This window comes from Streptomyces sp. NBC_01689 (assembly GCF_036250675.1).
In the GTDB taxonomy this organism is placed as follows: Bacteria; Actinomycetota; Actinomycetes; order Streptomycetales; family Streptomycetaceae; genus Streptomyces.
This window is the reverse complement of sequence record NZ_CP109592.1, coordinates 1-115,343: the sequence shown is the minus strand read 5'-3', so window position 1 is coordinate 115,343 and position 115,343 is coordinate 1. Positions and strand designations below refer to the sequence as shown.

General features: G+C 70.9%; 74 protein-coding genes and 2 pseudogenes (1 of these 76 running past the window's edge). 36 read left to right on the top strand and 40 right to left on the bottom strand.

The window, feature by feature from the left end; genetic code table 11:
- Nucleotides 1–5,215: pseudogene (locus OG776_RS00385) on the top strand (type I polyketide synthase) (its annotated part extends 5,750 nt beyond the left edge of the window); the annotation flags it as partial.
- Nucleotides 5,216–5,320: 105 nt separating this feature from the next.
- On the opposite strand, the gene OG776_RS00380 reads toward OG776_RS00385, so the two are convergent.
- The 9 genes from OG776_RS00380 to mqnE all read right to left on the bottom strand — a co-directional run bounded on the left by OG776_RS00380 (nt 5,321) and on the right by mqnE (nt 17,239).
- Nucleotides 5,321–6,352, bottom strand: a complete 1,032-nt coding sequence (locus tag OG776_RS00380; protein WP_148009949.1) for a ketoacyl-ACP synthase III family protein — start codon at nt 6,350–6,352, stop codon at nt 5,321–5,323.
- Between the two features lie 164 nt (nt 6,353–6,516).
- Entirely contained in the window at nt 6,517–10,578 is a 4,062-nt protein-coding gene (locus tag OG776_RS00375) for an AMP-binding protein (RefSeq protein WP_329323617.1), read from the bottom strand.
- A gap of 29 nt (nt 10,579–10,607) precedes the next feature.
- Complete coding sequence (locus OG776_RS00370; protein WP_148009948.1) at nt 10,608–11,465, bottom strand: ABC transporter permease; 858 nt, start codon at nt 11,463–11,465, stop codon at nt 10,608–10,610.
- Nucleotides 11,465–12,457: an ATP-binding cassette domain-containing protein gene (locus OG776_RS00365; RefSeq protein ID WP_148009947.1), complete on the bottom strand. Its 993-nt coding sequence runs from the start codon at nt 12,455–12,457 to the stop codon at nt 11,465–11,467. Before OG776_RS00365 ends, OG776_RS00370 begins: the two co-directional genes overlap by 1 nt.
- Before the next feature lie 38 nt (nt 12,458–12,495).
- Nucleotides 12,496–13,701, bottom strand: coding sequence for a cyclic dehypoxanthinyl futalosine synthase (gene mqnC, locus OG776_RS00360; RefSeq protein WP_329323616.1), 1,206 nt, complete (start codon nt 13,699–13,701; stop codon nt 12,496–12,498).
- A gap of 52 nt (nt 13,702–13,753) precedes the next feature.
- Complete coding sequence (locus tag OG776_RS00355; protein ID WP_329318044.1) at nt 13,754–14,653, bottom strand: menaquinone biosynthetic enzyme MqnA/MqnD family protein; 900 nt, start codon at nt 14,651–14,653, stop codon at nt 13,754–13,756.
- A 161-nt stretch (nt 14,654–14,814) separates the two neighbouring features.
- Complete coding sequence (locus OG776_RS00350) at nt 14,815–15,579, bottom strand: thioesterase II family protein (RefSeq protein WP_148009942.1); 765 nt, start codon at nt 15,577–15,579, stop codon at nt 14,815–14,817.
- 86 nt (nt 15,580–15,665) lie between these two features.
- Entirely contained in the window at nt 15,666–15,968 is a 303-nt protein-coding gene (locus OG776_RS00345) for a ferredoxin (protein WP_148009941.1), read from the bottom strand.
- Nucleotides 15,969–16,075: 107 nt separating this feature from the next.
- A complete protein-coding gene (mqnE, locus tag OG776_RS00340) occupies nt 16,076–17,239 on the bottom strand; it encodes an aminofutalosine synthase MqnE (RefSeq protein ID WP_148009940.1) in 1,164 nt (387 codons plus the stop codon).
- Between the two features lie 399 nt (nt 17,240–17,638).
- Here mqnE and OG776_RS00335 point away from each other — a divergent pair, with 399 nt between their 5' ends.
- From OG776_RS00335 to OG776_RS00325, 3 genes and pseudogenes are all read left to right on the top strand, one after another.
- Nucleotides 17,639–18,490, top strand: a complete 852-nt coding sequence (locus OG776_RS00335) for a 1,4-dihydroxy-6-naphthoate synthase (RefSeq protein ID WP_329318040.1) — start codon at nt 17,639–17,641, stop codon at nt 18,488–18,490.
- 191 nt (nt 18,491–18,681) lie between these two features.
- On the top strand, nt 18,682–28,641 hold the full coding sequence (locus OG776_RS00330) for a type I polyketide synthase (protein WP_329318038.1): 9,960 nt from the start codon (nt 18,682–18,684) through the stop codon (nt 28,639–28,641).
- Between the two features lie 94 nt (nt 28,642–28,735).
- Nucleotides 28,736–38,032, top strand: a pseudogene (locus OG776_RS00325) (type I polyketide synthase); the annotation flags it as partial.
- Nucleotides 38,033–38,150: 118 nt separating this feature from the next.
- On the opposite strand, the gene OG776_RS00320 reads toward OG776_RS00325, so the two are convergent.
- The 4 genes from OG776_RS00320 to OG776_RS00305 form a co-directional block, all read right to left on the bottom strand.
- Nucleotides 38,151–39,311, bottom strand: a complete 1,161-nt coding sequence (locus OG776_RS00320) for a beta-ketoacyl-ACP synthase III (protein WP_329318034.1) — start codon at nt 39,309–39,311, stop codon at nt 38,151–38,153.
- Between the two features lie 328 nt (nt 39,312–39,639).
- Nucleotides 39,640–41,199 (bottom strand): acyltransferase, encoded by a 1,560-nt coding sequence (locus OG776_RS00315; protein ID WP_148009557.1) that lies wholly within the window; start codon nt 41,197–41,199, stop codon nt 39,640–39,642.
- A gap of 21 nt (nt 41,200–41,220) precedes the next feature.
- On the bottom strand, nt 41,221–42,441 hold the full coding sequence (locus OG776_RS00310; RefSeq protein WP_148009556.1) for a cytochrome P450: 1,221 nt from the start codon (nt 42,439–42,441) through the stop codon (nt 41,221–41,223).
- Between the two features lie 63 nt (nt 42,442–42,504).
- Nucleotides 42,505–43,752, bottom strand: a complete 1,248-nt coding sequence (locus OG776_RS00305) for a cytochrome P450 (protein WP_329326296.1) — start codon at nt 43,750–43,752, stop codon at nt 42,505–42,507.
- A 319-nt stretch (nt 43,753–44,071) separates the two neighbouring features.
- On the opposite strand from OG776_RS00305, the gene OG776_RS00300 reads away from it, so the two are divergent.
- From OG776_RS00300 to OG776_RS00285, 4 genes are all read left to right on the top strand, one after another.
- Nucleotides 44,072–44,269: a ferredoxin gene (locus OG776_RS00300; protein ID WP_148009555.1), complete on the top strand. Its 198-nt coding sequence runs from the start codon at nt 44,072–44,074 to the stop codon at nt 44,267–44,269.
- 103 nt (nt 44,270–44,372) lie between these two features.
- Nucleotides 44,373–45,626, top strand: a complete 1,254-nt coding sequence (locus tag OG776_RS00295; RefSeq protein ID WP_148009554.1) for an activator-dependent family glycosyltransferase — start codon at nt 44,373–44,375, stop codon at nt 45,624–45,626.
- A gap of 184 nt (nt 45,627–45,810) precedes the next feature.
- Nucleotides 45,811–46,821 (top strand): dTDP-glucose 4,6-dehydratase, encoded by a 1,011-nt coding sequence (gene rfbB, locus OG776_RS00290; protein WP_329318028.1) that lies wholly within the window; start codon nt 45,811–45,813, stop codon nt 46,819–46,821.
- Entirely contained in the window at nt 46,815–47,603 is a 789-nt protein-coding gene (locus OG776_RS00285; RefSeq protein WP_329318026.1) for an AfsR/SARP family transcriptional regulator, read from the top strand. Before rfbB ends, OG776_RS00285 begins: the two co-directional genes overlap by 7 nt.
- Nucleotides 47,604–48,140: 537 nt before the next feature.
- Here OG776_RS00285 and OG776_RS00280 read toward each other — a convergent pair.
- Nucleotides 48,141–49,124, bottom strand: coding sequence for an NAD-dependent epimerase/dehydratase family protein (locus OG776_RS00280; protein WP_148007841.1), 984 nt, complete (start codon nt 49,122–49,124; stop codon nt 48,141–48,143).
- Between the two features lie 192 nt (nt 49,125–49,316).
- Between OG776_RS00280 and OG776_RS00275 the strand changes: the two genes are divergently transcribed.
- Together OG776_RS00275 and OG776_RS00270 are read left to right on the top strand one after the other, a co-directional pair.
- Nucleotides 49,317–49,919, top strand: coding sequence for a dTDP-4-dehydrorhamnose 3,5-epimerase family protein (locus OG776_RS00275; protein WP_187285504.1), 603 nt, complete (start codon nt 49,317–49,319; stop codon nt 49,917–49,919).
- A gap of 86 nt (nt 49,920–50,005) precedes the next feature.
- Complete coding sequence (locus OG776_RS00270) at nt 50,006–51,253, top strand: macrolide family glycosyltransferase (RefSeq protein WP_148007839.1); 1,248 nt, start codon at nt 50,006–50,008, stop codon at nt 51,251–51,253.
- Here the strand turns inward: OG776_RS00270 and rfbH are convergent.
- Nucleotides 51,237–52,538, bottom strand: coding sequence for a lipopolysaccharide biosynthesis protein RfbH (gene rfbH, locus OG776_RS00265; RefSeq protein WP_148007838.1), 1,302 nt, complete (start codon nt 52,536–52,538; stop codon nt 51,237–51,239). The genes OG776_RS00270 and rfbH overlap by 17 nt on opposite strands.
- Before the next feature lie 313 nt (nt 52,539–52,851).
- Here rfbH and OG776_RS00260 point away from each other — a divergent pair, with 313 nt between their 5' ends.
- On the top strand, nt 52,852–54,216 hold the full coding sequence (locus tag OG776_RS00260) for an acyltransferase (protein WP_329318021.1): 1,365 nt from the start codon (nt 52,852–52,854) through the stop codon (nt 54,214–54,216).
- 895 nt (nt 54,217–55,111) lie between these two features.
- On the opposite strand, the gene metK is transcribed toward OG776_RS00260, so the two are convergent.
- From metK to OG776_RS00205, 11 genes are all read right to left on the bottom strand, one after another.
- Nucleotides 55,112–56,323, bottom strand: coding sequence for a methionine adenosyltransferase (gene metK / locus OG776_RS00255; protein WP_148007836.1), 1,212 nt, complete (start codon nt 56,321–56,323; stop codon nt 55,112–55,114).
- Nucleotides 56,324–56,362: 39 nt separating this feature from the next.
- On the bottom strand, nt 56,363–57,061 hold the full coding sequence (locus OG776_RS00250) for a nucleosidase (protein WP_329318019.1): 699 nt from the start codon (nt 57,059–57,061) through the stop codon (nt 56,363–56,365).
- Between the two features lie 24 nt (nt 57,062–57,085).
- Complete coding sequence (locus OG776_RS00245) at nt 57,086–57,604, bottom strand: hypothetical protein (protein WP_148014765.1); 519 nt, start codon at nt 57,602–57,604, stop codon at nt 57,086–57,088.
- Between the two features lie 139 nt (nt 57,605–57,743).
- Nucleotides 57,744–58,463, bottom strand: a complete 720-nt coding sequence (locus tag OG776_RS00240) for a transglutaminase-like domain-containing protein (RefSeq protein WP_148015060.1) — start codon at nt 58,461–58,463, stop codon at nt 57,744–57,746.
- Between the two features lie 25 nt (nt 58,464–58,488).
- The gene (locus OG776_RS00235) at nt 58,489–59,655 is read right to left on the bottom strand and encodes an acyl-CoA dehydrogenase family protein (RefSeq protein WP_148015059.1); all 1,167 of its coding nucleotides are present in this window, start codon (nt 59,653–59,655) and stop codon (nt 58,489–58,491) included.
- Nucleotides 59,656–59,675: 20 nt separating this feature from the next.
- Nucleotides 59,676–60,053: an ectoine synthase gene (locus tag OG776_RS00230; RefSeq protein ID WP_148015058.1), complete on the bottom strand. Its 378-nt coding sequence runs from the start codon at nt 60,051–60,053 to the stop codon at nt 59,676–59,678.
- A 45-nt stretch (nt 60,054–60,098) separates the two neighbouring features.
- Entirely contained in the window at nt 60,099–60,359 is a 261-nt protein-coding gene (locus OG776_RS00225) for an acyl carrier protein (protein WP_329318011.1), read from the bottom strand.
- Nucleotides 60,356–61,774: an AMP-binding protein gene (locus OG776_RS00220; protein ID WP_329326294.1), complete on the bottom strand. Its 1,419-nt coding sequence runs from the start codon at nt 61,772–61,774 to the stop codon at nt 60,356–60,358. Before OG776_RS00220 ends, OG776_RS00225 begins: the two co-directional genes overlap by 4 nt.
- A gap of 385 nt (nt 61,775–62,159) precedes the next feature.
- Nucleotides 62,160–62,870 carry a LuxR C-terminal-related transcriptional regulator gene (locus OG776_RS00215; RefSeq protein ID WP_148014853.1) on the bottom strand — a complete coding sequence of 237 codons (711 nt, stop codon included), beginning with the start codon at nt 62,868–62,870 and terminating at the stop codon, nt 62,160–62,162.
- Between the two features lie 189 nt (nt 62,871–63,059).
- Complete coding sequence (locus OG776_RS00210) at nt 63,060–64,040, bottom strand: DMT family transporter (protein WP_329318005.1); 981 nt, start codon at nt 64,038–64,040, stop codon at nt 63,060–63,062.
- Nucleotides 64,041–64,094: 54 nt separating this feature from the next.
- Entirely contained in the window at nt 64,095–65,459 is a 1,365-nt protein-coding gene (locus OG776_RS00205) for a TrpB-like pyridoxal phosphate-dependent enzyme (protein WP_187286126.1), read from the bottom strand.
- A 521-nt stretch (nt 65,460–65,980) separates the two neighbouring features.
- Between OG776_RS00205 and OG776_RS00200 the strand changes: the two genes are divergently transcribed.
- Together OG776_RS00200 and OG776_RS00195 are read left to right on the top strand one after the other, a co-directional pair.
- A complete protein-coding gene (locus tag OG776_RS00200; RefSeq protein ID WP_329318002.1) occupies nt 65,981–66,469 on the top strand; it encodes a GNAT family N-acetyltransferase in 489 nt (162 codons plus the stop codon).
- A gap of 1,093 nt (nt 66,470–67,562) precedes the next feature.
- Nucleotides 67,563–68,240 carry a LysR family transcriptional regulator substrate-binding protein gene (locus OG776_RS00195; RefSeq protein ID WP_148012491.1) on the top strand — a complete coding sequence of 226 codons (678 nt, stop codon included), beginning with the start codon at nt 67,563–67,565 and terminating at the stop codon, nt 68,238–68,240.
- 532 nt (nt 68,241–68,772) lie between these two features.
- On the opposite strand, the gene OG776_RS00190 is transcribed toward OG776_RS00195, so the two are convergent.
- Complete coding sequence (locus OG776_RS00190) at nt 68,773–70,254, bottom strand: FGGY-family carbohydrate kinase (protein WP_329323614.1); 1,482 nt, start codon at nt 70,252–70,254, stop codon at nt 68,773–68,775.
- Between the two features lie 214 nt (nt 70,255–70,468).
- On the opposite strand from OG776_RS00190, the gene OG776_RS00185 reads away from it, so the two are divergent.
- Nucleotides 70,469–70,732: a hypothetical protein gene (locus tag OG776_RS00185; RefSeq protein WP_148012492.1), complete on the top strand. Its 264-nt coding sequence runs from the start codon at nt 70,469–70,471 to the stop codon at nt 70,730–70,732.
- A 103-nt stretch (nt 70,733–70,835) separates the two neighbouring features.
- Here OG776_RS00185 and OG776_RS00180 read toward each other — a convergent pair whose 3' ends face one another.
- On the bottom strand, nt 70,836–71,699 hold the full coding sequence (locus OG776_RS00180) for a hypothetical protein (RefSeq protein WP_329317999.1): 864 nt from the start codon (nt 71,697–71,699) through the stop codon (nt 70,836–70,838).
- A 991-nt stretch (nt 71,700–72,690) separates the two neighbouring features.
- Here OG776_RS00180 and OG776_RS00170 point away from each other — a divergent pair.
- The 4 genes from OG776_RS00170 (at nt 72,691) to OG776_RS00155 (ending at nt 77,002) form a co-directional block, all read left to right on the top strand.
- Entirely contained in the window at nt 72,691–73,005 is a 315-nt protein-coding gene (locus OG776_RS00170) for a helix-turn-helix domain-containing protein (protein WP_187285885.1), read from the top strand.
- Entirely contained in the window at nt 73,002–74,687 is a 1,686-nt protein-coding gene (locus tag OG776_RS00165; protein WP_329317996.1) for a helix-turn-helix domain-containing protein, read from the top strand. Before OG776_RS00170 ends, OG776_RS00165 begins: the two co-directional genes overlap by 4 nt.
- A 12-nt stretch (nt 74,688–74,699) precedes the next feature.
- Nucleotides 74,700–75,272, top strand: coding sequence for a transcriptional regulator (locus OG776_RS00160; RefSeq protein WP_148012496.1), 573 nt, complete (start codon nt 74,700–74,702; stop codon nt 75,270–75,272).
- 941 nt (nt 75,273–76,213) lie between these two features.
- The gene (locus OG776_RS00155; RefSeq protein WP_329317993.1) at nt 76,214–77,002 is read left to right on the top strand and encodes a hypothetical protein; all 789 of its coding nucleotides are present in this window, start codon (nt 76,214–76,216) and stop codon (nt 77,000–77,002) included.
- A gap of 316 nt (nt 77,003–77,318) precedes the next feature.
- Here OG776_RS00155 and OG776_RS00150 read toward each other — a convergent pair whose 3' ends face one another.
- Nucleotides 77,319–77,768, bottom strand: coding sequence for a hypothetical protein (locus OG776_RS00150; RefSeq protein WP_148007341.1), 450 nt, complete (start codon nt 77,766–77,768; stop codon nt 77,319–77,321).
- 1,493 nt (nt 77,769–79,261) lie between these two features.
- Between OG776_RS00150 and OG776_RS00145 the strand changes: the two genes are divergently transcribed.
- From OG776_RS00145 to OG776_RS00135, 3 genes are all read left to right on the top strand, one after another.
- Nucleotides 79,262–79,984, top strand: a complete 723-nt coding sequence (locus OG776_RS00145) for a recombinase family protein (RefSeq protein WP_329317991.1) — start codon at nt 79,262–79,264, stop codon at nt 79,982–79,984.
- Between the two features lie 125 nt (nt 79,985–80,109).
- Nucleotides 80,110–80,355: a hypothetical protein gene (locus OG776_RS00140; protein WP_329317989.1), complete on the top strand. Its 246-nt coding sequence runs from the start codon at nt 80,110–80,112 to the stop codon at nt 80,353–80,355.
- 348 nt (nt 80,356–80,703) lie between these two features.
- Nucleotides 80,704–80,907, top strand: coding sequence for a hypothetical protein (locus tag OG776_RS00135; protein WP_329317987.1), 204 nt, complete (start codon nt 80,704–80,706; stop codon nt 80,905–80,907).
- Nucleotides 80,908–81,679: 772 nt separating this feature from the next.
- Here the strand turns inward: OG776_RS00135 and OG776_RS00130 are convergent.
- Nucleotides 81,680–82,060, bottom strand: coding sequence for a hypothetical protein (locus OG776_RS00130; RefSeq protein ID WP_329317985.1), 381 nt, complete (start codon nt 82,058–82,060; stop codon nt 81,680–81,682).
- A 246-nt stretch (nt 82,061–82,306) separates the two neighbouring features.
- Here OG776_RS00130 and OG776_RS00125 point away from each other — a divergent pair, with 246 nt between their 5' ends.
- The gene (locus OG776_RS00125; protein WP_329317983.1) at nt 82,307–82,606 is read left to right on the top strand and encodes a recombinase family protein; all 300 of its coding nucleotides are present in this window, start codon (nt 82,307–82,309) and stop codon (nt 82,604–82,606) included.
- A 1,325-nt stretch (nt 82,607–83,931) separates the two neighbouring features.
- Here the strand turns inward: OG776_RS00125 and OG776_RS00120 are convergent.
- Nucleotides 83,932–84,066, bottom strand: coding sequence for a hypothetical protein (locus OG776_RS00120; protein ID WP_261994372.1), 135 nt, complete (start codon nt 84,064–84,066; stop codon nt 83,932–83,934).
- Nucleotides 84,067–84,393: 327 nt separating this feature from the next.
- Complete coding sequence (locus OG776_RS00115; RefSeq protein ID WP_148007343.1) at nt 84,394–84,543, bottom strand: aKG-HExxH-type peptide beta-hydroxylase; 150 nt, start codon at nt 84,541–84,543, stop codon at nt 84,394–84,396.
- Between the two features lie 565 nt (nt 84,544–85,108).
- Between OG776_RS00115 and OG776_RS00110 the strand changes: the two genes are divergently transcribed.
- The 3 genes from OG776_RS00110 to OG776_RS00100 all read left to right on the top strand — a co-directional run bounded on the left by OG776_RS00110 (nt 85,109) and on the right by OG776_RS00100 (nt 88,104).
- A complete protein-coding gene (locus tag OG776_RS00110) occupies nt 85,109–86,572 on the top strand; it encodes a DNA cytosine methyltransferase (protein WP_329317981.1) in 1,464 nt (487 codons plus the stop codon).
- A gap of 100 nt (nt 86,573–86,672) precedes the next feature.
- Nucleotides 86,673–87,248, top strand: coding sequence for a hypothetical protein (locus OG776_RS00105; protein WP_329317979.1), 576 nt, complete (start codon nt 86,673–86,675; stop codon nt 87,246–87,248).
- 238 nt (nt 87,249–87,486) lie between these two features.
- Entirely contained in the window at nt 87,487–88,104 is a 618-nt protein-coding gene (locus OG776_RS00100) for a DNA-binding protein (RefSeq protein WP_148007346.1), read from the top strand.
- Between the two features lie 39 nt (nt 88,105–88,143).
- Here OG776_RS00100 and OG776_RS00095 read toward each other — a convergent pair whose 3' ends face one another.
- Nucleotides 88,144–88,959, bottom strand: a complete 816-nt coding sequence (locus OG776_RS00095) for a pentapeptide repeat-containing protein (protein WP_329317976.1) — start codon at nt 88,957–88,959, stop codon at nt 88,144–88,146.
- Nucleotides 88,960–89,519: 560 nt separating this feature from the next.
- On the bottom strand, nt 89,520–89,648 hold the full coding sequence (locus OG776_RS00090) for a hypothetical protein (RefSeq protein ID WP_329317974.1): 129 nt from the start codon (nt 89,646–89,648) through the stop codon (nt 89,520–89,522).
- 838 nt (nt 89,649–90,486) lie between these two features.
- Here OG776_RS00090 and OG776_RS00085 point away from each other — a divergent pair.
- From OG776_RS00085 to OG776_RS00060, 6 genes are all read left to right on the top strand, one after another.
- Nucleotides 90,487–90,639 (top strand): hypothetical protein, encoded by a 153-nt coding sequence (locus OG776_RS00085; RefSeq protein WP_187285477.1) that lies wholly within the window; start codon nt 90,487–90,489, stop codon nt 90,637–90,639.
- A 194-nt stretch (nt 90,640–90,833) separates the two neighbouring features.
- Nucleotides 90,834–91,046, top strand: coding sequence for a hypothetical protein (locus OG776_RS00080; protein WP_148007348.1), 213 nt, complete (start codon nt 90,834–90,836; stop codon nt 91,044–91,046).
- 1,105 nt (nt 91,047–92,151) lie between these two features.
- On the top strand, nt 92,152–97,479 hold the full coding sequence (locus OG776_RS00075; protein ID WP_148007349.1) for an RHS repeat-associated core domain-containing protein: 5,328 nt from the start codon (nt 92,152–92,154) through the stop codon (nt 97,477–97,479).
- A 67-nt stretch (nt 97,480–97,546) separates the two neighbouring features.
- Entirely contained in the window at nt 97,547–97,915 is a 369-nt protein-coding gene (locus tag OG776_RS00070; RefSeq protein ID WP_222723766.1) for a DUF6193 family natural product biosynthesis protein, read from the top strand.
- 322 nt (nt 97,916–98,237) lie between these two features.
- Nucleotides 98,238–98,774 carry a hypothetical protein gene (locus OG776_RS00065; protein ID WP_261994374.1) on the top strand — a complete coding sequence of 179 codons (537 nt, stop codon included), beginning with the start codon at nt 98,238–98,240 and terminating at the stop codon, nt 98,772–98,774.
- A 268-nt stretch (nt 98,775–99,042) separates the two neighbouring features.
- Complete coding sequence (locus OG776_RS00060; RefSeq protein WP_443077151.1) at nt 99,043–99,942, top strand: IS5 family transposase; 900 nt, start codon at nt 99,043–99,045, stop codon at nt 99,940–99,942.
- Here the strand turns inward: OG776_RS00060 and OG776_RS00055 are convergent.
- On the bottom strand, nt 99,932–100,312 hold the full coding sequence (locus OG776_RS00055) for an Imm32 family immunity protein (RefSeq protein WP_148007351.1): 381 nt from the start codon (nt 100,310–100,312) through the stop codon (nt 99,932–99,934). The genes OG776_RS00060 and OG776_RS00055 overlap by 11 nt on opposite strands.
- 204 nt (nt 100,313–100,516) lie before the next feature.
- On the opposite strand from OG776_RS00055, the gene OG776_RS00050 reads away from it, so the two are divergent.
- A complete protein-coding gene (locus OG776_RS00050; RefSeq protein ID WP_329317963.1) occupies nt 100,517–101,470 on the top strand; it encodes a phosphotransferase family protein in 954 nt (317 codons plus the stop codon).
- A gap of 194 nt (nt 101,471–101,664) precedes the next feature.
- Nucleotides 101,665–102,135, top strand: coding sequence for a hypothetical protein (locus tag OG776_RS00045; RefSeq protein ID WP_148014801.1), 471 nt, complete (start codon nt 101,665–101,667; stop codon nt 102,133–102,135).
- 402 nt (nt 102,136–102,537) lie between these two features.
- Here the strand turns inward: OG776_RS00045 and OG776_RS00040 are convergent, their stop codons facing one another.
- The 3 genes from OG776_RS00040 to OG776_RS00030 form a co-directional block, all read right to left on the bottom strand.
- The gene (locus tag OG776_RS00040) at nt 102,538–102,987 is read right to left on the bottom strand and encodes a DUF6233 domain-containing protein (protein WP_148014802.1); all 450 of its coding nucleotides are present in this window, start codon (nt 102,985–102,987) and stop codon (nt 102,538–102,540) included.
- 157 nt (nt 102,988–103,144) lie between these two features.
- Complete coding sequence (locus OG776_RS00035; RefSeq protein ID WP_148014803.1) at nt 103,145–104,473, bottom strand: HEAT repeat domain-containing protein; 1,329 nt, start codon at nt 104,471–104,473, stop codon at nt 103,145–103,147.
- A gap of 377 nt (nt 104,474–104,850) precedes the next feature.
- Nucleotides 104,851–106,128: an MFS transporter gene (locus OG776_RS00030; protein ID WP_329317960.1), complete on the bottom strand. Its 1,278-nt coding sequence runs from the start codon at nt 106,126–106,128 to the stop codon at nt 104,851–104,853.
- A 670-nt stretch (nt 106,129–106,798) separates the two neighbouring features.
- Here OG776_RS00030 and OG776_RS00025 point away from each other — a divergent pair.
- Both OG776_RS00025 and OG776_RS00020 read left to right on the top strand, forming a co-directional pair.
- On the top strand, nt 106,799–108,190 hold the full coding sequence (locus OG776_RS00025; RefSeq protein WP_329317958.1) for a replication-relaxation family protein: 1,392 nt from the start codon (nt 106,799–106,801) through the stop codon (nt 108,188–108,190).
- A 403-nt stretch (nt 108,191–108,593) separates the two neighbouring features.
- A complete protein-coding gene (locus OG776_RS00020) occupies nt 108,594–109,796 on the top strand; it encodes an IS110 family transposase (protein WP_329317956.1) in 1,203 nt (400 codons plus the stop codon).
- A gap of 605 nt (nt 109,797–110,401) precedes the next feature.
- Here the strand turns inward: OG776_RS00020 and OG776_RS00015 are convergent.
- Nucleotides 110,402–111,391 carry a phosphotransferase family protein gene (locus OG776_RS00015; protein WP_329317954.1) on the bottom strand — a complete coding sequence of 330 codons (990 nt, stop codon included), beginning with the start codon at nt 111,389–111,391 and terminating at the stop codon, nt 110,402–110,404.
- 243 nt (nt 111,392–111,634) lie between these two features.
- Between OG776_RS00015 and OG776_RS00010 the strand changes: the two genes are divergently transcribed.
- Entirely contained in the window at nt 111,635–112,084 is a 450-nt protein-coding gene (locus tag OG776_RS00010) for a nuclear transport factor 2 family protein (protein WP_443077150.1), read from the top strand.
- A 326-nt stretch (nt 112,085–112,410) separates the two neighbouring features.
- On the opposite strand, the gene OG776_RS00005 is transcribed toward OG776_RS00010, so the two are convergent.
- Nucleotides 112,411–114,897: a DEAD/DEAH box helicase gene (locus tag OG776_RS00005; RefSeq protein ID WP_329326628.1), complete on the bottom strand. Its 2,487-nt coding sequence runs from the start codon at nt 114,895–114,897 to the stop codon at nt 112,411–112,413.
- Nucleotides 114,898–115,343: the final 446 nt, after the last annotated feature.

Below are 115,343 nucleotides of genomic sequence, written 5' to 3'. Positions count from 1 at the left end.
CGACCGCCCGCTGTGGCTCGGCTCGGTCAAGTCCAACATCGGCCACACCCAGGCCGGCGCCGGCGTCGCCGGGATCATCAAGATGGTCCTGGCCATGGACAACGGCGTCCTGCCCGCCACCCTCCACGTCGACCGGCCATCCACGCACGTCGACTGGGAGACGGGTGACGTCCGGCTGCTGACCGAGCCCGTCACCTGGCCCGAGAACGGCCGCCCGGGCCGCGCGGGCGTCTCCTCCTTCGGCATCAGCGGCACCAACGCCCACGTCATCCTCGAAGCCGCCACCGGCGAGGAACCCGACGGACCCGACGCGACCCCGTCCGCCGTACCCGCCGCACCCGCGGCCTCCGTCACCGGGGCCCCCGTCGTCCCCTGGGCGCTCAGCGCCCGCAGCGCCGCCGCCCTGCGGGACCAGGCGGCCCGCCTGCTCGCCCACCTCGCCGACCGGCCGGAGGCCGACCCCCGCGACGTGGGACTGTCCCTCGCCACCACCCGCACCTCCTTCGAACACCGGGCCGTGGTGGTCGGCGCCGACCGGGCGGAACTCACCGACGCCCTCACCGCGCTCGCCGAGGGACGGTCCGAGCCCCGGACCCCGGCCGGCACGGCGCGCGGCACCGGCCGCACCGCGTTCCTGTTCACCGGCCAGGGCGCCCAGCGTCCGGGCATGGGCCGCGAACTCCACCGCAGTCACCCCGTGTTCGCCGAGGCCTTCGACGCGGTCTGCGCCCACCTGCCTGGACTGCGCGAGATCGTCCTCGGCGACGGCGACGGCGACGGCGACGGCGACGGCGACGGCGGTTCCGAGACCGCCGCCGAGGTCCTGAACCGCACCGAACACGCCCAGCCCGCCCTGTTCGCCTTCGAGGTCGCCCTCTACCGCCTGCTGGAATCCTGGGGCGTCGTGCCCGACCAGGTCACCGGCCACTCCGTCGGCGAACTCGCCGCGGCCCACGTCGCCGGCGTCCTCTCCCTCCAGGACGCCTGCACCCTGGTCGCCGCCCGCGGCCGCCTCATGCAGCAGCTGCCCGCGGGCGGCGCGATGGCCTCCCTGCAGGCCTCCGAGACGGAGGTGCTGCCCCTGCTCGCCGGGCGGGAGGACACCCTCGGCATCGCCGCCCTCAACGGCCCCGCCGCCACCGTCGTCTCCGGCACCGAGGACGCCGTCACCGCCGTCGTCGACCAGCTCGCGGCACAGGGCCGCAAGACCTCCCGGCTGCGCGTCAGCCACGCCTTCCACTCGCCGCTGATGGACCCCGTCCTCGACGCCTTCCGGTCCGTCGCCGCGGGCCTCACCTACTCCGCGCCGACGCTGGCCTTCGTCTCCGGCACCACCGGAGAACCGGTCGGCGCACGGCAGCTGACCGACCCCGAGTACTGGGTACGCCACGTCCGCGAGCCGGTCCGCTTCCAGGACGCCGTCCGTCACCTCCGCGACGGCCTCGGCGTCACCCGCTTCCTGGAGATCGGCCCGGACGCCACCCTGACCGCCCTGGCCACGGCCGCCCTGGACGACCCCGACCGCCCCGAGGCCCAACTCGTCCCGGCCGTCCGCAAGGACGTCCCCGAGACCCGCGGCCTCCTCACCGCCCTCGGCCGGCTGTTCACCACCGGCACCGGACCCGACTGGGCCGCCCTGTTCCCCGGCGCCCGGCCGGTACCGCTGCCCACCTACGCCTTCCAGCACGAGCGCTACTGGCTGCCCAGCGCCCCCTGGACCGGCGACCTGGCGGGCGCCGGCCTGGAACCGGCGACCCACCCCCTGCTGGGCGCCGCCGTCAGCCCCGCCGGCTCCGGCACCCTCCTGCTCACCGGACGCCTGTCCCTGCGCACCCACCCCTGGCTCGCCGACCACACCGTGCTCGGCCAGGTCATCCTGCCCGCGACCGGCTACCTCGACCTCGCCGTCCACGCCGGCGACCGCACCGGCTGCGCCCACCTCGCCGAACTCACCCTGCACAGCCCGCTGGTGATCCCCCGCGAGAGCGCCGTCCAGCTCCAGGTCACCGTCGAGGCACCCGACGAGCGGGGCCGGCGCGCCTTCGGCGTGCACGCCCGCCCCGCCGACACCGACACCCCGTGGGAACAGCACGCCCGCGGAACCCTCGCCCCCGAGGCCCCGGCCCCCGCCGCGCCCTTCGCCGACCTGAGCGTCTGGCCCCCGCAGGGCGCCGAGAGCGTCGCCGACGGCGGCCACTACGAAGGCTTCGCCGGGGCCGGGTTCGACTACGGGCCCAGCTTCCAGGGCCTGGGCCGGGTCTGGCGGCGCGGCGACGAGGTGTTCGCCGAGGTCGCGCTCCCCGAGGAGTACCGCGCCGACGCCACCCGCTTCGGCCTGCACCCCGCCCTGCTGGACGCGGCGACCCAGGCGCTCCTCGTCGAACTCCCGGGCGGCGCCGGGACATCGGCGGAACCGATGCTGCCCTTCGCGTGGAGCGGCCTGACCCTGCACGCGGAGGGCGCCACCGCCCTGCGGGTGCGGCTGGCGCCGGCCGGACACACCCACGGGTTCTCCGTGCTCGCCTGCGACACCGACGGCCGCCCCGTCGCCACCGCCGAGTCCCTCACCCTGCGCGCCGTGGCCGCCGCCCCGCCGCGGGAGACCGACGGCCGTGCCCCCGGTCTGCTGCGCGTCGCCTGGAGCCCCGCCCCGGCCGCCCCGGCACCTCGCCCGGAGACGCTCCGCTGGATCATCCTCGGCGAGGGCGACGACCGGGTCGCCAAGGCCCTCGACGCCACGGGCGTCCACCTGGAGACGTACGCCGATCTCGACGCGCTCGGCAAGGCGGTGGACACCGGCATGACCATGCCGGACGTCGTCCTCGTCACCCCGGACGGCTCCCGGGCCGGGCGCGGCGACGTTACCGGCGCCCTCCGCTCGGTGCTCACCCCGGCCCACGAGCAGATCCGCGGCTGGCTCGGCGACGACCGCTTCGCCGCCGCCCGGCTGGTGTTCGTCACCCGCTCCTGCGTGGCCACGGACACCGACACCGTCCAGGACATGGCGGGCGCCGCCCTGTGGGGCATGGTCCGCTCCGCGCGGGCCGAACACCCCGGCCGCTTCCAGCTCGTGGACCTGCCCGCCACCGACGGCACACCCGACGGCACACCCGACGGCGCATCCGGTGAGGCCGACGACCGCGCCCTGCTCGCCGCCGTCGTCGCCGCCGCGCCGCAGAGCGCGGTCCGGGCCGGCCAGGTCCTGCTGCCCGGGCTCGCCCCGGCCGGCCCCGGCACCGCCGCCCCCGCCCTGGCGTCCGGCACCGTCCTGGTCACCGGCGCCACCGGCACCCTCGGCGGCATCCTCGCCCGGCACCTCGTCACCGCCCACGGGGTACGCAGCCTGCTGCTCACCGGCCGCCGCGGCGCCGGCGCCCCCGGCGCGGCCGCACTGCGCGACGAGCTCACCGCGCTGGGCGCGGACGTCACCCTCGTCGCCTGCGACACCGCAGACCGCGCCGACGTCACCCGCCTCCTCGCCGCCGTCCCCGCAGACCGGCCCCTGACCGGCATCGTGCACGCCGCCGGCGTCGTCGACGACAAACCGGTCACCGCCCTGGACCCCGAGCGCTTCGAACGGGTCCTGCGCCCCAAGGCCGACGGCGGCTGGCTGCTGCACGAACTCACCGCCGGCCAGGACCTGGCCGCGTTCGTCCTGTTCTCCTCCGCCGCGGGCACCTTCGGCTCCCCGGGCCAGGCCAACTACGCCGCCGCCAACGCCTTCCTCGACGCCCTCGCCTCCCACCGGCGCTCGCTCGGCCTGCCCGCCTCCTCCCTCGCCTGGGGACTGTGGGAGAGCGACAGCGCCCTGACCTCCGGCCTCTCCGAGACCGACCGCCGGCGCATGGCCCGCGGCGGCATGCGGCCACTGCCCGCCGAGGACGCGCTCCTGCTGTTCGACACCGCCCTGTCCACGGACCACCCGGCCCTGGTCGCCATGGGCACCACCGGCGGACCCGAGGCCCTGCAGAGCCTGCTGCGGCCCGCCGCCCGCCCCGCCGCCCGCCGCACCGCCGCGGGCGCCCCGGCCGGCCCCGGCACGTCCGTACGACTGGCGGGGCTCGCCCCCGAGGAGCGCCGCACCGCACTGGTCGGCCTGGTCCGCGACCTGGCCGCGGCGGTCCTGGGACACGCGTCCGGCGACGCGGTGGAGGCCGACCAGCTCTTCACCGAACAGGGCTTCGACTCCCTGACCGCCGTCGAACTGCGCAACCACCTCGCCACCGCGACCGCCCTGACCCTGCCGCCGACCCTCCTGTTCGACCACGCCACCCCGGAACTGCTCGCCGCCCACCTCGACCGGCGGCTGCTGGACGCGCCCGCCGGCGGCGCCCCGGCGGCCCCGGCCGACCGGCCCGCCGCGCCCCCCGGGGACACCCTCAGCGGCCTGTTCAAGCAGGCCTGCGAGAGCGGCCGCGTCGACGAGGGTTTCGCCCTGCTCCAGGCCGCCGCCGGACTGCGGCCGACCTTCGCCTCCCCGCGGGAACTGCCCGCGGCCACCGAGCCGATCAGGCTCTCCAAGGGCGAGCGGGCCACACCGTTCGTCTGCTTCAGCTCCTACGTGGCGCTGGCCGGCGTGCACCAGTACGCGCGGTTCGCCTCGGCCTTCCGCGGCGAACGCGACGTATGGGCCCTGCCCACCCAGGGGTTCGGCACCGGCGAGGCGCTGCCCGCCTCCTTCGACGCCGTCGCCGCGCTCCAGGCCGAGGCGGTCACCCGGACCGTCGGCGAGGGACCCGTCGTCCTCGTCGGCTCCTCGTCGGGCGGCATCCTCGCCCTGGCCGCCGCCCGGCACCTCCAGGAGCAGGGCCGGCCCCCGGCCGCCGTGGTCCTGCTCGACACCTACATGCCGCGCGCCGACTCGCCGTTCCTGAAGTTCTCCCAGCAGATGCTGGGCGGCATGTTCGACCGCGAGTCGATGTTCGCCCACATGGACACCGACCGGCTGACCGCCATGAGCTGGTACATCAGCCTCATCGGCGAATGGGAGCCGGGGCCGCTGGACAGCCCCGTCGTCCTGGTGCGCTCCAGCGAACCCCCGGTGCCCGCCGACCCGGACGGCCCCCTGCGGCGGGAGGAGTGGCAGGCGTCGTGGGAGCGGGCGCACACCACGATCGACGTCCCCGGCAACCACTTCACGATGATGGAGACCCACGCGCGCAGCACCGCCGACGCCACCGGCGCGTGGCTGGGCGGCCTGGGCCAGGGCGGCTGACCCACCGCGTGCCCACGCACGATGCCCCCCGGGTCGGGACCCGGGGGGCATCGTGCGTGGTGGCAGGGGCAGTGGAAGTGGCAGTGGAAGGGGAGGCGATGGTGTTCAGACCGCCCAGTGCGGCGTGTCGGTGATGGTGAGCACGGCCGCGCTGCACAGCCATCCCGGACCCTGGGAGAACAGCAGGACGTTGTCGCCCGGGCCCACCTCGCGCGTGCGCACCAGGTGCTCCAGGGAGATGAACACGTCGGCGCCGCCCACGTGCCCGACCGTTCTGCCGAAGTCCCAGCTGCACTCCGCCATGGTCAGCCCGAGCGGCAGCATGATCGAGTACTCGATCATCCGGCCGTCCATGTTGATCGGCACCACCTTGGTGAGGTCGGACGCGTTCAGACCGGCGTCGACCAGCGACCGGTGGATCATGTCCAGGCCGAACAGGGTCAGCTTCTCCATCGTCTCCGACAGCGGCATCCGCTCGCTGAACTGCTCGGCCCGCTCGACCATGCCGGCCACCGTCCCGGTGTCCTCGCGCAGCAGCAGCGGCCCGTCCCCGCGGTGCCACGACTCCAGCTCGTGCAGCACCCCCGAGTTGAGGGAGCGCACCTCGGCGAAGCCCCCCTCGTCGCTCACCAGCACCGCGGCCGCGCCGTCGCCGAGGATGTACGCCTGGCCGAAGCCCTTCCAGCGGTCCATCTGCGGCGAGGAGAAGTTCTCGCCCGTCGTCAGCAGCACCGAGCCCGCCCCGGCGGCCCCGGTGAGCTTGCCGATCGCCACCTCCAGGGCGCTGAGCATGCCGTCGCAGCCCTGCTGCAGGTAGAGCGCGGGAATGTTGCCCAGCCCCAGCTCCCGCAGGATGTAGCCGGGCGGGTAGGCGCCGTCGGGGCCCTGGTAGTGGACGGCGCTGTGGATGTACGCCCCGAGGTCCTCGGGGTCGGTCTTCGAGCGCCCCAGCGTGGTCCGCGCCGCCGCCACGACCATGTCCATGGCCGGCACGTCACCGGCGACATGCGTGCCCGTCAGCCCGTTCGCCGCCTGGATCTCGCCGTCCAGCCTCCCTTCGGCCACGGCCTGCAGGGCGTCGGCCCACTCGGGCAGCACGACGCCCAGCGATTCGATGTGCACGTTCTCGACCCTCATCTGCCTTCTTCTCCTCTTCCGCCTTGGGGCGTTGTCTGTCATGCGGCGTCATGACGGCGGACCTCCCGCGTCACGACGGCGCCGGGCGGCGCGGCACCACCGTCGGGTGCCGCACCGCCCGGCCTGGGGGATCCCGCCTCAACGGGCCTGTCGGACCGCCTGGTTCAGCGGGCGAGCAGCTCCTTCTTCAGATGGCGGGCGAGCCCGGCCGGCGTGGCGAAGTCGAACACCACGGCCGCCGACAGCGGCAGCCCGGTCGCCTCGACCAGCGCGTTGCGCGCGGTGAGCGCCGTCAGCGAGTCGAAGCCGAGCTCCCGGGTCTCGCCGTCCGGCGGCACCTGGGCGCCGCCGGAGAGTCCGAGGGAGGCGGCGAAGTGCCCGCACACCAGGTCGATGAGGGACTGCTCCTGCTCCGCGTCCGACAGGGCCGCCAGCCGGTGCCGCAGCCCGGACGGGTCCGTCACCGCGTCACGGGCCACCCGGCGGCCCGCACCGCGCACCAGACCGCGCCGCAGCGCGGCCGAGCCGGTGAGCGGGCCGGGCGAACCGGTGCCGCCCAGCGGGGTGCGCGCGGCGACGACCGCGGGCAGCCCCAGCGAGCGCGCCGCGTCGAAGAGGTCGAGGGCCTCACCCGAGGCGAGATCGGCACCGCGCACCGACACGGCCGGCACACCGGCGGCCCGCAGCCGCACCGCCCACGCGTCGAGGAACGCGCCGGCGGCCTCGGCGACCAGCCCGGGGGCGGCCGGCGAGGGGCCGGGGGAGCTGAGCACGAACGTGTCCACGTCCCCGGCCGCGAGCCCGTCACCGAGCGCGAGCGCGGTGTCGACGACCGGCCGCAGCACCGCGTCGACATCGCCGTCGGGGCCCTCGGAGGCGAGGTGCACGGCCGCCGCGAACAGCACGGCCGAAGGACCGGCCGCCCGCAGCGGGCGCACGGACGCCACCGGGTCCGCCGCGTCCCACCCGGCCACGGACGCGCCCGGCACCTCTGCCCCCGCGGCGGCCTCCGGTCCCGCGGTGTCGGCCAGCAGCACCTCACGCGAGCCGAGTCCGGCCGACAGGCGTCCGACCGGTGCGGCCGCCCCGGCCCGCACCACCAGCAGCGGGCCCGTGCCGCGCGGGGCGGGCACCGGCGAGCCGGTCCCGGGCCCGACGCGGGCGAGGCGCGGCACCCGCACCGTACGGCCGCGCAGCGCCAGCCGGGGCTCGCCCGAGGCCACCGCGTCCGGCAGGACGCGCCAGGCCCGCTTGGAGGCGTCCGTGTCGACCAGGACGAAACGGCCGGGGGCCCGGTCCTGCGCCGCGCCGACCAGCCCCCACAGGGCGGCGGCCGGCAGATCCGGCACCGCGGCGTCCTCCCCGGCGGGCACCGCGCCGCGGGTCACCACGACCAGACGGCTGTCCGCGAACAGCGGATCACCCCACCGGCGCGCCCACTCCAGGCCTTCGCGCACGGCGCCGCGCACCGCGTCCGCGGCCTCCGCCCCGCTCCCGGCGCCCGGGGCGGGGGAGACGACCACGACGTGCGGCGGCGCGCCGCCGTCCGAGACGGCCTTCGCGAGGGTGCCGAGGTCCGGATAGGTCTCCGAGTAGCGCCCGGCGGCCATCAGGCCGGCACGGACCCGCAACGGATCGTCCCCGACCACCGCCCACCGCTCGTCCCCGTGCCGCGCGGCCGGCGTGAGCCGCACGTCGTCCCACACCTGGGTGAACAGGCCGTCCTGCTGAAGGGCCGAGGCCCGGGCCGGGGCGGAGCGGGCCAGCCCCCCGGAGGCCACCGACTCCACGCTCAGTACGGGATCCCCGGCCGCGTCGGCGGCCTCGATGCCGAACCCGCCGTCGGGGCGCGGCCGAACCCGTACCCGCAGCACCGACGCCCCGGAGGCGTACAGCGTCACCCCGTGCCAGGAGTCCGGCCACCACAGGCCGTCGGCGTCCGGCGCGGGCGCCTGGACCGACGGATCCACTCGGGTGTGCAGGAGCAGGGGCCGTACCACCGCGTCCAGCAGGGCCGGGTGCAGTCCGAACAGGGCGCCCTGCTCCCGGCTGTCGTCGGGGAGCGCGACCTCGGCGAACAGCTCACCGTCGCGCCGCCACACCGTCCGCAGCTCCCGCGGCACGCCGTCGCCGGGATCGGACGGCAGCTCCTCGAAGGGGACGCGCCGGGACCCCGCGGGCGGCCACACGGCCGGCTCACCCGGGTCGTCGGGGCCGGGCAGGCCGGGCGCGAGGGTGCCGGACGCGTGCCGGGTCCAGGGCCGTCCGGCCGCGCCCTCGCCGTCCCGCCGGGCGTGCACGGTCACGGGACGCAGGCCCTCGTCACCGGCGGCCCCGACACTCACCCGCAGCTGGACGCCGTCCCGCTCGGGCAGCACCAGCGGTTCCCCGGTGCTCAGTTCCACCAGATGCCCGCAGCCGACGTGCTCCCCGGCGTGCAGCACCAGTTCGGTGAGGACCGCGGGCGCCACGACGGCCCGGCCGGCCACCGTGCGCGAGGCCGGCACCGTGTTCCCGCCGCCCTCGAGCCGGCCCGCGAACAGCACGCCGTCCCCGCCGGGCAGCTCGATCGCGGCCTGCAGCAGCGGGTGCGCACCGTCCACCAGGCCGAGTTCCAGGGCCCCTTCGTAGACCCGCGAGGACCGCTCCGCCGTCTGGGCCCGGCGCCACAGCAGCCGGCCGGGCAGCCCGGCCAGCCGCTTGCGGGCGATCTTCCCGGCGGGGTTGCGGGGGATCTCGTCGACCTCGTACAGCTCCTCGGGCAGCTTGAACGCCGACAGCTCCGCGCGGCACGCGGCCAGGACCGTCTCCGTGTCGATGCCGCCCGGGCCGCGCACCAGGTACGCCACCGGCACCTCGCCGAGCGTGTCGTGCGGCAGTGCGCCCACGGCCGCGTCCGCGACGCCCTCCACCCGGCCCAGCACCTTCTCGATCTCGCCCGGGTGGATGTTCTCGCCGCCGCGGATGATGAGTTCCTTCAGCCGGCCGCTGATCGTGACGTATCCGGCCCCGTCCTGCCAGGCGATGTCGCCGGTGCGGTACCAGCCGTCGCTCAGCACGGAGGCCGTCGCCTCCTCCTGGCGGTGGTAGCCGAGCATCAGCGCGGGGCTGGAGACCCACACCTCGCCCTCCGCGCCGCCGGGCACCTCCTCCCCGGTGCGGGGGTCCGTCAGGCGCAGTGTCAGCCCCGGCACGGGCAGCCCGCAGGAGCCCGGCACGTACGGGCCCTGGGGGAGGTTGGTGGTGATCGCGCCGCCGGTCTCGGTGCTGCCGTAACTGTCCAGCAGGGGCAGGCCGAACGCGGCGCGGAACGACTCGTGCAGCGACACCGGGCAGGAGGAGCCCGCGACCATGCACAGCCGGAGGTCCGCCAGGGCGTCGAAGCCGTCGGACCGGGCCTGTTCGACCATGTGGTGGTACATCGTGGGCACCCCGACGAGGAACGTGGAGCGCTCCTCCCGGGCCGTGCGCAGGATCTCGTCCGCGGCCAGCCCGTCGGTGATCCGGGCCGTCGCGCCGACCGCCACCACCCCGAGCACGCACACGTTGTGCGCGACGGCGTGGAACAGCGGCATCGGCCACAGCACCCGGTCCTCGGGCGACAGCCCGAGGACCGGGGCGGTGCAGGCGCCGGTCGCCCACAGCGACGACCGCTGGGTGGAGACCACGCCCTTGGGACGGCCCGTGGTGCCGGACGTGTAGAGCATCCACGCCGGCTCGTCCAGACCCAGGTCGTCGCGCGGGGGATGACGTATCGACCAGGTCGTCGCCAGCGTCTCGTAACGCGGCAGGCCGTGGTCCTCGCCGGGGCCCGAGGGATCCGGGACGACCACCACCGCGACCCCCGGACGGTCGACCAGGACCCGCCGCACCTGCGGCAGTTGGGCCACCCCGGTGATCACCATGCGGGCCGCGCAGTCGTCCAGCAGGAAGGACAGCTCGGCGTCGGTGGACTGCGGGTTGAGCGGCACACCGACCGCGCTCGCCCGCGTGATCGCCAGGTAACTCTCCACCGTCTCCACCCGGTTGGGCAGATAGATCACGGCCCGCGCCCCGCGCTGCAGACCCAGTTCGGCGAGGTGACCGGCCACCCGGGCGGTACGCAGGGCGAGTTCGGCGTACGTCACCGAACGGTGCGCGTCACGGAACGCGGGCTGCCGCGGCCGCCGCTCGGCGTGTTCGGCGAGCAGCTCGTGCAGCGGCCGGACGAGATCGGCACGGAACATGTCACTCACGCTCCTCGGACTCCCTGCGGTCAGGCGGCGGACGAGCGGTAGCGGCGCACCGCGAGCGTCCGGCACACCAGGGCGATGACGACCGACCAGCCCACGGACACCACCACGGCGTGCTCGGCGGGCCAGCCCGTCGTCGCGTGCAGCCCCGGGTTGCCGAACAGGTCACGGGCCGCCTGGACGGTGGCCGTGAGCGGGTTCCACTCCGCCGCGAAACGCAGCGGGGCCGGGAGCGTGGACGGTGCGACGAACGCGTTGGACAGGAAGGTCAGCGGGAACAGCCACAGGAAGTTGCCGGTCGCGGCGGCCTCCGGCGCGCGGACCGACAGACCGATGAGCACACCCACCCACGACAGGGCGTAGCCGAGCAGGAGCAGCAGCCCGAACGCCGCGGCCGCGTGCAGGAATCCGTGGTGGATGCGCCAGCCGACGATCAGGGCGCAGCCCACCATCACCACGATCACGGCGGAGTTCTGCACCAGGTCGGCCACCGCGCGGCCGGTCAGCAGCGCGCTGCGGGCCATGGGCAGTGAGCGGAACCGGTCGACCATGCCGCTCTTGAGGTCGTTGGCCATGCCCACGCTGCTGTTGCTGGCGGTCGCGAAGGCGATGGTCTGCGCGAAGAAGCCGGGCATCATGTACTCGCGGTAGGCCTCCGGGCCGCCCGCGCCGGGCAGCGCGAAGGAGCCCGCGAAGAGGTAGGCGAAGAGCAGGACGAACACGATCGGCTGCACGAGGCTGAGGACCAGCACCTCGGGGATGCGGATCATCCTGATCATGTTGCGCCGGGTGATCACGACCACGTCGTGGATCGCCTTCGCCGCGGACGCGGGGCGCAGGGCGTCCCCGTCGCGGGACTGTACCGCCCATGCCACGGTCATCACTCCTTCTCGTTCGACGCGCCGGCCGAGGCCATCACGGGCTCGGACCGGTCACCGCGGGGCGGGTCCGTCAGGGCCAGGAACACCTCGTCGAGGGTGGGCTGGCGCAGGCTGATGTCACTGATCTCGATCCCGGCGCCGGCCAGGGCGCCGATGACCTCGGTCAGCAGGTGCACGCCGCCGTCCACCGGCGCGGAGACCAGTGACCTGGCCCGGTCCACGTCGGGTGCGCGGGTGCTGAAGCGGCCCAGCAGCGCGGCGGCGCCCGCGATCTGCTCGGCGCGCTCCACGACGATCTCGATCTGCTGCCGGCTGGTGCGGGTCTTGAGCTCGCGCGGTGTGCCCTGGGCGATGATCCGGCCCTGGTCGACGACGGCGATGTCCCGGGCGAGGCGGTCGGCCTCCTCCAGGTACTGCGTGGTCAGCAGCAGGGTGGTGCCCGCGTCGACCAGCCGGTCGATGGCCTCCCACAGCAGCAGGCGGCTGGTGGGGTCGAGGCCCACCGACGGCTCGTCGAGGAACATCACCGACGGCCGCACCACCAGCGCGCACGCCAGATCGAGCCGGCGGCGCATGCCGCCCGAGTACGTGGTGGACACCCGGTCGGCGGCCCCGGTCAGCTCGAACTGCGCGAGCAGCTCCTCACCCCGCCGCCGGGCCGCGCCGCTCCGCATGCCGTACAACTCGCCGATCATGCGCAGGTTCTCACGGCCCGTCAGCCGGTCGTCGACGGCCGCGAACTGACCGGACAGCCCGATCGACCGGCGTACCAGGTCCGGGGCGCGGACCACGTCGTGGCCCGCGACCGTGGCGGTGCCCGCGTCGGGGCGCAGCAGGGTGGTGAGCACCCGGACCGCGGTGGTCTTGCCCGCCCCGTTGGGGCCCAGCAGACCCAGCACGGTGCCCTCCGGGACCGTGAGACTGACTCCGTCGAGAGCCCGGATCTTCCCGAAGGTCTTGACGAGGCCCTCAGCGTGGATGGCGCCCGGCATGGCTTCTCCGTCCTGTTTCTGCGTTCGGTGGGACTTCGTCAGTTCGCGGAGATCAGCTTCAGCTCGGGGTGGGCGGTGCCGCCCGCGATCGCGGTGGACGAGATGTGGGAGACGACCCGCTCGTCGACCGGGTCGTTCGCCGGGTCGTCGTTGACCTTGAGGTGCTCGTACGTCGTGGAGCGCTGCGCGGGCACCCGCCCGGCACCGCGGATCAGCGTGAGCAGCTCCACCAGGTTGGAGCGGTGCTTGGCGCCGGCCGAGGAGACGACGTTCTCCTCCAGCATCACCGAGCCGAGGTCGTCCGCGCCGTAGTGCAGGGTCAGCTGGCCCGCCTCCTTGCCGGTGGTCAGCCAGGAGCCCTGGATGTGACGGACGTTGTCGAGGAACAGGCGCGCGACGGCGATCATCCGTACGTACTCGAAGAGTGTGGCCTGCGTGCGGCCCTTGAGGTGGTTGTTCTCGGGCTGGTAGGTGTACGGGATGAAGGCGCGGAAACCGCCGGTGCGGTCCTGTACGTCGCGGATCATGCGCATGTGCTCGATGCGCTCGGCGTTGGTCTCGCCGGTGCCCATGAGCATGGTGGAGGTGGATTCGACGCCCAGGCCGTGCGCGATCTCCATGATCTCCAGCCAGCGTTCGCCGGACTCCTTGAGCGGGGCGATGGCCTTGCGCGGGCGGGCGGGCAGCAGTTCGGCGCCGGCGCCCGCGAAGGAGTCCAGGCCCGCCTGGTGGATGCGGGTGATGGCCTCCTCCACGCCGACCTTGGAGATCCGGGCCATGTGCTCGACCTCGGAGGCGCCCAGCGAGTGGATGACCAGCTGGGGGAAGTTCTCCTTGATCGCGGAGAAGTGCTTCTCGTAGTACTCGACGCCGTAGTCGGGGTGGTGGCCGCCCTGGAACATGATCTGGGTGCCGCCGAGTTCGACGGTCTCCGCGCAGCGGCGCAGGATGTCGTCGAGGTCGCGGGTCCAGCCCTTGGCGGTGTCCTTCGGCGCGGCGTAGAAGGCGCAGAACTTGCACGCCGTGACGCACACGTTGGTGTAGTTGATGTTCCGCTCGATGATGTACGTCGCGATGTGCTCGGTACCGGCGTACTTGCGGCGGCGTACGGCGTCGGCGGCGGCGCCCAGCGCGTGCAGCGGAGCGTCACGGTAGAGGTCGAGGGCCTCTTCCGGGGTGATGCGCCCGCCTTCGGCGGCACGGTCGAGGACGGACTGCAACGGGGACGGGGTAGGTCGGGGCATGGTGCCGGCCTTTCCGGGGCTGTGGATGGTCTTCCTGGTCATGGCGGGGGTGTCACGGAGAGTCGGTGTCCAGCAGGCGCACGGCCACGTCGGCGGGGAAGCCCTCCGCCGCACCGCCGACCCGGCGGGCGAACTCCCGGATACCGGCCAGCTGTTCGGCGCCGAGCCGGAAGTCGAGCGCCTCCGTGTAGTACCGCTCCAGCGTTCCGGCGTCGAACTCCTCCCACTGGGAGGCCTGTTCGCTCACCTCGGTCACCTCGCGCAACGACAGGTCCCGGGAGGCCAGCAGATCGGCATGGACCTGGCGGACCAGAGCGGGTTCGCGGGCGAGGAAGTCGCGGCGCGCCGCGAACACGGCGAACACGAACGGGAGGCCGGTCCACTCCTTCCACATCCGGCCCAGGTCGTGGACCTGGAGGCCGAGTCCGGGAGCCTCGTGCAGCGCGGCACTGAGCGCCACGTCACCGATGATGACCGCCGCGCGGGCCTCGGACAGCATCGTGCGCAGGTCAGGCGGCCGCACCACGTACTCGGGACGGACACCTACCTTCTCCTCCAGCAGCAGCCGGGCCAGCCGCACCGAGGTCCGGCTGGTCGAACCCAGCGCGACCCGCTCGCCGTCCAGCTGCTCCAGCGGCACCTGACTGAGGATCAAGCACGACATGACGTCGCCGTCGCTGCCCACCGCGATGTCCGGCAGGGCCACCAGATCGTCGGCGTGCCGCAGGAACTCGACCAGGCTGATGGGCCCGATGTCCAGATCACCGGCGGCCAGCGCCTGGTTGAGGCCGTCCGGGCTGTCCGTGCGCAGATCCAGGTCGAGCAGGCTGCCGGTACGGGCCAGCCCCCAGAACAGCGGCAGGCAGTTGAGGAACTCGATGTGCCCGACTCGGGGGCGGCGACGTTTGGTGCGCAGCGCCGACGACGGTTCTGCGACGAGTGGTTCGGTCATCTGTGGACGCTCCCGGAGCGGGTCGGAGAAGGGGCGGCGGGGCGTACTCGGTGCCCGGCGCACGGAACGAGGAGGGACAAAGGAGGGTGAGCGACGCGCCGGGAAGAACACCCGGCGCCCGCCTGGACGTGTACGGCCCTGCCCGGCAGCCCGCGCCGGCCCTACGCCCCGCGGGCGACCGTCGCCGTGAAGTGCTCGGTGAGGACGGCGAGGACGTCCGCCGCCCGCTCGGTGAGATAGAAGTGACCGCCGGGGAACACCTGCAGCGTGCTGCCGCCGAGCGTGTGACCCTCCCAGGCGCGCGCCTCGTCCAGCGAGGTCTTCGGGTCGTCGTCGCCGACCAGCACCGTCACCGGGCAGCGCACGGTGTCGTCCGGCGCGGCCAGATAGGTCTCGACGGCCGTGTAATCGTTACGGATCGCCGGCAGCACCATGCGCAGCAGCTCCTCGTCGTCGAGGAGCCGGCTGTCGGTACCGCTGAGCGCACGGATCTCGGCGATCAGCCGGTCGTCACCGAGGGTGTGCACCCGCTCGTCCCGGGTCCGCGACGGCGCCCTGCGCCCCGACGCGAACAGCCGCACCGGCCCGGTCCCGGACCGCTCCAGACGCCGGGCCACCTCGAAGGCGACCACCGCTCCCATGCTGTGCCCGAAGAACGTCAACGGCCGGTCCTGCCGGCCCCGCAGGGCCTCGGCCACCCGGTCGGCGAGCTCGGCGACCGAGGTCAGACCCGGCTCGTGACGCCGGTCCTGCCGGCCCGGGTACTGCACCGCGACCACGTCGACAGCGGGACTGAGAGCCGCGGCGACCGGCAGGTAGAAACTGGCGGAACCCCCCGCGTGCGGAAAGCACACCAGACGCTCGGCCGCCTCGGGAGCGGGACGGAAACTGCGGATCCACAGATCGTCCGCGGGACTTGGACTCATGAGACGCGGATGTCCTTCCGGGAAATCGGCGCACCCGGCACAGGGGCCGGTGGGCGGTGCGGAACTGGCTGCGGGGCGGCGGAGCCTCAGGCGCTCTCCGCCTCCGGACCCCACACCTCGACGGAGTCGGCGACACGGCGCACATGGATGCACTCGCCGGGGCACTCCTTGGCGGAGTCGGCGACGTCCGGCAGAAGCTCCAGGGGGATCCGCGTGGTGGCACGCGGTTCCTGCAGGAGCTCGTCGTCCTCGTCTTTCACATAGGCGATGCCGTCCACGTCCAGTTCGAACACCTCGGGCGCGTACTGGGCACAGATACCGTCACCGGTGCACAGCTCATGGTCGATCCAGACCTCGAAGGCCTGCTCGCCGGTCGTCTGCTCGGACATGTCCACCTGCCTGCCGATCGTGTCGTGAGACCGCGCACCGGGGCACGCGGGGTGAAGGGGGGAGGGAAGGCCGGGACGGGACACACCGTCCGCCACGGCCCGGCGCGTCAGACACGCATCGGCTGCGGCTCGTCGCGGCGGGTGCGGTCCGGACCGTCGTACTCGCGGATGATCTCGTAGCGGGTGTTGCGCTCCACGGGACGGAAGCCGGCGTCGCGGATCAGGTCGAGCAGGTCCTCGCGGGTCAGCTTGTTCGGGGTGCCGTAGTTGTCCGCGTCGTGCGTGATCTTGTACTCGACGACCGAGCCGTCCATGTCGTCCGCGCCGTGCTGCAGGGCGAGCTGCGCGGTGTGCAGACCGTGCATGACCCAGAAGACCTTGACGTGCGGGACGTTGTCGAACAGCAGCCGGGAGACCGCGAAGATCTTCAGCGCCTCGGTGCCGGTCGCCATCTGGGTGCGCGCCTGCAGCTTGTTGCGGACCTTGCCGTCCTTCATGTCCACGAAGTCGTGCTGGTAGCGCAGCGGGATGAAGACCTGGAAACCGCCGGTCTCGTCCTGCAGCTCACGCAGCCTCAGGACGTGGTCGACCCGGTGGCGGGGCTCCTCGATGTGCCCGTACAGCATGGTGCACGGCGTCTTGAGGCCCTTGGAGTGCGCCAGACGGTGGATGCGCGACCAGTCCTCCCAGTGGGTGCGGTGGTCGACGATGTGCTGACGCACCTCCCAGTCGAAGATCTCCGCGCCGCCACCGGTCAGCGACTCCAGACCGGCGTCGATCAGCTCGTCCAGGACCTCCGAGGCGGGCAGCCCGGAGATCGTCTCGAAGTGATGGATCTCCGTCGCCGTGAACGCCTTGATCGACACGTTCGGCAGCGCCTTCTTCAGCTCCCGCAGCGAACGCGGGTAGTAACGCCAAGGAAGCGTCGGGTGCAGCCCGTTGACGATGTGCAGCTCCGAGAGATGCTCGCTCTCCATCGTCTTGGCGAGACGGACCGCCTCCTCGATGCGCATCGTGTACGCGTCCATCTCGCCCGGCTTGCGCTGGAACGAGCAGTAGGCGCACGACGCGGTGCACACGTTCGTCATGTTGAGGTGACGGTTGACGTTGAAGTGGACCACGTCACCGTTCTTGACCGTGCGCGCATGGTGCGCGAGCTCGCCCAGCCAGGCCAGCTCGTCCGACTCGTACAACGCGATGCCGTCCTCGCGGGACAGCCGTTCACCGGAGTAGACCTTCTCCTCCAGCTCACGCTTGAGCCCTGCGTCCATTACCGGGGAACCTCCTCGGTCAGTGCCTGGCGGCACACGTAGTGAGTGCGAGTACGCGGATGGCACGTAACTCGTCTGCGGGCCCCGGCCGAGCCACCCGTCTTCGCGGACGGCTCGCACCGCCGTGGATCCGGCAGGGCGGAACTGGTACGGAGCCGCGCCACCCGACCCAGGCCGGCCGGACCGCCCTTCACGGACGGACCCGAACCCTCCTGGAGACAACGGCACATGGACCGCTCCCCGACCGGAACACAGGGGATCCGGCCACGTCGGATGAGGCTCCCTCATCTTCGCGGAGGACAGTCTGGGGAAAACCCCACACCCACTCCGGCTTTCCTGGAGGGGGCGCGCGAGAGCGCCGCCACCGGATCACTCACGGCAGAGAATGAGGCGGGCCGCATGACGTCACGACTGACCCTGGCGCACTCCCCGTGCCCCAACGACACGTTCGTCTTCCACGCGCTGACCCACGGCCTGCTCCCCGGCGCCCCCGAGACCGACGTGCGCCTGGCCGACATCGACGTCACCAACGGGCTCGCCGAACGCGGCGAACTGGACGTCCTCAAGGTGTCCTACGGCGTCCTGCCGCACGTACTCGACACCTACGCCCTGCTGCCGTGCGGCGGCGCCGTCGGCCGCGGCTGCGGACCCCTCGTCCTGCGCCGGCAGGCCGGCCCGGCCGCCGGTCTCAGCGGCGCCCGCGTCGCCGTACCCAGCACCAGTTCCACGGCCTACCTCCTCTTCCGCCTCTGGGCGGCCCGCGCCGTCCCCGGCGGCGTCGGCGAGATCGTCGTCCTGCCCTTCCACGAGATCATGCCCGCCGTCCGCGACGGCCTCGTCGACGCCGGCCTCGTCATCCACGAGGCCCGCTTCACCTACCGCCACTACGGCCTGCACAGCGTCGCCGACCTGGGCGAGGAGTGGGAGAAGGAGACGACCCTGCCCGTCCCGCTCGGCGCCATCATCGCCCGCCGCACCCTCGGCGCCACCCGCCTCACCGCCCTCGCCGACGCCGTCCGCGCCTCCGTCCGCGCCGCCTGGGACACCCCCGCCGCCTCCCGCCCCTACGTCCTGGAGCACGCCCAGGAACTGGCCACGGACGTCGTCGACCAGCACATCGAGCTCTACGTCAACTCCTTCACCGCGGAACTCGGCGACGAAGGCCACGCCGCCGTACGCGAACTCCTCGGCCGCAGCGCCGACCTCGGCCTGCTGCCCGCCGTACCCGACGGCGCCCTCGACTTCCCCTAGGCCCCCCGGTGCCCGGCCCGGCCAACGCTAGGGGATCTCTTAGAGCCGGTCACCGCAGGTCCGGAAGCCACCCCCGGCCCTCCGCATAATCGGCCCCAGGCCGCCCCCACCCGTCCGGGACCGCCACCGCCCGCGCCACCGACCCACCACCGGCGACACCACCGGGCCCCGCTGCCGAAGGGAACCGATCCGTGACCGAGGACAGGCTCCGCGAACTTCACGAGTTCCTGAAGCGCGTCACCGCAGACCTCCAACGCACGCGCAACCGCCTGCACCAGGTCGAGTCGAGGGCCACGGAACCCATCGCCATCGTCTCCATGAGCTGCCGCTACCCGGGCGGCGTCCGCACCCCCGAAGACCTCTGGCACCTCGTGGACACCGCGACCGACGGCGTCTCCGACTTCCCCGAGGACCGCGGCTGGTCCGTCGACACCCTCTACGACCCCGACCCCGACCACCCCGGCACCTGCTACACCCGCACCGGCGGATTCCTGCACGACGCCGCCGACTTCGACGCCGACTTCTTCGGCATGTCACCCCGCGAAGCCCTCGCCACCGACCCCCAGCAGCGCCTGCTCCTGGAGGTCACCTGGGAGGCGATGGAACGCGCCGGACTGCGCCCCGCCGACCTCAAGGGCACCGCCACCGGCGTCTTCGCGGGCGTCATGTACAACGACTACGGCTCACGGTTCCCCGAACCGCCCGAAGGACTCGACGGCTACATCGGCAACGGCAGCGCCGCCAGCATCGCCTCCGGCCGCATCGCCTACACCTTCGGCTTCGAGGGCCCCGCCATCACGGTGGACACCGCCTGCTCCTCCTCCCTGGTCGCCCTGCACCTCGCCGTCCAGGCCCTGCGCGCCGGCGAGTGCGACCTCGCCCTCGCCGGCGGCGTCGCCGTCATGTCCACCCCCGTCACCTTCATGGAGTTCAGCCGCCAGCGCGGACTGTCCGCCGACGGCCGCTGCAAGTCCTACGCGGACGCCGCCGACGGCACCGGCTGGGGCGAGGGCGTCGGCATGCTCCTCCTGGAACGCCTCTCGGACGCCCGGCGGGCCGGCCACGACGTCCTCGCGGTCATCCGCGGCTCCGCCGTCAACCAGGACGGCGCGAGCAGCGGCCTCACCGCCCCCAACGGCCCCTCCCAGCAACGCGTCATCCGCGCCGCGCTCGCCGCCGCCGACCTCCGGCCGGGCGACGTCGACGCCGTCGAGGGACACGGCACCGGCACCACCCTCGGCGACCCCATCGAGGCCCAGGCCCTGCTGGCCACCTACGGCCAGGACCGGCCCGCCGACCGCCCCCTGTGGCTCGGCTCGCTCAAGTCGAACATCGGCCACACCCAGGCCGCCGCCGGCGTCGGCGGCGTCATCAAGATGGTGCAGGCCCTGCAGCACCGGCGGCTGCCCCGCACCCTCCACGTCGACCAGCCGTCCACCACCGTCGACTGGACGGAGGGCAACGTCCGCCTGCTGACGTCACCGGTCGAGTGGACCGACCCGGGCCGGCCCCGCCGGGCCGGCGTCTCCGCGTTCGGCGTCAGCGGCACCAACGCCCACGTCATCGTCGAACAGGCGCCCCCCGCCGAACCGGCCGCCGACCAGAACGCCGACGCGCCCGCCGACACGAACGACGCCCCGGCCGGGACCCGCACCGCCCCCCGCCCACCGGCCATGCCCTGGCTGCTGTCCGCACAGACCCCCCAGGCCCTCCAGGCCCAGGCCCGCACACTCCTCACCCACCTCGGCACCCACCCCGACGGCGACGGCGACCACGCCGTGGCACACGCCCTCTCCACCACACGCTCCGTCTTCGACCACCGCGCCGTCGTCCTCGGCGACGACCACGACGCCCTGATCCGCGGCCTCGACGCCGTCGCGAACGGCACCACCGCCCCCGAGGCCGTCACCGGCACGGCCCGCCGCGGCGGAGGAAGACTCGCCTTCCTCTTCTCCGGCCAGGGCGCCCAACGCCTCGGCATGGGGCGGGAGTTGTACGACGCGTATCCGGTGTTCGCGGAGGCGTTCGATGCGGTGTGCGCGTACCTCGGCGAGGGGCTGCGGGAGGTGGTGTTCGGTGAGGACGCCGACCTGCTGAATCAGACCGCCTGGACGCAGCCCGCGCTGTTCGCCATCGAGGTGGCGCTGTTCCGGCTGGTGGAGTCGTGGGGTGTGCGTCCCGACTTCCTGGTCGGCCACTCGGTGGGTGAACTGGCCGCCGCGCACGTGGCCGGGGTGTTCTCCCTGGAGGACGCCTGCCGTCTGGTGTCGGCGCGCGGCCGCTTGATGCAGGAACTCCCGGCCGGTGGTGCGATGTTCGCGCTGGAGGCGGCGGAGGACGAAGTCCTCCCGCTGCTGACGGAGGGGGTGTCGGTCGCGGCGGTCAACGGCCCGCGCTCGGTGGTCGTCTCCGGCGCCGAGACCGACGCCTCCGCCCTCGCCCAGCAGATCGCCGCCCTGGGCCGCCGCACCTCCCGCCTCCGCGTCTCGCACGCCTTCCACTCGCCGCTGATGGAACCGATGCTGGCCGAGTTCCGCACGGTCGCCGAGAGCGTGACCTACGAACAGCCGCGTCTGGCGGTCGTCTCGAACCTGACCGGACAGGTCGCCGGAGCAGGAGAGTTGGGCTCACCCGAGTACTGGGTGCGGCACGTCCGCGAGGCCGTACGGTTCGCCGACGGGATCGCCTGGCTCGAAGGACGCGGCGTACGCCGGTTCGTCGAACTCGGCCCCGACGCCACCCTCACCGCCCTCGCCCAGGCCGCCGTCTCCGGCGACGACGACCTCCTGTTCACATCCGTCCTGCGCAAGGACCGCCCCGAACCGCTCACGGCGCTCGGCACGGCCGCCACCCTCCACACCCGCGGCGTCACCGTCGACTGGGCCGCCGTGATCCAGGGCGGCGACCAGCCGCCGGTCACCCTGCCCACCTACGCCTTCCAGCGCACGCGCTACTGGCTCGACCCCGTCTCCAAGGACACCACCAGGACGACGGGACACCCCCTGCTCGGCACCACCCTCGCGCTCGCCGGCTCACACACCGTCGTCTCCACCGGACGCCTCTCGCGCCGCGCCCAGCCCTGGCTCGCCGACCACACCGCCTTCGGCACATCGCTCGTACCTGCCGCGGTCTTCACGGACCTCGCCCTGCACGCCGGTTCCCGGCTCGGCAGCCCGCACCTGGCCGAACTCACCGTGGACCTGCCCCTCGTCCTCTCCGAGACCGGCGAGACCGAGATCCAGACCGTGGTCGAGGGCACCGAGGACGACGGCCGGTGGACGTTCACCGCGCACTCCCGCCCCGCCGACCCCACCGACGCCACGGGGGAGGGCCCCTGGCGCCAGCACGCACGAGGCGTCCTCGTACGGCAGCCGGACACCTCGCCGGCCCCCGAGCACCAGGACCCCGCCGCCTGGCCGCCCGCCGGAGCCGTCCCCCTCGACCTCGACGAGCTGTACCTCACCCTCGAGGACCACGACACCGTCCCCGGCACCGCCCTGCGCACCCTGACCGCCGCCTGGCGACTCGGCGACGAGGTGTACGCCGACGCCGTGCTGTCCGAGCCGCAGCGCACCGAGGCCGGTCACTTCGCCCTGCACCCCGCCCTCGTCGAGGGCGCCCTCCTCGCCCTGTCCGCGACCGGACACCCCGCACCCCACGCCCTGTCCTGGACCGGCCTCACCCTGCACGCCACGGCCGCCGAGTCCGTACGCGTCCGGATCCGCCCCCGCCCGGACGGCACCGTCGCGCTGAGCCTCTTCGACACCACCGGCGCACCCGTCCTCAGCGCCGACGGACTGAGGACACGCACCCTCACCACGGCCGACCTGCCGGCCCCGGACACCGCGGACGACGACCTCTTCGGCCTCGTCTGGACCGCCTCACCCGGACCGGTCCTGCCCCACACCCCCGAACTCGCCGTCCACACCGGCCTCGACGACCTCCTCGCCGCCCGCCGCGTACCCGAGGTCGTCGCCGTCCCCTTCCACACCCCCCTCGACGACCGCACGCCGACCGCCGAAGCCGTCCGCACCGCCACCACCACCGCACTCACCCTGCTGCAGACCTGGCTGACGGACGACCGTCTCACCGGCTCCCGCCTGCTCCTGCTCACCTCGGGCGCCGTCGCCGCGGCCGCCGGCGAGACCGCCGACGACCTGCCCGCCGCGGCCGTCCGCGGACTCGTACGCTCCGCCCAGGCGGAGCACCCCGGCCGCTTCCTGCTCCTGGACACCGACACCCCCGAACCCGACCCCCGCACCCTCGCCGAGGCACTGCGCCACGACGAGCCCGACCTCGCCCTGCGCGACGGCCGGGTCCTGCTGCCCCGCCTCACCCGCACCGCTGCCCGGCCGGCCGATCGGACACCGGCATTCGACCCCGAGCGCACCGTCCTGGTCACCGGAGGCACCGGCACCGTCGGCGCCGCCACCGTCCGCCACCTGGTGACCGAGCACGGCGCACGCCACCTCGTCCTCGCCGGACGCCGGGGCGCGGACGCCCCCGGCGCCCGCGAACTCGTCGCCGAGATGACCGAAGCGGGCGCCGACATCACCGTGGCCGCCTGCGACACCACCGACCGCGACGCCCTCGCCGCACTCCTGGACACCATCGCGCGCGACCATCCGCTCGGCGCCGTCGTCCACGCCGCCGGTGTGGCCGACGACGGCCTCATCACCTCCCTCACCCCCGAACGCCTCGACGCGGTCCTGCGCCCCAAGGTCGACGCCACGGTCCACCTCCACGAACTGACCCGCACCCTCGGCCTGACCGCCTTCGTCGTCTTCTCCTCGGCCGCCGCCACGCTCGGCAGCCCCGGCCAGGGCAACTACGTCGCGGCCAACTCCTTCCTGGACGCCTTCGCCGGACACCTCCGCGGACAGGGACACCCCGCCCTCTCCATCGGCTGGGGCCTGTGGGCCGCGGACAGCGGCATCACCGGACACCTGGACACCGCACAGCGCGGCCGCATCGACCGCAGCGGCATCGGCGCCCTGCCCACCCCGCAAGCCCTGGCCCTCTTCGACCGCTGCCTGTCCCACACCGGCGGCACCCCCCTGCCCCTGCGCGTCGACCTGCCCGCACTGCGCCGCAACGCGGCCGGACTTCCCCCCGTCCTGCGCTCCCTGGCCGGCCGCCCCCCGCTGCGCCGCGCCACCGGCGTAGGCGCCGGAACGGCGAGCGGCCCGGCACCCGCCGGCGGCACGCTCGCCGCGCTCCCCGAGGAACAGCGGCGAGCGGCTGTCCGCACCCTGGTCCGCACGACCGTCGCCGCCGTCCTCGGCCACAGCGACGACACGTCGATCAGCCTCGACCGCCCCTTCGCGGAGATGGGCTTCGACTCCCTCACCGCCATGGAGCTGCGCAACGCCTTCACCCGCGAGACCGGCCTCACCCTGCCCGCGACCCTGGTCTTCGACCACCCCACCCCGACCGCCGTCGCCGACCTCCTCCTCGCCGAACTCGCCACCCCCACCGAGCCGGAGCACGACGCACCCCGCACCCCCGCTGCACCCGCCGCCCTCGCCGACGACCCGATCGCGATCGTCGGCATGGGCTGCCGCTTCCCCGGCGGCGCCGAGAGCCCCGAACAGCTGTGGGACATGCTCCTCAAGGGCGTCGACGGCATCGGAGACTTCCCCGCCGACCGCGGCTGGGACCTGGCCGCCCTCTACGACCCGGACCCCGAGTCCCGGCGCCGCGGCACGACCTACACCCACCGCGGCGGCTTCCTCACCGACGTCGCCTCCTTCGACGCGGGTTTCTTCGGGATCTCGCCGCGTGAGGCCCTGGCGATGGATCCGCAGCAGCGTCTGCTGCTGGAGACGTCGTGGGAGGCCGTCGAGCGGGCCGGCATCGACCCCCGCACCCTGCGCGGTTCCCGCACCGGCGTCTTCACCGGCACCAACGGCCAGGACTACGCACACGTCCTGAGCACGGCCGACGCCGACACCGAGGGCTACCTCGGCACCGGCAACGCCGCGAGTGTCATCTCCGGCCGCATCTCCTACGTCCTGGGCCTCGAAGGCCCGGCGGTCACCGTCGACACCGCCTGCTCGGCATCCCTCGTCGCCCTGCACTGGGCGATCCGCGCGCTCACCTCGGGGGAGTGCTCGATGGCACTCGTCGGCGGAGTGACCGTGATGTCGACCCCGGCGGCCTTCGTCGAGTTCAGCCGCCAGCGCGGCCTCGCACCGGACGGGCGGTGCAAGGCGTTCGCGGAGGGTGCGGACGGTACGGGCTGGGGTGAGGGCGTCGGCGTCCTGCTCGTGGAACGGCTCTCGGACGCGCGCCGCAACAACCATCCCGTCCTGGCGGTGGTGCGTGGTTCGGCGGTGAACCAGGACGGCGCTTCGAACGGTCTGACGGCGCCGAACGGTCCGTCCCAACAGCGTGTCATCCGTGCGGCGTTGGCGAGTGCGGGCCTTACGCCGTCGGAGGTGGACGCGGTGGAGGCGCACGGCACCGGTACCTCGCTCGGTGACCCGATCGAGGCGCAGGCGCTGCTGGCCACGTACGGCAGGGACCGTGACGTTGAGCGGCCGTTGTGGCTGGGGTCGGTGAAGTCGAACATCGGTCACACGCAGGCGGCTGCGGGTGTGGCGGGTGTGATCAAGATGGTGGAGGCGATGCGCCACGGCGTGCTGCCGGCCACCCTCCACGTGGACGAGCCGTCGTCGCATGTCGACTGGGCGGCCGGTGACGTCAGGCTCCTGACGGAGTCCGTGGACTGGCCGGACACGGACCGTTCGCGCCGGGCCGCGGTCTCCGCCTTCGGGTTCAGCGGCACGAACGCCCACGTCGTCCTGGAACAGGCACCGGAGAACGTCACCGAGGAGAACACGGCCACCGCTCCCCGCCCCGCCCCCGTGACCAGCTGGGTCGTCTCCGGCCGCGGCACCGACGCCCTGCACGCCCAGGCCGCCGGACTGCTGGCCCATGTACAGGCCCGTCCGGACCTCGACCCCGTGGATGTGGGTTTGTCGCTGGTGCGGACCCGGTCGGTGTTCGAGAACCGTGCGGTGGTCCGGGGCGGCGACCGTGAGGAACTCCTCACGGGACTTGCCGCCCTCGCCCGCGGCGAGAACCTGCCCTCCGTGGCCCAGGGCCTGGCGACCGAGGGCAAGCTCGCCTTCCTCTTCTCCGGCCAGGGCGCGCAACGGCTGGGTATGGGGCGGGAGTTGTACGACGCGTATCCGGTGTTCGCGGAGGCGTTCGACGCGGTGTGCGCGCACCTCGACGAGGGGCTGCGGGGGGTGGTGTTCGGTGAGGACGCCGATCTCCTGAATCAGACCGCCTGGACGCAGCCAGCGCTGTTCGCGGTCGAGGTGGCGTTGTTCCGGTTGGTGGAGTCGTGGGGGATGAGCCCGGACTTCCTGGTCGGCCATTCGGTGGGTGAGCTGGCGGCCGCGCACGTGGCGGGGGTGTTCTCCCTGGAGGATGCGTGCCGTCTGGTGTCGGCGCGCGGTCGGCTGATGCAGGAACTCCCGGCCGGTGGTGCGATGTTCGCGCTGGAGGCGGCGGAGGACGAAGTCCTCCCGCTGCTGGCGGGCTGGGAGGCGGAGGTGTCGGTCGCGGCCGTGAACGGCCCGCGGTCGGTGGTCGTCTCGGGTGTCGAGGCGGTCGCGGAGGCCGTCGCCCAGCAGGTCGCCGCGCTGGGCCGCCGCACCTCGCGGCTGCGGGTCTCGCACGCTTTCCACTCGCCGTTGATGGAACCGATGCTGGTGGAGTTCCGTGCGGTCGCCGAGAGCGTGACCTACGAACTGCCGCGTCTGGCGGTCGTGTCGAACCTGACCGGGCAGGTCGCGGATGCGGGGGAGTTGGGCTCGCCCGAGTACTGGGTGCGGCATGTCCGTGAGGCGGTGCGGTTCGCCGACGGGATCTCCTGGCTGGCCGTGAACGGGGTGACCCGGTTCGTGGAGCTCGGCCCCGACGGCACCCTCACCACCCTCGCCCAGTCCGGCGTCTCCGACGACGGGAGCGTGCTGTTCGCGTCGGTGTTGCGCAAGGACCGGCCCGAGGCGGATGCCGTCGTGGCGGCGGTCTCGCGGGCGTTCACGCACGGAGTGGCTGTCGACTGGCCCGCTCTGCCGGCCGGTTCCGGCGCGACGGCCGTGGAGCTTCCGACGTACGCCTTCCAGCGTGAACGGTACTGGCCCCGACCGGCACAGGCCGCGGTCGAGCGGCGGGTCGAAGGCTGGCGCTACCGCGTCGGGTGGGAGACCGTTCCCACCCCGGCCGACCCCGCACCGGTGCCGGGCCGCTGGATCCTGCTCCAGCCCCCGGGCGACGACGCGCTCGCGGGGATCGAGGAGTTCGTCCCCGGCGTCGACCGGTTCACCTGCCCGGCGGAGACGGCCGACCGCGCCGGACTGGCACGGCTGCTGACACAGGCGGCCGAATGCGGGCTCGTCGCGGGCGTGTTGTCCTGCCTCGCCCCCGCCGGCGGAGCGCGGGTGACGACGGCGCTCGTCCAGGCACTGGGCGACGCCGGGCTGGCGGTTCCGGCGTGGACGGTGACGCACGGCGCGGTCTCGACGGGCGCGCCCGGCGAGGAGCCCGCCGACCCGAACCAGGCCGCGGTCTGGGGACTCGGCCGGGTCGCCGCGCTCGAACACCCCGACCGCTGGGGCGGCCTCGTGGACGTCCCCGCTGGACAGACCGACCGGCACACCCTCGCCGGGATCGCGTCCGCCCTCGTCAGCGGCGAGGACCAGCTCGCCGTACGCGAACCCGGACTGGTCGCCCGCCGACTGGCCCACGCCCCGTCCGCCACGGTCCCCGCCGTGTCCTGGACCCCGCGCGGCCGCGTCCTGGTGACCGGCGGCACGGGCGCCCTCGGCGGACGCCTCGCACACTGGCTGGTGGGCCGAGGCGCACGGGACCTCGTCCTGACGAGCCGCCGCGGAGCCCAGGCCCCCGGCGCCGCCGAACTGGCCGAGGAACTCCGGGACCTGGGCGCCGAGGTCACCCTCGAAGCCTGTGACATGGCGGACCGCGCCGAGGTCGGGGCCCTGCTGGAACGGCACCCGGTCGACGCGGTGTTCCACGCCGCCGGCCTGGGCGACGCCACACCGTTCGAGAAGACCGACGACCACCACCTCGCCGCGGTGCTGGCCGCGAAGGCGGTGGGTGCCGATCATCTCGACGCGCTGACGCGGGAGTCGGACCTGTCGGCGTTCGTGGTGTTCTCCTCGATCGCGGGTGTGTGGGGCAGTGGCGGGCAGTCGGCGTATGCCGCGGCCAACGCTCACCTCGATGCGCTGGTGGAGCGGCGCCGGGCCCGGGGTCTCGCGGGTACGGCGGTGGCCTGGGGGCCGTGGGGCGGGGGAGGGATGGTGTCGGACGAGGGCGCGGCGGAGTTGGTGCGCCGGGGACTGCGGGTGATGGATCCGGACCGGGCGCTTGCCGGGCTCGGGCGCGCCCTGGACGTCGCGGACACCACGGTGGTGGTGGCCGACGTCGACTGGGAGAAGTTCCTGCCCACGTTCACCGCCCGCCGCCCCAGCCCCCTGCTGACCGCCCTCCTCGAAGAGGCCGACACCACGGCGGCACGGCCCGCGACGGGCACGGAACCGGAGGCCAAGGGAGCGGCCCTGCGCAAGGAGCTCTCCGCGCTCTCCGAGACCGACCGCAGGACCGCGCTGCGGGACCTCGTACGCGACCGCGCGGCCTCGGTCCTGGGCCGCGCGAGCGGCGAGAGCGTGGCACCCGCCCAGGCCTTCCGCGACATCGGCTTCGACTCCCTCACGGCCGTCGAACTCCGCAACCAGCTCAACCAGGACACCGGACTGCGCCTGCCCAGCACCCTCGTCTACGACTACCCCACCCCCGGACACCTCGCCGATCACCTCGGCGCCGAACTCTTCCCCGCCGCGCCCACCCGCCCGGGCGGCCTGTTCGACCAGCCCGGCACGGCCGGCGACGACGAGGAGACCGCGCTGCGCAGGAGACTCTCGACCGTCCCGCTGGCCCGGCTGAAGGAGAGCGGCCTGCTCACCGCACTGCTGGCCCTCGCCGAACCGGACCGGCCCTCGCCATCGGAGGGGACGGCCCCTGATGCCCCCGGCGAGGCGACGGACGACGACCTGATCAGCACGATGGACGTCGACGACCTCGTCCAACTGGCCCTCGGCGACTCGGCTCCCTGACCGTGCAGCCCGCCGCCCACCCCGCCCGCCGAAGCCCGATGCAAGAACAGTGGAGCTGAGTATGCCCACCTCCGAGGAACGCGTCGTCGCGGCCCTGCGCGCGTCGCTGGTCGAGAACGAGCGGCTGCGCAAGCAGAACGACCGCCTCGCCCGCGCGGCCACCGAACCGGTGGCCGTGGTCGGCATGGCCTGCCGCTACCCGGGAGACGTCCACTCGCCCGAGGAACTGTGGCGGCTCGTGGCCGACAGCCGGGACGCGATGACCGGCTTTCCGGAGGACCGGGGCTGGGACCTGGCCGGGAGCACCACCGACGCGGCCGCCCTGCGCGGCGGATTCGTGGCCTCCGCGACCGAGTTCGACGCCGCGTTCTTCGGGATCTCGCCCCGCGAGGCCCTCGCCATGGACCCGCAGCAGCGCCTCACCCTGGAGGCGTCCTGGGAGGCCCTGGAACGGGCGGGCATCGCCGCCGCCGCCGTACGCGGCAGCCGCACGGGCGTCTTCGTCGGCTGCAGCAACCAGAACTACGGCTCCGCGACCGGACGTGAACTCCCCGAGGGCATCGAGGGCCACCTGCTCACCGGCAACGCCGCGAGCGTGGTCTCGGGCCGGGTGTCGTACGCGCTGGGCCTCGAAGGCCCGGCGGTGACCGTCGACACCGCCTGCTCGTCGTCCCTCGTCGCCCTCCATCTCGCGGTGCAGGCGCTGCGGTCGGGGGAGTGCGACCTCGCCCTCGCCGGCGGCGTCACCGTCATGTCCACCCCCGACGTGTTCGCCGAGTTCGACCGGCAGGGCGGCCTGGCGGGCGACGGACGGTGCAAGGCGTTCGCGGACGGTGCGGACGGTACGGGCTGGGGCGAGGGCGTCGGCGTCCTCCTCGTGGAACGGCTCTCGGACGCCCGCGCGAACGGCCACCCGGTGCTGGCGGTGGTGCGTGGTTCGGCGGTGAACCAGGACGGCGCCTCGAACGGCCTGACCGCACCGAACGGCCCCTCCCAACAGCGCGTCATCCGCGCGGCGTTGACGAACGCGGGCCTTACGCCGTCGGAGGTGGACGCGGTCGAGGCGCACGGCACCGGCACCTCGCTCGGCGACCCGATCGAGGCACACGCCCTGCTCGCCACCTACGGCAAGGACCGTGACGCCGAACGGCCCTTGTGGCTGGGGTCGGTGAAGTCGAACATCGGTCACACGCAGGCGGCTGCGGGTGTGGCGGGTGTGATCAAGATGGTGGAGGCGATGCGCCACGGCGTCCTGCCGGCCACCCTCCACGTCGACGAACCCTCGACCCACATCGACTGGGAGGCGGGCGAGGTCAGCCTCCTCACCGCACCACGCGCCTGGCCCGAGACCGGCCGCCCCCGCACCGCGGCCGTCTCCGCCTTCGGCGTCAGCGGCACCAACGCCCACGTCATCCTGGAACAGGGCACCCCGGCACCGGAGCCGGCCCCGGTCCTGGACCCGAAGGCGGACCCGGCACGGGAACAGACCTCCGCCGCACCGCCCATGGTCCCGTGGCTGCTCTCCGCCCGCACCCCCAAGGCCCTGCGCGCACAGGCCCGCACACTGACGGACTTCCTGACCGGACACCCCGACCACCACACTCCCACCGACATCGGCTGGTCCCTGCTGACCACCCGGTCGACGTTCGACCACCGAGCCGTCGTCTTCGGCGCCGACCGCACCGACCTCCTCGACGGCCTGCGCGGCCTCGCCGACAACGAGACGACATCTCGGGCCGTGACCGGCTCCGCCCATGACGAGGGCAAGCTCGCCTTCCTCTTCTCCGGCCAGGGCGCGCAACGGCTGGGTATGGGGCGGGAGTTGTACGACGCGTATCCGGTGTTCGCGGAGGCGTTCGATGCGGTGTGCGCGTACCTCGACGAGGGGCTGCGGGGGGTGGTGTTCGGTGAGGACGCCGATCTGCTGAACGAGACGGGGTGGACGCAGCCCGCGCTGTTCGCGATCGAGGTGGCGTTGTTCCGGTTGGTGGAGTCGTGGGGTGTGCGTCCCGACTTCCTCGTCGGTCACTCGGTGGGTGAGCTGGCGGCCGCGCACGTGGCGGGGGTGTTCTCCCTGGAGGATGCGTGCCGTCTGGTGTCGGCACGTGGTCGGCTGATGCAGGAACTCCCGGCCGGTGGTGCGATGTTCGCGCTGGAAGCGACGGAGGACGAGGTCCTCCCGCTGCTGACGGAGGGGGTGTCGGTCGCGGCCGTGAACGGCCCGCGGTCGGTGGTCGTCTCGGGTGTCGAGGCGGTCGCGGAGGCCGTCGCGCAGCAGATCGCCGCGCTGGGCCGCCGCACCTCGCGGCTGCGGGTCTCGCACGCTTTCCACTCGCCGCTGATGGAACCGATGCTGGTGGAGTTCCGTGCGGTCGCCGAGAGCGTGACCTACGAAGAGCCGCGTCTGGCGGTCGTGTCGAACCTGACCGGACAGGTCGCGGATGCGGGGGAGTTGGGCTCGCCCGAGTACTGGGTGCGGCATGTCCGTGAGGCGGTGCGGTTCGCCGACGGGGTGCGCACGCTGGCCGTGAACGGGGTGACCCGGTTCGTGGAGCTCGGCCCGGACGGCACCCTCACCGCCCTCGCCCAGGCCTGCGTCCCCTCCGACGACGGGGTGCTCTTCACACCCCTGCTGCACAAGACCGGACCCGAACCGGCGGCCGTCCTGCGCGCCCTGGGCCGACTGCACACACACGGAGCGCCCGTCGACTGGCGGACATTCTTCGCGGGAACCGGCGCGACGGCCGTGGAGCTGCCGACGTACGCGTTCCAGCGTGAGCGCTACTGGCTCGACCCGGCCGCGCCGAGGCCGAGGCCCGGCGCCGACTCCTGGCGCTACTCCGTCACCTGGAAGCCACTGTCCCGGTTCTCCGGAACCGCGCCCGCGCCTTCCCCCGGCGCGCGCCTGGTGCTCGTCCCGCAGGAGCGCGACGAGCGGGCCGACGCCACGATCCGCGCCGTACTCGAAGGACTCGCCGGGCACGGGTTCGAACTCCGACGGATCGAGGTGCCGCACCCCGCCTCCGGGGCGGACCGTGCCGACCTCGCGGCCCGACTCGCCGACGCCCACGACGAGTTCGGGCCCGTCACGGCCGTCCTGTCCCTGCTCCCGCTGGCCGAGGACCGGGCCGGGGTGGCCGCGGCCACGGCCACCCTGATCCAGGCGCTCACGGACGGCGGACTGGACGGCCCGCTGTGGTCGCTGACGCGCGGCGCCGTCTCCGTCGGAGACTCCGACGCGGTCACGGCCCCCGAACAGGCGGCGGTCTGGGGACTCGGCCGGGTCGCGGCCCTCGAACACCCCGACCTGTGGGGCGGACTCGTCGACCTCCCCGACGAGCTCGACGAGCGGACGCTCGCACGACTCGCCGACGTCCTCACCGAACTGCCGGGCGAGGAAGGCGAACCGGCGTCGTCCGCCGGGAGTGCCACGCCCGGTGAGCGCGGCGAGGACCAAGTGGCCGTCCGCGGCTCCGGAGTCTTCGGCCGCAGACTGTCGAGGCCCCTCCCCACCCCGCTGGAGACGTGGCAGCCCCGAGGGACCGTCCTCGTCACCGGAGGCACGGGCGCCATCGGCGCCCGGGTCGCGCGCTGGGCCGTCGAGCGCGGCGCCGAGAACATCCTCCTGGTGAGCCGGCGCGGCCCCGACGCGCCCGGCGCCCCCGAACTCGAGACGGCCCTGCGAGCGCTCGGCGCCCAGGTCACGCTCGCCGCGGCCGACGTGTCCGTCAGGGAGGAAGTCGCCGCGCTCCTCGAACGGCACCCCGTGGACGCCGTACTGCACACCGCGGGCGTCCTCGACGACGCCGTCATCGGCGGCACCGACCCCCGGCGCATCCGGCACGTCATGCGGGCCAAGGCCGAGGCCGCCCTGCACCTCGACGAACTGACCCGGGACCGGGACCTGTCCGCCTTCGTCCTCTTCTCGTCGCTCGCCGGCGTCCTGGGCAACGCCGGGCAGGGCGCGTACGCCGCCGCCAACGCGGTCCTCGACGCCCTCGCCGAGCGCCGCCGCGCCGAAGGGCTGCCCGCCACCTCCGTCGCCTGGGGCCCCTGGGCCGGCGCCGGCATGGCCGCCGAGGCCACCGGCGACCGCAGGCGCAGCCGCGGCGCCGTGGCCTCGCTCGATCCCGACCTGGCCGTCGCCGCGCTCGCGACGGCCCTGGACTCCGGAGTGACCACCGAGTTCGTGGCCGACATCGACTGGCCCCGGTTCGTACCGGCCTTCACGTCGATCCGGCCCAGCGCCCTGCTGCGGGAACTTCCGGAGGCGGCCCCCGCCCCGTCCGCCGACCGGCCGTCGCCGAACGGCGCCGACAGCACCGGCGCGCGCATCGCAACCCTCCCGCGCGAGGCGGGCGTCCGAGCCGCCGTGGACCTGATCCGGGCCCGCGCGGCGGCGGTGCTGGGCCATGCCGACGCGGACGCGGTCCCGGCCGATCGCGCGTTCCGCGACCTGGGCGTGGACTCACTGATCGCGGTGGAACTGCGCAACGTCCTGAGCGCGGAGTGCGGGGTACGGCTGCCCGCCACCGTGGTGTTCGACCATCCGACCCCGACGGCTCTCGCGGAGTTCCTGTACGCCGAGTTGGGCGGCGCGGTCGACGAGGAGCCCGGCACGTCCGTGAGTTCGGCCGTGGCCGGCGACCCGGTGGTGATCGTCTCGACGGCCTGCCGGTTCCCCGGCGGCGTCGACTCCCCGGAGACCCTGTGGAGTCTGCTGTCGCAGGGGCGCGACGGCATGGGAGGCTTCCCCGACGACCGCGGCTGGGAAGGACTCGGCACGGTCTACGGGTATGACGCGGCGGACTTCGCACAGGTGGGCGGCTTCCTGTCGGGTGTGGGTTCGTTCGACGCGGGTTTCTTCGGGATCTCGCCGCGTGAGGCCCTGGCGATGGATCCGCAGCAGCGTCTGCTGCTGGAGACGTCGTGGGAGGCCGTCGAGCGGGCCGGCATCGACCCCCGTACCCTGCGCGGTTCGCGGACCGGCGTGTTCGCCGGGACGAACGGCCAGGACTACCCGGCCCTGCTGTCGCTGTCGGAAGGCGACTTCGGCGGCTATGTGGGCACCGGCAACGCCGCGAGCGTCTTCTCCGGCCGGGTGTCGTACGCGCTGGGCCTCGAAGGCCCCGCGGTGACCGTCGACACCGCCTGCTCCTCCTCCCTGGTGGCCCTGCATCTCGCGGTGCAGGCGCTGCGGTCGGGGGAGTGCGACCTCGCCCTCGCCGGCGGCGTGACCGTGATGTCGACGCCGGGCGCGTTCGCGGAATTCAGCCGTCAGGGCGGCCTCGCACCGGACGGGCGGTGCAAGGCGTTCGCGGAGGGTGCGGACGGTACGGGCTGGGGTGAGGGCGTCGGCGTCCTGCTCGTGGAACGGCTCTCGGACGCGCGCCGCAACAACCATCCCGTCCTGGCGGTGGTGCGTGGTTCGGCGGTGAACCAGGACGGCGCCTCGAACGGCCTGACCGCACCGAACGGACCCTCCCAACAGCGCGTCATCCGCGCGGCGTTGACGAACGCGGGCCTGACACCGTCGGACGTGGACGCGGTCGAGGCCCACGGCACCGGCACCTCGCTCGGCGACCCGATCGAGGCACACGCCCTGCTCGCCACCTACGGCAAGGACCGTGACGCCGAACGGCCCTTGTGGCTGGGATCGGTGAAGTCCAACATCGGCCACACACAGGCGGCCGCCGGTGTGGCGGGTGTGATCAAGATGGTCGAGGCGATGCGCCACGGCGTGCTGCCGGCCACCCTCCACGTGGACGAGCCGTCGTCGCATGTCGACTGGGCGGCCGGTGACGTCAGGCTCCTGACGGAGTCCGTGGACTGGCCGGACACGGACCGTCCGCGCCGGGCGGGTGTGTCCTCGTTCGGGCTGAGCGGCACCAACGCGCACGTCGTCCTCGAACAGGCCCGGGAGCCCGCCGTCGAAGAGACGGACACCGGCCGACCGCTACCGGTCACCCCCTGGGTGGTGTCCGGACAGACCCCCGCCGCTCTGCGGGCCCAGGCCGACCGCCTGCTGCACCACCTCCAGGCCCGCCCGGAGCTGAACGCAGCCGATGTGGCCCGGTCGCTCGTCGGATCACGGTCGGCCTTCGACCACCGTGCGGTGGTGCGCGGCGCGGATCGCGAGGAACTCCTCACGGGCCTTGCCGCCGTCGCCCACGGCGAGACACCGTCAGGCACGGCACACGGAACCCCGGCCACCGGCAAGCTCGCCTTCCTCTTCTCCGGTCAGGGCGCGCAACGGCTGGGTATGGGGCGGGAGTTGTACGACGCGTATCCGGTGTTCGCGGAGGCCTTCGACGCGGTGTGCGCGCACCTCGGCGAGGGGCTGCGCGGGGTGGTGTTCGGTGAGGACGCCGATCTCCTGAATCAGACCGCCTGGACGCAGCCCGCGCTGTTCGCGGTCGAGGTGGCGTTGTTCCGGTTGGTGGAGTCGTGGGGGATGAGCCCGGACTTCCTGGTCGGCCATTCGGTGGGTGAGCTGGCGGCCGCGCACGTGGCGGGGGTGTTCTCCCTGGAGGATGCGTGCCGTCTGGTGTCGGCGCGCGGTCGGCTGATGCAGGAACTCCCGGCCGGTGGTGCGATGTTCGCGCTGGAGGCGGCGGAGGACGAAGTCCTCCCGCTGCTGACGGACGGGGTGTCGGTCGCGGCCGTGAACGGCCCGCGCTCGGTGGTCGTCTCCGGTGCCGAAGTGGCGGCCTCGGCCGTCGCGCAGCAGATCGCCGCCCTGGGCCGCCGCACCTCCCGCCTCCGCGTCTCGCACGCTTTCCACTCGCCGCTGATGGAGCCGATGCTGGCGGAGTTCCGCACGGTCGCCGAGAGCGTGACCTACGAAGAGCCGCGTCTGGGGGTTGTCTCGAACCTGACCGGACAGGTCGCGGATGCGGGGGAGTTGGGCTCGCCCGAGTACTGGGTGCGGCATGTCCGTGAGGCGGTGCGGTTCGCCGACGGGGTGCGCACGCTGGCGGAGTGGGGCGTGACCCGGTTCGTGGAGCTCGGCCCGGACGGCACGCTCACCGCCCTCGCCCAGGCCTGCGTCTCCGACGACGGGAGCGTGCTGTTCGTGTCGGTGTTGCGCAAGGACCGGCCCGAGGCGGATGCCGTCGTGGCGGCGGTCTCGCGTGCGTTCACGCACGGAGTGGCTGTCGACTGGCCCGCTCTGCTGGCCGGTTCCGGCGCACGGAGCGTGGAGCTTCCGACGTACGCCTTCCAGCACGAACGGTACTGGCCCGAGCCCGCCGCACACCGCGGGCCCGGGACCGGCGCGAACCCGCTGGACGCGGGCTTCTGGGATGCGGTGGAACGCGGTGACGCCCGGAACCTCGCCGAGGTGCTGGGAGTGGACGAGGCCGAACTTGACGCGGTCGTACCGGCGTTGTCCGCCTGGCGGCAGGGTGCGGCCGAGCGGTCGCGGGTGGACGGCTGGCGCTACCGGATCGACTGGCAGCCCTTCACCGCACCGCCGCCCGCCACGCCGGACACCGGACGCAGGCTCCTGCTCCAGGCCGCCGGCGAGGACAAGGACACGCTCGCGGGGATCGAGGAATTCCTCCCGGGCGTGGAACGGGTCGTCTACGACCCCGACGCCGGCCGTGCCGCCCTGGGCCGCATCCTGTCCGACGCGGCGGCGGGCGACCCGGTCGCCGGCGTCCTGCTCCGGCCGGCGGACGTGACGGCCTCCCTGGCCCTCGTCCAGGCGCTGGGCGACGCGGCATTGACCGCGCCGCTGTGGCTGCTCACCCAGGGCGCCGTGACCGTCGGCGCCCCGTCCGAGGGTGTCGTCGATCCGGCCGGCGCCGCTCTGTGGGGCTTCGGCCGGGTCGCCGCCCTGGAACACCCCGACCGGTGGGGCGGCCTCGTCGACCTGCCGGAGGCCGTGGACCGGAGCGTCCTCGCGGGTCTGGCCGCGGTCATCACGGACGGCGGAGAGGACCAGGTCGCCGTCCGTGGTACGGCCGCCTACGCCCGCCGGCTCTCCCACGCCCCGCTGCCCGACGGCACACCGGCCTGGGGACCCTCCGCCGACGCCTGGCACGCTCCGCGCCGGGTGCTGGTGACCGGCGGCACGGGCGGCGTCGGCGCGCGGCTGGCCCGCTGGCTGGTGGAGCGGGGCACGGAGGAGCTCGTCCTCGTCGGACGGCGTGGGATGGACGCTCCCGGTGCGGCCGATCTGGTGCGTGACCTGGAGGGGCTGGGTGCGCGGGTCGTGGTGGAGGCGTGCGACACGTCCGACGCGGTCGCGGTCGGGGACCTGCTGTCCCGGCATCCGGTCGATGGTGTGTTCCACGCGGCGGGTGTCCTGGACGACGATCTGATCGAGCGGCTGACTCCGGAGCGGGTGGCCGCGGTGCTGGCCGCGAAGGCGGTGGGCGCCGATCATCTCGACGCGCTGACACGGGACATGGACCTGAAGGCGTTCGTGGTGTTCTCCTCGATCGCCGGTGTGTGGGGCAGTGGCGGGCAGTCGGCGTATGCCGCGGCCAACGCTCACCTCGATGCGCTGGTGGAGCGGCGCCGGGCCCGGGGTCTCGCGGGTACGGCGATGGCTTGGGGGCCGTGGGGTGGCGGAGGGATGGTGTCGGACGAGGGCGCGGCGGAGTTGGTGCGCCGGGGACTGCGGGTGATGGATCCGGACCGGGCGCTTGCCGGGCTCGGGCGCGCTCTGGACGTCGCGGACACCACGGTGGTGGTGGCCGACGTCGACTGGGAGAAGTTCCTCGCGCCCTTCACCGCCCGCCGCCCCAGCCCCTTGCTGTCCGCCCTCCCGGAGGCACGGGCCGCCGCGACGGCCCCCGGGGACACGGGAACCGGCTCCGACGGCCCGCGCCCCCTGGTCGAGAAACTGACCGCGGCGCCCGCCGAGGCCCGCCTCCAGCTGGTCCAGGACCACGTGCGGGGCGTCGCTGCCACGGCACTCGGCTTCGACGGGCCGGCGGCCGTCGAACCCACCAAGGCATTCCGGGAGATGGGCTTCGACTCACTGACCGCCGTGGAACTGCGCGACCGGCTCAACGCCGACACCGGACTGCGGCTGCCGACCACCCTCGTCTTCGACCACCCCACACCCGCCGACCTCGCCCGCCACCTCACCGGTGAACTCTTCGGCGGCGGACAGGCCAACGCCACCGCGCTGCTCGCGGAGATGGAGAACGCGGTCACGAAGCTCATCGGCTCCGACCCGGGACAGGACGTGAGAATCCTGCTCAAGGCACGGCTCAAGGCCTTCCTCACCGAGGTCGAGGACCTGGAGCCGGACCGCGGCGGACTCGACGGCCCGGACGACGGGACGAGCGCGGCGGTGTCCATGGCCGACCGGCTCGACGACGCCACCGACGAGGAGCTGTTCGACTTCATCAGCCGGCAACTCGACCAGTCGTAGGACCACGGCCGGGCCCCGGGGGACGAACACGGTTCCCCGGGCGGTGGGACGCGGCCGCGCGGCCCCTCACCCCCGGCCGGTCCGCGCCCGCGGCCCGGCCAGGACGGTGACGACCGCGTCAGCGGGGAACGGCTCCGGCACCTGACGTCAGGGGCGGTTCAGCGCTTGACCCCGGCAGTTCTGTACGCAGCGGACGCAGTCCGGGCCAGACCAGGGCCGTGGAACCCCAGGTGAGGCCACCGCCGAACCCGGTCAGCACCACCCTCTGACCGGGCCGCAGCGCACCGGAGGCGGCGCAGTCGGTGAGCGCGAGGGGGATCGACGCGGCGACCGTGTTGCCCAGCGCGGCGATGTTGGACGCGAACCGACCGGCGGGCAGGCCCAGACGCCTGGCGACGGACGTCAGGATGCGGGCGTTGGCCTGATGGAGCACGAAGGAGTCGATCTCCCCCGGCGGCCATCCCGCGAGCGCGGCGATCTCCTCCACCGACTGGGCCATCCGGCGTACCGCCTGAGCGAAGACCGCCTGGCCCCGCATCGTGAAGAAGGTGTCCTCGGTCTTCGTCGGCAGACCGGTGGAACGCTGCCTGGATCCGCCCGCGGGGATCTCGATGAGATCGGCCTCGCCGCCGTCGCTGCCCAGGCTGAACCCCAGCAGCGCGCCCGGCTCCGCGGCGTCGCCCGCGCGCAGCACGACCGCGCCCGCCCCGTCGCCGAACACCACCCGGGTCGCCCGGTCCGCGGGATCGAGGATCGTCGAGAACGTGTCGGCGCCGATCACCAGCACACTGTCGGCGACCCCCAGCGACACCAGCCCGGCGCCGGCGGCCAGCGCGTACACGAATCCGGTGCACACGGCCTGCACGTCGAACGCGGGCACCGGGCCCAGCCCGAGACGGCTCGCCACGTGCGGCGCGGTCGCCGGACAGAGCCGGTCCGGGGTGCTCGTCGCCAGGACGACGGCCCCCGCTCGCTCCAGGCCCGCCGACGCCAGCGCGTTGCGTGCCGCCTCGACGGCGAGGTCACCCGTGGACTGGCCGGGCGCGATCACCCGCCGGTGCCCGATACCGGTACGGCGGCGGATCCACTCGTCGTCGGTGTCGAGGACCGCGGCCAGATCGTCGTTGGAGACCACCGTGGCGGGCACCGAACCGCCCAGCCCGGCCACGACCGCCGACCGCGGCCCGGCGAGACCCGGCACCGGGGGGACGAGCGGCCCGGGCCGCGGCTCCGGCCGCGAAGTCCCCTGCTCGTACGTGCCGTTCGACCCACTCTTCATCGACCTCACGCCACCTCGCCTCGTCGTGGCCGACACAATCACGACGAGCATGGGGCACGACGGCGGACGGGATTTCCCGGAGCCGCCCCGGCTAGGCGAACTTCTACACTCTCGCTCCGGGCCCGCGGAGCGGCCCCGGCCGGTGCGCCTTGGGCAGTGTGCCCTTGGGCGGTGCGGAACCGGTGACCGGCGGCCCGCGTCCACCCGTCCCCAGCCGGCGGCTGCCGGCCGGGAGTCCTTCCACGATCCGTGTCGGCGGACCGCGGAGGAACGGACACGGGCGGGCCGGTGGCCCCCGGTGAGAACCGGGGCCACCGGCCCACCCGCGTCACTTCTCCTCGGGTACGCCACCCCCGCCGGTCCGCGCGTGCGCGTGCAGACGCTCCAGCCAGGCCGGCTCCCGTACCTCGGCCGCGTGCTCCTGGGCCAGACACAGGTACACGTCCCGGCCCCCGTCCTCGGCGGGCGTCGGCGCGATGTGCACCGTCGGCACCGGAAGGTCCGGGAACTCGTACCAGAACGGCCGCCCCGCACCCAGGTCGATGCGGTACAGCGGGAACTGCGACCAGTTGTTGACGGTCAGCGCCGTGTCGAAGACGTCCGGCGCCCGCACCGACATGACGTGCCGTGACACACCCGCCCCGCGATAGGAGTTGAGGAAGGCGATCTCGTCGCGGATCTTGTCGGCGGTGTTGGAGTCCAGACAGGCCCGGACGTCCTGGGCGACCTGGCCCAGCGGGCTCTCGCGCAGCGCCGCCGCCGAGGTACCGGTCCAGCTGTTGCTGACACAGTTGCCCCAGTACCCGGCGGGCAGCGCCTCACCGAGCCGGGACTGCGCGCTGACGATCATGCCGAGCCATTCGGCCGCGTCGTCGGGCCGGCCGCGCAGGGCGCCGAGCACCTGCCAGATGTGCGCGGTCAGGACGTCGTTGGTGGAGACCCAGGAGCCCTCGCCGGTCAGCTGCCGCTGCGCGGACCGCTTCATCGCGGCGAGTTCGGCGGCTTCGAAGCGGGTGGCGACGGTCGCGAGCTTGTGCAGGCCGACCTTGATGTTCGTCGCCAGCAGCCGTGCGCGTGAGACACCGGTGAACGCGCGCGAGGCCACCGTCGCGGGGTCCGTGGACGTCCGGCCCAGCGCGTCGAGGACGGTCCGGTCGTGGAACGGCTCCCCGGGAGAGTCCAGCCCGTGGTGCTCGCGCGACCAGCTCTCCAGGAACGCGACGGTGTTCCCGCCGTCCGCGAGACTGTGGTTGATCATCACGCCGAGGACCGAACCGCCGCCGCGCATCCGGGTCAGCCGGATCTTCAGCAGCGGGGTGTCCCGGTCGACGACACGGAACGCGCTGACCTCGCGCAGCAGGTTGCCGATCACCGGCTCGGTACGCAGCGAGGGCCCGTACTCCCGCAGCGGCTCCGGCGACACCGCCTCGGTGAAGCGGACCCCGGCGTCGTTGCAGAGCACACTCAGCCCGCCGTCCCCGTCCCGGGTGAGACGGCCCGCCAGCAGCGGGAAGTGGCGCAGCGTGCGCGCCAGGGACGCGCGCAGCTCCGCGCCGTCCAGCGTCTCGCGGTAGAAGAACGTCAGCGGTGTGTACCAGGGACCGGTCAGCAGGTCGTAACCGCTGAGCCGGACCCGGGTGGTGCCGGCCGTGCCGGCGCGGACCAGGAAGGACCGCTCCTCCCGGCTCTCCACGGCGTGGCGGAACGCCGGCACGGGCGCCTTGCCCTTCCGGCCCTTCCCGCCCCTCGGGCCGCCCGTGCGGCCCGCGCGGCCCGTCCTGCGGGTCCAGCCCGCGCCGCCGGTCGCAGGCGTCCCGTCCGTCGTGCTCGCCGTACTCGTCGTGCCCGGGTCGGGCGTGTCCTTCGGGTTGGTCGTGTTCGCTGTCACGGATGTCCTCCTCGCGGCCGATCAGTCCCAGGCGACGAGCAGGCTGTCGACCCCGTAGTGCACGGCGCGGTCGCGCAGCGGCACCTCGTCCGCGGGCGTCGCCAGCCGCAGCTTCGGGAAACGCTCGAACAGGGTGCGCAGACCGATCCTGAGGGTGGCGCGGGCCAGGTGCTGGCCCAGGCACTGATGCGCCCCGAACCCGAGCGCCAGGTGCTTGCGCGGGATACGGGTGACGTCGAGGGCGTCGGGGTCGGTGAAGACCGAGGGATCACGGTTGGCGGCGGGCAGCGACAGGACGACGGTCTGCCCGGCCTTGATGGTGACGCCCTCGATCTCGACGTCCTCCAGCGCGCAACGGCTCGACCCCATCTGTGAGATGGTCAGATAGCGCATCAACTCGTCGACGGCACCCGCCTCGTACAGCTCCGGGCGGCTGCGCAGCAGGGCCAGCTGCTCCGGCTGCTCCAGCAGCGCGAACGTGCTCAGGGCCAGCATGTTGGGCGTCGTGTCGAGGGAGCCGCCCAGGGTGAGGACGGCGAGGTTGACCATCTCCTCCTCGGTCAGCTCCCCGGTGGACGCCAGCTGCCCGAAGAAGTCGTCGCCCCGTTCCTTCATCCGCTCGCGGACCATGGGCCGCAGCGCCGCGTCCATGGACTCGACGTGGTGGATGAACTCCTCCAGCGTGTACGTCAGCGTCATCATCGCCGAGAAGTGCTTCGAGATGACCGCCATCAGCTCGGCGGAGGCCCCCATCAGGGACTGCACCGTGCGCACGCTCACCACCTCGGCGAACGACGTCAGCAGATCGGCCTGCGAGCCCTGCGCGGCCATCTCGTCCAGGGTCTCGCCGATGATGCGGGTCAGCTCCGGCTCGAACTGCTGGATCCGGCGGACCGTGAAGTGCCCGGCCAGCAGCCGGCGGTACTTGGAGTGCTCGGGCGCGTCCGTCTTCGCGAACGAACCGGGCGGCGAGGGCTGGGGCTTGTACTCGTCCATCGGGAACGGCGGCGCGACGACATGGGCCAGCAGTTCGTTGCGGTGGCTGAAGCGGTTGTCGGCCAGGATCTGCCGCACCAGGTCGTGCCGGGTGACCAGCCAGCCCGAGGTGTCCGCCGGGGCCACCTGGAAGGTGATGGGGCTGACCGGGTTCTCCGCACGCAGGCGGGCGTAGGCCGCCGGCGGATCGAACGGGCATGTGCCCCGGTCCGCCGGGATGACGGGTGCGTCGGGCCGTGTCTTCATGGTCACTCCGTTGGTGTGCCGGCTGCGCCGTCGGGTGTCGTGGGGCGGGAGCGGGTGGAGGGGTCAGGCACGCTTGACGGCCAGCGGCAGATGCCGGGCGCCATAGACGTTGGTGCCGTGGTAGGTCAGCCGTGCGTCGGGGTCGACCTCGATCCGGGCGAACCGGTCGAGGAGCGCGTTCAGCGCGACCCGCCCCTCCAGCCGGGCCAGCGGCGCCCCGATGCAGTAGTGGATACCGTGACCGAAGGCGGCCTGACGGGAGTTGGAGCGGTCCGGACGGAAGGCGGCCGCGTCCTCGAAGACCTCCTCGTCCAGGTTGGCCGACAACAGCCACAGATGCACCAGGGTGTCGGGGGCGAGGCTCGTCCCGTGGAACTCGGTCTCCACCGTGGTGACGCGCTCGATCCGCGTGAACGGCGGACGCAGCCGCAGGGTCTCCTCGATCACGGCCGGCACCAACGACCGGTCCTCACGGACCCGTTCGAACAGTTCCGGCTCCCCGTCCAGACACATCAGCGTGTTGCCCAGCAGCACCGAGGTGGTGACATGCCCCGCGAGCAGCAGCAGCGTCGCGAAACTCGCGATGTCCTCGTCGTCGAGGCGCTCACCGTCGAGCTCCGCGTGCACCAGGGTGCCCAGCAGGTCGTCCTGCCGCTCGCGGCGCCGCTCGTCGATGAAGCCCTGCAGGTACGCCGAGATGACGGCGCCGGTCTCCTCCATCCGCTGCACGCTCCCGGGATCCTCCGGGTCCGTCGACAGCAGCTGGTCCGCCCACCCCTGGAACAGGTCCCGGTCGGCCGTCGGCACGCCGAGCATCCGCGCGATCACCGTCACCGGCAGCGGGTTGGCGAGCACGTCCACCAGGTCGAAGCGGTCGGAGCCGGCCGCGGCCAGCAACTCGGCCGTCAGATCGGTGATCCACGGTTCGAGACCGGAGATCAGCCCCGGTGTGAAGGCACGGCTGACCAGACGCCGCATCTTGCCGTGCAGCGGCGGGTCCAGCAGCAGGAGGGTGCCGCGCGGGGCCTGGCGTTCACCGCCCGACAGGCGGCCCACGGTGTCGGACGAGAAGGTCGCCGGGTCGGTGAGGACCCGCTGCACGTCCTCGTACCGGAACAGATGCACCTGGCCCGCCTCGTCACGCCAGACGGGGCACTGTTCACGCATCCGCGCGAGCCAGGCGAGCAGCGTCGCCCCGCCGTCCGGCTCCACCGAGGGAGCCCTGCCGACGCCGGGCCCCGGCGCCGCGCCGGGCGCCGCATCCGCCCCTGCCCGCGTCACACCGACGTCCGGGGTGCCTTCCTCCGCCACCAGTGGTTCCCCCTCTCGTGCGGCCCGGTCGCGATCGCGGCCCGCGACGTGCCCGGTCCGGCCGGCGCCCGACGGGCCCGGCTCTCGCGTCACTCCAGCACGCGGCGCCGGACCGGGGCCAGGAACGGCCGCGCAGTCTAGGGATTCACCGAGTACCGCCCGCCGGGCCCTCGCCCGGGAGGCCGGGCGGCGGCCGCAATCTCTGGAGGAAATCCCAGACAGTGCCCGCCCACGGCGGCAACGGGCCTGCCCGCGGCCCAAGATGGGCACGCCCCGGCAGCGGGGCGCCACCCCGTACCGCCCGACGCGGAAGGCCGGCATGGACATCGCGATCGACCACGACAAGTGCATGGGAGCGGGTCAGTGCGTACTGATCGCACCCGAGGTCTTCGACCAGGACGAGACCGACGGACGTGCCCTGCTCCTGATCGAACGGCCGGGGAGCGACCACCACGAGGCGATCCGCGAAGCGCACGAATCCTGCCCGCTGGGTGCCATCACCCTCGACGGGGACTGAGCGGCTCCGGCAGGCCGGACGGCGGCGCCCGGCCCGCCTTCTGCCGGACCCGCTCCGATGTCCCGCGGCCCGGCCGCAGACCTTCTACGAACGAGAGGATGCCATGCGCGTTCTGTTCGCCGGCCTGTCGGAGAAGTCGCACCTGAACACCATGGTGCCGCTCGCCTGGGCCTTCGTCACGGCCGGCCACGACGTGCTGATGGCCAACTCGCCGTCGCTGACCCCCTCCATCACCGGGGTAGGCCTGGTGGCCGCCCCCGTGGGCACCGACGACCACACCCTGCTGCACGCGGACATGGCCCTCGCCCGCGAGTCCCAGGACGCCGACGTCGCCAACTGGAGCCACCTCGGCCCCGGCCAGGTCGACTGGGCCACCCTGCGCGAACGCTACGAGATCAGCGTGCCCTGGGGCTTCGCCCGCTACAACGATCCCGTCATGGACGACATGGTGGCCCTCGCCCGCGACTGGCGGCCCGACCTCGTCATCCGCGACCCCATCGCCTACGCGGGCGCGGTCGCCGCACGCGCCTGCGGCGCCGCCCACGCCCGCCTGCTGTGGTGCGCCGACGTGTACGGGCAGGCCCGCCGCACCTTCGTCGACCTCGCCCGCGACGTCCCCGAGGCCGAACGCACCGACCCGCTCGCCGAGTGGATCGACGAACGCGGCCGCGCCTACGGCGTGTCCTGCGACGAGGAACTCCTCAACGGCCAGTTCACGATCGACACCCTGCCCCCGAGCCTGCGGCCGCCGAGCGAACTGCACCAGCTGCCCATGCGCTACATCCCCTACAACGGCCCCGCCGTGCAGTGGGACTGGCTGCGCGAGCGGCCCAAGTCGCCCCGGGTGTGCGTCACCCTCGGCCGCACCAACAGCGAGGCCTACGGCGGCGACTACGTCCCCCTCTACGACATCCTCAGATCCCTGGGCGCACTCGACGTCGACGTCGTCGCCGCGCTCATGCCCGAGCAGGCCGAACAGCTCGGCGACCTGCCCCCCAACGTGCGCGCCGTCAGCGGGATCGCCCTGAACACGCTGCTGCCCACCTGCTCCGCCGTCATCCACCACGGCGGCTGGGGCTCCTTCGCCACCGCCCTCGTCAACGGCGTCCCGCAGCTCGCCCTGTCGACGAACGTCGCCGACCAGGAACTGCGCGGACGCGCGGTGCAGAAGGCCGGCGCCGGGATCTTCGTCCACCACAGCGACGTCGACGCCGGCCAGGTCCTCGTGCACACCCGCATGCTCGTGGAGGAGCCGTCGTTCGCGGCCGCCGCGGGACGGCTGCGGGACGAGTCCGCGGCCCTCCCCAGCCCGCACGCCCTGGTCGGCCGACTGGAACAACTGGTCGCCGACCGCTGACACCGCCCCGCACACACCCGCCCGAAGCGCACGGTCCGCACACACCCGCCCGAACGCACCGCCCCGAGCACCCTGCCCCGGACAGACCGGCCCACCGGCCGGATTCGCGCACCACACCGCACACACGAGGAAGGAGGACGGCGTCAACCGCGACCCCGACGGGGTACCTGGCGCCGCAATCCCGATGAGTCAGACACGCATCCTGGTGACCGGCGGTGCCGGCTTCATCGGTTCCCACTACGTCCGCACCCTCCTCGGTCCCCTCGGCCCCGGCGACGTCTCGGTGACCGTGCTGGACGCCTTCACCTACGCGGCCAAACGAGCCAGCCTCGACGAAGTCCACGACTCCGACCGCTTCCGGCTGGTCGTCGGCGACATCTGCGACCCGGACGTCGTCGGCCTCCTCATGGCCGAACACGACCAGGTCGTGCACTTCGCCGCCGAGTCGCACGTCGACCGGTCGCTCTCCAGCTCCGCCGAGTTCGTGCGCACCAACGTCATGGGCACCCAGGTGCTCCTGGACGCCGCCCTGCAGCACGGCATCGGCACCTTCGTGCACGTCTCCACCGACGAGGTCTACGGCTCCATCCCGGCCGGCTCCTGCTCCGAGGAGCAGTCCGTGAACCCCAACTCGCCCTACGCCGCCTCCAAGGCGGCCAGCGACCTGCTCGCCCTGGTCTACCACCGCTCCCACGACCTGGACGTACGGGTGACCCGCTGCTCCAACAACTACGGCCACCACCAGTACCCCGAGAAGATCATCCCGCTCTTCGTCAGCCTCCTCCTGCAGGGCAAGAAGGTCCCGCTGTACGGCGACGGCATGAACGTGCGCGACTGGCTCCACATCGACGACCACGTCCGCGGCATCGAACTGGTCCGCACCCGGGGCCGGGCCGGCGAGATCTACAACATCGGCGGCGGCACCGAACTCGACAACCGCCGGCTCACCGAACGGCTCCTGGAGGCGTGCGGCGCCACCTGGGACCAGGTCGAGTACGTCACCGACCGCAAGGGACACGACCGCCGCTACTCCGTCGACTGGACCAAGGCCCACACCGAGCTGGGCTACAAGCCGCAGAAGGACTTCACCGAGGGCCTCGCCGAGACCGTCGCCTGGTACCGCGACAACCGCGACTGGTGGGAGCCCGCCCTCGCCGGGACCGGCGAGGCGGCGACAGGGACCCCCGCATGCTGACCTTCCGCACCCTGGGACTGCTGGAGGTGACCCGGGACGGACGGCCCGTGACACCCACCGCCCCCAAGGTCCGCCAGATGCTGGCGCTGCTGCTGGCCCGCCGCAACACCCTGGTGTCGATCTCCGCGATCGCCGGGGAACTGTGGGAGCGCACCCCGCCGCGCAGCGCCACCGCCACCGTCCAGACGTACGTCTACCAGCTGCGCAAACTCCTGCAGAGCGACAGCGAGACGACCGAGGGAACGGGACCGCTCGTCACCCGGGCCACCGGCTACATCCTGCGGGTGGCCCCCGGCGACTACGACGCCGAGGAGTTCGAACGGCTCACCGTCCAGGCACGGTCCGCGATCGAGGCCGGTGACGCGCACACGGCCACCGAACGCCTCCAGGCCGCACTGGCCTGGTGGTCGGGGCAGCCGTTCGCCGACATCGGCCAGGGCCCCTGCCTCCAGGCGTACGCGCTGCGCCTGGAGGAGCTCCACATGCACGCGCTGGAGCTGCGCATCACCGCGGGCCTCGGCCTCGGCCTGCACCGCGAACTCGTCCCGGAACTCAAGGAACTGGCCAGCACCTACCCGCTCCACGAATGGTTCCAGGGCGGCCTGATCATCGCGCTCCAGCGCTGCGGCCGCAGCAGCGAGGCCCTCCAGGTCTACCAGCGGCTGCGCCGGCTCCTCCGCGACGAACTGGGCCTGGAACCCTCCGCGGGACTGCAGCAGATCCGCCAGCACGTCCTCCTGGACCGCGTCACCACCGCCGACCTCAGCCTGCTGCCGGGCTGACCGGGGAGCCGCCGGACGGGCCCACACCCGCCCCGGCCCTCCCACGCCCGCGCGCCCGCCCCGGCTCTCCCACGTTCGCGCGCCCGCGCCGGCCCTCCCATGCCGGAGCGCCTGCGCCGGCTCTCCCACGTTCGCGCGCCCGCGCCGCGCCCCCCGAGGCCCTGCGCTCGGCCCGTACGTCCACGCCCTTGCGCCCGCGCCAGCGCGGGCACGGCCCCGCGCCCGCGTCCGTTGCCCCGCATCCCCGTGCCCGGTCCTTGCCTTCGCGCCAGTGCGTCTGCTGCCTCGCGTCCGTGTCCGGTCCCCGCGTCCCTGACTCTGCATCGAGTGGTGTGCGCGCGGCCCGCGTTCGTGTACCCGCGCCGTACGCGGAGGCCCCCATGTCCTGGCTCTGCTGTCCTCGGCTCTGCGCGTGGAGGCCTTGGGTCCGGTCGGTGCGCCCTGCGGCCCTGCGGCCCTGCGCCGACGGGTCGCCGACCGGCCGGCGGCGTCCGCACGCGTGCGGACGCCGACCCGCACGCGCACCCCGCCCCCGGCTCAGACGGAACGTTTCGCCGCCTTCCACAGGTCCCGTACGGCCTCCTCGGGCCCGCGGCGGGGCGACCAGCCCAGCAGCTCGCGCGCCGCGGTGACGTCCACGCACATCCAGTCCGCGTCCGTGGCCGGCCGCACCGTACCGCCGGTGTCCTCGACCAGCCGCACCCGTCTGCCGCTCGCCGCGATCAGCCGCTCCACCACGGCACGCACATGCAGCGAGGTGCCGCTGCCGATGTTCACCACCCTGCCCCGCGCCCCCGGTGCCCGCGTCGCGGCCACGACCGCCTCGGACGCGTCCTTGGCGTCGACGAAGTCCCGGCTGCTGCGCAACGGGGACAGCTGCACCGTGACGGCCCCGCCCGGCTCCGGCCGGGCGAGCAACTGCTGCGCCACACGGCCCAGCAGGCTGCCGGGCGGGGTCCCGGCGCCGATCAGGTTCGACAGCCGCAGCACCACCGCGTTCGTCCGGCCTTCTTCGACGGAGCGCAGGACGGCCTGGCTGCCGAGCAGTTTCGACTGCCCGTAGTCCGTCGCCGGGCGAGTGGGGGAGTCCTCGGCGAGCAGGACACCCGCGGGCTGCGGCGTGTACTCGTGCACCGAGCCCAGATGCACCAGACGCGGCCGCCACGAGGCGGCGTCCAGCGCCGCCAGCAGCTGATCCACGAGCAGCTGGTTGCCCTGCCGCATGACGCCGACCGACGACGACCAGGCCACCCCGGCCGCGTTGACGACCGCCACCGGATGCTCCGCCTCGATCAGCCTCGTCAGCGCGTCCGGCCCGTCCTTGACCAGGTCCATCGGGCAGAACTGCCACGAGGCCGGCATCTTCGCGGCCTGCCGCGCGACGGCGATGACCTCGTGACCGGCCGCCTCCAGGGCCGCGCCCGCGTGCCGGCCGACGAAGCCGGTCGCGCCGAGGACGACCACCCGGCCCGGGGATCCGTCCGGCGCTCCGGGCACTGACTGCGTACCGACCAGCGTCATGCCGTTCTCCTTTTGGGCCGGGTCGCCCCCGCACCCGTACGTCGTCCCGGTGCGCCACGGCGGCGGACGTCGGATTTGTGCGGTCACTGTCGCACCCGGCGATCGAGGACCCCTCCAGGACCGTTCGACTCGACCATGCCCTGTGCGGCCCTTCAACGGTCCTCTACCGGCCCGCCCTATGGTGCTGACACCATGAAGGTTCGAGAGATGGCTGTGCCGGACGCATACCACATCACACCGCACAAGATCGGCGACGTGCGCGGGAACTTCTACGAGTCGTTCCGCCACGACAGGCTGGCCGAGGAGATCGGCAGACCGGTGCCCCTGGTGCAGGTGAACTACTCGGTGTCCCGCAAGAGCACCCTGCGCGGACTCCACGGCACCCTCCTGCCACCCGGCCAGGCGAAGGTCGTGTGCGTCGTCCGCGGCGCGATCCTCGACATCGTCGTCGACGTGCGCCTCGGCTCGCCCACCTTCGGCGCGCACGAGGCGAACTGGATGACCGCCGAGTCCGGCGACAGCGTCTTCGTCTCCGAAGGCCTCGTGCACGGCTTCCTCGCCCTCACCGACGACACCTGCGTCTCCTACCTGTGCTCCACCGAGTTCGTCCCCGGCACCCAGATCGACATCGACCCCCTCGACGCCGAACTCGACTTACCGTGGCAGCTGTCGGAGACCCCGCTGATGTCGGCCAAGGACTCCCGGGCCGTCTCCGTCGCCACCGCCCGCCGCACCGGCCTGCTGCCGCGCTACGAGGACTGCCTCGACCACTACGCGGCACTGCGCGGCACGTGACCGGCCGCCCGGCAGCGGACCCGCCCCCCTCCCCGGCGGCCGCCGGCACACCGTCCGAGGCCGCCGCCGTACCGAAGGAACAGCCGATGCCGCACCCCGCCGACCCCCGCCCGCTCCACTGCGCCGTCCTGCCCTTCGCGGACTTCGGGCACGTCGCACCGAGCCTCGGCGTCGCCCGCGCGCTCGTCGCCGGCGGCCACCGGGTGACCTACGTCGTGGACGAGCGGTACGCCTCCCTGGTCGAGGAAGCGGGCGCCCGCGCCGTCACCTACACCTCCGCACGCGGCGAGTTCTACCGCGCCGCCGACCCGGCCCCCGGCCAACTGGCCGCCGAGGGCTACGCGTTGCTGGTGGACACCATCGAGACCGTGTTCCCCGCCGCCCTGACCGCCCTCGCCCAGGACCCCCCGGACGCCGTCCTCTACGACTTCGAGAACGTGGCCGCCGGACGCGTCGCCGCCCGGGTCCTCGGCGCCCTGCCGGTGCAGATGTTCCCCAGCCACGCGGCGAACGAGACCTTCTCCCTGCGCGCCCAGATGTGGGACCGGGCCGACCCGGTCATGGCCAAGGGCGCCGGCGTCCTCATCGAGTTCATGGGCGAACACGGCATCGGCCTGGACGAGATGAGCCGCTACGGCACCGAGTGGGACGAGCACAACCTCGTCTTCCTGCCGCGGGACTTCCAGATCGAGGGCGACACCTTCGACGACCGCTTCGCGTTCGTGGGCCCCATGGTCACCGAAGCCCCGGCCGGCCTCTGGTCGCCGCCGGCGGACGGCCGGCGCACCGCGCTGGTGTCCCTGGGCACCGAGTCCGGCGACCGCGGCGACTTCTTCCGCACCTGCGCCCAGGCCTTCGACCCGGCCTCCTGGCACGTCGTGATGACCCTCGGACACGGCGCCGACCACGCACAACTGGGGCCGCTGCCCCCGCACGTGGAGATCCACGACTGGCTGCCGCACCCCGCCGTGCTGCCGCACGCCGACGTCCTCGTCTGCCACGCCGGCATGGGCAGCCTCATGGAGGCCCTGTACTTCGCCACCCCCGTGGTGGCCATCCCGCGCGCCCACGAACTCGGCCTCAGCGCCGAGCGGCTGGAGCAGTGCGGGGTCGGCCGCACCCTGTCACGGACCGGCCTCGACGCCCAGGTCCTCGCCCGCACCGTGAACGGGCTGCTGGCCGACCCGCGCACCCCCGGCGCCCTGCGGCGGATGCGCGAAGCCGTCCGCGGCGCCGGCGGTGCCGTCCGCGCCGCCGACACCCTTCAGGGCTGGGCGGCGCGGCACCGCCGGCACCGCACGGGCGGGCCGGCCGGCATCAGTGGGGCAGCGTGACGAACTCGCTGATGGTCGAGATGCTGTAGTCGATCATCTCGTCCGTCAGACCGGGGAACACACCGATCCAGAACGTGCGCTCGGTGGTGATGTCACTGTTGGTCAGCGGACCGCTGACCCGGAACTTCTGCCCCTCGTAGGCCGGGTGGCGGGTGAGGTTGCCCGCGAAGAAACGCCGGGTGGCCACCTTGCTGTACTCCAGGTGGTCGATGAGCGCGCCCGGCGCGAACGGCGCCCCCGGCACCACGGTGATGGCGAAACCGAACCAGCTCGGATCGCTGCCCGGGGTCGCCTCCGGCAGCACCAGGTGCGGAAGACCGTCCAACCCCTCCCGCAGCCGCGCCCAGTTGTGACGCCGGGCCTTGCCGAACTCGTCGATGTGCGTCAGCTGCTGCAGACCCAGCGCCGCCTGCACGTCGGTCGACTTCAGGTTGTAACCCACGTGCGAGAAGATGTATTTGTGGTCGTAGCCGGCCGGCAGCGTCCCCATCTGGTGCTCGAACCGCTTGAAGCAGCGGTTGTCCTCGGCCGGCTCGCACCAGCAGTCCCGGCCCCAGTCGCGCATGGACTCCACGATGCGCGCCAGCGCCAGGTTGTCCGTCAGGACCACCCCGCCCTCACCCATCGTGATGTGGTGCGCCGGGTAGAAACTCTCGGTCGCCAGATCACCGAACGTGCCGGTGAGACGGCCGTTGTAGGTGCTGCCCAGCGCGTCGCAGTTGTCCTCGATGAGGAACAGGCCGTGGTCGTCGGCGATCTGCGCGATCTCCTCCACGGCGTACGGGTTGCCGAGCGCGTGCGCCACCATGATGGCCCGCGTCCGCGGACCGATGGCCTGCTCGATCCGCTCCGGCGTCGGGTTGTACGTGCCGATCTCGATGTCGGTGAAGACCGGCACCAGACCGTTCTGGATGATCGGGTTGACGGTCGTCGGGAACCCGGCCGCCACGGTGACCACCTCGTCGCCCGGCACCAGACGGCTGTCCTCCAGCTGCGGTGAGGTGAGCGAGCTGAGCGCCAGCAGGTTCGCCGACGAACCGGAGTTCGTCAGATGCGCCTTGCGCAGACCGAAGTACTTGGCCAGCGCCCGTTCCAGCTTGCGCGAGCTCGGCCCGGCCGCGATCCGCATGTCCAGGGCCGCCTCGACCAGCGCGACCCGGTCGTCCTCGTCGAGGACGGCACCGGAGGCCATGACGGACGTGATCCCGGGCACGAATCCCGAGGACGCGTTGGAGCGGTGGTACTCGCGTACCAGGTCGAGGATCTCTGTCTTGTCGTTGCCCATCGGCTGGTGGCCTCCCTGTGGCTGCCGGCGGGGACGGAGCCGTGGCCTCGACGGCAGGAAGTGCGAGCGGGGTCCCCGGGCCGGGCTTGTGCCGTCCGGGAAGCCCAGCCCAACACACGGCGCACCGGCCTGCCCAGCGCTGCCGGACAAGTCTAGGGAACAACCAAAACCCGGCCCGCGCACGGCCGTTGGTGGCCTGAGCAGCCACGGGGAAGACCCGCGGACGAGGACTAGTGATTTCCTCGCCCGGTCCGCGGAACGCTGGAGTGTCAGGTCAACAGGCACGCCCGCAGGCCGATTCCAGTGAGGCTCGATGAACAACACTTCAGCTGCGTCCCGGACACGGCACCACACCGTCACCGTCCGGGCCGGCGAAGCGACCGCGGAGCGCGTGCGCCTGAGCGTCTACGACCTCATGACCGGCACGTTCGCGACCCCGCGCACCTTCTACTACCGCCGGACGCTGGACGCCGCGGCGCTGCGCGCCTCACTGGCCGCGACCCTGCCGCACTACCCGCTGCTGACCGGACGGCTGGTCCGTGACGACGACCGCGGGCTCAGCGTCGTCTGCGACGACGCGGGCGTCCCGTTCACCGAGAGCCACAGCGACCGGCCCATGCCCGAGTACGGCTTGGGCCGTTCGGCCAAGGACGACATCGGCTCCTACCTCCACAAGGCCAGCGCCTTCCGGATCGTCGGGCACGACACCCCGCTGCTGACCGTGCGGGTCACCCATATGCGCGGCGGCGGCTCGGTCCTCGGCGTCTCGATCAACCACAGCATCGTCGACGGCGCGGGATACCTCGACTTCCTGCGGCACTGGTCGCGCGTCCACCACGGCGAGGAGCACCGCGCGGCCCCGTACGCCCGCACGCTCCTCGACGGCCTCGCGGAGGGCGCCGCGCCCGACGCCGCACGGCACAGCAGCCAGTACGCCCTGGTGTCCGGACCGCGGAAGGCCCGCTTCATCCTCCGGGTCAACGCCGGTGCGCGACGCGTGCGCACCCTCACCCTGCGCTTCGCCGCCGAGGAGGTGCGGGCGCTGAAGGAGCACGCCCGCGCCGGGCTCGCCGGCAGCGGTCTGCGGGTCTCCAGCGGCGACGCGCTCAGCGCGCACCTGTGGAAGGTCCTCGCCGACCTGCGGGCGCGCCCAGACGACAGCGCGGAGCGGCTCGGCATGGTCGTCGGCCTGCGCTCCGCGCTGCGCGCGGCCCTGCCCGACGGGTACTGGGGCAACGCCGTCACCAACGTCACGCCGGAGATGCGGGCCGCGGAACTGCGCGCCGCCTCGCTCGCCGACACCGTCGCGGCCGTCCGCCGGGCCGTCGACGGCATCACCGCCGACCGGGTACGCGACGAGGCCGCCTTCCTGGAGGCCCAGCGCGACGCCCGCCGCACCCACCTCGTCCTGAGCCGGATGGCCCTGGACGCCTTCGGGGGAACCGTCGCGGTCAACAACGTCAGCCGGCTGCCCGTCTACGAGATCGACCTCGGCGCGGGACGGCCGTTCTGGTTCGAGTTCCCCGCCAGCCCCGTGCCGTGGTCGATCCTGATCACTCCCACACCGGTGGACGACGGCAGCCGGGACGTGCACTTCAGCGTCCCGCGCGAGAGCGCGCGGGCACTCCTCACGCCGGAGTGGACCAAGCGGCTGCACACGTACGCGCCGGACGCCTGACCCGGGCTTCCACCCCGGCACCACCGGCACGCCCGCGGTCCGGCCTCCGCCCGGGCCTGCCCTGGTGCCACCGGACGCCTGCCGCCCGGGCTCTGCCCGGAACCGTCCCCGCGCCACCGGATGCCTGACACCGAGGCTCTGCCCGGGGGCTGTCCTGGCGTCACCGGACGCGCGACCCCCGGGCGGGTTCCGCTCGACGCCGTCCCGGCGACACCGCACGCCTGGCCTGCCGGCGCCGTTCGCCCACGATCCGGCGTCCGGCCAACTCGCTGCGCGCCGCCGGGCTCACCTCCGATCCAGCCGTCCGGATTCACCGCCGGTCCGCTCGTCCGGATTCACCGCCGGTCCGGACGGGCGGACTTGCCACGGGTCCGGCCGGGCCGTTCCCGTCGATTCCGCCCCGCACCGGCCGACTCGCCCCCGCCGCCGGTGCGCCTCCGGCACCTCCGGTCCCGCATCGCGGACACTCTCCGGCTGCGCGCGCCCGGCAGGGCCCCCGCCGCGGCCCGCTCCGCTCAAGCCGGACCAGCCCGGGCAGCTCACCCAGGCCCGGCTCGTCTCACCCGGGCTCGGCCCGCCCTCCGTCAGACCCGACGGGGGCCGGACGGCCCGCCCTCCGTCAGACCCAGACCGCTTCCACCACGCCCAGACCCCTTCACCCCGCCGAGACGACCGCGGCCACGCCTGGACCCCCTCCGCCACGCCGAGACGACCTCCGCCGCCGCGGGTGTCATCTCCCGCGTGCACGCCCCGGCTTCGGGCGGCGCACGCCGGAGGCCCTGGTGCCGCCCGCCGCAGGCGCCCGGGGGAATGCCGGAGCCCGGCGTCCCCCGAGGACGCCGGGCCCGATGCGTGTGCGAGGCGGTCGGCACCGCGTCGCCGGGACGGGGCGGGCCTACAGCCCGACCGCTGTCCGCAGGGCGTTGACGCGGTCGGTGCGCTCCCACGTGAAGGCGTCGCCCTCGCGGCCGAAGTGGCCGTAGGCGGCGGTCTGCGCGTAGATCGGGCGCAGCAGGTCGAGGTCGCGGATGATCGCGGCCGGGCGCAGGTCGAAGACCTCGTCGATGGCCTTCTCGATCCGGTCGACGTCGACGGTGTGGGTGCCGAAGGTCTCCACGAACAGGCCGACCGGCCGCGCCTTGCCGATGGCGTAGGCGACCTGGACCTCGCAGCGCGAGGCGAGCCCGGCGGCGACGACGTTCTTGGCGACCCAGCGCATCGCGTACGCGGCGGAACGGTCGACCTTGGACGGGTCCTTGCCGGAGAAGGCGCCGCCGCCGTGACGGGCCATGCCGCCGTACGTGTCGATGATGATCTTGCGGCCGGTGAGGCCGGCGTCGCCCATCGGGCCGCCGATCTCGAAGCGGCCGGTCGGGTTGACCAGCAGGCGGTAGCCCTCGGTGTCCAGCTTGATGCCGTTGTCCGCGAGCGCCCGCACCTCCGGTTCGACGACGAACTCGCGGATGTCCGGGGCGAGCAGCGAGTCGAGGTCGATGTCCGCGGAGTGCTGGGAGGACACGACGACGGTGTCCAGGCGGACCGCCCGGTCGCCGTCGTACTCGATGGTGACCTGGGTCTTGCCGTCGGGGCGCAGGTAGGGGACCGTGCCGTTCTTGCGGACCTCGGAGAGCCGGTGGGAGAGCCGGTGCGCGAGGTGGATCGGCAGCGGCATCAGCTCCGGGGTCTCGTCCGTCGCGTAGCCGAACATCAGGCCCTGGTCACCGGCGCCCTGCTGGTCCAGGTCGTCGCTCTGGCCGTCCCCGGCGCGCTTCTCGTACGCGGAGTCGACGCCCTGGGCGATGTCGGGGGACTGGGTGCCGATCGACGTGGACACCCCGCACGACAGTCCGTCGAAGCCCTTGACGGAGGAGTCGTAGCCGATCTCCAGGATCTTGTCCCGGACGAGCTGGGCGATCGGCACGTAGGCGGTGGTCGCGACCTCGCCGGCCACGTGCACCAGGCCGGTGGTGATCAGTGTCTCCACCGCCACGCGTGAGGTGGGGTCCTGGCGCAGCAGCGCGTCGAGGATGGTGTCGCTGATCTGGTCGGCGATCTTGTCGGGGTGTCCCTCTGTGACGGACTCCGAGGTGAACAGGCGGTGAGACACGGCGCTCCCTTGGGTGCGGGGGCTGTCGGCGGTGAAGCCCTATGCGGCGCGGGGCGCTGACAGCGGGTGGACGGTGAAGACGGCGGACGTGCGGGTGCGGCGGGGGAGGCGGCGGGGCGTGCGGGGTGCGGGGAGGTGCTGTGCGACCCAGCCGGCCAGGATTCCGGCGGCGTGGTCGAGTGCCTCGGGCCAGGTGGTACGTGCGTCCTCGTCGGCGCTGTCACTGACGAACTTGACGAGACGTACGGGGATGTTGAGGTGCTGTGCCACGGTCGCGACGGCGTAGCCCTCCATGTCGACGAGGTCGGCCTCCTGGGCGAGCCGGTCGCGGACGGCGGAGTCCGTGACGAAGGTGTCGCCGGTCGCGAGGGTGGGCCCGCGGTCCGCGCCCACGGTGAGGGGGGCACCGTAGACGCGGCCGCTGATCCGGTGCAGGAGGGCGGTGTCGAAGTCGTGCTGGACGACCCGGGAGATCTCGTGGACGCCCGGCAGGCCGTCCTTCAGCGCTCCGGCCGTGCCGAGGTTGACGATCTCGCCGGGGCGCTCGCCCCGGGACAGGGTGAGGGCGAGGGCCGCGGCCGCGTTGACCTTTCCCATCCCGGTGACCAGCAGGGGGAAGCGGCCGTCGAGGTGGGCCGCCTCCTCCGCCACGGCCGCGACGATCAGCGGCGCGTCGGAGCGGATCTCACCGATGAGGCGGGGGGAGAACGCGTGGTCGGTGACCGGGTGGAGGGACACGGCGCTTCCTGCCTTTCGCAAGGGTCAGCCCACCGGGCGCTCGGTGTCGAAGTCGTCGAGGTAGGCCTGCTTCGCGGCGGTGTCGCGCGCCGAGCGCAGGTAGAGCGACCAGGCGCGCCGCTCGTGCCCGGTCACGTCCAGTTCGACGACGTCCTGGGCGGCGAGCTGCAGGCCGGGCTCCTGTTCGTAGGGGCGGAAGCCGTCGCCGGTGTCGGCGTAGATCGCCTGGACCAGCTCGTTGCGGTCCCGCCACACGCAGACCTGCATGAAGTAGTGGTCGCCGCAGCGGTGCAGCAGCACGTAGCCGAACTCCTTGCGGAACGCCAGCCGTCCGGCGGCCTCCTCGGCCCGCAGGAACACCCGCGCCCGCTCGCCGACCTCGGGCGTCGCCTCCTGCTCCGCGCCGCGGATGTCGTACCACTTCAGGTAGGCGCCCGGCAGGACGAGGTGCCCTCCGGGGTGGCTGCGGTGCAGCGTGTGCGACCAGCCGGCGTACTCGGCGTATCCGGTGAGGTCGTCGCGGGTCGTGGCCGCTGCCGACACAGCGATCTCCGTTCCTGTGGGGTGCGGGTACATACGGGTGCGGGTGGGGGCGAGGTGGTGCAGGGGGGTGCGGGGTGGTGGGCGGTCCGGTGCGGCCGGCCCGGCGGGGAGACCGGGTGGGGCCGCACCGGACCCCGTCTCAGACCGTCGCGGTCGCGGCCTCGTCGGCCAGCGATCCGGAGACGGTGGTGTGGGCGCTCGCGAACAGCTGCGGGTGGGCCCGCTGGATCCCGCCGACCACCAGGTCGTAGGGGACGTCGTCGAAGGAGCCGTGCTCGTGGATGAACTCCATGTGCTGCCGGCCGTCCTCGTCGAACGGGTGGTACAGGCTGTCCGTGCGGCCGTCGAAGTCCAGCGGCTTGATCTTGTAGAGCTTGCAGAGAAGCTTGTTGAAGACCGGGGTCGCCTTCACCCACCTGCCGTCGAGCTCGACCACGGTCAGGCTGTGGAAGCGGAAGACGTCCCCGCCGACCAGCTCCCGCAGCCGCGGCGAGGCGAGGTGGTTGCGCACGTCGCCGTAGTAGACGCGGCTCGGGATGCCCACGGCGCGCAGCGCGGCCGCGTAGAGGATGGACTTGTGGACGCAGAACCCGAAGCCCTTCTCCAGCACGCCGGTCGCGCTCAGCCCGTGCCGGGTCAGATCGGCGCCGTACACCTCGTAGGTGATGCCGTCGCGCACCGCGTAGTAGAGCGCGATCGCCTTCTGCGTCTTTGTCTCGCTCTCCTTGGCCCGGGCGAGGGTCTTGTCGACGAACGCGCGGACGGCCGGCGAGCGGTGGTCCAGGAACTCGGTCGCGGCCAGAGTGGCCGTCTCGGTGGCGGTGCCGGCCGCAGCCGCGGCACCGGTGTTCTCTGCCATGTTTCTCGGGATTCCTTCCAGATCCTCAGGCCTGCGCGGGCCTGAGCGGACGGTTCAGGCCCATGAGGGTGGCCAGACGCTGGCGCTGGATCTCCGAGGTGCCGGAGTAGATCCGCCCGCCCACGGCGTCCCGCAGGTCCTTCTCGACTCCGTACTCGCTGACGTAGCCGTAACCGCCGAAGACCTGGATCGCGTTCAGCGCGGAGCGCACGTTCGCCTCGCTCACCACCAGCTTGGTCATCGCGACGTCACTGGCGGCGTCGGCCTTGGACTGCACCTTCTCGGCGGTGTCGTAGATCCACTTCTGTGAGGTCTCCAGGTCGATCCGCATCTCGACGATCATGTTGGCGACCGACTGGTTCGCGCCGATGACCGACCCGAACTGGGTACGGGTACGGGCGTACTCCACGCACCGCTCCAGGCGCCGGCGCATCTCGCCGACGTTGATCCCGAAGCCGCACAGGATCTCCCACTTCATGACGTGGTCGAAGATGAGGAACCCCGCGCCCTTGCTGCCGACCACGTGGTCCCGGGGCACCCGGACGTCGTCCAGGAAGACCTCGGCCAGCGGCGAGGTGCGCAGCCCCATCTTCGAGATGGGGTTGCCGACCGACAGGCCCGGCGAGTCGCGGCGCACCAGGAACGCGGTGATCCCGGCCAGGTCACCGGGCGCGCCGGTCCGGGCGTAGACGACGATCACGTCGGCGATCGAGGCGTTGCTGATGAACGACTTGCTCCCGTTGAGGACGAAGTCGTCGCCGTCCAGGACGGCGGTGGTCTGCATCCCCATCACGTCCGAACCGCCGGAGGGTTCGGTGATGGCGTGCGCGCCGATCATCGTGCCGGCGCAGATCTCCGGCAGGTAGCGGGCCTTGAGCGCCGACGAACCGAACCGCTGGAGCGGGACACCGGTGCTGACCATGTGGGTGGAGACCGAGAAGTTCAGCCCGGAGTCCTGGCAGTCGTGGCCGAGCTGCTCCAGCACATGGACGGTGGTCAGCAGGTCCTTGCCCAGACCCCCGTGGAGGGGGTCGAACGGCAGCCCGAACAGGCCCACGTCCCTGAGTCGTTGCCAGCCGTCCCGGTCGAACGTGCCGTCCCGGTCGCGTTCGAGGTGGTCGGCGCCGGCCTTCGAGGCCACGGCGCCGATCGCCTCACGCAGTTCCTGCTGTTCCTCGCTCCAGCGCATCATGACGGGGAAGTGTCCGATCCTCAGTACTGGGAAAAGGCTTCGTCGCTGAGCGCGTGGCTCTCGTCGCCCCTCAGCGGCGGGTTGAAGACGCTCACGAGCTCCATGTCCTGGTCGGGGGAGGCGATCAGGAAGTGGGCGTCGTGCTCGTCGAGGACGTACAGCACACCGGGGGTCAGGTCCTGCGCGACGCTGCCGTCGGCGGCCTCGACACGGCCCGAGCCGGAGATGCAGTAGCACGCCTCGAGGTGACGCCGGTACTGCAGCCGTGACTTCGTGCCCGCGCGGACGACGGTGTGACAGATGCCGAAGCCCATGTTGTCCGCTTCGACCAGGAGGCGGTGACTCGGACCGCTTCCCCACTCGACCGGTGTGACCTGCGACTTCTCGCGAATGAACATGGTTTCCTTTCTTTCTCCTGGTGTGGAGGTGCGGGGGAGCGGGGGTTACTCGGGGGCGGTGACGCCGGCGTAGCGGCGGACGACCTTCTCGACGGCCGCGACCGACCGGAAGTCGTCCGGGGAGATCTCCAGGTCGGCGAACGGGATGTCGAAGCGGTCACCCAGCCACTCGATGAGCCGCAGCAGGTCCAGGCTGCTGATGACGCCGTTCTCCAGCAGGTCGTAGGACGGGTCCAGTTCCGAGACGGGGGTGCCGGGCAGGTACTCCGCCACGATGTGCGCGGTGATGTCGCGTTGGATGGTCATTGGATCTTCTCCATGAGCAGGCGACGGCTCACCTTGCCGGTGGGCCCGATCGGCAGTGGGTCGGTCATCAGGTGGAAGGCGGCGGGAATGGCCGCCCGGTTGACCTTGGCGGCGCAGTAGCTGCGCAGCTGCAGTCCGGTCACCGCGTCGTCGCTGCGCCGGACGAACGCGTGCAGTGCACGTCCCGAGTCGGGGTGCGGCACGGCCACCACGGCCGCCTCGGCGACCCCTCCGTGGCCCTGCAGGACCCGTTCGACCTCCTCCAGGTTGATGCGCACACCGCGCACCTTGACCTGCGAGTCGGTGCGGCCCACCAGGGCCAGTTCACCGCCGGCGGAACGGGTGACCACATCACCGGTGCGGTACCAGACACGGTCGCCGCGCACCACGAACCGGTCCTTCGCCCCGGCCTCGCCGAGGTACCCGGAGGTCTGGAACGGCGTCGAGACCAGCAGTTCGCCGCTGCCGGCACCGCGCAGCACCTCGCCGTCGGCCACCACGTCCACCAGCACGCCCGGCAACGGACTGCCCAGGGGCAGCACCTCCCGGTCGGCGGCCTCGGCCGCGGAGAACGTGTGGATCATGCTGTCGTTCGTCTCGGTGCAGCCGTACACGTTGTGCAGCCGCGCCGCCGGGAAGAGCCGCGACAGCCCGGCCCGCACGGACCGCGGCACGTGATCACCCGTCAGCAGCAGCTCACGCACGCCCGGGAACGTGGACCCGGTGCCCGCCTCGGTCAGCAGCCGGAAGAACATCGGCACCGCCTGCACGACGTGCGGCCGGGTGCTCTCCAGCAGCCCGAGCAGGTACTTCGTGTCGACGCTGCGGTCGTGGTCCACCGGTACGACACAGCCGCCGTGCCGCAGCGTGCCCCAGATGTCCAGGAGGGTCAGGTCGAAGTTGAGCGGGGCGAAGTTCAGCACCCGCGTACCGGTGCCGAGCGCGAACGCGCTGCCCGCCCAGGAGGTGAAGGCGTCGACGCCGGCCGCGCCCAGCGGAACGAGCTTGGGGATGCCGGTGGAACCGGACGTCGTCAGCAGCAGGCTGGTGTCCTCGGGCAGCACCGGCCCGCCCGGCGCGGCCGTCACCGGACGGTGCGTCAGACGCTCCTCGGCGACGCCCAGGACGGCCTGACAGCCGCTGCGTCCGACCAGCTCGGCCAGGAGCTCCCGGCCGAGTTCCGTGGAGGCCAGCAGCAGCGGCCGTCCGGCCCTCATGCAGGCCAGGACCGTGGCGATCGCCACGGCCGACTTCGACGCCTGGAGCGCGAGCGGGCGGCGGGTGTCGGGATACCGGCCGGCCAGCTCCGCACCGATCCGCTCCGCCGCCGCGACCAGTTCGGCATACGTGACGACCTCGTCCCGCGCGCCGCCGAACAGCAGCGCCGGATCGTCCGGGCTTTGCTTCGCACGCACTGCGACGTCCGCCGCCACCGATCTGGACATGACTCCCCATTGATCGAAGATCGGGGGACCCGAGCAATCGAGTCCTCCGACCGGATATACCGTCACGAACATTCTGAGGGGGCCGCCCCGTAATTCTCTTCGGACTAGCGGACGGGTTTTGTACCCGTTCTTTGGACCTGTATCAGGACCGGACGGAAGACACTCCACAAATAAACGTGACAGACGTCTCTCCTGCCTTGATGAACTCCCCCCCCGGGGAACAGAAAAGCTCGTCCAGGCGGCCCGGACCGTGAATTCAAAACCGGCCCCGACCGCCTTCGACGAGCATTCTCCGCAACAGTGGATACCTGATTCTCCAGGAAATACCCCATTCGGTTCCGCGACCGCGCGGAACCTAGAAACCCCCGCCCCGCGGGCCGGCCAGAACACCCCGGTCCCACGCACGGACGATGGCCTGCGCACGACTGCGCACACCGAGCTTGCGCAGCAGGTTCGACACGTGGAACTTCACGGTCTTCTCGCTCAGCACCAGCTCCTGGGCGACCTCGCTGTTGGACATGCCCGCCGCGATCAGATCGAAGATCTCCCGCTCCCGGGACGTCAGCGTCGCCACCTGAGGCACCTGCTCCACCGCCACCTGCGCCGGCCCACGCCGCACCAGGAGGTCCACCAGCCGGCGGGTCAGCGGCGGCGGCAGCACGGCGTACCCGTCCGAGACCGCGCGGATCGCGGTGGCGATCTCACTGAGCGCCGCGTCGTGCAGCACGAACCCGTCCGCGCCGGCCCGCAGATGCTCCAGCGCCGTCTCGTCCACACACCGGTCGACGAGCACCACCGCCGCCGGGCCGCCGCCCCGGGCGACGACCGCGCGCAGGATGTCACCCGTCTCCCAGCCCGGATCGGAGTCGTCGATCAGCACGACCCGCGGCTCCTGCTCGTCCAGCAGACGCAGCAACTGCGGCCGGGAATCGGCCACCCCGACCGCTTCTAGTTCCGCCTCCGCCGCCATCAGGGCGCGCAACGCCGTGACGAGCAGCGGCCGACGGGCCAGAACGGCGATCCGGATCGGCCGGGTACGGGGACCGGTGGCGGCCATCTGCGACATCAACCTCCAAACATCCTGGATGAGGCACCGGGGCCACAGCTCCCCCGGCTCGTGAACGAGCCGCTGCCGGCACACCCGGCCGAGCGCTCCGCGCACCGGATCCCTTCCGCCACGACCGGCGGCCCGGCCCGCCACCCGGCCGCGGGGAAACCTCACCCCGCCCGCCGGCGGCCACGGCACACCCCCGGATCAGGGCACGCGCCCCGCCTCACCCGCGGACTTCGCCCGCACGGCCCCCACGGCCACCGCCGCCGGCGTGAACTCCGGCTCGGGACCGGTGACGACCGCACGCCGCCCCAGCCGCGCCAGCTGGTTCTCGCCCAGCAGGATGCTCACCACGATCACCGCCCCGCCGACCGGCACGTTCCAGCTGAACCGCTCCCCGAGGAAGACCGCGCTGACCACCAGACTGATGAACGGCACGAGGTAGTTGACCGCCGAGGCACCGGTCGCCCCGATGTCCGCGATCAGCCGGTTGTACAGCACATAGGCCAGCCCCGTGCCGAACACCCCGAGCAGCACGATGCTCAGGGAGACCGACCAGGTGAACGACGGGGTGCGCCAGCCCAGGAACGGCAGCAGCGCCGCCTGGATGACGAGCGCCACCAGCACCTGCGCACTGGCCGAGGACATCGGCGGGATACCGCGATCGGACAGGAACTTGCGCACGAACACCGCATGCCCCGCATAGATCACGGCGACCGCCAGGCACGCCGCCTCACCGCCCGCGGTGCCCGTCGCCCCGTTCCAGGGACCGATCGCCAGCACGATGCCCGCGAAACCGAGCACCAGACCCGCACCGCGGCGCGCCGTCGCCCGCTCACTGCGCAGCTGCACCGTGGCCAGCCCCAGCGTCAGCAGCGGAGTCGCACCCGTCAGCACACCGGCCATCGCGGCACTGGTGTGCTGCTCACCCCAGGCGAGAAGAAGGAACGGAGCGACCATGCCCAGCACGGTCGTGACGGTGATGTGCACCCACACGAAGCCGAAGCGCGGCAGCCCCGCACCCGTCACCGCACCGATGCCGAGCAGGACCACCGCCCCCAGGACCAGCCGGGCCAGCACCAGCTGACCTGGGTTCAGACCCTCACCGGAGACCTTGATCAGGGGATAACTGGAGCCCCAGATGATCCCCAGGACCACGAACTGCACGGCGCTGACACGTTTCACGGGATCGTCCCGTCCCTTCTCCTGTACTCCTGCTTGCGGGCCGGCCCGACGGCGTCAGGCGTTCACCAGCTTGGGAATGCTCTCCAGCCCGTGCTCCAGGGCGCCGGGGTCGATGCTGTCGTCGGCGAGGCTGCCGGACAGATAACGGTCATAGGCGCTCAGATCGAAGTTCCCGTGCCCGGACAGACCGAACAGGATCGTCTTGCCCACACCCTCCTCACGGCACCGGATCGCCTCGTTGACCGCGCCGCGGATCGCGTGCGTCGACTCCGGCGCGGGCACGATGCCCTCCGTCCGCGCGAACAGCACACCGGCCTCGAAGCAGTCACGCTGGCGCAGCGCCACCGCCTCCATCAGACCCTCCTCCACCACCCGGCTGACCAGCGGAGCGATGTTGTGCGCCCGCAGCCCGCCCGCGTGCACCGACGGCGGCACGAACTGGTGGCCCAGCGTGTGCGTACGGGTCAGCGACGTCAGCCCCGCGGTGTCGGAGTAGTCGTAGGCGATGCGCCCCTGCGTGAGCGAGGGGCACGCGGCCGGCTCCGCCGCGATGAACCGGATCTTCGGCCCGCCGTGCAGCTGCGCCCGCAGGAACGGGAACGACAGCCCCGCCAGATTGGAACCGCCGCCCGCGCAGCCCACCACGATGTCCGGGTAGTCCCCGGCCTTCTCCATCTGCAGGAGCGCCTCCTGCCCGATCACCGTCTGGTGCGCACACACATGGTTGAGCGCGCTGCCGCGGGTGTAGCCCCAGCGCGGGTCGGAGAAAGCGACCTGCAGCGCCTCGGACTTGGCGATGCCCAGGCTGCCCGGGTGGTCCGGGTTCTCCTTCAGCACCGCACGCCCGGCCTCGGTCTCCATGCTCGGGCTCGGCGTGCAGCTCGCCCCGAACGTCTCCATCAGCGCCCGCCGGTACGGCTTCTGCTGGAAGCTCACGTTCACCATGAACACCTTGGCGTCCATGCCGAACAGGGACGCCGCGAACGCGACCGCGCTGCCCCACTGGCCCGCACCGGTCTCGGCGATCAGACCGGTACGGCCCGCCCGCTTGTTGTAATAGGCCTGCGGGATCGCGGAGTTCGGCTTGAAGCTGCCGGTCGGCGCGACACCCTCGTACTTGAAGTAGATCCGCGCCGGCGTGTCCAGGACCTTCTCCAGACCACGGGCACGCAGCAGCGGCGCCGGCCGCCACCGGGCGTAGAACTGCCGCACCTCTCCAGGAATCTCGAACTCGGCTTCCCTGCTGAGCTCCTGGTCGACCAGCGCCTCCGGCATCGTGCGGGTCATCTCTTCACGAGTGACCGGCTTACCGGTCGCCGGGCTCAACACCGGCGCCACATAGTCGAGGTCGGCGGCGATGTTGTACCAGGTCTCGGGAATCTCCCGGGCGCTGAGCTCGAACCGTACCGGCTCTATCATGGCTGCCTCTCTGCGCGTTGAATCGTCACTCCGGCCACGCGACCGCCCGGCTCTCGTGTCACCACGCCTGCAGGCCGCCTCCGGACAATGAATTCTCGCCGCCCCGGCCACCGACCGGATACCTCGGCAGACAGGTCGTAGGGAAAACAATGGAACGTCCCCGGAGAACGGGACGAAGCCCGACAGCCCTTTTCCTCCCGGCCGGCCATGTGGTACAAGCACGTCCCCGTGCCCCGCCCCGGCCACCCGCATTCCCCGGCATTCACCCCGGCATTCCCCGGACGAAGACGCGAACCGCCCCACCCACCCCCGTATTTACCGCCGCCCCTCCCGCCCGGGAAGCACGCGCGACGGACTCTGGGAATTCCACCAGTTCCCCCGCGGCCGATCCATGGCACCTGCACACGCGTGCGAACCTGAGCCCCCGGGGCCCGGCCGCCACGGCACCCCACGCCGCACGGCCCGCCCGCCGCGCCCCCGTGGCCGGTTCATCGGATCACCAGGATCAGGGGATGGCACACATGATTCGTCCAGTCACCGCCGAGGACCTCACACTGCTCCACACGATGGTGCACGGGATGGCCGAGAACGAGGAGGCCACCGGGCAGATCAGCACCGACGAGGACGAACTGCGCCGCGCCCTGTTCGGCCCGCAGCCGGTGGCCTGGGCCCACTTCGCCGTCGACGACAAGACCGACGAGATCGTCGGCTACACCCTGTGGGCCCTCGTCTACAGCACCTGGCGCGGCACGGCCATCCACATCGACGACATCTACGTCCGCGAGGACGCCGTCGGCCGCGGCTTCGACACCGCCCTGCTGAGCACCCTCGCCGGCCTGTGCGCCGAGCGCGGCTACCGCCACATGCAGTGGTGGGGGAGGGTCACCAACGAACCGACCGCCGCGTTCTACCGCTCCCTCGGCGCGGAGATCCCCTCCGTCCAGGGCAAGGAACTCACCGTCTTCCGCCTCTCCGGCGAACCCCTGGCCGACCTCGCCCGCCAGGCCTGAGCCCCCGCCGCCCGGGCCCCCGCCGTGCCGCGCACCGTCCGAACGGGAAGCGATCCGTAAGTGAATTATTAGATCTGCCCGTCTCGGCTGTCGCCCGGCACCCTCCACCCGCGAGGCTGACGGCATGAACACACCACTGAACCTCAGCGGTGTCGCCGAAGGGCACACCGGCCGGCCGGGACCGCGCGCCGCAGACACCGCCGGCCCCTCCCGGGCACCGGGTCTCTGACCCGCCGTCAGCGGCCCCGGCCACCGGCATGCCCTCCCACACACGCACCGCCACCCGCCCCGCGGCACCGGGCGGCCACCGGATTCCCGGACGCGCGGCCACCGGGAACCGGACAGCCGGCGCGCGCCCGCACCCCCACCGCACCGCCGGCGCCCCAACCGGCACCGCACGCGAGGCGGTTGCTTCCGCGCCCTGGCGGGTGGATGTTCCCACGTCCCGACGGCGACCGGTTCCCGCACCGCGACCGGCGGACGCCCGTGACGGCGGACGCCCCCGGCCGGCGGACCCGGACCGGGCCGCGGTTCCGGGCCGGACCACAGACCCGGCCCGGACGGTGGTCCCAGGCCGGACGGTGGCCCCAGGCCGGGTGACGGCCCCAGGCCGGACGATGGCCACGGCCCGGACAACGACCGCTCCCGGCGTACGCGCGCCCCGCCCCCGCGAGCGGCACCCGCGGGGCCCGGCCCCTCCCCGCCGGACCCCGCGAGTCCTCCCCGAAGCCGCCGCAGCGCACGACCCGGCCACCACACACGGCGCACCCGCCACCCACTCTGCCGCCCCGGCGAGTACGCCCACACCGCGGCCGGGGGAGACCACCCGCCGCGCCCCGCACCGTGCCACCGCGCCTGGTCACCATCGCCCGGGGACACGTCTGTCCGCGGTCGGTCCCCTCCCCGAGCCGCCACGGCCGCACCGGCACCCGGCGCACACCGCTCCGGGCACCCCACCCGGCGGGCCACGGACACGCGCCCACCCTCATCCGTACACACCGGGACGGACGTACGCGGCCCGCAGCGCCCCCGAGACCAACCCCACCGCACCTCCGACACACCACCCCTGACACCCCCACCGAGGAGCTCTGACATGGTCCACCTGACCGACCCCGAGCCAACCACCCGCGGCCTCGGTACCACCGACGCCCCCGCGATCCGCTTCGGCATCCATGTGACACCGGACCTCGCCAAGGGCGTCATCGCCCGGACCGGCTCGCGCATCGAGGACTTCGTCCTGGTCCCGTCCAGCGTCCGCGAGTCGTTCACGCAGCTGCGCACCCGCCGCGTCGACGTCATGCTCGTGAAGTACAGCCCCCACGAGAACGACATCGCGGTGGGCCCGCCGGTCGGCTTCGACGCCCGGGCCGTGCTCGTCGGCACCGACCACCCGCTCGCCTCGCGCGACACCGTCACGGTCGAGGAGGCCGCCGCCTATGACGCGTTCGACCGCCCACGAGGGTTCCCGGAGTCGGTGTGGGACCTCATAGTCCCCCCGTGCACCCCGGCCGGGACGCCGATCCGCCGCGTCCACACCCTCACCACACAGGAGGCGCTGACCCACACCCTGAGCACCACCCAGGCACTCCACTTCTCCTTCCGCTCGGTCGAGGCGGGCCTGGCGCCGCGGATCAGGGCCGTCCCGGTCAGCGACATGCCCAGCGCACCGATCGCCCTGGCGTGGCTCAACGGCGCCGTCCTGCCCGCCCACGTCCGCGCGTTCATCCTCGCCGCGCAGGCAGGCGCCACCTGGCTGCCGCAGGCGACCTGAGAGCGAGACCCCGTACGGCCGGCGGGCAGCGCGGGATGGGGTTCCGTCTCCCGGCGGCGGCCGGCGCAGGTCCGGCACCCCCACCTCGACCACCCGTTCAGCACCTCGTCCAGCCCCTTGCCGGTCAGGACGTCGACCCGGGTGGACAGTGAGTGCGGAACCGCCCCGAGCACCGCCGGCGCGCGGCGGCCCACCCGGCCACCGCGCACCCGCAGGACCGATCCTGGCCGGCTCCATCACCGGCGTGACGTCCGCACCGGGCAGCGAGTCGCCCTCGCGGCCTGCGCCGCCTCCCCTGTGCTTGCGCGCGCGGGGAGTGGGCTACAGTGATTCAGGTGTTCGCCGCTCGAACTTTCAGCGGTGAGCCTCGCGTTGGTGGTCCAAGGAAAGACGCCCCGCTTCCTGCGGGGAGATGCAGGTGCAAGGCCTGCCCGGCGCTCCACACGATCCCGCCTCCGAACTCTGGAGGCGGGATCTCGCGTTGTACGACCGCGGGCCCCACTCTGCTGACACCCACGCTCGCCCACCGCTGTCACACGGCATGTTCCCCAGGGCCTGTGTTCTGGTCGTGGGCCAGGGCGTGGGTGACCGTGGTGGTGCTCTCGTACAGGGCTCGGTACTGGGTGAACCGGCGGTCGTAGACACCCGCGGCTGCGGTGGGCCGGACCACTGATTCCGTCGGATTCCAGGCGGTGATGTCCGGTCGGCCGATCAGCCCGGCGGCGAGGAAGGCGGCACCGTAACCGGCGCCGACGGTCGTGCGGGCGACGATCTGTTCGAGACCGGTGACATCGCTGACGATCTGAGGCCACAGTCCGCCCCGGGTGCCGCCGCCGACCGCCACGATCCGCCGGATGTCGGCGCCGGCCGCGAGCATCGTCTCGATGTTGTGCCGGACACCGTACGCGGTGCCCTCCAGCGCCGCGCGCATCAGGTCGGCCCGGGTGTGACCGAGCGTCAGGCCCGCGATCACTCCCCGGGCGTCGGGGTCCATGAGGGGTGTCCTTTCCCCGGCGAAGTACGGCAGCATCACCAGGCCGTTCGCGCCCGGGGGCGAGGAGGCAGCCTCGTCGAACAGCACCCCGGGGTCGACCTGGCCGAAGAGGTGCCCGAGCCAGTCGGTGACGGCCCCGGAGGTGGCCATGCCGCCGGCCAGGCAACGGGTGCCGGGCAGGGCGCCGACCGTGGACCACATCGAAGGGCTGGTCACGAGCCGGTCGACGGTGTTCACCAGGAACATCGTGGTGCCGTACATCAGCATCAGGTCGCCGACGTTGTGGCCTCCGACGCTGATGGCCTCGCTCCACGCGTCGATCGTCCCCACGATCACCGGCGTCCCGGCCGGGACGCCCGCGACGGGCGTGTCGACCCGGCCGGCCTCCTCACCCGGCCAGCGCAGCGGGGGGAGGTCGATGCCGGGTGCGATGCGCTCGGCCCACTCGGGGATCCAGCGCTGCTCGTGGATGTCGAACAGCGGCGTGCACTGGCTGGCGGAATGCAGGTCCAGCACGTAGGCGCCGGTCAGCCGGTGGGCGAGCCACGAGGCGGGCATGAAGAGGCGGCGGGCGCGTGCCCACACCTCGGGCTCCCGCTCGCGGATCCAGGCGAGTTTCGGCCCGACGGCCTGGGACGACAGCGCGGAACCGCACCTGCGGAAGACGGTGTCCGGCCCCAACTCCCCGTTCAGCCGGGCGATCTGTTGCTCGGCGCGGGTGTCCACCCCGTACAGGACCGCCGGACGGACCGGCTCGCCCGCGTCGTCGACCAGAAGGGTGCACGGGCCCATGCCGCTGACTCCGACGGCACGGACGGCGACGTCGTCGCGGACGAGCAACTCCGCCGCGAGCGAGACGAACTCCTCCCACCACACCTGCGCGTCCATCTCGACGTGCCCCGGGCGGGGACGGTCGACCACGTGAGAGCGTACGGCCTGACCCAGGATGCGGCCGGCGGTGTCGACCACCACGCCCTTGGTGCTGGAGGTGCCAACGTCAACTCCGAAGACGACATCGATCACGCACTGCCTCCCTTGACGGCGGGTGCGCCACCGTAGCCTGTCGCCGGGTCCGGCGGGCGGCCGCGGATCAACCTGCCGCGCCCGGCCTGCCGCCGGCGGGGCGCACCGCCGCCGAGCTGGCGGCCTTCGGCGCCGGGCCGGCCCGCGAGTCCGCCACCGCCCACCATGCCGGCGACCTCACCACCACACCGTCCGCAGTCGGCTGCTCCTGATGGGCGCCGCCGAGGACCCGGACGGGGTCCTTCTGGACATCGTCCGCCCCCTGCCCCCTATCAAGGAGACCGGAGTCGTGCCCCGCCCGCAGGCGGTCCGCACCGAGAACCTGCTGAAAGCCCTGATCGGCCCCACGGATGCCGTACCGGTGTTCACCGAGCTCTCCCCGGGACGCCAGAAGCTGCTGAAGATCCTGGCCGAGCTGCTGACCGTCGCGGAGAAGTCGCCGAAACCGACCAGAACATCGCCGAGCGCGTCGTGATCGATCGCGGTCAGGATCACCCGGGGGAAGCGATCAGCCTCGTTCCGGATCCGGTGAAACCGGCAGGGCCGCACCACGGGGAGCCACCACGCCCTACCAGCAGTCAGTAACGGTCCAGGATCGTCTGGGTCTTGAGGATGTCGCCGTGGTAAAGCCAGCCATGGCTCTCCGCGACATTGACGGCGTCGGTGTGCAGCTTCGCCGCGTCGGCGTAGCTGTCCGTCTTGAAGGACAACTCGACGATGTACTCGGTGCCCGACCCGCTCGCCCCGATGACCGGCAGCACCTCGATGCTCGCATCGTCCGAGACCTCCCACGCGCCGCCCCACACCTGCGAGGTGACCGGGCCGTGAACCCGCGACGCCTGGAGTGCGGTCTTGCCCCAGTTCGCGGAGTTCCAGTCCTCCAACTTGCCGGGGATGTCGCCAACGACCCAGCCGAGGCCCGTGCTCGCGCTCGGCATGGCCGTGCCGGAGTAGCCCGAAGCACTATGCGACTTCTCGTTGCTGAAACTCAGCGTCTGCTTCGAGTAGCCCCAGTCGACCTCTGCGTCGTAATTGGTGTCGCTGCCGCTGAAGCCGGCGGAGTTGGCCGTGCTCAGAGCGCCGTTGATGTCGCCACCCGTGACAGGGAAGCGCTTCTTGTAGCTCTCCTCGAACGACGAGCCGCTCTTGTGACGGAGCCGCACGTCCCAGCCCTGGGCGTTCAGCCCCAGCGCGCTCGTGTCGAAGTACTCGTAGGAACGGGCCTTGGCGGAACCGCTGATGCCGAAGGCCGACTTCACGGCGCCGAGCGGGCTGTGTGAAGAGTCCAGCGCGGTGGCCGTGAGGTTGATCTTCACTTCGTACGTGGGAACCGCGTTCGAAGCGGCCCGTGCGGGAGTCGGTGTCGCCAACAGCGACGCCGAGGCCGCCAGGGCGATCGCGGCGGCGAGGTGGAGCCGGGCCATGCGGGAAGTGATCGTCATGAGGAGGAGAATCACCAGCAAGAGTGATCTCCGCCCGGCCGGCCCATGCACATCGTGTGAACGACTCGATGCGCCCCGACCACCCCATGAACCACCCCTGAGTCAAACCCCATCACGCACCCGAAGCCATCAAGTCCAGCCTGTCACCCACCGGTGGGTGGCCCATCTGCAACCGGTGGATCGACTTCGACGGTCACGACGCGGCCGGCAGCAGGTACCAGCACGTCCAGGGGCAGGCTCACGGTGGCCGCTGCATGGTCAACGGCAACGTACGCGTCGATTTCGGAACCGGCCCGCAGCTGTGGAAGACAGGGCGGGCCTGCGCTGTTCTGTACACCAACGCGATCCGCCTCACCCAGCAGTGCCACAGCCTCCATCCCTGGCCGAGCGATCGTGCAGACGCTTCCGTTCCAGGGCGCACGGGTGAGCGCCTCCGGGGCCCGATGCTTCTGGCCCCGACCGGTTTCCGGCCCAGAACGCAAGAAGGCGGACCCTCGCCCCGAGAAGTCCGGGGGTGAGGATCCGCTTCGTGGTGAATACATGGTCGGAACGAGGTCCGCGGGCGTCTCAAGCGGATGATGCTGCAGGCGAGTCGGAGCAGGGCGAGGTGGAGGTCGCCGCGTATCTCGAAGCGGATGCGGAGTCGTTTGAACTGCTGGAGCCGGGCGAAGGTCCACTGCTCTCCGTGCATGCGCGGATGGCCGCGGCGCCATCGGGCCTCACCTCTGGCCTACTGGGAAGACCCACTCGAGGAGGCCGCAGGCGGGTCGACGCCGGGTGCGGGCGCCAGGCCCGCGGCTATGCCGGCGGAGCCCAGCTGCCGCTCGTGACATCGCCGCCCGTATCGGCCTGCACCACCGCCAAGGACGAGGTGCCGTCGCCGTACTGACCGCAACTCACCTCATGGACAACCAGATCGAAGAGAGGGTCCGGCCGCAGAGAATTGCTATATCCGCATACCTGATACGAAAAAAGTGGTACCTTTGATGTTATGAGGATCAGCCTCGATGAGCGGATGCGATCCGCCGTGGCAGCGCTTCTGCATACGACGGGCGAATCGCAGGCCGATCTGGCAGCCGCTCTCGGAGTCAGCCAGGCCCAGGTGAGTCGCCGGCAGTCCGGCACGGCGGCATGGAGTCTGACGGACTGCGACGCCGTCGCCACGCACTACGGCATCGGCACCCTCGACCTCCTGGCCGGACCCACGCAGGCGATGGAGGCTCTGCCCGACCAGCGCTTCCGACCTGTCGAGCGTTCGGCAGCCGGTACCCGCCGTCAGGCCGTTCAGGACGGAAGCGTACGGTGACCGGGTTCGACGCCATCGATGCCCTGCTCGCCGCGGCCAAGCAGGAAGTGTCCCTGCCCCCTCCCGAGGAGCGGCGACGCCTGCGTGAGGGGCTGTACCTCTCACGTGCCCAGCTCTCCGCGGTCCTCGGCGTGAGTCCTTCCACGGTGGGCGGCTGGGAGTCCGGACGCGACCCGGGCGGCGAGAGCCGTGAGAAGTACGCGTACTTCCTCGAGGGAGCCCGTACCAAACTGGACGCTGTCACAGCCTCGGACGGCGAAGCGGCGGACGAAGCGGCGGACGAACCGGCGGACGAACCGGCGGAAGCGGGCCACACCGACGACGAGGAGGACGCTGACGAGTTGGCCACGCCCCGCCCCTGCGTGCTGTGCGGGCAGCCAGCCCGCCACCAGGTCGAAGGATTCCCCCAGCACCTCGATGCCGCCGAATGCGCGGCCCCCGCACCCGTCGCCACGCCCGCACCGGACGCAGACCTTGCCGCGCCCTCGAAGCCGGTCCGCCCGGGTCGGGCGGACCGAGCGGAGACGGCCGGGCCGGCGTCGGCGGGGAACGGACGGCAAGCCGGCCGCGGTGGCGGTCACGGGGTGAAGGTCGCGCCGGTAGGACGGCGCGTGCAGGCCACCGAGGACCTGCCCGACGCGGTCGGATCCGCCGTAGCCGCCGCGCTTGAGGAGCACGGCGGGGATGCGGAAGCGGCGACGGCCGCGCTGCTGAAGCGGGCGATCCCGGATGCGATGGCGCTGCTCGACCGCACACGCAGGGGCGGCCGCTACGACATCGTCGCCCACCCGTGGCTGCCGGACATCCTGCGCAAGCAGACCGCCCGCGGCGCCGACCAGGTATGGGAAGCCCGCCCCAGATGGACGCGGGCCGAACTCCCGGCCGGCCGGCACGAGGTGACCGCTCTGGACCTCAACGGCGCCTACCTGTCCGCCCTCAAGACCCACCTGCCGCTCGGACAGCTCGAACACTCCACCGGCGACCACCACGACAGGAAGCGCTCCGGCCTGCACCTGATCACCCCGCCCGCCTGGGACCACCACACCGTCCTGCCGAACCCCCTGGGCGACCGCGACGAGGACGGACCGCTGTGGGTCACCGAACCCACCCTGCGCCTGCTGCTGCGCCTGTCCGGGCCGAAGTACGGGCTGTGCGACCCGCCGGAGATCCACGAGTCGTGGACGTCCGGCTCCACCGAGGGCCTGCTGGAGAAGTTCCGCACCACCCTGCGCGACGCCCGCGAACGGGCGATCGCCGACGACGATCCGGTGACGCTGGAGTACGTGAAGGCGATGTACTCCAAGTTCGTGTCCACGCTGGGGGAGTCGAACTACAACCGCGAGCTCTACCGCACCGACTGGATGCACCTCATCCGCTCCCAGGCCTTCGCCAACCTCTGGACGAAAGCGTTCAAGGCCTACGACGAAGGCCTCATGGTGCTCCGCGCGATGGGCACCGACGAACTGCACGTCATCGGCGACTGGCGGGCCGTGTTCCCCGAGGGCCGCGGCGTCACCGAGGTGAAGGTCAAGGACGTCTACACCGTCGGCACTGATCCACAGACCCCTCAGAACGCCCCTGACGGTTCTCCCTGGAGCCGATCACCCGCCCCGGCGCCGATCCCCCCTGCCGGGGCGGCCCCTCGGCCTCCGGGAGCCCGTACAGTGATCCACAGACTTTGAGGACCGGAGACCATGCCTGAGCGCACCATCGAGTTCGGGAAATTCGGGGCCCGCGGCATCAAAGGCCACGAAGCCGTCGCCCGGCAGCTCGACAACCTCGCCGGCTACATCGCCACGCCCGTCACCGCCCGCCGCGGCCTCACCGCCCGGCTGAACTACCTGACCCGCACCGCCCACGCCCGCGCCGCCGCGGCCGCCCTCGGCTTCACCCCGGCCAGAGCCCAACTCAGGGGCTGGCGCGACGGCTCCGTCACCCCGCGCCGCGCGACGCTGGAGAAGATCGAGCAGGCTTACCGCACCGTGCGGCGTGAGAACGTCGCCCGCTACCTCCTCGCCCGCCTCAACCGCGAAGGCCGCGGGACCCGGGTGGAGATCCACCCGCTCAACCAGTCCCAGGTCTCCCGGCCACTCCAGCGCGAGGTGGGCATGCGCCACATGAACGTGCGCCGCTGGGACCGCATCGTCGCCGCATGGGCGGCCGGCGCGGAGCAGGAACTGGACGACGCGTGGGTGGAACAGGTCATCGACCTAGGCTCCCAGTGGGGCCAGTACGAATACGTCACCAACGTCGGCTTCGCCGCCTGACCTTTCCGACGCTGGTGTCGGTCAGGTCGTCCCGGTCCGGGCCGAGGCGTATGACACCGCGACCCGGGCCACCCCGCTCCGCGGCACGCGAGGCCTCCAGCGTCCCCGCCGCGTAGTTACCGCCGCTGGTCCGCGATCCACGCCCCCAGGTCGGGGCGGGGCTGCAGCGGGAGTTGCTCTCCGATGCTGTCGCGCCGTGAGGGCAGGTGTTGGCGGGGTACCCGACCCTCTGGGTCGGCATGGGCGTCGAACCGGAATAGGTCGAGAGGAACAGGGGTGGGACGGTGAGCGAGGCGTCGGCAGAAGACGGCTTGATAAGCAGCCGGCACATGAGCGGGGAGCCTGTTCGTACCTGCGAGCCGGCGATCCTGACGGATGCGGATCCTGCGCTGCGGGAGGACAACGGGGGTGGCACCCCGAACACCGCGATCATTCTGGGCGAGGACTGAACCTCCTGAACGGCCCGTTCTCCGATGCATGTGCGGCGGGGCGCTGACTCTGGTTTTCCGGTGTGCTCTTGCGTTTCGCGTGTGCGCAGGGCCGGACGGCGCGCCGCGGAGGCGACCGCCCTTCACGGCTACGCATCTGGACAGCCCCGACCAGGCCCCGCACCCGGACGGGGCTGCTTGCGTATCGATCACGCGGATGCCGTGGTGTGCGGAAGGTCGGCGGCGGTGAGGTCGGTGCGGAGGCGGCGACACCGTGTGACATGCGAGCTTCTGTGGCGGCCCACCCGGTCGAAGCGGTGAGCGTGCGGGCTCGCTCTGGGAGCAGGGCGCCGGGAGGGTGGCTCTCTATGCCACCGTGCGGGCGAATCGTGGCATATGCAGGCGAGTCGTGGCATATGCCACGACGGGAGAGTGCTTATGTGACGGGCGTGACGCAGGGCCCGTGCAGGTGCATGTCCTGCGCTTCAACCACCCACGAAAAGGGAGCAGGACGTGAATGCTCTGTCCGGCGTGAAACGGACGATGGCGCTGGGGATCACGACGCTGGCGGCGATCGCCGTGTCGGCGGTCCCGGGATCGGCGGCGCCCGCTACTGGCCCAGCTCAGGGCGGCTCGGATCACTGGGGTGTGATCACCCGCAATACGATCGGCTCTCCGGTCGCCGCGCTGCGGAACGGTCCGTTCGGCTCGTTCGGTGTCACGGGCCGCGCCGCGAGGCCGCCCTACGGAACGGGGAGCCTCGGTATCGAGGTGGCGGACAACTCCACCTCCCTGACCCCGCCCAGTGAGAAGGTCGACTTCGGCAACGAGGTCGACTTCTATGGCGACCCGGTCCTGGGGCTGACCAGGGTCGGGTTCCATGTTTTCCAGACCGGCGAGAACACCACGCACGGCGGTCCCGGGAACATGCCCAACATCAGGTTCGAGATCAACCCGCGCCTGACCGCGGCGCCTGGCACCACCTACTCCTCGATGGTGTGGGCTCCGCCGGCCTCCCCGGTGACCGACCGCTGGAGTCCCTACCTGGACGCCACCACCAGCGGCACATGGTTCCTCACGGGCAACGCGGGGACCGTCACCGGATGCAACCAGAGCACCCCGTGCACCTTCCCGCAGCTGAAGACCGCTCTCAACGACGGCGGCCAGGCTCCGACCATCTACACCGCGGCCGTGGGCAAGGGCCGCGACAACCTGTGGGCCGGCGCCGTCGACGGCCTGCGGATCAACCGGAACATCTACGACTTCGAGGCCGGCGGAGTCAGGACGCTCCGCGCCAACTGAGCGGCTCAGCACAAGCAGACTGCTGAACCTTCACGACCACGCACGTCGACAGCCCCGGCCGGGACACCGGCCGGGGCTGCGAGCGTTTTGATCACGTGCGCCCGGAGGCGCGGGGGACATCGCTGGGAGCGAGGTCGGTGCGGGGGCGGGGCCGGCGTGCGGGATGCCGCCACCGGCCGGCCGCGTCGCGGGCGACGTCGGCGCCGACTTCCACGACCAGTCAGGTCCGGCGTGACGTTGTTCGTCTCCGGCAGCGCGTCCGGCCGCGCCCGGTGATCGGGGCGCGGCCGGACGCGTCTGCCGGAGACGGATCAGATCAGCTGGTGCTGAAGGACTCGTAGCCGTAGGAGCCGGTCCACTGGCCGGCGCTGCGGTCGTAGGTGCGGGCCCTCATGAGGATCAGGCCGTCCTCGTAGAAGTCCTTGTTGCACACGACCCAGGTGCCGGCGCCCTCCGAGTTCACGCACTGGCCGGACCGGTAGATGCTGGTGTCGTTCCAGTGCTTGTAGTTGTCCCAGTCGGCGACCGCGGAGGCGCTGTCGGCGTCGCCGTCGTAGACGTAGATCTTGTCACCGGTCGGATTGAAGCAGACCCTGGCCTTGTCGGGCGAACCCACGCAGAGGGCAGCGCTGCCCGGGTTGCTCGTCCTGGTCCCCTGCTGCCAGGAGTCGTCGGCGGCGGCGGCCGGACTGGCGGCGGACAGCGCAAGCGCGAGCGCGCCGACGAAGGCGGCACCGGCGGTCATGGTGGTGCGGATGCGGATCACGTATTTCCTCCCCGAATACAGCGCGTGCGACAGCCGCCCGCACGCCGCGGAGCGGGCACGAGAGGCGGTCGTTCCCCCGGAGGCCGGTGGTCCGGCGCGGCGTCCGGGGGATTACTTGATCACGGTACGGAAATCCCACTGGCAGCACAAGGAACAACAATCCCAAGAGTCAGGTCAGTTGCCCCTCAGGCTGCCCGCGTTCCGCCCACCGTCCGAACCGTCGGGAGCCGCCAGGGCCACGGCGAACGCGCCCCATGGCGCCCACTGCGACACGCAACTGCCCGCACTGCCAATAGCCCATCACCATCGTCGCGCCGCTGGGCCACTCCAGAAGCCGTCCGGCCCACTATGCCTGACCCGCAGCACGGAAATCGTCCCACTCAGGCGGACCCACTGACGGGGTGCGGGGCTGCGGACTGCTGCGGCGGTCGTGCTATCCCAGGTGACTTCCTGGTTCGGGGCCGCCGATGCCGCCATGCGGGTGCTGTGGGCTTGTCGTGCCGGCGGCCCGGAGTGCGTGTGCTGTGTGCTCTGTCCGGGGGAGGCCGGGTTGCTCTATGTTCCGCTCCGCGAGGAGATGAAGGGATCGGCCGGGCGCGTTGGAGGAGAGGTGGCGGTGTGCGGAGCATTCTGCGGGCGGGCACGGTGATTTCGTTCGATCCTGCGCGGGGGTCGGGGGTCATCGCCCCGTGCGGTGGCGAGGAACACGTCCCTTTTCACGCGCAGGCCGTGAGGTTCGTCGACTTCGTCAGGCAAGGGCAGCTCGTCATCTACGCGATCGAACGGGCGGATGCCGCCGTACGGGCCGTCGAGGTACGTCCGGCCTAGAGGGGACCGGGGGACTCCGCCGACTGTCACGGCGCTGGGCGGGTCGCCTGTGGGGATGGTGCGGGCCCCGGAGGGCCGGGCGTGGGGTGAGGTCCTGGCGGCCGCGCGAGACATCCAGGGCCCTTGGGGGTGCCTTCGAGCCGAAAAGACACAGGCTGGGAGGGTCTGACGCAGCCCTCCCGTCTGCGGTGATAGCTGGCCGGCGCGAGGAGTCGGCTGCGGTACTGCCGTCCGCTGGCGATGAGAACCCGGTTCAACATGGGGTGACGGACGGTGGAGAGGCATGGCCCACGGAACCGAGGTCGCTGGCACATCATCGGCTGGACGCAGGACCACCCCCTGCCAGACCCGGTGCGGGACGAACTGGAAGGTGGTGCGCGCAGACGACGGCACAGCCCCAGTCCTGCAGGGGCACGAAGGAGGGCCCGAGTCCAGGGGGTGAGACTGGGGCCCCCATCCATCGTGGGCATGTCCGCAGGGCGGTGCAGCGCGCGATGTTTTCTCAACGATCCCCGCGATCGCCGGACACGCGGAAGGCTGGTCACAGCCGCTCTTCTCTCGCTGCTACGGCCGGAACATGTGCGCACCACTCGACCAGTGGCTCAGGGAGTCACAGTTACACCAATATCTGTGACACTGCAGGTCAACGCGTTGGAGGCGATCAGATGCGGCTCGCGGGGTACATCCGGGTGTCGACCGGCGGGCAGTTGGACGGATTCGGGCTGGAGGACCAGGAACGCATCGTGCGCCGCTGGACCCGCGAGCACAGCCACAAGCTCGCGCACCTCTTCGTGGAGAAAGCGGTGTCCGGCACTGTCGCCGGCGACGAGCGGCCCGAGCTGGCCACCGCACTGCTGTGGGTCGAGGAGAAGCGCGTGCACGGGATCATCGCGCCGAACCTCGACCGCCTCGCGCGCGAACTGGTCGTGCAGGAGGCAGCCCTGGCCCAGTGCTGGCAGCACGGCGGCCGCGCCTTCATGGCCGACCAGGGCGAGATCCTGCCCGACGACCCCGAAGTCCCGATGCGCACCGCCATGCGCCAGATGATGGGCGTCTTCGCACAGCTCGACCGCGGCATGACCGTCGCCAAGCTCCGCCGCGGCCGCCGCATCAAGGGCGAGAAGGGCGAGTACGCCTACGGCGCCCCGCCCTACGGCTGGCAGGCCCACAAGAAGGAACTCACCCCGGAGGAGATGGAGCAGGCCGGCCGGACCCGCGCCCGCCAGCTCCGGGACGAGGACGAACTGTCCTACCGCGAGATCGCGGCCGTCCTGGAAGCCGAGGACATCCGGCCCAAGCGCGGGGAGCGCTGGCACCCGGAGACCGTCCGCCGGATGCTCGCCAACCCCACCGACCGGCCCCCGACGTTGCGGAAGCGGACGACGTAGTTCGGTCCTGCACGGGGACGCCGAGGTCGGGACGAGTGTGATGCGGGCGTCTCGATGGTGAAGGCGACCATGCTGCACGCCGGCGGCAAGTTCGGCGGACCGGTGTCCGCTGTGCCGAGGGGCACGTGTTCAGCACCATCTCGATGACTCTCCTCATCAGCGACTCCGTAGAGAAGGGCGACAAGCTCAAGCGGGACATGAAGGACGCGCTGTACGACATGAACACCTTCGGGAAGCTCATTCGGAAGCCGAAAGAAGAGGTCAGAGCGCTGACAGCCACAGGAGACGCCCCCACTTGCGAAGGAAGGCAGGTGAGAAGGGCGAGCAAGCGGTCATCCGACACCGACCCGCCCAATTTTTCTGTGAGCTGAGACACAGCAGTTCGCTGCGGACTGACGTCTACTCAAGCCGCTGACCTGCGCTTTTAAAGGCGCCCGCGCGAAGGCAAGAGGACGACAAAGACGATACACATCCGTTGAGCTTGTGTTCCCCCCACTACGAAAAAATGCCCTAGCTGGAACCAGAAACCTCCGAAATGCCCGGTCGGGGCAGCTCAAAGGGCGTTGTACCTGGCGCCCAGTACGGTTATGCCCACCAACTCCCCTCGACACGACGGAGGGAGACCCCCGGCGGCCGGCCGTAGGAAGCAAGGGCCGCGATGAGGATCTCCCTCTCGTTGCGTCGAGGTGGTCCGTCCTGCTGAAAGGAGAACTGCCCGAGTGACGCCCGTCGAAGGTACCGCAACCACACCCCCTGAGCCCGACCCGGATTGGCTGGCCTGGGCCATCGTCGCGACCACGTTCGCGTCCATGGCGGCCGTGGTCGTGCTGGCCCTGACGCACTACACGGAGGCCGCTGCCGCGGTGGGCACCATCGGCGCCGCCTTCGCAGGGGCTCAGATCAACGTACGCAATCGACGCTAACCGCTACCGGTGACGTTCCGCGTACGGACGGGCCCGACCGCGCTCACGCGGTCGGGCCCGTCCTGGACGTCGTTCTTGGACGCGCACAACCCGTTCTTCGCCGCTCGGTAGCCGCGTACCGCATGGTGTCCGACAACTGATCGGTTGTTGGACAGCCCGGTGGCTCGCGCGCCTCGCGTCGGATAGCGGGGGCCTCATCCGGCGCGAAACCAGCGCGGGACGGCGATTCCGGGGGACGGGAGGGAGATCCTCAGCCGCACTACGCGGTCAAGTTGGCGGTCCAGCGTCAGGATATTGGCCTCGTCCATCCAGACAGTGTCCGTTTCGAGGCAGGTTCCTGCGTGACCGCGCGGCAGGAGACAGTTCTTGCAGGAGTAGTACAGCTCTGCTGGAGACCGTCCGACTTCTCCTCCGGCCCACCCCCACCTGCTTTCCCAGCCAGCCCACCACAGCGTGACTTCTTGCGGCCACGGCTTGGGCACCCCCACCAGGGCGCGATGCCAGCCCTTATGGCCGCGGGACAGGGGGCAGCGAAGGAAAGGCACCATCCCTTCCGGCCCTAGGCTCGGAACCGCACGGCACGACCGGGGTTTGACCCGCCACGTGCTCTGACCAGGTCCGGATCCTTCGAGCGGTATCGCGGCAGCGTGCCGTGCGCGGTATGACGCCTGCCTGCAGGCAGACGAGCAGAACCGGCGCGGGCGGCCTCCACCCGCTGCCTTCACCGGCTCGGCACAGTGGGCGCAGCGGTGAACGAGGACCTCGGACATCCCTACTCTCCCCCTGTGGGCGCGGCCGTGATCTGCCCGAGCCCGCTGGCCTCCGGCGGATCGGGTGGACGCATCACCGTCAAACGGTCGGTGGTGATGATTGTGGGGGACGTCGGAGCAGCGCCGCCAGGTTGGCCGTCTGCACTCGGAGCCTCGGGCGTCTGCGCCGGGGAGCGCCGCCCGCTCCAGGGCAGGAAAGAGGCCAGTGCCGCAATCACATGGCTCAACCCGACCAGGGTTGCCGGCACGTCCTCGGCCCGGGTCTTCTTCACCACGGGCCGGACGACGAACAACAACACCGCGAACACGACCACCAGAACGACCAGGCCCAGCACGAACGACAGGGAGCCGACGGCTGACAGCGCGGCTGAGACGACCTGCACGACACAACCTCCAGGAACGAGAAAGGCCCCGGTCGAAGGGGACCGAGGCCATGGAGAGCGGAAGGGGTACGCAGAAACGAGAAAGCTCCCACATCCCTCACGGGGCTGCAGGAGCTGCTGCGGATACGTGTTCGTCCGCGGCAAGCCAGAGTTTGCCACGGGCGAGGCTTTCGTAACACGCGGGACTCACGGCGTGGGGCCCCCAGGGCGAACACGGTGCGACCCAGCCCCTGGGGGCGTGAGGGCATGAAGACGCAGCAAGGCCCCGGACAGTGGCCGTCCGGGGCCTGCTGGCACGCTCACAAGACGGAGCTGACCGAGGACGAGATGGAGCAGGCCGGCCGCGATCGCGCCCGCCAACTCCGGGACGAGGACGAGCTGTCGTACCGCGAGATTGCCGCCGTCCTAGACGCCGAAGCCATCCGACCGAAGCGGGGCGATCGATGGCACCCGGAGACCGTCCGCCGGATCCTCGCCAACCCCACTGACCGACCCCCGACCCTGCAAGCGGATGCCGTAGCGGCCACAAGACCCGACTATGTCTGACCCCAGGGCAGAGGATGTGGTCCCCCTCCATTACGCCCTGGCTGAGGCAGCCCGCCTCTGAGCGACGGGTAACTGACCTGCTGAAAACCTCGTTTGACGGCACACCAAATCGTCAAAGCACCCGGCGGCACGTCTGCAACGCGTGATTGTGCGGGTGCGCGAGCAGCAGAAATGGCAGGTCGATTCAAAACGGCGAGCGCGGCCAATCCGACGAGATGAGAGAGCCGGCTGACGCCCGTCATGACGGGCGTCAGCCGCGTCGTCGCCCGTCGTCGGAGAGCCGACGACGCCCGTCACGCTGCTGAGGCAACCCAGGCAACTTGACCGTGCACGCGGTCAAGTTGCCTGGGTTGCCTCAGGCATGACAGAAGCCGTGAGAGTGCGGCGAGGGACGTGAGACGCCGGTGAGAGTGCGGCGAGGGACATGAGACGCCGGTGAGAGAGAGGCGAGCGGGCGCGAGACACCCGTGAGACACCCGCGAGAGAGACGAGCCGGCGCGAGACACCCGTGAGCCGGAGCCAGCCAGTTGTGGAACATGGTGCACGTCCCGTATACCGCGTTCAACGGTAGGTGGACGGCCTTGGAACCCCTGTGAGACAGGCCGGCCGGGACGTGAGACAGCCGCGAGCAAGAGGCCGGTAAAGGAGGCGTATACCGGCGTAGACCACTCGTTCCACCGTGTGTAACGCCGGGTAGACGACTAGTCCACCTGTTGAACGGCGTACCAGTCCACCTGTTGAACGTCGGACAGATCGGCTCAGCCTCCTCGCTCAACGTCGTTCAACGCGAGTGTGCAGGGCGGTGAGCGAGAGGCAACCCAGGCAACTTGACCGCGTGCACGGTCAAGTTGCCTGGGTTGCCTCAGCAGCGTGACGGGCGTCGTCGGCTCTCCGACGACGGGCGACGACGGGCGACGACGCTGGTGACGCCCGTCATGACGGGCGTCAGCGACGATGCCTGCTGGCCGGCCCTGTCGGACAGCATTGCCAATGTGCGTCCTGGCAGCATTGTCAATGTGTCTCCGAACGCCAATTGACAACCGCGCTCAAATCACGGATGGCGATGCGTAATTCACCGAGACTGATTCACTTCACGTAATTCGATGTCGGTGACCAATTGGCGCGCACGACATTTCGGTGGGACCAGTCGAATCTTCAAAGCGGGAATTGGGTTCGTGGTAGTGTGGATACATACACGACCCGCACATGACTGAGCCCCACGGTCCGCCAGGTAGCGAAACACGTGGGGCTCAACCTCGGTGAGGGACGTCGATGGGCCCACCCTTCGCGAGAGGGTCGGGCCCATCAGCTTCTTCAGCCGCAGGTCACCAGAGCTTCAAGCCGTAGTACACGGCCTGGAACACGGCGCCTACAAGCCGGACCGCGTCTGTGACGCGGCGGATCCGCTTTGCCCACACCGAACCGTCGCCCGCGTCGCGGGACTCCGTTCCGGTGATCACCTATACCTCCCCTCGCTGGATGGAACCAGCTGGATGCCACCCAGCCAGCCGAAGAGGTATTAGTGACATTACACCATTCGACGGACCGTCACGGCTTTCATGTCGACCATCCGCACTGTGCGCAATGTGCACCGAGCGGGCCGCCCGAAAGGATTCCGGCGCTCCTTATCGCTTCGAGTGAAATCACCGATCGTGAATTCACTGAGAAACCCCAGCTCAGAGCGGGGGTTCGCATCCCACCTTGCATGCTAGTGAGCGGGGATCGCTCGGCAGAGAGCGGTCGTTGCCTGCTGGGCGCCGGCGCTGCCCGCGACACGGATGCCCCTGTCACAGCGCGCTGACCTCGAAGAATGCGTATGCGCCTTGGAGCAGGCTGTCGAGGGGGCGCGGGTCGGGACGCCAGGGGGCGAAGTGCAGCCGGACCTTGCGTCCGGAGTCGAGGCAGAGACGCCCTGGCCGCTCGTACCGGCCCCTCATCTCCGGTCGGATTTCTGGAACTTGCCCAGGTCAGACGCGGTAACAGTCCACGCGACTGTTACCCGATCCATGAGTCGGCCGCCGCACTTCTGTCGCCACGGAGGGCAACGCAGTGAGGGTGGTGTGTGCTGGTTCTCATACACGAGGGGGAACGGCATCTGTGGGCGGTTTACATGGCGGGCGCGCTCCCGGCCGCGGCGGCTCGGTTGCGCGCGTCCTGAACGGCCGGCGGGGAGGGGAGGGGTGCCGGGCTGGCCTCCGGGGAGCCGTCCGCCGGGCCGCGAGCGGGCCGGGCGTCGTACTCCCGCCGTCGCGGATGACGGGCGCGCGAGGAGACCGCACCACCGGTCGTGGTCGAGGGGGAGCAGTAGCTGCCGCGATGTGGAACAGGTCCGTGGGGGCGCTCCGCTCAGCGCGCCACCGTTGCCTATAAACCCCCTTTGATCTGCGGAAACACGCATCCCACTCTGGACGAGTGTCACCTAGTGCTGTAATATTGTTCTTGTCGGAACGGGTGGACGGTATCCGCCCCCGACGACCCGTCAACGAAGAACCGGAGGAAGCAATGTCCTTGACCTTCACGGACATCTTTTGCGGCGCCGGAGGATCGAGCACCGGTCTGGTGGCCGCCGGGTATGAGCTGAAGCTCGCGGCGAACCACAGCCAGGTGGCGATCGACACCCACAGCGCCAACCACCGCCAGGCCGACCACGTCTGTGCGGACGTCAACAACTACGACATGCGGCGCCTGCCCACCACGGACGTGCTCTGGGCATCGCCGATCTGCACGGAGATGAGCCCCGCCGGGGGGACCCAGCGCCGTAACGGCGGACAGCTGGCGTTCGGCGAGGAGGACGAGGTCGAGGCCGAGGCGTTCATCCGGACCCGGGCCACGGCGTACGACGTCATCCGCGCCACCGAGGTGCACCGGTACCGCGCCGTCCTGTGCGAGAACGTGGTGGAGTTCGTGACGCAGTGGCCGTTGTTCGGCTGGTGGCGCTCGGGCATGGAGCAGCTGGGCTACAACTCCCAGATCGTGTCCGTGTCCTCCGCCCACGTGGGCGGCCCGGACAACCCCCGCGCACCGCAGTGGCGGGACCGGATCTATCTCGTTTTCACGCGGACCGGCATCAAGCTGCCCGACGTCCGGCCCCGCCCGCTGGCATGGTGCGCGGAGTGCGGCGAAGACGTTCAGGCCATTCAGGCGTTCCGCAACCCCCGCCGCACGGTGGGGAAGTACCGGCAGCAGTACGACTACCGGTGCCCGAACGCGAAGTGCCGCAACGCCCTGGTGGAGCCCTACGTGCGCGCGGCCGCCGACGCGATCGACTGGACCAACCTGGGATCCCGGATCGGGGACCGCTCCCGCCCGCTGGCGGCCGCCACCCTGCGCCGGATCTCGGCTGGGCTGGCCGAGTACCCGCAGCGGGTCAGCCTCCTGACGCTCAACCACTCCGGGCACGACGGGCGGGCCCAGGACCCCACGCGGGTCCCCCTCCCCGCCCGCACGCGCAAGATCGGCGAGGGACTGCTCTTCCCGCAGGACCGGCACGGCATGCTCGTACCGGCCGGAGGCACGTGGAACGACACGGGCACGCCGCTGGCCGAGCCGATGCGCACCCGCACCACCCGGGACACCGAGGCCCTGGTGACCATGCCCTACGTCGTCACCCTCCGCCGCAACGGCGGGGCGGCCGCCGTCGATCAGCCGCTCGCCACGGTCACCGCAGCGGGCCGCCACCACGGTCTGGTCATCCCCTACCGCAAGGGCACCGCGAAGCCGACCGATCAGCCGCTCCTCACCCTGGCCACCCGGGACTCCGCCGGGATCTGCGTCCCAGACGCGGCCCTGACGGTCGAGGACTGCCACTTCCGGATGCTGCAGCCGCGCGAGCAGCTGGCCGCCCAGCGCTTCCCCGGCGACTACATCATGCGCGGCAACAAGGGCGAGCAGACCATGCAGGCCGGTAACGCCGTGTCCTGCAACGTGGCCCAGTGGATCGGCGAACGCGTCGCCGCCGTCCTCTAGCCAGTCAGCTAACGCTGTAACGCTGTAAATGTCGGGTGGGGCGGTCGGTATCCGCCCCGCCCGGCACGACCCGCCAGCACGCGACAGGAGAGACCACCTCATGAGCGAGACCCCGCAACTGCCCTACCGGCTCGGGGAGCCGGACATCGAGTGCCGCTACCCCGTTCTCGTCGGAACGTGGTTCATCGGCCACGCCCTGCGCTGGCACGGTGTCTGGTATGCCGTACCGGCCGGGACCACCACCGACGTCCGCGTGGCGGACGGAGGCCCGCGCCGTGGCGGAGGCAGCCCGGCAGCCGCCGCCTGGCTCTACTCCGAGTTCACGGAGGGACGCATCACCCCGCAGAGCGTGGTCGACAGCGCCGCCGCCACCCTGGTGAAGCCGGAGACCGTTCCTCTGCTCCACCCGCGCATGCCCGAGACCGCGCGCAACATCGCGTCGGCCCGGACCGCGTTCGCCGGACTGGAGGCGCACCGCTGGACGCCGTACGGCGGATACCCGGGCAGTGACAACCTTGGGTCATGGAGTGCCAGCTGTGCGGATGGAAGGGCCCGCGCTACTGGTCGCACCTCCGGGGACGCAACGGCCAGCCGCCCACCGTCCTCCGCCACGACGGAGGATGCATCGGAGCCGACAAGGTCCGCGAGGCGATCGGCGCCTACGAGCGGTAGCTGACACCCGGCAGCCGTAGTGGCGGTCCGGTCGGGCATCGAGCCCGACCGGACCGCCCGCTGGTGCGTGGTGCTGGCCGGTGGGCACGAGCACGAAAAAGGGACCGGCGGCCCGCCCCGCCCAAGAGCGGTGCGGTCGGTATCCACCGGTCCCGACCCGTCAACACCACCAGGGCGCGACCGCGGCAGTCTATCGCCGTAGCCTCAGGCGACAGCCCTGATACCGGACAGGAGACGCACCGATGATCCCCCACGGCCACCCCGTCATGACGGAGGCCAGCATCGCGGCGGCCGCAGGCATCGAGCTGCACACGTGGCGCCGGCGCCACGGCACCGATTTCCGCGCCCGGGTGCCCGTCACCAACCCCGGCGAGCGACTGCGTCTGTACGACGCAGCCCAGGCCCACGCCTACCTCGAGGGCCAGCCCGTCCCGCCGGCGCCCACCCCCGAGCCTCACCCCGAGGACTTGCTCAGCGTGGGCGAAACCGCCGAAGTCCTGGGCACCGACGCCTCCACCGTCCGTGCGTACGCCAGCACTGGCTATCTGCCCAAGGGCGTCGAGCTGCACGGCCGCCCCTGGTGGCCCCGGCACGTCGTGCAGGCCCGGATCGACGCCGGAGACCAGAGACACCACCCCGAGCGCACCGGTGCGGGCCGCCGGCCAGGCGACCCGCGCAACCGTTCCCCCCGCCCGCGCACTGACGACCGCGTGCCCGCCGTTGCCGCCGAACTCGCCGCAGCCGAAGCGGAGAACCGGACCGTAACCGCCGACCAGTTGGCAGAGCGCTACAGCGTGAGCCGGCGGACCGGAGAGCGCCTACTCGCCGCCGCCCGCCAGCAGCTGCAGAAGCGTTCTTGAACGCCTTTGTAGTGGTGCTGGAGCCTTCGAGCTGAGCCGTCAGCCCACAGGGATCGGAGGCACCGACAGGTCGGCGCCGCTGTTCCCTGACCCCTGCACGCGCCAGAGGCCGACCCCGATCGGTACGGACCGCTCCAACATCACTGCGCGATATTCAGTCGGCCAAACAGTCAAATCCGACCACGTGATACCCACCAGGTCCGCGTCGGTCAGGTTCGCGTGGGTGAGGTTCGCGCGGGTCAGGTTCGCGCTGCCCAGGTCCGCGTCGGTCAGGTCCGCGCCGGTCAGGTCCGCGCCGGTCAGGTCCGCGCTGCGCAGGTCCGCGCGGGACAGGTCCGCGTCGGCTAGGTTCGCGCCGGTCAGGTTCGCGCTGCCCAGGTTCGCGCGGGACAGGTTCGCGCCGGTCAGGTCCGCGCCGGTCAGGTCCGCGCCGGTCAGGTCCGCGCGGGACAGGTCCGCGCGGGACAGGTCCGCGTCGGCTAGGTTCGCGCCGGTCAGGTACGCGCCGGTCAGGTACGCGCCGCCCAGGTCTGAGATGGTCAGGTTCGCACGGGTCAGGTTCGCGCGGGTCAGGTCCGCGAAGGTCAGGTCCGCGAAGGTCAGGTCCGCGCGGGTCAGGTTCGCACGGCCCAGGTCCGCGCGAGACAGGTCCGTGCGGGACAGGTACGCGCGAGACAGGTCCGCACCGGTCAGGTTCGCGTAGGACAGGTTCGCGTAGGACAGGTTTGAGTCGGTCAGGTCCGCCCCGGTCAGGTCCGCCCCGGTCAGGTCTGGGCTGGCCCGGTCTGGGCTGGCCAGGATCGAGGCAGCTGGAATGGTCTTGTAACGGGGACGGGCGCCGCCGGCCAAGAGCACCCGGGTCCACCAGGCAGATGCCTCAATACTTAGCCAGGGACGTGAAGGTCGCGCGGTCCGAGCCACACGGCCGAGGAAGGAGTCAGGACGCGTCTTCACGGATCTCCCCATCCTCAGTCGCGCGCGAGAGGGGCGGAGGGGCACTCGCCTGGCTGCCTGAAATCGAGGGAGGCCCGGTTGACGGTTGGATGGAGGGTCCGACCTCTACCCCGGAGAGGATGCCTCGGATTGTGGCGGGCGCACCGATGCCGAAGATGAAGGCTGGCCACGGCCCGTTCATCTGATCGTGTGCGGCAGCCGCCACCACGGCACCCAGAACGAGCCCGCTCCCCAGTACGAACAGTCGGGGCCCTACCGTGTCAAGTCTCCGCTGCCACGGCCAGCGGTACCCGCCAGACATGATGGAGCCGCAGAAGGACACGAGCGAAGCGGCTCCGCCGCCGGCCAAGCCCCACAGGGCTGCTTGCCACCACGTCATCGTCTGACGGTAGCCACCCGCAACGGTTGCCTGTAAAGAAAGCCCAATTTTCGTAGGCTTCAGTCCATATAGTCCGCCGCGGTCACAGGCCCAGTTCGTCCAGCCGCGACCCCGCCGCCCACCGCCCCAACTGGTTCCCGTCGAGCAGAACACCGCCCTGGCGCGAAGCCCAGAGCACGTCCGCACGGCTGAAGTCGCCGCGGTGGACCACGACTCGGAGCAGGCCATCGGGACCAGGTCGGCCTACCTCGCGCAGCGGAGCGAACCCGCTCCCACCCTCGTCCGCAGAGTCCACCGGGCGAAAGCCGACATCCAGCTGGCGACCCTGACGACTCGCGTACAGACGCGGTCGACCGGGCTCGCCCACGTCGACCACGTGCCAGCCATCCCTCCGCAACATCCGCGTGGCCGCCACCGTCAGCCCCCGGTCATCGAGCCGAGACAGTTCCGCCGCGGAGTAGCGGCCGCCCCGCCGGCGCGCGACCTCTCGATGCCAGCGCAGCCCGCCGATCGCGGCCGTACCAAGGAGCACCACACCCAGCACCAGGCCGCCGACCCCGAGCGCGGTGTAGAGCCAGGCAGTAGCGCGAGGGACACGAGCACCACTACGCCGACCATCGCGAAACCAGGCAGCATGTCCCGCAGCTCCGGCCCGCACCGCACCTGGCAGGTGCGCTCGGACCGTGTTCTCGGTTTCGCTTCGAGACTTTCCTGTCCACCGTGCCTCCGGAGCCTGATAGCAGAGGCGTTGCGAGCGCGTGGCGATATCAGGAGATTCAGTGCGACGCACGGTCATGGTGCGGTTCGCTGATATCCGCAGGCGCAGGGACAGGCGAGCCGACATGTCGCCGATCTCTGTCTGTGATCCGTGAACCACGACCCGGACTCCTGCAATCAACCGGCCGCCTGCAGTTGCTCCTGCTTCTGCCTGAACCTCTTCAGCTGTACCTGAGCTTTGCCGTCGGCGTGGAACTCAGTTCTGACCGCTTCTTGGTCGAACTGAGCAGCACCCGTCGCTGGTTCGGCCTCCGTCACGAAGGTGTCGACCAGTGGATGTGCTGATTCTGTGGTTCCTGGCTGCGGCGAGTGTTGTGAGCGTTGCCCTGTTCACCGTGCGCGGCATTTTGGACCAGCTGCGCGAGGTTTTCGTTGCCTGGCACCGGGCCAGAGGTGCGATCCGTGGCGACGTCGACGACGAGTAGCCCAGCTGAGGCTGATTGCGCTCCGTACAGAACTTTGGTGCCCCTACTGCCCGAGAAGTCAGAACGGGTGTCGGCGCAACCTCGTGAATCAAGCCGATCTACTGTGTTTTGTCGCCACCAGGCCGCGTCTGAGCTGCCGCCAGTGTCGGTGCTCGCTACATGTGGACCAGTCGCGTTCGGAGAAGGGGGCTCTCATGGTGCTGTCGATCAACCTGGCGGTTCTCCTGGCGGTGATCATCGTGCTGCGGCTTCGGCGTCGCACCGAGGCGCGGAAACGTACTGACGAGCAGTTGACCGTGCTCATCGTGCTGGTGTTCGGCGTCCTGATCGCTCCCACAGCATTCGGACAGGGGATCCTCAACGTGGCCGGACAGCTCGCCAGCGGGATTACTCAGGCAGGCCACTGAGAAGAGGAATGGTCCGCTGAATCCGCATCGCGTCATCGCGCGACGAGAGGTACGGGGCTGGTCGCATCGATCCGTGCGCGCGCATGGGATGCTCCCCCGATCGTGACCACCGGGAGGGGGCGCGTCCTGCCGTGATCCTCACTGTCACGGATGCCGGTGTCACCGCGGTCTTCACCCCGCGCGGAGTGGCAGCGGCCCGTCTCGGTCTGGTTGGCGCTGGCGTCCACGCCGTCATCGCGATCGTCCTTGCTCTACGCTTTGGCAAGGGTGGCAACGCCCTCCGTATCGGAACAATCGTCTACGGCGCCTGGCACTGCATTGTGGGTACTTTTGCCCCTCGGCCTCACCGCCAGCAGCGCACCCGCCGCCACTGTGATGGCAGCCCTCGTGCAGCTGGCCGCCGGAGTCGTGCTGATCGTCTTCATGGCTCAGAGGGATGGCATGGCCTGGTTCAGCCGCACCCGCCATTGAGTGCAACAGATACACCCTGCGTTGAGGGGTGATCCCGAGGAACCGGCCCTGCAGCCGTAGGAACGCGAGCCGGTTGCCCTCCCAGCCGACCAGCTTCTCGCCCAGTGTGGTCGCGTCCGGCAGTTGCACGGCGGCCGCCGGGATGCCGGGGAACGCCGGCGCCGGATCTTGTCGGTACGGACATCGTTCTCTGACGGGACGTGCGTGATGGCGCCCCCTGATGCCGTTCGAGCCGCACAGGGGGAGTCCAGCGCACTTGAAGCCGTAGTGCGATGAGCACAGCTGGCTCATGAGCTTGGGGCCTCAGGGGCTCAGCATGTTGTACGTGGATCTGGCCATCCATGGACCGGTCTAGGCCACGCGTGAGCACACAGATGACATGCCCATGTTCGATTCTGTACTTTCACCTTCCGTGACTGTGTGATCGCTTTAGGTCGCATCCTGGTGGGTCGTGGTCGGAGGGGCTGACGTGGCACGTTCTTCGAGGTTGCGACAGGTCGTTGTGGGCGTAGTAACCGCATGGGCTGTGATCTTTGCAGGGTCAGCGACCGCGGCGCCGGCGGAAAAGCAGCGCGTGGAGAGCGCGGATACTGCTGGCGTCCCCGGGCCAAGGCCTGCGAAGCCGCAGAAGCCTATGACGCTGAAGCAGCGTCACCAGCAGGTAGACCAAGGGCGGTTCAAGCCACCGGCCCACGAGGCTCATCGGAAGCAATTTACCGAGGCCGAAGCGGTGGCTGAGGCAAAGAAGTCTGCAGCCCGGGCCCGCTCTGTTGCAGGCACCGGTCGAACGGCTGCCAGTATCAAGGGCGCTGCCGCTGCTGTACCTGGCGGAGACGTGGACTACGTGGCAGTGGTCGGCTCCGAGGGTTCCTACCGTTCGGTTGTCGGTGCGAGCCCTCTGGGCCCTGATCCTCTCACCGGGCAGGTCTTTGAAGGAGAAACCCTCCTCGCAAGCGCGGAGATCACGCACTCCGACTACACCACCGATGCGGACGGCAAGCTCGCTGATGTACTGCATCAGGTCAAGGTGACCTGGGAAGTCGGCTGCGGCTCCGATGTTGTCGACTACGACACGGGCCAGGTCGTGACAGCCCATTCAGGTGCCTATTCGCTGGTCCATCCCGAGGTCAGCGACCCGGTCGTGACTCTCCAGCTGTCTGTGGACCCGGAACAGTGTGCAGGTGCGGTTCCCAACATCGGGAACTTCTCCGTCACGGCGCTCGCGACCGTCGTCGACGTCGCAGGCGGCGGCCGTGGTGGCGTGGTAACTCTGATGACCTTGGCTCGGGGGATTCCCAACGATCAGACATACGGATGCGCCCCCGAGTGCACGTCCTTGAGCACGGCATTCGCTCAACCGCAGGCGCAGCGCGGAGCCTCGGTGAACACGGCCACGGGCGCGTTCTCGGGCTCTTATACCGACGTCCAACAGCCGTCCGTCGGAGGCGGACTCGACCTTACCCGCCGATATTCCTCCAACAACACCACTACCGGATCCCTCGGCCAGGGATGGACGCTGCCCTGGGACGCCCAGCTGACCAAGGACGCGGCCGGCAACGTCACCTACACGTCGGAGAGCGGGGCGAAGTACCCCTACACAAGAAAGTCTGACGGCACGTTCACGGCGCCCTCCACCTCCCGGTCATCCCTGAAAGCGCAGACCGACGGGACATACACCCTCACCACACCGGACAAGCAGACACTCACCTTCGATTCCGGCGGACACCTCACCTCATCGAAGAACCGCTCAGGCCAGGGAGTCACCTACCGCTACGCGGCCGGCCACCTGGCATCCGTGACCGACGCGGCAGGCCGGTCGTCCACGACGACATACACCGGCGACCTGCTCTCACGGGTGCAGCTCGCCGACGGACGGCATGTCGACTACGGATACGCCGCCGGCCGTCTGACGAGCGTCACAGGGACCGACGGCAAACAGACCAGCTACGGCTACGACACCGAGGGTCGCCTCGCCTCGACCCAGGACGCAGCGGGGCACTACCCCGTCCGCAACACCTACGACTCTCAGGGGCGCGTGGCGACCCAGAAAGACGCCCTCGGCAACAGCACGACCTACACATACCGCAGCGGAGAGACGGACACCACCGCTCCGGACGGCGGTGTATGGACCGACGTCTACGCCCACAACTACCTGTTGGTCCAGTACGACCCCTTCGGAAACCGCACGTTCTACAGCTACGACGGCTCAGCGAACCTCATCAGAGCCACCGACCCGCTCGGTCACTTCACGGCCTACGCCTATGACACCTCAAACCGCCTGACAACGGAGACAGACCCCTCGGGCGCCCGCTGGAGATACGCCTACGACACGAACGGGAACCTGTCCAAATCCACAGACCCTGACGTGCACGCCACGACGTACACCTACACCACTGACAACCTCCTTGCCACGGTCAAGGATCCACTGGCCAACGTCACCTCCTTCACCTATACCTCCACCGGGCAGCTCGCCACGGAAACCGACCCCCTGCAGAACACGACGACCTACGGGTACGACGCGGCAGGCAACCAGACATCCGTCAGGGCCCCGAGCGGCGCGACAACCACGCAGTCCTTCGATCAGTCCGGACGCGTGATCACCAGCACCGACGCGCGAGGCAACGCTTCAGGCGCGGACCCGACAGCATTCACCACAAAGTACGCGTACGACGACGGCGACCGGCTCCTGAAAGTCACGGACCCGAAGGGCCGGATCACGACGCGCGGATACGACGACGTAGGCAATCCGACGTCGATCACTGACGCCACGCAAAAGACGACGTCGACCACGTACGACGCGGCAAACCGTGCCACCGGCGGGACCGACGCCGCCGGCAACACGACTCAGCGCTCCTACGACGCTATGGGACGACTCCTGTCCGCGACCGATGCGGCCGGCAGCAGGACGACCTACACATACGACAAGGCCGGTCGCTCGTTGTCCATGACGACTCCGCGGGGCAACACAGCCGGTGCCGATGCTGTCCAGTACACCTGGAAGTACGGCTACGACGCGGTCGGGAACAACACGACGGTCACAGACCCCCTCAACCACACGACCGCCACGACGTACACCGCCGACGGCCTGCCCGAGTCCGTGACCGACCCCCTCGGCAACGTCCAGACCTACAGCTACGACGACATGGGCAACGTCGTGCGGGCCATGGATGCGCTGAACCGGACGACCATCAGCACGTACAACGCCAACAACCAGGTGGCCACGGTCAGGGACCGTAACAGCAACACCGTCACTTACGGCTATGACGCTGCGGGCCGGCTCACATCCCAGACCTCCCCGATGGGCAACAAGACCACCTACGCCTACAACACCGACGGCCTGCTGACCGACACCGTGGAGCCGCGCGGCAATGTGACAGGCGCCGACCCGGCCCAGTACACCTGGCACACCTCATACGACGCGTCAGGCAATGCCACCGGCCAGACCGACCCGTTGGGCAACAAGACGTCGAACACGTACGACACTGTCGGCAACGTCACCGAAAGCACCGATGCCCTGGGTAAGAAGACCGGTTACGGCTACGACGACCTGGACCGGCTCACGAAGATCACCGCACCCGACGGCGGCATCACCACGCTCGGCTACGACGCCCTGAGCAATCTGACATCGCGTCTCGACGCCAATCAGCACACCACCGCGTACGCCTACGACAAAGCCGGCCACATCACCAAGATCACAGACCCGCTGGCCCGCGCTACGTCCTACGCCTATGACGCGGACGGCAACCGCACCACCATCACCAATGCCCGAAGCCAGAGCATCAGCAACACCTTCGACGGACGCGGCCTGCTGTCCAAGACCACCTACTCCGACGGCACGCCATCCGTCACCTACACATACGACGCAGCAGGGCGAATCTCGACGGTCGCCGATGGCACAGGAACCCGCACTCTGACCTATGACGCAGAGGCCCGCCCGCTGACGATCACCTCACCCGGCTCCACCAACCCATTCAAATACACCTACAACGGCGACGGCACCGTCAAGAGCCGCACCTACCCGGACGGCTACGCCATCAGCTACGTGTACGACGCAGACGGCCGCATCAAGACCCAGGCCACCAGCGGCAAGACCGTCACCTACGGATACGACCCTGCGGGCAACCTCACCTCTGCCCAACTGCCCACCACCACACCGCTGACTGAGTCCCGCACCTACGACCGGGTCGGCAATCTGGCCTCCGTCTCGGAAGGCACCGGAGCACGCCAGCTCACCCGCGACCCCAACGGCCGAATCGTCTCCGACCAGTTCAAAGACGCAACAACCACCGGCCTCGCCAGCAGATACGGATACGACGACACCGGTCACCTCACCCAAGCCTGCACCGACACCCTCGCCACCACCTCCTGCCTGGGAGGCACCAGCGGAACGGTCTACAGCTACGACAAGGTCGGCAACCTCTCCACGACAAAGACCGGTGCTACCACCGTCACCAACACCTTTGATGCAGCCGACCAGCTGACCAAGCGCGTAGTCGGAACCACCACCACAAACCTGACCTATGACACAGACGGCAATCTAACCAAAGACGCCACCGGCACTTATGCCTATGACGCCGCCAGCCGTATCAAGTCCGCCACCATCGGTGCCAACTCCTTCACCTTCGGTTACGACGCCGACGGCAACCGCACTACCTCAAACAAAAACGGCACCCTGGACCGCACCACCCGCTGGGACCTCAACAACCCGCTCGCCCAGATAGCCACCGACACCAACAGCACCGGCGCCCTGATCGCCGACTACAACTACAACCCGGCCGGCATCCCGCAGGCCATCAACCAGACCACCGGTGTCTTTTACCTCCTACACGACCCGCAAGACTCCATCAGCGCCGTCCGGGATGCCACCGGTGCAGCGACCTACACCTACAAGTACTCGCCCTGGGGCGAAGCCACAGGCACGGCGGCCACCACCAACGGCCAGAACAGCCCCTTCGCTTTCGACGGCCAGTACACCGATCCGTACCTCACAGGGCGCCTCGCTCTCAGGGCCCGCAGCTACGCCCCCGCCCTTGGTCGGTTTGCCACTACCGACCCCGTTCCAGCCGATGTCGGCAGCGCCAACTCCTCCCTGTACGTGTATGCCAATAACGACCCGGTCAACCAAGCCGACCCCTCAGGCAATTGCCCCTGGTGTGTCAGTGCCGGTATCGGAGCCGCCTTCGGAGCTGTCATCGAAGGCGGTATCTACTCCTGGCAGCATCGCCACGGCGGATTCACCTGGGGAGGCCTTGCTGGGGCAAGTGGCGAAGGGGCTCTCACAGGAGCCATCGCCGGTCTGCTCATGCCGGGTGCAGGCAACGCCATAGCCCGCGGCCTCGGCTTCACAGGAGGCCGCGCACTTGCCACATCGGCGATTGTCAACGCGGGCGTCGGCGCGGCCTTCTCATGGGGCCTGAACGAAGTCCACTGCCGCCCCACAGGCCCTTGGGATCTACTGTTCGGAGCAGCAGGTGGCGCCAGCAGCAGCCTTCTCGGCCCTGCGTTCAACTGGATAAAGGGAAAGTTCTCTCCCAGTCCTTCGGTGCCACCGCGTTTTGGGCCAGGGGCTGCGCATTCCAGTGATCCGGCTGTGGCCTCATCGGAGAAGCCAGGACCACACCTCGCCCTTGGTCTGAGGGACATTCGGGGAGGGGAACGCGATATTCTGGGTACATTCGCGAGGGAAAAGGGAGCGATTCAATACAGCGATCCGATCTTCGGACTCCCCGCAGGCGGAGCTACTATGACGACCAAGCAGGTAGCCGATATGATCGAGCTTGTCGTCGCGAAGAAGGGAAAGATCTCCTTCAACATGCAAGCCATCATGAACATTGACGAAATGCTGTCCGGAGCTCCGACATACGCCGGAAGGTCTGTAACGGCGGATGAGCTCAGATATGTGTGTGGACACGAATCCGCTCGTGCCATCACCACGTTCTACAACGGTCCTGCACCCTGTTGACCCATAAGAGGTCGACCATGTCGTCAAGGCGAATTGTTCCGCTAGAAGCAATCGAAGGGCAATAAGGATGGATCAGCTACCCCCGAGAACTCGAGAACAGGAGTGGCGTGTAATCCTTGACGAGTACAGGCCGCCGCATGCGGCCAACGGTCGGGCTACACGTGAAATGTGGGAACTGCTTTCGACTGCATTTCGCAACGCGACGTTTCGCGCCCTCTACCCGTCCATTTCCATGTGGTCGCTGACTGTTTCAGATGCAGACTTGATTACTGAAATCAAGGACGAGCTTCCCGCTGTTTCTGCGGCATCGGGTGAGTATCGCGTTCTCGCCTGGCCTTATCGCGGAGACGAGTACCTCTTTCTGACAAGCGATCCTGAAGAGGCGGTTGAGTTTGCGGCTGATCTTATCAAGGCTCGGCAGTCGCCGAAGGGTTGAATTTTATTTGTGCGGTGCTCGCTTTCTGGCGCTGCCGTATCATCGAGGATCGCAGGAGTAATCCCTACCATCCGACCGGAAAACAGACTGGAAATATAGTGTGTAGAGGGGTGAATCCATACCTGCAGCTCATTGAGACAGAGTCCGTATCTCTCCCAGAGAGGAATCGTTCGATGTCTGACGCTGCGAGCTCTAGCCCGCGTCGGGTGATGCACGCCCACGAGGGGAAGCTATTGGAACGTCGGGCGCCAGGAACCTTCCGTCTTCGCCCGGGAAGTCCAGCAACTTATCCAAGCCGGATACCGGTGGAAAGGGGACTACCTTGTCCCGCCAGCATGATGATGAAAAACCAGGCTCCGTGGCCGTAGGCTTTTCGGGCCTCGGAGACAGGCGCTTTAACGGGTACCTGAGAGTCAGAATTCCGCATGAACTAGACAATCAGGTTGAAGCTTCGCTTTGTGCGTACATGGACAGCCCTGAGTCGATCAGGCGGACGACGATCGATGATGTGAACGGTCACGTTGCGGCAGTGTTTAGCGCCTACGGACAGCGCATGGCATCGATAGCTGTTCGTACCAGGTCGGTAGAGGCTCTCGGGCGTGGGCTCGTTGCCGTTGGCCTGGCGGAGGGGCATCTTGACGATCCGCGTGACAACCTGTTTGTCCTCGCCGCCGTCAATGACGCTGCGTCCTTGATCGGAACCTCCCTCCACCGTCTGATCATCGACAAGCAAGGCTTGCTACCGTCCGACGGGCTGGCAGGAATTCAAGACTTCGATCGGCGTAAAACCAGCGAAAAGTCAATTGAAAGTATGGGAATCAGACGCGTAGGCGACGAGCAGAGCTTCCTTTATGTCTGATACCGACCACTCTCGTGGGACCACTGCTACCGACGAGCACTGGAGCTAGCCAGCATCGGACCGTCCCTCCTGCGCCACCTGCCCCCAATCAACAGCGCGTGATTTTGCACCACCACTACAGTGGAGGGGCGCCCCTTTGCACTTCTGATTCAGAGGACACAGGCGAATGCGCGTGATGCGGCGACGAGCACCCGGCGTCGAGCTGGAGTACTGAGACCGTGTTTGAGATCTGCCGTCTCCCGTTGCCAAGGCGGTCGTTGAATCCTCTGTGAGCGGTGTTGGGGGTGGGTATCCGTCGGACTTGACGGATGAGCAGTGGGCGCTGGTGGAGCCGTTGCTGCCGTCAGCGCGGGTGGGTCCGAAGGGTGGTCGGCGGGAGAAGCATCCGCGGCGGCGGATCATGGATGCGATCTTCTACGTGGTGCGGACGGGGTGTGCCTGGCGGCAGTTGCCGAAGGACTTCGCTCCGTGGCCGACGGTGTACTGGTACTTCACGTGGTGGCACGACGACGGCACCGTGGAGCGAATCCATAACGCCCTGCGCGGTCAGGTCCGCGAGGCCGACGGCCGTGACGCGGAGCCGAGCGCAGGCCTGATCGACTCGCAGTCCATCCGCACCGCCGACACCGTCCCCGCTGCGACCAGGGGATTCGACGCGGGCAAGAAGGTGAAGGGCCGCAAGCGGTTCATCGTCACCGACACCCTCGGACTGCTGTTGGCCGTCCATGTCGTCGCGGCGAGCGTCCAGGACCGCGATGGCGCGAAGCGGCCGTTGCTGTGGACCAGGCTCGACCATCCCGGTGTCCGGAAGATCTGGGCCGACCAGGGCTTCGCCGGCCGCTTGGTCGAGTGGGGCGCACAGATCCTCGGCCGCGATCTGGAGATCGTCCGCAAGGCCCCTGACCAGCGCGGTTTCCAGGTCCAGCCCAAGCGGTGGGCGGTAGAGCGCACCTTCGCGTGGCTTACCGCCCACCGGCGCCTCGCCCGGGACTACGAGACCAGCCCGGCCCACTCCGAGACGATGATTCGATGGGCCATGATCGGCGTCATGGTCCGCCGCCTTACCCGAGGCCGACCGGCAACCCGACCAGGCCCACGATCGCTCTCCCGCACTGAGGCCCACAGGCTCAACCACGGTGCAGCCGAAGGCTCGTGGCTCACTTCATGAACGCGATCACCAGCGGGTCCGACTCTGGCGCGACGTAGTCGTATGTCGGGGAGTCGACGTGGCAATGATCGCTTGCACCCGCCTCCGAGGCGAAGCCCGCAAGGTTGTCGGCGAGGAGGTCGAGAGCTTCCCGCCCTCCCTCGATCCTCAGGACCTGGGCTTCCGTGACGATCGAAACGGTGGCCCGCTCCGGATCCTCCCGAAACGCGATCTCCGACAGCGACCTCTCGTAGGGAGAGGGGCACGGGTTCTCCGAGAGGTCAAAGCTTCCGGCCTGCCCCCGCAGCAGCTGCCCGAACGCCAGGAGGCCTTGACGCGTCCCAGAGAGCTCAAGCTCTTTCGTTTCCCCGCTGTACAGAACCTGCAACATCACATCCCCTCCAACCCGCCGATCGTAGCGATTACCAAGAGGGATCGCCCCGCTGGCACTTCCGCCGCGGTCGGATCTGCGGCTCTGTGGCAGATCTCAAACGCGGTCTGAGGAACCTTCCTCCTCAGCCCGACTCGCGGTCCGGCTCGGCGCGCACCCCCATCACCCCGCCACCCGTTTCCCGGACCTCTGAGAGTTGCCCCGATGCCTGTACCGCCCATTAGCGGCCGTCTGCAATGGACCGACGTCCCCAGCGCCCTGCGTACCTGTCTCGAAGACGCCCTGGGTGCGCCCGTCACCGACACGGCCACTCCCGCCGGTGGCTTTGGCCACCAACTCGCTGCCGCGCTCACCCTGGCCGGCGGCCGGAGGGCTTTCGTCAAAGCGGCCCCTGACGACGACCCCTTGACCGCCGCCAACGTCCACGAGGCCGCCGTGCTGGACGCGCTGCCCTCCGGCGCTCCCGCCCCGGACCTGCTCGGCATCCACCATGCCGATGGTTGGACGGCTGTGGTCATTGCGCACCTGGACGGCCCGCACCCCGATCTTTCTCCGGCCTCCGGCGACGCTGACCACACCTGGGCTCTGCTGGATAAACTCACCTCCAGCCCCGCCTCGGCCCCCTACGCCGCGGCGGTGAGCACAGCCCCCTCCACAGCGGCCGCTCTGCACGGCTGGAACGAACTGCTCTCCGATCCGCCGGCCGACCTGGCCCCCTCCGCCCGGGACCGCCTGCCGCAACTCGCCGAACTCGAGGCCGCCTGGCCTGCCCTCGCCCACGGCGACCGCATCGTCCACGGCGACCTGCGCGCCGACAACATGGTCCGCGACCACCACCGCGGCGTCACCTTCGTGGACTGGGCACACGCCACCACCGGCCCCGCCTGCATCGACGCCGCATCCCTCGCCCCACAACTCGTCCTCGCCGGCCACACACCCGAAGACGTCGCCCGCCTGCTCCGCGACCACCCCGCCACCGCCAGCAATCCCGACACCACCACCGCATTCCTCGCCGCGCTCACCGGCCACTGGCACCGCAACGCCCGCAAACCCGCGCCCCCCGGCACCCCGGGACTGCGCGCCTATCAGCACCGCGCCGCGGCAGCTGGCCTCGCCATCCTCAACCACCGCCTTGCGCAGGGCTGTGCACCGTCGTGACCTGCGGTGGTCGGGCTGTGGTCGGCTTTGGGAGGGGTGGGCGCCCCCGCGTGTTCGGGGTGGGTGGAGAGCTTCCGGTCCATACGGCTGAGTGGTTTACCGGATGCATATGCCGAGGGGCTATCTCCTTCGATCTACCTTCACAGCGTAGTCATTTGACTACTTTTAGCGAGAAGGGATCGGGGATGCGTTTTATGTCCACGGGCCGGATGGCGGCCCTCGTGTCGGCGGCCGTGTTGCTGGCCGGCATGGCGGGTGCCGGGTCGGCTCAGGCGCAGCCTGCCGCTCAGGCCGTGTATCCCGGAGGGCTCGTCACCTACTCGATCGAGTTCTCCAACCCGCAGGAGAAGGACAACAACAACCTGCCGGAACCCTACGGGCGGGTCTATGTGACGGATGGCGTCCTGCGGCAGAGTGCCCTGTGGGAGCATCCGGACCTGGACATCAACACTCCTACCGTGCCGCGCTATCCGGAGGCCGGGGTCACCCAGCGGTTCGCCGACCACCTGATCAACGAGGTGTGTGCCTTCGTCGGTGAGGACGACACGGGCATCAACGTCGATGACGTCCTCGCTCAGGGCTGCGAGCCGTTCCACGGTCCCGGCGCGTACACGATCCCCGGTCCGGACGGGTCGGTGACGGTCACCGTGTACCACGTCGGCTGACCTCGCCCCTGCATCGCGAACCATCAGGAGGGGCCGGGCCCCGTACGGAGCACCTTCTCCGTACGGGGCCCGGCCCATCTGCTCGGAGCTGGTCGTGTCCGCCGCGGGGCACGGAGGTGTCTTTACTTCTGTGGTGTGGCCTGTGGTGTGGCCTCACCACAGGCCACACCGGTGCGGTCGCGCTGTCCCTGTCCGGTCGTTGCGCTTCGCTTCGCCGGGCTGAGTGCGCACGCGGTGCGCAGCACAGTGCAGGGCTGTGACCTGCCGTGGTCGGGTCATGGGTCGGGTCTGTGGTCGGGTCCGGCGGCGCTGGCCTGTTGCGTGGTCGGGCGGGCCGGGAGGTGGGTTGCGCAGTGGCTGGTCCGCTGCGTGTCTGCGTTTGCGCAACGGCTGCGCAGAAGTTCAGCCGGTAGCGTCGTCGGGCTTGTCTTCCGGCCGGCAGTAGCTGCAGGTCTGGACGTATTCGGTGTCGCGGAGTGCGACGCGGAACTCGTCTGGGGTGATCGGTGATGTTTTCCGGGTGGCCCGGGTGCAGCTGTCGATGTGGAGGATGGCGGGCTCGGGGTCTTTGGGGTGGCGTTTGATCTCCAGCATGTAGCCGTCTCCCGTCCCGGTGGGGCCGTTGGGGTGCCGTTCGGTGAGGCTGGGGAATGGCGCGGGTGCCAGGGTCGGCCGTGCCTGCCGCTGCGGCCGCGGTGGGCGGGCCGGCTGCGCGGCGGCGTGGAGGGCGCGCTGTACTTCCTCGCGCTGCAGATGCAGGTAGGTGCGGATGGTGTCGGTGTCGGCGAGCTGCTTGTCGAGGTGGGCGAGGATCGCGCGGAGGCGGGCGGGATCAGGCGGCAGCTCGGACATGCGTTCGATTATATTCGTGTGGTCGGTGTGGGTGCCTGCCAGGATCCGCTGACCTCTGACAGGTGATCTCGTCCCTTTGACAGGTGCGTTTGACCGCTGCTGGGTTCCTGTCGCCCAGTCTCGGCGAGCGGCCGGTGCTTGGTGAGGGGTGGTGGGATCAGTGGTTGCGGAACGGTGCCCAGGGATCGGGGAGGGGAGCGCTTGGGTCTTCACCTTCGGTGGACAGTCCGACGTAGGCGCGTAGGGCGGGGCGGGTACCGGGGAGGCCGTACTGGGTGAACCGCTCGTGGAGGTCTGAGCCGAACGGCACGGGCTGGAAGTCCGCGGCGGTCAGCAGCTCGGCCAGGACCCTCAGCAACTCCCGGCGTCCTGGGGAGAGCTCGGCGAACACCGGTACGGTGTCCGCGGGGTCGAACAAGGCTTCCAGCAGGTTCTCGACGCGGACGGCCAGCGGGCGGGGCACGACTCCGGTCTCCTCGATACGGGGCAGGGCGCGGACGATCTCCAGGAGGACCCCGTCCGGGTCCTCGGCGGCGCCCATCAGGTGCAGCAGACTGCGGACGGTGTAGCTGTGCAGGTCGCCCGCGTGGTGGGCGGTAGGGGTCTCGGGGGCCGGCCCGGCGCCGAAGGCCGCCAGCTCGGCGGCGATGCGCTCCGCCGGCGGCAGGCCGGGCGCGGTGGCCGGGTGTGCGGCCAGCAAACGGGTCAGGGCGGTGGCGGCGGCCCAGCGCGGCAAGGGGTGCTCGTGGTCGAGGTGGTGCCGGAGTCGGCCGTGCGGGTCGTGGTCGGCGATCAGCCCGACCGCGATGAGGACCGTGGCGACGCAGACGGGGTCCCGCTCGCCGTCGAGGCAGGCCAGCAATGGGAGCAGCGTGGCGTCGGCCTCCTCGGGGAACCAGCCGAGGAGGTACGCGGTCTTGGTGCGGATTTCCGGGTCCCGGTTGCCGAGCAGTTCGAGCAGGACGGGAAGCTGGGCGCGGACCGCATCATAGGAGCGCAGTGCGCCCTCGCGGGCGTCGACGGGGTGCCCCGCCGCACAGTACGCCCGTCCCTCGCGCAGGTTCTTCAGCCGCTTCTCGTCGGTCTCGGCGGCGATCTGCCCGTCGTACCAGCGCAGATTGTCTTCGGGGCTGATGGCTGCGGCGCGCCACGCGACGGTGTCGATGCCGAGCGGGAGGTCGTACTCGTCGTGCCAGTCAACGGCCAGACGGGTCAGCAGCAGCAGCGCGTCGGCCCGGGCGCCTGCCGGGCCCGCGGCAGCGATTCGGGTGAGGAACGGCACGGCGTACGGAGAGGCCGAGTATCGGGTGCCCTGGTGGAAGATGTTGCTGAACAGGCTGCGGATGGCGCTCTCCCGGGCCTCCTGGTCCGGCCCGCACACCGTCCGGAGCTGGCCGGGCACGTCCTCGGCGCTGCCGTAGGCATGTCCCAGGGCTGCCCAGTCGATGTCGTCCAGCCCTGCCAGGAGATCGTCGGATCGCTTCATGATCCGTATGCTCGCAGGGACCGCTGACACCGATCCCGCAGGCGAGCTGTCTCCTTGAACCCAGCGGTCAAACTCACCTGTCAATCAGTCAAGATCGCCCGTCAAAGGACGGTGAGCGTGGTTCCGGCGGCCGGGATCATGTGTTTGTCGCGCCCCCGGGTTGGGGCCGTACTGCTGAACGTTCGTCCGCCGTGGGAGAAGGAACTCGCAGGTCCCGTAGCAGCGCTGCGACCTCGGTCATTTTCCAGGCGCGCTCGCGTACCTGCTCTCCCGGCTCCACGGTTTCCAGGAGCAGGCAGGGGTACGGCCGGCGGCCACCGTTGAGCCGTCAGTGTCCTTTCGCCTGCTGACGATCAACGGTGGCCGCACTGTGGGCATCAGCCAGGCGTATCGGCGGTCTCGGCCGTGTCGGTGGCCTGCCGCTGTGGAAGTGCGCCCGCTGGTGGCGCCTGCCGCACTGCACGGTTGGCAGTGGTGAGGAGGGCCAGGATGAGAAGCCATCCGCCGCAGACCCAGACAAGCGGCTTGGAACCCAGCGTGGTGATCAGCGCGCCGCCTGCGAGCGTGCCGATCGACAAGGCTCCCGTGGTGAGCGTGGAGACTGCGCTCGTTGCCCGGCCGCGCAGCTCATCGGGGGTGATGGCCAGTTGGTGGGTGGTCATGGCCACGGCATAGACCGGAGCCACCAACGACTCCGCGGCTGCGACCGCTGCCAGTGTCAGCGGGTTGGGCGCGAGAGCGTACAGCGGGAACATCAGTGCCTCCAGCCACAGCATCACCACGGCGATGCGGCCCAGCGGAAAGCGGCGCGTGACCCTGTCCGAGACCAGCGCCCCCGCCATGGCGCCAACGGCCGCGCCGCTGAAGATGAGGCCGATCCACAGTGGCGAGGCTCCCGCCTGCCGGGCGAGGGTGATGATCAACAGGTAGCCGGCGCCGTAGCGCACTTTGTCAGCGGCCGAGACGAGAGTGAGGAAGCGGATGACCGGCTGGCGCCAGAGCCAGCCGATGCCTTCTCGGATCTCGGTGGTTAGAGGCGATGTTGTCCGAACGTCCTGTCGGTCCACTTGGAATCGAGCGCGCATCAGGCGCAGCGAGGCCGCTGACACCGCGAAGGAGACCGCGTTGAGGGTGAATGGCACAGTCCGGCCGACGGCGTAGAGCGCGCCGGCGAGTGGGGCCCCGAAGATGCCCACCGCGCCGGCGGCGGACTGCGAGTAGCCGAGCGCAGCGGACAGCTGTCGAGGACCAACCACGTTGGGCAGCGCGGCTGTGTTCGCCACCTGGAAGAGAGTGGTCAGGACCCCGGCAAGCAGCGCTGTCGCATACAGCTGGGGCAGGGTGAGCCTGTTCAGCCAGAGTGCGACGGCGACGCCGGCGGTGAGTACGGCCCGGCCAACCTCACACCAGATCATGGTGGCCTTACGGTCCCACCGGTCGACCAGGGCGCCGGCAATCAGGCCGAACAGCAGGAAGGAAAGGGTGCCCAGGCCGAGTACGTACCCGGCTTGAGTGGCCGACCCGGTAAGGGCCAGCACGATCAGCGGCAAGGCCATGAAGTGAGCCTGGTCGCCGACAGCAGAGACCAACTGGCCGCTCAGTAGCAGCGAGAAGTCCCGATTCCGGAACAGGCCGGGATCGCGAAGAGTATTCAATTCAGTTACGCTCCGTAACAGCTCGTGGACACACGGGTGACGTCGAAGCTGGTGTCCGAGCTAAGAAACACGAGGCGTAACAGACATGTGCGAACCGTAGCCAGAGCGCGGGCCGGACTGCAATCCGGTTTTCGAGATAGCCGTACGACCCGGCAGGCAGGCAACCGTGGGTCGCCGCCGCGCTGTTGCCCGGGTGCGGGCGTGAGGTCTGTACGGGTACCTGGTGGCGCCCCGGCGGGCACGGGCGTGCCGGTGATCATCGGTGCTGCGAGTGCGCTCTGCGCATCGGTCGCGCGCACCGCCGGCAGGTCGTGGTCGGGGTGGTGTGGCTGCTGGTGTGATCCGGTAGGGCGTCGACCGTTCCCCCTGCCGTCTTCCCTACCGATCCCCCTGCCAACTCCCCTACCGGCAGGCGCAGTAGCCTCACAGTCATTCGTGCAGGTCAGCCTCTTTGACCGGGCCCGACCGTGGGTCCCGACAACCCTCTCTCCTCATCCTCCTGTCCACCCGCCTTGTGATTGATGTCAGCGGCAGGTGGCAGGGTGGATGCGGCGTTGAGTCGATCGGGTTTGCGCGCATCCGTCCATATCCGGCCCGGCCTGGCGCGGCCGGTCCGTGGCGCCTGTCGGCGCCGTGGGCGGTGAGACGGGGGCGGGGAGGGGTGTGGGGTGTGGGTGGTTCGCTGACGTATCCGTACGGGTCGACCAGCTTGGTGCGCGGGCACGTGCTCGCGGCGCTGGGTGTGCTGAAGGTGGCGAGCGCGGATCAGATCCGCCGGCTGACCTGTCCCGGCCACAAGGACAGCAAGGGCGTGCGCAACGCCTGCCTCGATCTCGCCAAGCACGGGCTGACGCAGTCGGACGGCTACGCCCGGGACGGGCAGAAGCTGTGGGGCCTGACCACCCTCGGCCTGACCGCCGCAGCCGAGACTCTCGGACGTCCTGCTGCGGACATGGGCGGCACCGCACGCGGAGCGGCCCGCTCGGGGGCCCCGCACGCGATGGCCGTCAATGAAACCGTCATCGCCCTCACCGGCACCCAGCCCGTCCCCACCCGCCCAATCCTGCGCACCACCCCAACCCCCGGGACACTCGCGGGATCCGGCACGGCGGCCGCGTCGCCGGTTCCGGCGGGGTTCGGGTCGGTGACGTCGTGGGCGACGGAGGTCGTGCACCCCATGCCCGGCGCGAGCCGGACCCGCGCCTCGGTGCGCACGGACGCCGTCCTGCGGGCTGCGGAGGACGGCCTGCCCGCGCTGCTGGTGGAGGTGGACCGGTGCACGGAGGCCGACGACGTCCTGGCGGCCAAGTTCGCCCGCTACCGCGAGTTCTTCCGTGTACAGGTGAAGGACCACTCCGTCGCCGTGTCCCACGGGGGCCAGCACGTGCCGTTGTGGGAGAGCTTCTACCCGCCGACCGGCCGCGACGGGTATCCGCCGATCGCGGTGGTCTTCGACCCCGGCACCAGGCTGGGAGAGCAAGCGCTCAAGAACCGGATGAACCGGGTCTTGGAGCTGACCCGCGACCACTGGTCGGGCAAGTATGAGAGGCGCGGCGGATACGGCGGTGAGGAGCCGGACGGCTACGTCGACTACAAAGATGCCATCCCGGTCCTGTTCACCACCCTGACCCGCCTCCAGGACTCCGGCCCACAAGCCGCGGTGTGGTGGCGCTGCGGACACCGCAGCTGGGAAACCCTCACCGACGCCCTCGACAACCCCCGCGACGTCCGCGCCTGGCGCCGCCGTGAAAGGGAACGCCACAAAGCCCGGCAAGCCCGGGAAGCGAGGGAGCGAGAGGAGCGGCGGCCGGCTGCCAACGAAGGTTGGGACGGGCCGCGCGTGCCCGAACAGCCCGAACCCGCGACCCCGCCCTGCCAGACCTGCGGCGGCCCGCTCGGGGGGCTGGGCATTGACGATCCTTCCGCCTCGCCGCCGGACGGCCGTAACTGCGCATCCTGTCGCGACGTCGATGCAGCCATACAACCCCCGATGGGGCTGTTCAAAGCCCTCTTCGGCCGCCCCGACAAGGACACCCCACCCCAGCCCCCGACCGGGCTGTAAAGGGGGCCTTGAACTGGCCGCCGGCAGACGGCCGTTGAGCAGCACACTCACACACAAAGCCCCTGCGGCCTGTACAACGATGATCCAGGAGCCCCACTACCCGGGGGGCGTCATCTGCCGTGCGCAGTCGTTTCGCCCCCCCCCGTTATGTTTTCCGCGGTCCTGCAAGAGGGCCGCTGGCCTCCGGGCCCGGCATGGCTGTTCCCCCCTGTCGAACCGATGACCTGGGGGGTGGTGCCACCGGGCCCGAGAGGCGCCGTTGGAGACGCTGATCAGAGGTCCGGCCACCGTCCGGTCCGGCGCAATGCCGGGCAGTTCGCGGGCGGCAGGTCTGCATAACGTGGATGCGCGCACGACGCCAACGCCCCGGCCAGCACACACGACATCCGTTCGGGAGGACGGCTTGAACGACAGCGACGAGACAGACGTCTTCCTCGGTTTGGACGTCGGCAAGACCACCCACCACGGGCACGGGCTCACCCCGGCCGGCAAGAAGGTCTTCGACAAGCAGCTGCCCAACACCGAACCGAAGCTGCGGGACGTCTTCGAGAAGCTGAAGACCAAGTTCGGCACCGTCCTGGTGATCGTCGACCAGCCCGCCTCCATCGGCGCCCTCCCGCTGACGGTCGCCCGGGACACCGGCTGCAAGGTCGCCTATCTGCCCGGCCTGGCCATGCGGCGGATCGCCGACCTCTACCCCGGCGAGGCGAAAACCGACGCGAAGGACGCCGCGGTGATTGCGGACGCGGCCCGCACCATGCCGCACACCCTGCGCTCGCTGGAACTCACCGACGAGATCACAGCCGAGCTGACCGTGCTCGTCGGCTTCGACCAGGACCTCGCCGCCGAGGCCACCCGCACATCCAACAGGATCCGCGGCCTGCTCACCCAGTTCCACCCCAGCCTCGAGCGGGTCCTCGGCCCACGCCTGGACCACAGCGCCGTGACCTGGCTGCTGGAACGCTACGGATCTCCGGCGGCCCTGCGGAAAGCTGGGCGACGCAAGCTTGTTGAAGTGATCCGGCCCAAGGCCCCGCGCATGGCGACACGCCTGATCGACGACGTCTTCGACGCACTCGACGAGCAGACCGTCGTGGTCCCGGGCACCGGCACCCTCGACATCGTGATCCCATCCCTGGCCCGCTCGCTCGGCGCCGTTCACGAACAAAGACGGGCGGCACAAGCCCAGATCACAGCCCTGCTGGAGGATCACCCTCTTTCCAAGGTCCTGACGTCGCTGCCCGGCGTCGGCGTCAGGACCGCCGCTGCATTGCTGGTCACCGTCGGCGACGGAACCAGCTTCCCCACCGCCGCCCATCTGGCCTCCTACGCCGGCCTCGCCCCGACAACAAAGTCGTCGGGGACCTCGATCCACGGCGAACACGCGCCCAGAGGCGGCAACCGGCAGCTCAAACGCGCGATGTTCCTGTCCGCGTTCGCCGCTCTGCACGATCCCGCCTCCCGCACCTACTACGACAAATGCCGCACCAGAGGAAAGACCCACACGCAAGCCCTCCTCCGGCTCGCCCGACAACGCATCAACGTGCTCTTCGCCATGCTCCGCGACGGCACCTTCTACGAACCCAGAACCCCACGCCTCGCTTGACCAAAGACATAGAGGCACCCCCCCCGCCGGCGGCTGCGCACGGCGTCCCTTGCCGTCCGGGCGATGCGGTGGCCGAACCCCTCGCCGGCCGCCAGGACATAATCATTCTGGCCGTGCGCAGCCCGTCGTCGTCCGCTCTGGAGGGCTGCGCACGGCCTCCAGGCCGCTTGAAGCTCGTGAGCCGGGCCGCGGGGTGGGTTCCGGCACCGGGACCCGGTTGGTGCGCCATTCGTGGGGAGGTGGTCAGGCGCTGCTGTGCCAACGGGGGAATGGATCATAGAGTCACGGCCGGGAGGGATAATCCCCCTCCACGACCATCAGAGCCGCCGAAACCGGCCGTCATTCAGTCGCCCCGTCGAACACAGCACGCTCTGCGGACCGTGTCACGATGCTGCTGGGTGCCGGTCCTGCACTGCACACGGCACCCCTCGCCGTGCGCGGCCTCAGCCCCCCCGAGCAGGCCGCGCACGGTGTCCCCGCACCCGAGTGGGCCTGGCAGTCCCGTCCGTCCTGTCTGTTCACGAGTCGCTTCCGACGTGACGCCGCCCCGGGACCGGGGGGGATGGGGCACTGAGGTTTGGCCGCGTCGGGTACGGACCGGGCCGTCAGCGTGCCGGCGTGGCGAGCAGTGACATGGCTTCTCGCAGTCGTTTGCATGCCCAGTCGTACTGCTCTGTGCCGGTGTGGGCCCGGTACTCGGTCTCGATGATCTGGATCAGGGCGAGGTGGAGGTTGTACAGCCGCCGGCGGGTCAGCTGTGTGTGGGTCAGCGGCTGGTGGCCGTAACCCCTGAGGAAGGCTGTGGAGTCTCCGAACGCGCCCGGTTCGCTCCCGGCGAAGCCGAACTCCATCAGTGGGTCACCGTAGAAGGCCCGCTCGTGGTCGAGGATCGCCACGATCCGGCCGTCGCGCACCATGCAGTTGCCTGGCCACAGATCCCACTCGACGAACCGGGACTCGGTCACCTCGTCCAGTGCATCGGCGTGTGCTGAGACGGCGTGGCGGACGGCGTGGTAGCCGTGGGGGAGGACGACGGCCCGTCGCTCGCCGTCGTCCAGCAGTTCCTCGACCATCCGCAGGAAGGCCGCACGCCACGTGTTCTCGCCTGGTCCGGCCAGCGGGCCGAAGGCGGTGCCGGGGATGGCGTTGAGCTGCCGCGTGATCGCGCCGAGCGCCTCGTCGTAGGCGTCGAGTTCCGTCTTGGCCAGGGTGTCGCTGATGACGTTGAGGTTGTCCGCGTCGACGTACGACATGAAGAAGTAGTCGGCGTCGCAGACCTCGTGGGTCCGGTCGGTGAAGTGCACAGTGGGCACCGGGACTTCGGTGTGCTCCCGGATCAGCCGCAGTGCCTGCAGCTCGGTGGCCATGGCGCCACGTTCGTAGGTCATGACTTCGACGTCCGGCGGCGGCGCGATTTTCAAAACGACGTCTGTGCCGGAGCGCAGCCGGATCCGGTAGGCCACGTTGAACCAGCCGTGACTCAGTTCGCTGAACCAGTCCTCGTCCGCGTCGCACACCTCGTGGGGACCGTAGGCGCGGGTGACCATGGTGCGAAGGGCCGCAGCGGTCTGCCGGTTCTTTGTGATGCTCTCCATCAACCCTCCGCCCGAAGCATGATCGGACGGTAGCACCAGCTCTGGACCTCCGAGCGGCGCTTCCCCAGGCTGGGCGGCCTGTTCCCGGATCCGTCGGTGACGGCCGCGGCGAGTGCGGGGGTGACCTACTTGGTGCGTGTGTCTCGTGTTCGCGGGCCGGGAGAATCAAGAGCCAAAATGCCATGGCGGTGCCTCATGGAGGGCTGGTAGCAATTGATGATGTCAACTGAAGCTTTTGACTCGATGGAACGTCTCTTCGCCGAGCGGGCCTGCGGGCGTCTGATCGTCGAGTTTGTGCGCCGCCTTGACCTGGGAGATCCGAGCAGTGTTGCGGACCTCTTCACCCCGGACGGGGTGTGGGAGTGGCCTCATGGCGGCCGGAGAGTGGAGGGGCGTGAGGCGCTCCGCAGCTACTTCGGTTCGCGGCCCGTGGACCGGCTGTCGCGTCGTATGTCTACGAACATCCTGGTCACGGTAAATTCCGCGTGGGCGGCCACCGCCACCTCTTACTTCGCCACTTACCGGGTCGACGGCTATACCGATGGCATGGTGCCCCCGAGGCTCCCTGCGAACGTGGGTCACTATGAGGACACATTCCGGAAGGTCGAGGACACTTGGCTCCTCGCCAGCCGGGTCACGCGCCTACCATTCGGCGCAGAGACGGTGCGTCTCAGCCACCCCGACCAGTCGTGACCGCGGGGGGGCAAGCTGGCTTACAGTCCATCTTCTTCCGTGGCCTTGCCCAGACCGCTGAGGTTTCGCTCGACTTCGTCTACCGCTGCACCGAACAACTGCGACGCCGCCTCGGGCCCCCGGCACACCACCCGTCTCGAGACGTCCCGACGGCGATTTTCTGCCGAAGGCCCGCTCGATCTCGGCGGCCGGAAATGGCGTTCGCTTGCTCTCGGTGAGCAGATGACGGACGAATTCGCCTGTGGGGTCACCCCCGAGCAGGGGGTGGCCGTTTTCAGGAAGCGCCATCAAGTCCGCCACAACCGTCGACCGACCAGTCCCAGGCTCTACCAGCGCATGCCGAGCTCATCGAGTTCCGCGCGGCGCTGTTCGCTCAGCTTGGCGGCTCTGCGGCGGGTGTTGTCGAGGAACGCTCCGAGTTTGACCTGCTCGCCCGCGACGTCCTCTACCGTCTTCCTCGGCACCCGCAGGTGGCCCTCGCGGGCGTGGAACGCCCGAGCCGCGGCGATGTTGGCGGCCCACCGGTCGTCCTGGGTGCGCCGGGCCGGTTCGAGCGTCTCGTCGTCGGCCGGTGCTTCGATGCCGATGGATTCGAGCAGGAACTGCTGTGCGGGCATCAGGCGCTCCCACCCGGTCCGCTGCGTGACGATCCAGGCTCCGAGGTCCTCGCCCTGGACGACCAGCTCCCCGCCCACACCCGGGAGTTGACCTCCGGCGCGGACGTGGGCGAGAGCGAGGCGGTAGCTGCGCTGCCATCCGATCTCCCACGCCGGGCACCACCCCGGATCCACCTCCGCGAGAGCCTCCATACGGCTCTCGGACAACTCTCCGGCATACGAGAGGCCCGTCTCTCCCGCGAGGCGCCGTTCGGCGTTCTCCACCGCCTTCCTGGCCGCTGCACGCTGATTCTTGGCCCACACCCCCAGCGGGAACGACTCCCACACCACCGAGGCGGCGGGCAGGAAGTGCCCGTGCACAGCCGCATAGGAGCGGGCGACGTCCAGGCCGGCGTCCCACGCGGAGGCGTGCACCGACCACACCATGCCCAGCCTCTCCAGCTCCGCCACCCGCGAGGCCTCCAGCGTCCCCGCGGCGTAGTAGCGCCGCTGGTCCGCGATCCACGCCCCCAGCGGATGCGACCCGACCGCTCCCCAGTCCTCCGGCGTGACGTACGTGAACGGCACCCGCAACTCGCTGCTCCCCGACTCCCGCAGCCACCGCGTGGCGGCCTCGATCCCACGCCGCCAGTAGGCGCCCTCGGGATCGATGACCCGCAGCTGCACGAACCGGGTCAAGGCCGCCGGGTCGCGTTCCTCGGTGAACCGCAGCACTCCCGCAGCCCGCGACGACACCCGCACCACCTCCGCGTCGACGTCGTCCAGGTCTCCATCCTCGGGGCCCAACTCGGCGTCCTCAGAACCCTGTTCGAGTGTCGGACGGCTGTTGCGCAGGCGGGGGTCCGCGAGCGCCTCGATCGTGTCTGCGTCATGCGCTCGGAGGGCTCCGAGGACCTTGCTGAGGGTGCTGTAAGCATCCGAGGTGAGCAATTCATTCGGATCTTCGTCCGGTCCGAGGAAAACGGGCACCACCAGAGAGGCCAGTTTCCCGCGCCCCGGATGCAGACGTAGGGCGCGCCCTACCATCTGCACGATATCGACCATCGACCCGCGAGCATCCGAAAATAGAACGGCGTCACACTCGGCAGTATCGACACCTTCGCCAAGAACCCTCACGGACGACAGAACACGAAACTCGGCACGCATATTCTGGCCCTTGAATTCGGGGCCTCCGAGGTAATCGGAGGCGAATTCTTCCAGCACATTCCGGCGGTGCCCGGGCGTGTGTTCGCCATACAGCCAGTCCGCCCACACCTGCTCTGCGGGCGGGTACACGTCCGGCTCTTCTGCCGCGAGCCGGGCTGCGACCAGCGGGACCGACGCGGCCATCGCTTCGGCCTCGCCGACCCGGCTGTGGAAGCTGAGGACCCGTCGGAACCGCTCCTCCACGGCCGCGTGCATCAACCCCGTCTGTACAGCAGCCAGCCGTGCCCCACGCACGGCATCCGATCCGGTGTCATCGCTGGTCAACGCCGCATACAAATCAGGGTCACGGATGTCCAGGCACAGGACCTGGTAGGGCGCCACGATGCCCCGGCTGATCGCCTCCGACAACGTCAACATGTACGCCACCGGCCCGAAGACTGGCGAACCGTCCTCCATCGACGCCACCAGCCGCGGCCGCTCGCCCTCCGCCTCCCACACCCGGGCTGTGGCCGTCATGTACAGCCGACGCTCCGCCGGGAGCTGCGCCTGGTCGTGAACGGCCGCCCACGGCTTGAGACCGTCACCACTCGTACGGTGCGCCTCGTCTACGACCATGAGGCTCCACACTGGGAGGCCGGCCGCGTGTGCGCGCTGGAGGATGCCCAGGCCGACGGACGCGTACGTCGCGAACACGGTGACCGTCTCCAACCCGGCCATCCACGCCACCAGTTCGTCCGGGTCCGTCGTGCACGGCAACCCTTGGCTGTCCTCGGTACGCAGCGAGCAGACACCGATCATCGCTCCGGACCGACCTGCACGGCGCCATGCGCCGGCCATCTGCGTCAGCAGGTCCAGAGTGGGCACCAACACCAGTACACGGCGGGCAGAAAGGCGGTGCGCGGCCTCCGCGCCGATCAGGGTTTTCCCGGAGCCAGTGGCGGCAATTACCTGCGTTCGCAGACCGTCCGGAGGGATACGCCCCCCGGGAGGAATTCCGAGAATGCGAGCAATATTATCGACCGCTTCGGCCTGATGTGGACGCAATTCCATCTGATTCACGAGAGTCCAATGCTCGAAGGTGCGGAATGGTGACTGCCTCTGATTCCAGAATTCACCCAGTCTCCGAATGACGACTTTCGCTATCGAGGCATCAATCGAGGCATCAAGGGGCGAGCGGTACTCAGCTATCATCCCAGAACCAAGCCAGCCTGAGAAGTGACGCACGCGAGTTGGCCGGAACCGAGTGGAGTCCTTCGAGGATGACCGATTCCGACCGACAGGCCACACCCCACCTCCCCCTACTGCTGCGTCTTTCCCTGGCGGGCCCGGAGGGTCCGTCAGGTCCCGTACCGGACTGCGGAGCAGGCCGGTACGGAGTCCGGTCCGGGAGGACCGGACGTGCCGTATCGCGGAGCGATACGGCCAGACGGAACGGGTTCCGGCTTCGCGCGGAGCGCGGGAAGTGCCGCGTAGCGGCACCGCGTCGTGTCTGCGGG

What these genes read in the sequence shown, in the direction of transcription:
- OG776_RS00240 (WP_148015060.1), bottom strand. Translation starts at nt 58,463, where the DNA reads ATGGCAGAGAACACCGGTGCCGCGGCTGCGGCCGGCACCGCCACCGAG.
- OG776_RS00115 (WP_148007343.1), bottom strand. Translation starts at nt 84,543, where the DNA reads ATGAGGGGCCGGTACGAGCGGCCAGGGCGTCTCTGCCTCGACTCCGGA.
- OG776_RS00350 (WP_148009942.1), bottom strand. Translation starts at nt 15,579, where the DNA reads ATGAGTCCAAGTCCCGCGGACGATCTGTGGATCCGCAGTTTCCGTCCC.
- OG776_RS00235 (WP_148015059.1), bottom strand. Translation starts at nt 59,655, where the DNA reads ATGATGCGCTGGAGCGAGGAACAGCAGGAACTGCGTGAGGCGATCGGC.
- OG776_RS00160 (WP_148012496.1), top strand. Translation starts at nt 74,700, where the DNA reads ATGCCTGAGCGCACCATCGAGTTCGGGAAATTCGGGGCCCGCGGCATC.
- OG776_RS00040 (WP_148014802.1), bottom strand. Translation starts at nt 102,987, where the DNA reads ATGTCCGAGCTGCCGCCTGATCCCGCCCGCCTCCGCGCGATCCTCGCC.
- OG776_RS00375 (WP_329323617.1), bottom strand. Translation starts at nt 10,578, where the DNA reads ATGTTCCGTGCCGATCTCGTCCGGCCGCTGCACGAGCTGCTCGCCGAA.
- OG776_RS00310 (WP_148009556.1), bottom strand. Translation starts at nt 42,441, where the DNA reads ATGAAGACACGGCCCGACGCACCCGTCATCCCGGCGGACCGGGGCACA.
- OG776_RS00280 (WP_148007841.1), bottom strand. Translation starts at nt 49,124, where the DNA reads ATGACGCTGGTCGGTACGCAGTCAGTGCCCGGAGCGCCGGACGGATCC.
- OG776_RS00080 (WP_148007348.1), top strand. Translation starts at nt 90,834, where the DNA reads ATGGTGCTGTCGATCAACCTGGCGGTTCTCCTGGCGGTGATCATCGTG.
- OG776_RS00110 (WP_329317981.1), top strand. Translation starts at nt 85,109, where the DNA reads ATGTCCTTGACCTTCACGGACATCTTTTGCGGCGCCGGAGGATCGAGC.
- OG776_RS00170 (WP_187285885.1), top strand. Translation starts at nt 72,691, where the DNA reads ATGAGGATCAGCCTCGATGAGCGGATGCGATCCGCCGTGGCAGCGCTT.
- OG776_RS00010 (WP_443077150.1), top strand. Translation starts at nt 111,635, where the DNA reads ATGGAACGTCTCTTCGCCGAGCGGGCCTGCGGGCGTCTGATCGTCGAG.
- mqnC (WP_329323616.1), bottom strand. Translation starts at nt 13,701, where the DNA reads ATGCCCCGACCTACCCCGTCCCCGTTGCAGTCCGTCCTCGACCGTGCC.
- OG776_RS00125 (WP_329317983.1), top strand. Translation starts at nt 82,307, where the DNA reads ATGAAGACGCAGCAAGGCCCCGGACAGTGGCCGTCCGGGGCCTGCTGG.
- OG776_RS00105 (WP_329317979.1), top strand. Translation starts at nt 86,673, where the DNA reads ATGAGCGAGACCCCGCAACTGCCCTACCGGCTCGGGGAGCCGGACATC.
- OG776_RS00335 (WP_329318040.1), top strand. Translation starts at nt 17,639, where the DNA reads ATGACGTCACGACTGACCCTGGCGCACTCCCCGTGCCCCAACGACACG.
- OG776_RS00230 (WP_148015058.1), bottom strand. Translation starts at nt 60,053, where the DNA reads ATGTTCATTCGCGAGAAGTCGCAGGTCACACCGGTCGAGTGGGGAAGC.
- mqnE (WP_148009940.1), bottom strand. Translation starts at nt 17,239, where the DNA reads ATGGACGCAGGGCTCAAGCGTGAGCTGGAGGAGAAGGTCTACTCCGGT.
- OG776_RS00145 (WP_329317991.1), top strand. Translation starts at nt 79,262, where the DNA reads ATGCGGCTCGCGGGGTACATCCGGGTGTCGACCGGCGGGCAGTTGGAC.
- OG776_RS00355 (WP_329318044.1), bottom strand. Translation starts at nt 14,653, where the DNA reads ATGACCGAACCACTCGTCGCAGAACCGTCGTCGGCGCTGCGCACCAAA.
- OG776_RS00320 (WP_329318034.1), bottom strand. Translation starts at nt 39,311, where the DNA reads ATGAAGAGTGGGTCGAACGGCACGTACGAGCAGGGGACTTCGCGGCCG.
- OG776_RS00285 (WP_329318026.1), top strand. Translation starts at nt 46,815, where the DNA reads ATGCTGACCTTCCGCACCCTGGGACTGCTGGAGGTGACCCGGGACGGA.
- OG776_RS00200 (WP_329318002.1), top strand. Translation starts at nt 65,981, where the DNA reads ATGATTCGTCCAGTCACCGCCGAGGACCTCACACTGCTCCACACGATG.
- OG776_RS00365 (WP_148009947.1), bottom strand. Translation starts at nt 12,457, where the DNA reads ATGCCGGGCGCCATCCACGCTGAGGGCCTCGTCAAGACCTTCGGGAAG.
- rfbB (WP_329318028.1), top strand. Translation starts at nt 45,811, where the DNA reads ATGAGTCAGACACGCATCCTGGTGACCGGCGGTGCCGGCTTCATCGGT.
- OG776_RS00015 (WP_329317954.1), bottom strand. Translation starts at nt 111,391, where the DNA reads ATGGAGAGCATCACAAAGAACCGGCAGACCGCTGCGGCCCTTCGCACC.
- OG776_RS00075 (WP_148007349.1), top strand. Translation starts at nt 92,152, where the DNA reads ATGACGCTGAAGCAGCGTCACCAGCAGGTAGACCAAGGGCGGTTCAAG.
- OG776_RS00045 (WP_148014801.1), top strand. Translation starts at nt 101,665, where the DNA reads ATGTCCACGGGCCGGATGGCGGCCCTCGTGTCGGCGGCCGTGTTGCTG.
- OG776_RS00260 (WP_329318021.1), top strand. Translation starts at nt 52,852, where the DNA reads ATGAACAACACTTCAGCTGCGTCCCGGACACGGCACCACACCGTCACC.
- OG776_RS00035 (WP_148014803.1), bottom strand. Translation starts at nt 104,473, where the DNA reads ATGAAGCGATCCGACGATCTCCTGGCAGGGCTGGACGACATCGACTGG.
- rfbH (WP_148007838.1), bottom strand. Translation starts at nt 52,538, where the DNA reads ATGGGCAACGACAAGACAGAGATCCTCGACCTGGTACGCGAGTACCAC.
- OG776_RS00050 (WP_329317963.1), top strand. Translation starts at nt 100,517, where the DNA reads ATGCCTGTACCGCCCATTAGCGGCCGTCTGCAATGGACCGACGTCCCC.
- OG776_RS00180 (WP_329317999.1), bottom strand. Translation starts at nt 71,699, where the DNA reads ATGACGATCACTTCCCGCATGGCCCGGCTCCACCTCGCCGCCGCGATC.
- OG776_RS00380 (WP_148009949.1), bottom strand. Translation starts at nt 6,352, where the DNA reads ATGAGGGTCGAGAACGTGCACATCGAATCGCTGGGCGTCGTGCTGCCC.
- OG776_RS00370 (WP_148009948.1), bottom strand. Translation starts at nt 11,465, where the DNA reads ATGACCGTGGCATGGGCGGTACAGTCCCGCGACGGGGACGCCCTGCGC.
- OG776_RS00100 (WP_148007346.1), top strand. Translation starts at nt 87,487, where the DNA reads ATGATCCCCCACGGCCACCCCGTCATGACGGAGGCCAGCATCGCGGCG.
- OG776_RS00345 (WP_148009941.1), bottom strand. Translation starts at nt 15,968, where the DNA reads ATGTCCGAGCAGACGACCGGCGAGCAGGCCTTCGAGGTCTGGATCGAC.
- OG776_RS00070 (WP_222723766.1), top strand. Translation starts at nt 97,547, where the DNA reads ATGGATCAGCTACCCCCGAGAACTCGAGAACAGGAGTGGCGTGTAATC.
- OG776_RS00195 (WP_148012491.1), top strand. Translation starts at nt 67,563, where the DNA reads ATGGTCCACCTGACCGACCCCGAGCCAACCACCCGCGGCCTCGGTACC.
- OG776_RS00185 (WP_148012492.1), top strand. Translation starts at nt 70,469, where the DNA reads ATGGGCGCCGCCGAGGACCCGGACGGGGTCCTTCTGGACATCGTCCGC.
- OG776_RS00275 (WP_187285504.1), top strand. Translation starts at nt 49,317, where the DNA reads ATGAAGGTTCGAGAGATGGCTGTGCCGGACGCATACCACATCACACCG.
- OG776_RS00215 (WP_148014853.1), bottom strand. Translation starts at nt 62,870, where the DNA reads ATGTCGCAGATGGCCGCCACCGGTCCCCGTACCCGGCCGATCCGGATC.
- OG776_RS00300 (WP_148009555.1), top strand. Translation starts at nt 44,072, where the DNA reads ATGGACATCGCGATCGACCACGACAAGTGCATGGGAGCGGGTCAGTGC.
- OG776_RS00205 (WP_187286126.1), bottom strand. Translation starts at nt 65,459, where the DNA reads ATGATAGAGCCGGTACGGTTCGAGCTCAGCGCCCGGGAGATTCCCGAG.
- OG776_RS00270 (WP_148007839.1), top strand. Translation starts at nt 50,006, where the DNA reads ATGCCGCACCCCGCCGACCCCCGCCCGCTCCACTGCGCCGTCCTGCCC.
- OG776_RS00225 (WP_329318011.1), bottom strand. Translation starts at nt 60,359, where the DNA reads ATGACCATCCAACGCGACATCACCGCGCACATCGTGGCGGAGTACCTG.
- OG776_RS00055 (WP_148007351.1), bottom strand. Translation starts at nt 100,312, where the DNA reads ATGTTGCAGGTTCTGTACAGCGGGGAAACGAAAGAGCTTGAGCTCTCT.
- OG776_RS00295 (WP_148009554.1), top strand. Translation starts at nt 44,373, where the DNA reads ATGCGCGTTCTGTTCGCCGGCCTGTCGGAGAAGTCGCACCTGAACACC.
- OG776_RS00005 (WP_329326628.1), bottom strand. Translation starts at nt 114,897, where the DNA reads ATGGAATTGCGTCCACATCAGGCCGAAGCGGTCGATAATATTGCTCGC.